The organism is Streptomyces sp. NPDC002276, assembly GCF_053891435.1.
Genome location: NZ_JBSFCQ010000027.1, coordinates 1 through 92,591, shown reverse-complemented (window position 1 = coordinate 92,591; position 92,591 = coordinate 1). Strand labels below are relative to the sequence as shown.

The 92,591-nt window shown below is 70.4% G+C and carries 80 protein-coding genes and 1 pseudogene; 30 read left to right on the top strand and 51 right to left on the bottom strand.

Annotated features, from left to right (window positions below):
* A pseudogene (locus tag ACWIHT_RS42575) lies at window positions 1-96 on the top strand (ABC transporter permease); the annotation flags it as partial.
* Window positions 97-434: 338 nt separating this feature from the next.
* On the opposite strand, the gene ACWIHT_RS42570 reads toward ACWIHT_RS42575, so the two are convergent.
* A complete protein-coding gene (locus ACWIHT_RS42570) occupies window positions 435-986 on the bottom strand; it encodes a hypothetical protein (RefSeq protein ID WP_456173993.1) in 552 nt (183 codons plus the stop codon).
* 93 nt (window positions 987-1,079) lie between these two features.
* The gene (locus ACWIHT_RS42565; RefSeq protein WP_456173992.1) at window positions 1,080-3,665 is read right to left on the bottom strand and encodes a bifunctional FO biosynthesis protein CofGH; all 2,586 of its coding nucleotides are present in this window, start codon (window positions 3,663-3,665) and stop codon (window positions 1,080-1,082) included.
* Window positions 3,666-3,904: 239 nt separating this feature from the next.
* Here ACWIHT_RS42565 and ACWIHT_RS42560 point away from each other — a divergent pair, with 239 nt between their 5' ends.
* Both ACWIHT_RS42560 and ACWIHT_RS42555 read left to right on the top strand, forming a co-directional pair.
* The gene (locus ACWIHT_RS42560; protein WP_456173991.1) at window positions 3,905-5,434 is read left to right on the top strand and encodes a CehA/McbA family metallohydrolase; all 1,530 of its coding nucleotides are present in this window, start codon (window positions 3,905-3,907) and stop codon (window positions 5,432-5,434) included.
* A gap of 110 nt (window positions 5,435-5,544) precedes the next feature.
* Complete coding sequence (locus tag ACWIHT_RS42555) at window positions 5,545-5,937, top strand: nitroreductase/quinone reductase family protein (protein WP_456173990.1); 393 nt, start codon at window positions 5,545-5,547, stop codon at window positions 5,935-5,937.
* Between the two features lie 16 nt (window positions 5,938-5,953).
* Here the strand turns inward: ACWIHT_RS42555 and ACWIHT_RS42550 are convergent, their stop codons facing one another.
* The 4 genes from ACWIHT_RS42550 to ACWIHT_RS42535 all read right to left on the bottom strand — a co-directional run bounded on the left by ACWIHT_RS42550 (window position 5,954) and on the right by ACWIHT_RS42535 (window position 11,216).
* Window positions 5,954-7,405, bottom strand: coding sequence for an aldehyde dehydrogenase family protein (locus ACWIHT_RS42550; RefSeq protein ID WP_456173989.1), 1,452 nt, complete (start codon window positions 7,403-7,405; stop codon window positions 5,954-5,956).
* A gap of 8 nt (window positions 7,406-7,413) precedes the next feature.
* Window positions 7,414-9,135: an N-acyl-D-amino-acid deacylase family protein gene (locus tag ACWIHT_RS42545; protein ID WP_456173988.1), complete on the bottom strand. Its 1,722-nt coding sequence runs from the start codon at window positions 9,133-9,135 to the stop codon at window positions 7,414-7,416.
* Between the two features lie 103 nt (window positions 9,136-9,238).
* Entirely contained in the window at window positions 9,239-10,357 is a 1,119-nt protein-coding gene (locus ACWIHT_RS42540; protein ID WP_456173987.1) for an LLM class flavin-dependent oxidoreductase, read from the bottom strand.
* 88 nt (window positions 10,358-10,445) lie between these two features.
* Window positions 10,446-11,216 (bottom strand): SDR family NAD(P)-dependent oxidoreductase, encoded by a 771-nt coding sequence (locus tag ACWIHT_RS42535; RefSeq protein ID WP_456173986.1) that lies wholly within the window; start codon window positions 11,214-11,216, stop codon window positions 10,446-10,448.
* Window positions 11,217-11,376: 160 nt separating this feature from the next.
* Here ACWIHT_RS42535 and ACWIHT_RS42530 point away from each other — a divergent pair, with 160 nt between their 5' ends.
* The gene (locus ACWIHT_RS42530; RefSeq protein ID WP_456173985.1) at window positions 11,377-12,111 is read left to right on the top strand and encodes a hypothetical protein; all 735 of its coding nucleotides are present in this window, start codon (window positions 11,377-11,379) and stop codon (window positions 12,109-12,111) included.
* Between the two features lie 62 nt (window positions 12,112-12,173).
* Window positions 12,174-12,968 carry a hypothetical protein gene (locus tag ACWIHT_RS42525; RefSeq protein WP_456173984.1) on the top strand — a complete coding sequence of 265 codons (795 nt, stop codon included), beginning with the start codon at window positions 12,174-12,176 and terminating at the stop codon, window positions 12,966-12,968.
* A gap of 51 nt (window positions 12,969-13,019) precedes the next feature.
* Here ACWIHT_RS42525 and ACWIHT_RS42520 read toward each other — a convergent pair whose 3' ends face one another.
* From ACWIHT_RS42520 to ACWIHT_RS42510, 3 genes are all read right to left on the bottom strand, one after another.
* On the bottom strand, window positions 13,020-13,670 hold the full coding sequence (locus ACWIHT_RS42520; protein ID WP_456173983.1) for a response regulator transcription factor: 651 nt from the start codon (window positions 13,668-13,670) through the stop codon (window positions 13,020-13,022).
* 104 nt (window positions 13,671-13,774) lie between these two features.
* On the bottom strand, window positions 13,775-14,698 hold the full coding sequence (locus ACWIHT_RS42515) for an LLM class F420-dependent oxidoreductase (RefSeq protein WP_456173982.1): 924 nt from the start codon (window positions 14,696-14,698) through the stop codon (window positions 13,775-13,777).
* Window positions 14,695-15,951, bottom strand: coding sequence for an amidohydrolase family protein (locus ACWIHT_RS42510; RefSeq protein ID WP_456173981.1), 1,257 nt, complete (start codon window positions 15,949-15,951; stop codon window positions 14,695-14,697). The genes ACWIHT_RS42515 and ACWIHT_RS42510 overlap by 4 nt, the downstream gene beginning before the upstream one ends.
* A 386-nt stretch (window positions 15,952-16,337) precedes the next feature.
* Between ACWIHT_RS42510 and ACWIHT_RS42505 the strand changes: the two genes are divergently transcribed.
* Together ACWIHT_RS42505 and ACWIHT_RS42500 are read left to right on the top strand one after the other, a co-directional pair.
* On the top strand, window positions 16,338-19,298 hold the full coding sequence (locus tag ACWIHT_RS42505; RefSeq protein WP_456173980.1) for a BTAD domain-containing putative transcriptional regulator: 2,961 nt from the start codon (window positions 16,338-16,340) through the stop codon (window positions 19,296-19,298).
* Between the two features lie 231 nt (window positions 19,299-19,529).
* Window positions 19,530-19,727, top strand: a complete 198-nt coding sequence (locus tag ACWIHT_RS42500; RefSeq protein ID WP_399115395.1) for a hypothetical protein — start codon at window positions 19,530-19,532, stop codon at window positions 19,725-19,727.
* 110 nt (window positions 19,728-19,837) lie between these two features.
* Here ACWIHT_RS42500 and ACWIHT_RS42495 read toward each other — a convergent pair whose 3' ends face one another.
* The 3 genes from ACWIHT_RS42495 to ACWIHT_RS42485 are packed head-to-tail and all read right to left on the bottom strand — an operon-like array spanning window position 19,838 to window position 22,132.
* A complete protein-coding gene (locus ACWIHT_RS42495; protein WP_456173979.1) occupies window positions 19,838-20,233 on the bottom strand; it encodes a hypothetical protein in 396 nt (131 codons plus the stop codon).
* Complete coding sequence (locus ACWIHT_RS42490; RefSeq protein ID WP_456173978.1) at window positions 20,234-20,515, bottom strand: ribbon-helix-helix domain-containing protein; 282 nt, start codon at window positions 20,513-20,515, stop codon at window positions 20,234-20,236.
* A gap of 30 nt (window positions 20,516-20,545) precedes the next feature.
* Window positions 20,546-22,132, bottom strand: a complete 1,587-nt coding sequence (locus tag ACWIHT_RS42485; protein ID WP_456173977.1) for a FadD3 family acyl-CoA ligase — start codon at window positions 22,130-22,132, stop codon at window positions 20,546-20,548.
* Window positions 22,133-22,245: 113 nt separating this feature from the next.
* On the opposite strand from ACWIHT_RS42485, the gene ACWIHT_RS42480 reads away from it, so the two are divergent.
* From ACWIHT_RS42480 to ACWIHT_RS42470, 3 genes are read left to right on the top strand one after another with little or no spacing between them, the layout of a single operon-like run.
* Window positions 22,246-23,394: a lipid-transfer protein gene (locus tag ACWIHT_RS42480; protein WP_456173998.1), complete on the top strand. Its 1,149-nt coding sequence runs from the start codon at window positions 22,246-22,248 to the stop codon at window positions 23,392-23,394.
* 5 nt (window positions 23,395-23,399) lie between these two features.
* A complete protein-coding gene (locus tag ACWIHT_RS42475; protein ID WP_456173976.1) occupies window positions 23,400-23,816 on the top strand; it encodes a Zn-ribbon domain-containing OB-fold protein in 417 nt (138 codons plus the stop codon).
* Window positions 23,813-24,583, top strand: a complete 771-nt coding sequence (locus tag ACWIHT_RS42470; protein WP_456173975.1) for an enoyl-CoA hydratase/isomerase family protein — start codon at window positions 23,813-23,815, stop codon at window positions 24,581-24,583. Before ACWIHT_RS42475 ends, ACWIHT_RS42470 begins: the two co-directional genes overlap by 4 nt.
* A gap of 9 nt (window positions 24,584-24,592) precedes the next feature.
* On the opposite strand, the gene ACWIHT_RS42465 is transcribed toward ACWIHT_RS42470, so the two are convergent.
* From ACWIHT_RS42465 to ACWIHT_RS42455, 3 genes are all read right to left on the bottom strand, one after another.
* Window positions 24,593-25,087 carry a hypothetical protein gene (locus ACWIHT_RS42465; protein WP_456173974.1) on the bottom strand — a complete coding sequence of 165 codons (495 nt, stop codon included), beginning with the start codon at window positions 25,085-25,087 and terminating at the stop codon, window positions 24,593-24,595.
* 32 nt (window positions 25,088-25,119) lie between these two features.
* Window positions 25,120-27,465, bottom strand: a complete 2,346-nt coding sequence (locus tag ACWIHT_RS42460) for an outer membrane protein assembly factor BamB family protein (RefSeq protein WP_456173973.1) — start codon at window positions 27,463-27,465, stop codon at window positions 25,120-25,122.
* 179 nt (window positions 27,466-27,644) lie between these two features.
* Complete coding sequence (locus tag ACWIHT_RS42455; RefSeq protein ID WP_456173972.1) at window positions 27,645-28,367, bottom strand: VOC family protein; 723 nt, start codon at window positions 28,365-28,367, stop codon at window positions 27,645-27,647.
* A 134-nt stretch (window positions 28,368-28,501) separates the two neighbouring features.
* Here ACWIHT_RS42455 and ACWIHT_RS42450 point away from each other — a divergent pair, with 134 nt between their 5' ends.
* On the top strand, window positions 28,502-29,137 hold the full coding sequence (locus ACWIHT_RS42450; RefSeq protein ID WP_456173997.1) for a TetR family transcriptional regulator: 636 nt from the start codon (window positions 28,502-28,504) through the stop codon (window positions 29,135-29,137).
* A gap of 61 nt (window positions 29,138-29,198) precedes the next feature.
* Here ACWIHT_RS42450 and ACWIHT_RS42445 read toward each other — a convergent pair whose 3' ends face one another.
* Entirely contained in the window at window positions 29,199-29,684 is a 486-nt protein-coding gene (locus tag ACWIHT_RS42445; protein ID WP_456173971.1) for a nitroreductase/quinone reductase family protein, read from the bottom strand.
* Complete coding sequence (locus tag ACWIHT_RS42440; RefSeq protein ID WP_456173970.1) at window positions 29,681-30,871, bottom strand: acyl-CoA dehydrogenase family protein; 1,191 nt, start codon at window positions 30,869-30,871, stop codon at window positions 29,681-29,683. The genes ACWIHT_RS42445 and ACWIHT_RS42440 overlap by 4 nt, the downstream gene beginning before the upstream one ends.
* A gap of 76 nt (window positions 30,872-30,947) precedes the next feature.
* On the opposite strand from ACWIHT_RS42440, the gene ACWIHT_RS42435 reads away from it, so the two are divergent.
* Window positions 30,948-32,120 carry a thiolase C-terminal domain-containing protein gene (locus ACWIHT_RS42435; protein WP_456173969.1) on the top strand — a complete coding sequence of 391 codons (1,173 nt, stop codon included), beginning with the start codon at window positions 30,948-30,950 and terminating at the stop codon, window positions 32,118-32,120.
* A 990-nt stretch (window positions 32,121-33,110) separates the two neighbouring features.
* Here the strand turns inward: ACWIHT_RS42435 and ACWIHT_RS42430 are convergent.
* From ACWIHT_RS42430 to ACWIHT_RS42410, 5 genes are read right to left on the bottom strand one after another with little or no spacing between them, the layout of a single operon-like run.
* Entirely contained in the window at window positions 33,111-33,794 is a 684-nt protein-coding gene (locus ACWIHT_RS42430) for a pyridoxine/pyridoxamine 5'-phosphate oxidase (protein WP_456173968.1), read from the bottom strand.
* 10 nt (window positions 33,795-33,804) lie between these two features.
* Entirely contained in the window at window positions 33,805-34,689 is an 885-nt protein-coding gene (locus ACWIHT_RS42425; protein WP_456173967.1) for a GNAT family N-acetyltransferase, read from the bottom strand.
* Window positions 34,686-35,288 (bottom strand): GNAT family N-acetyltransferase, encoded by a 603-nt coding sequence (locus ACWIHT_RS42420; protein ID WP_456173966.1) that lies wholly within the window; start codon window positions 35,286-35,288, stop codon window positions 34,686-34,688. The genes ACWIHT_RS42425 and ACWIHT_RS42420 overlap by 4 nt, the downstream gene beginning before the upstream one ends.
* 37 nt (window positions 35,289-35,325) lie before the next feature.
* Window positions 35,326-35,769, bottom strand: a complete 444-nt coding sequence (locus ACWIHT_RS42415; protein ID WP_456173965.1) for a Zn-ribbon domain-containing OB-fold protein — start codon at window positions 35,767-35,769, stop codon at window positions 35,326-35,328.
* Window positions 35,766-36,218 (bottom strand): DoxX family protein, encoded by a 453-nt coding sequence (locus ACWIHT_RS42410; protein WP_456173964.1) that lies wholly within the window; start codon window positions 36,216-36,218, stop codon window positions 35,766-35,768. The genes ACWIHT_RS42415 and ACWIHT_RS42410 overlap by 4 nt, the downstream gene beginning before the upstream one ends.
* Before the next feature lie 206 nt (window positions 36,219-36,424).
* Here ACWIHT_RS42410 and ACWIHT_RS42405 point away from each other — a divergent pair, with 206 nt between their 5' ends.
* From ACWIHT_RS42405 to ACWIHT_RS42385, 5 genes are all read left to right on the top strand, one after another.
* Window positions 36,425-38,035, top strand: a complete 1,611-nt coding sequence (locus tag ACWIHT_RS42405) for a subtype B tannase (RefSeq protein WP_456173963.1) — start codon at window positions 36,425-36,427, stop codon at window positions 38,033-38,035.
* 256 nt (window positions 38,036-38,291) lie between these two features.
* Window positions 38,292-39,494, top strand: a complete 1,203-nt coding sequence (locus ACWIHT_RS42400) for a flavin-containing monooxygenase (protein WP_456173962.1) — start codon at window positions 38,292-38,294, stop codon at window positions 39,492-39,494.
* Between the two features lie 114 nt (window positions 39,495-39,608).
* Window positions 39,609-41,834 (top strand): acetate--CoA ligase family protein, encoded by a 2,226-nt coding sequence (locus tag ACWIHT_RS42395; protein ID WP_456173961.1) that lies wholly within the window; start codon window positions 39,609-39,611, stop codon window positions 41,832-41,834.
* On the top strand, window positions 41,831-42,619 hold the full coding sequence (locus tag ACWIHT_RS42390; protein WP_456173960.1) for an enoyl-CoA hydratase/isomerase family protein: 789 nt from the start codon (window positions 41,831-41,833) through the stop codon (window positions 42,617-42,619). Before ACWIHT_RS42395 ends, ACWIHT_RS42390 begins: the two co-directional genes overlap by 4 nt.
* 37 nt (window positions 42,620-42,656) lie before the next feature.
* Window positions 42,657-44,144, top strand: coding sequence for an oxidoreductase (locus ACWIHT_RS42385; protein WP_456173959.1), 1,488 nt, complete (start codon window positions 42,657-42,659; stop codon window positions 44,142-44,144).
* A 46-nt stretch (window positions 44,145-44,190) separates the two neighbouring features.
* Here ACWIHT_RS42385 and ACWIHT_RS42380 read toward each other — a convergent pair whose 3' ends face one another.
* Window positions 44,191-44,784 (bottom strand): HAD family acid phosphatase, encoded by a 594-nt coding sequence (locus tag ACWIHT_RS42380; protein ID WP_456173958.1) that lies wholly within the window; start codon window positions 44,782-44,784, stop codon window positions 44,191-44,193.
* Between the two features lie 220 nt (window positions 44,785-45,004).
* On the opposite strand from ACWIHT_RS42380, the gene ACWIHT_RS42375 reads away from it, so the two are divergent.
* Together ACWIHT_RS42375 and ACWIHT_RS42370 are read left to right on the top strand one after the other, a co-directional pair.
* The gene (locus ACWIHT_RS42375) at window positions 45,005-45,613 is read left to right on the top strand and encodes a flavin reductase family protein (RefSeq protein WP_456173957.1); all 609 of its coding nucleotides are present in this window, start codon (window positions 45,005-45,007) and stop codon (window positions 45,611-45,613) included.
* 134 nt (window positions 45,614-45,747) lie between these two features.
* On the top strand, window positions 45,748-46,041 hold the full coding sequence (locus tag ACWIHT_RS42370) for an SCO0607 family lipoprotein (RefSeq protein ID WP_456173956.1): 294 nt from the start codon (window positions 45,748-45,750) through the stop codon (window positions 46,039-46,041).
* 3 nt (window positions 46,042-46,044) lie between these two features.
* Here ACWIHT_RS42370 and ACWIHT_RS42365 read toward each other — a convergent pair whose 3' ends face one another.
* Window positions 46,045-47,358 (bottom strand): MFS transporter, encoded by a 1,314-nt coding sequence (locus ACWIHT_RS42365; protein WP_456173955.1) that lies wholly within the window; start codon window positions 47,356-47,358, stop codon window positions 46,045-46,047.
* Window positions 47,359-47,442: 84 nt separating this feature from the next.
* Here ACWIHT_RS42365 and ACWIHT_RS42360 point away from each other — a divergent pair, with 84 nt between their 5' ends.
* On the top strand, window positions 47,443-48,522 hold the full coding sequence (locus ACWIHT_RS42360) for a GlxA family transcriptional regulator (protein WP_456173954.1): 1,080 nt from the start codon (window positions 47,443-47,445) through the stop codon (window positions 48,520-48,522).
* A gap of 41 nt (window positions 48,523-48,563) precedes the next feature.
* On the opposite strand, the gene ACWIHT_RS42355 is transcribed toward ACWIHT_RS42360, so the two are convergent.
* The 5 genes from ACWIHT_RS42355 to ACWIHT_RS42335 all read right to left on the bottom strand — a co-directional run bounded on the left by ACWIHT_RS42355 (window position 48,564) and on the right by ACWIHT_RS42335 (window position 54,597).
* The gene (locus ACWIHT_RS42355) at window positions 48,564-49,751 is read right to left on the bottom strand and encodes a lactonase family protein (protein ID WP_456173953.1); all 1,188 of its coding nucleotides are present in this window, start codon (window positions 49,749-49,751) and stop codon (window positions 48,564-48,566) included.
* A gap of 221 nt (window positions 49,752-49,972) precedes the next feature.
* The gene (locus ACWIHT_RS42350; RefSeq protein ID WP_456173952.1) at window positions 49,973-51,262 is read right to left on the bottom strand and encodes an MFS transporter; all 1,290 of its coding nucleotides are present in this window, start codon (window positions 51,260-51,262) and stop codon (window positions 49,973-49,975) included.
* 109 nt (window positions 51,263-51,371) lie between these two features.
* A complete protein-coding gene (locus tag ACWIHT_RS42345) occupies window positions 51,372-52,421 on the bottom strand; it encodes a Zn-dependent alcohol dehydrogenase (protein ID WP_456173951.1) in 1,050 nt (349 codons plus the stop codon).
* Entirely contained in the window at window positions 52,421-53,569 is a 1,149-nt protein-coding gene (locus ACWIHT_RS42340) for an acyl-CoA dehydrogenase family protein (RefSeq protein WP_456173950.1), read from the bottom strand. Before ACWIHT_RS42340 ends, ACWIHT_RS42345 begins: the two co-directional genes overlap by 1 nt.
* A 110-nt stretch (window positions 53,570-53,679) precedes the next feature.
* A complete protein-coding gene (locus ACWIHT_RS42335) occupies window positions 53,680-54,597 on the bottom strand; it encodes an SDR family NAD(P)-dependent oxidoreductase (RefSeq protein ID WP_456173949.1) in 918 nt (305 codons plus the stop codon).
* Between the two features lie 95 nt (window positions 54,598-54,692).
* On the opposite strand from ACWIHT_RS42335, the gene ACWIHT_RS42330 reads away from it, so the two are divergent.
* On the top strand, window positions 54,693-55,649 hold the full coding sequence (locus ACWIHT_RS42330) for a cyclase family protein (RefSeq protein WP_456173948.1): 957 nt from the start codon (window positions 54,693-54,695) through the stop codon (window positions 55,647-55,649).
* Between the two features lie 341 nt (window positions 55,650-55,990).
* Here ACWIHT_RS42330 and ACWIHT_RS42325 read toward each other — a convergent pair whose 3' ends face one another.
* The 4 genes from ACWIHT_RS42325 to ACWIHT_RS42310 form a co-directional block, all read right to left on the bottom strand.
* Window positions 55,991-56,461 carry an ATP-binding protein gene (locus ACWIHT_RS42325; protein WP_019075564.1) on the bottom strand — a complete coding sequence of 157 codons (471 nt, stop codon included), beginning with the start codon at window positions 56,459-56,461 and terminating at the stop codon, window positions 55,991-55,993.
* A gap of 509 nt (window positions 56,462-56,970) precedes the next feature.
* Window positions 56,971-57,885 (bottom strand): acyl-CoA dehydrogenase family protein, encoded by a 915-nt coding sequence (locus ACWIHT_RS42320; RefSeq protein WP_456173947.1) that lies wholly within the window; start codon window positions 57,883-57,885, stop codon window positions 56,971-56,973.
* A gap of 3 nt (window positions 57,886-57,888) precedes the next feature.
* Window positions 57,889-59,022 carry an acyl-CoA dehydrogenase family protein gene (locus ACWIHT_RS42315; protein WP_456173946.1) on the bottom strand — a complete coding sequence of 378 codons (1,134 nt, stop codon included), beginning with the start codon at window positions 59,020-59,022 and terminating at the stop codon, window positions 57,889-57,891.
* A complete protein-coding gene (locus ACWIHT_RS42310) occupies window positions 59,022-60,218 on the bottom strand; it encodes an amidohydrolase family protein (RefSeq protein WP_456173945.1) in 1,197 nt (398 codons plus the stop codon). The genes ACWIHT_RS42315 and ACWIHT_RS42310 overlap by 1 nt, the downstream gene beginning before the upstream one ends.
* An 86-nt stretch (window positions 60,219-60,304) precedes the next feature.
* On the opposite strand from ACWIHT_RS42310, the gene ACWIHT_RS42305 reads away from it, so the two are divergent.
* Entirely contained in the window at window positions 60,305-61,834 is a 1,530-nt protein-coding gene (locus ACWIHT_RS42305) for a class I adenylate-forming enzyme family protein (protein ID WP_456173944.1), read from the top strand.
* On the opposite strand, the gene ACWIHT_RS42300 is transcribed toward ACWIHT_RS42305, so the two are convergent.
* Together ACWIHT_RS42300 and ACWIHT_RS42295 are read right to left on the bottom strand one after the other, a co-directional pair.
* Window positions 61,818-62,330 (bottom strand): EF-hand domain-containing protein, encoded by a 513-nt coding sequence (locus ACWIHT_RS42300; protein WP_456173943.1) that lies wholly within the window; start codon window positions 62,328-62,330, stop codon window positions 61,818-61,820. The genes ACWIHT_RS42305 and ACWIHT_RS42300 overlap by 17 nt on opposite strands.
* Before the next feature lie 140 nt (window positions 62,331-62,470).
* Entirely contained in the window at window positions 62,471-62,896 is a 426-nt protein-coding gene (locus ACWIHT_RS42295; RefSeq protein ID WP_456173942.1) for an STAS domain-containing protein, read from the bottom strand.
* Window positions 62,897-63,217: 321 nt separating this feature from the next.
* Here ACWIHT_RS42295 and ACWIHT_RS42290 point away from each other — a divergent pair, with 321 nt between their 5' ends.
* Window positions 63,218-63,799, top strand: a complete 582-nt coding sequence (locus ACWIHT_RS42290; protein WP_019075572.1) for a sigma-70 family RNA polymerase sigma factor — start codon at window positions 63,218-63,220, stop codon at window positions 63,797-63,799.
* 59 nt (window positions 63,800-63,858) lie between these two features.
* Entirely contained in the window at window positions 63,859-65,049 is a 1,191-nt protein-coding gene (locus ACWIHT_RS42285; protein ID WP_456173996.1) for a maleylpyruvate isomerase N-terminal domain-containing protein, read from the top strand.
* A gap of 141 nt (window positions 65,050-65,190) precedes the next feature.
* On the opposite strand, the gene purU is transcribed toward ACWIHT_RS42285, so the two are convergent.
* Together purU and ACWIHT_RS42275 are read right to left on the bottom strand one after the other, a co-directional pair.
* The gene (gene purU / locus ACWIHT_RS42280) at window positions 65,191-66,072 is read right to left on the bottom strand and encodes a formyltetrahydrofolate deformylase (RefSeq protein ID WP_456173941.1); all 882 of its coding nucleotides are present in this window, start codon (window positions 66,070-66,072) and stop codon (window positions 65,191-65,193) included.
* A 141-nt stretch (window positions 66,073-66,213) separates the two neighbouring features.
* Window positions 66,214-66,714, bottom strand: a complete 501-nt coding sequence (locus tag ACWIHT_RS42275; protein ID WP_200715011.1) for an SCO4402 family protein — start codon at window positions 66,712-66,714, stop codon at window positions 66,214-66,216.
* 117 nt (window positions 66,715-66,831) lie between these two features.
* Between ACWIHT_RS42275 and ACWIHT_RS42270 the strand changes: the two genes are divergently transcribed.
* Entirely contained in the window at window positions 66,832-68,145 is a 1,314-nt protein-coding gene (locus ACWIHT_RS42270) for an ABC transporter substrate-binding protein (RefSeq protein WP_456173940.1), read from the top strand.
* Between the two features lie 51 nt (window positions 68,146-68,196).
* Here the strand turns inward: ACWIHT_RS42270 and ACWIHT_RS42265 are convergent, their stop codons facing one another.
* Both ACWIHT_RS42265 and ACWIHT_RS42260 read right to left on the bottom strand, forming a co-directional pair.
* Entirely contained in the window at window positions 68,197-69,999 is a 1,803-nt protein-coding gene (locus tag ACWIHT_RS42265; protein WP_456173939.1) for a hypothetical protein, read from the bottom strand.
* Between the two features lie 211 nt (window positions 70,000-70,210).
* Complete coding sequence (locus ACWIHT_RS42260) at window positions 70,211-71,596, bottom strand: transcriptional regulator (protein ID WP_456173938.1); 1,386 nt, start codon at window positions 71,594-71,596, stop codon at window positions 70,211-70,213.
* A gap of 256 nt (window positions 71,597-71,852) precedes the next feature.
* Here ACWIHT_RS42260 and ACWIHT_RS42255 point away from each other — a divergent pair, with 256 nt between their 5' ends.
* From ACWIHT_RS42255 to ACWIHT_RS42245, 3 genes are all read left to right on the top strand, one after another.
* Window positions 71,853-72,515: a bifunctional DNA primase/polymerase gene (locus ACWIHT_RS42255; protein ID WP_456173937.1), complete on the top strand. Its 663-nt coding sequence runs from the start codon at window positions 71,853-71,855 to the stop codon at window positions 72,513-72,515.
* Window positions 72,516-72,600: 85 nt separating this feature from the next.
* Window positions 72,601-73,374, top strand: a complete 774-nt coding sequence (locus ACWIHT_RS42250) for an ABC transporter ATP-binding protein (RefSeq protein WP_456173936.1) — start codon at window positions 72,601-72,603, stop codon at window positions 73,372-73,374.
* Window positions 73,371-74,984 carry a transporter gene (locus ACWIHT_RS42245; protein ID WP_456173935.1) on the top strand — a complete coding sequence of 538 codons (1,614 nt, stop codon included), beginning with the start codon at window positions 73,371-73,373 and terminating at the stop codon, window positions 74,982-74,984. Before ACWIHT_RS42250 ends, ACWIHT_RS42245 begins: the two co-directional genes overlap by 4 nt.
* An 89-nt stretch (window positions 74,985-75,073) precedes the next feature.
* On the opposite strand, the gene ACWIHT_RS42240 is transcribed toward ACWIHT_RS42245, so the two are convergent.
* Window positions 75,074-75,931, bottom strand: coding sequence for an alpha/beta fold hydrolase (locus ACWIHT_RS42240; RefSeq protein WP_093628397.1), 858 nt, complete (start codon window positions 75,929-75,931; stop codon window positions 75,074-75,076).
* A gap of 551 nt (window positions 75,932-76,482) precedes the next feature.
* The gene (locus tag ACWIHT_RS42235; RefSeq protein WP_019075666.1) at window positions 76,483-77,175 is read right to left on the bottom strand and encodes a metal-dependent transcriptional regulator; all 693 of its coding nucleotides are present in this window, start codon (window positions 77,173-77,175) and stop codon (window positions 76,483-76,485) included.
* A 226-nt stretch (window positions 77,176-77,401) separates the two neighbouring features.
* Here ACWIHT_RS42235 and ACWIHT_RS42230 point away from each other — a divergent pair, with 226 nt between their 5' ends.
* Window positions 77,402-78,157, top strand: coding sequence for an SIS domain-containing protein (locus tag ACWIHT_RS42230; protein ID WP_200715393.1), 756 nt, complete (start codon window positions 77,402-77,404; stop codon window positions 78,155-78,157).
* Window positions 78,158-78,200: 43 nt separating this feature from the next.
* Here the strand turns inward: ACWIHT_RS42230 and ACWIHT_RS42225 are convergent, their stop codons facing one another.
* A complete protein-coding gene (locus ACWIHT_RS42225; RefSeq protein ID WP_456173934.1) occupies window positions 78,201-79,622 on the bottom strand; it encodes a PAS domain-containing protein in 1,422 nt (473 codons plus the stop codon).
* 483 nt (window positions 79,623-80,105) lie between these two features.
* A complete protein-coding gene (pdxH, locus tag ACWIHT_RS42220) occupies window positions 80,106-80,735 on the bottom strand; it encodes a pyridoxamine 5'-phosphate oxidase (RefSeq protein ID WP_456173995.1) in 630 nt (209 codons plus the stop codon).
* A gap of 287 nt (window positions 80,736-81,022) precedes the next feature.
* Here pdxH and ACWIHT_RS42215 point away from each other — a divergent pair, with 287 nt between their 5' ends.
* Window positions 81,023-82,129 (top strand): citrate synthase 2, encoded by a 1,107-nt coding sequence (locus ACWIHT_RS42215; RefSeq protein WP_456173933.1) that lies wholly within the window; start codon window positions 81,023-81,025, stop codon window positions 82,127-82,129.
* Between the two features lie 66 nt (window positions 82,130-82,195).
* On the opposite strand, the gene ACWIHT_RS42210 is transcribed toward ACWIHT_RS42215, so the two are convergent.
* Genes ACWIHT_RS42210 through ACWIHT_RS42175 form a run of 8 tightly spaced genes read right to left on the bottom strand, consistent with a single transcriptional unit; the run spans window position 82,196 to window position 92,375 of the window.
* On the bottom strand, window positions 82,196-82,822 hold the full coding sequence (locus tag ACWIHT_RS42210) for a TetR/AcrR family transcriptional regulator (RefSeq protein ID WP_456173932.1): 627 nt from the start codon (window positions 82,820-82,822) through the stop codon (window positions 82,196-82,198).
* Entirely contained in the window at window positions 82,810-83,544 is a 735-nt protein-coding gene (locus ACWIHT_RS42205) for an enoyl-CoA hydratase family protein (RefSeq protein ID WP_456173931.1), read from the bottom strand. Before ACWIHT_RS42205 ends, ACWIHT_RS42210 begins: the two co-directional genes overlap by 13 nt.
* Window positions 83,541-85,118 carry a 4-coumarate--CoA ligase family protein gene (locus ACWIHT_RS42200; RefSeq protein ID WP_456173930.1) on the bottom strand — a complete coding sequence of 526 codons (1,578 nt, stop codon included), beginning with the start codon at window positions 85,116-85,118 and terminating at the stop codon, window positions 83,541-83,543. Before ACWIHT_RS42200 ends, ACWIHT_RS42205 begins: the two co-directional genes overlap by 4 nt.
* Window positions 85,119-85,177: 59 nt before the next feature.
* The gene (locus ACWIHT_RS42195) at window positions 85,178-86,308 is read right to left on the bottom strand and encodes an acyl-CoA dehydrogenase family protein (protein ID WP_456173929.1); all 1,131 of its coding nucleotides are present in this window, start codon (window positions 86,306-86,308) and stop codon (window positions 85,178-85,180) included.
* Between the two features lie 43 nt (window positions 86,309-86,351).
* Window positions 86,352-88,202, bottom strand: coding sequence for an acetyl/propionyl/methylcrotonyl-CoA carboxylase subunit alpha (locus ACWIHT_RS42190; RefSeq protein ID WP_456173927.1), 1,851 nt, complete (start codon window positions 88,200-88,202; stop codon window positions 86,352-86,354).
* Window positions 88,203-88,228: 26 nt separating this feature from the next.
* Window positions 88,229-89,827 (bottom strand): acyl-CoA carboxylase subunit beta, encoded by a 1,599-nt coding sequence (locus ACWIHT_RS42185; protein WP_456173925.1) that lies wholly within the window; start codon window positions 89,825-89,827, stop codon window positions 88,229-88,231.
* On the bottom strand, window positions 89,824-91,527 hold the full coding sequence (locus ACWIHT_RS42180) for an acyclic terpene utilization AtuA family protein (RefSeq protein ID WP_456173994.1): 1,704 nt from the start codon (window positions 91,525-91,527) through the stop codon (window positions 89,824-89,826). The genes ACWIHT_RS42185 and ACWIHT_RS42180 overlap by 4 nt, the downstream gene beginning before the upstream one ends.
* A gap of 11 nt (window positions 91,528-91,538) precedes the next feature.
* Complete coding sequence (locus ACWIHT_RS42175) at window positions 91,539-92,375, bottom strand: TIGR03084 family metal-binding protein (protein ID WP_456173923.1); 837 nt, start codon at window positions 92,373-92,375, stop codon at window positions 91,539-91,541.
* Window positions 92,376-92,591 lie beyond the last annotated feature (216 nt).

Genomic DNA, 92,591 nt, shown 5'->3' with positions numbered 1-92,591 from the left:
CTCTCGAACGTGCTCTTCACGATCCCGTCGATCGCGATCTTCGTGCTCCTGCTGCCGATCAGCGGCCTGACCCGCACCACCACGGTGATCGGCCTACCAGCCTCCCGGGCTCCCGGGCTCCCGGGCTCCCGAGAGGTTCTCTCTCCCCCCACCGGGGGTTGGCCGCTAAGCCCACCCGGCGTGCTGGCGAGACGCAGACGCGCCCCGTAACACCGGCCCACAACGCAGCCGACGTAAGGGACCGACATACCCCGGCCCCCCATTCCTCCGGGCCGCTCGCTCGCTTCTCAACCGGGCTGGAACGGACCTAGTCAAGGGTGGAGCGCAGCGGAATCGCCGTAGGCGACGCGTAGCGAAGCGAAGCGCCCTTTACTCGGTCCGTTCCAGCCCGACACTGACAAGAAGCGAGTGGCCCAACGTTCACCAAACAAGAGCTACTTGACCACAAACACCTTCGTGCTCGCCGTCCCGAACGCCCACAGCGCAGCCCCGTCCGCCTTCCCCATCCGCACACCCCCCGTCTCCTTCCCCGCAGCAGGTGGCGGAGAAGAGCCGTCGACGGCGTTGGAGAAGGCGATGTTGAGACCGGATTTGGTGGCGAAGTAGACGATGTTCTCGATCTGGACGCCGTCGGAGCCGGTCGTGGCGTCCTTGCGGACGGACACCGTGTAGGTACCGGGGTCGGGGCTCACCGTGCCGGGCCAGACCGCGAACGTACGGCCGGCCTTGTCGCTCGCGTCGACGAGCCAGACGCGTTTCTGGCCGACGGAGTAGACGATGCGCCGCCCGGTGCCGGAGGAGGCGGGGACTGCCGCGGCCGTGACGTGCGGCTTGGGGGACTTGGACGCCTGCGCGGACGCCGAGGCGCTGGGGCGGGCGGCGGACGCCTTCGGGTGGGGCCCCTTGTCGGCCTGCACGGCCAGGACCGTGACCGCGGCGATCGCTCCCACCGTCAGACCGGTCACCCAGACCTTCGAGGCAGGCACGGGCACGCATCTCCTCAGCTACTCACAGCCCCCACATCCCGATCGAACAGGGGTCGGATCATCGTACCGGCCCCCATCCGACCACCCGGACCCTCAGTCCAGCACCGGCAGCAGTTCCGGCAGGCGCCCGTCCGAGACGGCCGCGGCCCGCTGCCGCTCCTCCGGGACCTCTCCGTACAGCGTGGTGCGCGGACGTGCCGGGCGGCCCGCCAGTTCCGCCACGGCGACCAGGTCACGTACCGACTTGTACGAGCCGTACGACGAACCCGCCATCCGGGAGATCGTCTCCTCCATCAGGGTGCCGCCGAGGTCGTTCGCCCCGGAGCGCAGCATCTCCGCCGCGCCCTCCGAGCCCAGTTTCACCCAGCTCGTCTGGATGTTGGGGATCCAGGGGTGGAGGAGGAGACGGGCCATCGCCACGACCGCCCTGTTGTCGCGCATCGTCGGGCCCGGGCGCGCGATCCCCGCCAGGTACACGGGTGCGTTGGTGTGGATGAACGGCAGTGTCACGAACTCCGTGAAGCCGCCGGTCTGTTGCTGGATACCGGCCAGTGTCCGCAGATGTCCCAGCCAGTGTCTGGGCTGGTCCACGTGGCCGTACATCATCGTCGAGCTGGACCGGATGCCCAACTCGTGTGCCGTCGTGACGACTTCGATCCAGGTCGCCGTGGGCAGCTTGCCCTTCGTCAGGACCCAGCGGACCTCGTCGTCGAGGATCTCCGCCGCCGTGCCGGGGATGGTGTCGAGTCCCGCCTCCTTCGCGGCCGTCAGCCACTCGCGGATCGAAAGGCCGGTGCGTGTCGCGCCGTTGACGACCTCCATCGGCGAGAACGCGTGGACGTGCATCCCGGGAACCCGCTCCTTCACCGCCTTCGCGATGTCGAAGTACGCCGTGCCGGGCAGGTCGGGGTGGATACCGCCCTGCATGCAGACCTCGACCGCCCCTACTTCCCAGGCCTGTTGGGCGCGGTCGGCCACCTGGTCCAGCGACAGGGTGTAGGCGTCCGCGTCCGTACGGCGTTGCGCGAAGGCGCAGAAGCGGCAGCCTGTGTAGCAGACGTTGGTGAAGTTGATGTTCCGCGTGACGATGTACGTCACTTCGTCGCCGACCACCGATTTCCGTACGTCGTCCGCGATCCGGGTCAGCGCGTCCAGCGCCGGGCCGTCCGCGTGCAGCAGGGCGAGGGCCTCCGCGTCGGTCAGCTTCGTGGGGTCGTCGGCCGCCGTCGCCAGTGCCTGCCGTACGTCCGTGTCGATGCGCTCGGGCACCATGCCGGGTGCCGCCGCCTCGCGCAGGGCGGCCCAGTCGCCGTAGACCTCGTCGAAGTCGTCGCGGCGGTCGGACGTACGGCCCTCCGTGTCGATCGACGCGTGCAGATCCGTACGGCCGGAGGACACGAACGCCTCCTCCGGCTCCTGCCAGGCGTGGCCCTCCACGACCGCGTCCGCACGCGCCAGTCCCGTCTCCGGGTCGGCCAGGGCCCGTACGTGGGGCAGCAGGCGTGGGTCCAGCCAGGGTTCGCCCCGGCCGACGAACTCCGGGTACACACACAGCCGTTCGCGGAGTTCGAAGCCCGCCTCGGCCGACTGTTCGCGCAGCAACTCGATCTGGGGCCAGGGGCGTTCGGGGTTCACGTGGTCGATCGTCAAGGGTGACACCCCGCCCCAGTCGTCGATGCCCGCGCCGATCAGGCGCTTGTACTCGGAGTCGACGAGGTTGGGGGGTGCCTGGAGGCAGGCGGCGGGGCCCATGATGTGGCGGGCCACCGCGACCGTCGCCACCAACTCGTCCAGTTCCGCGTCGGGCATGCCGCGCATCGCCGTGTCCGGCTTGGCGCGGAAGTTCTGGATGATGAGTTCCTGGATGCCGTGGTAGGCCCTGGACACCTTCCGCAGCGCGAAGAGGGAGTCCGCGCGCTCCTCGTAGGTCTCGCCGATGCCGATCAGGATGCCGGAGGTGAAGGGGACGGAGGAGCGGCCCGCGTCCTCCAGCACCCGTAGGCGTACGGCGGGTTCCTTGTCCGGGGAGCCGTAGTGCGGGGCGCCGGGCTCGGACCAGAGGCGGGTCGCGGTGGTCTCCAGCATCATGCCCATGGAGGGCGCCACCGGCTTCAGCCGCTGGAAATCGGTCCAGCTCATGACGCCCGGGTTGAGGTGGGGCAGCAGGCCCGTCTCCTCCAGGATGCGGATGGAGATGGCGCGGACGTAGGCGATCGTGTCGTCGTAGCCGTGCGCGTCGAGCCACTCGCGCGCCTCGGGCCAGCGGTCCTCGGGCTTGTCGCCGAGGGTGATGAGGGCTTCCTTGCAGCCGAGGGCCGCGCCCTTGCGGGCGATGTCGAGGACCTCGTCCGGGGACATGAACATGCCGTGGCCGGCGCGGCGGAGTTTGCCGGGGACGGTGACGAAGGTGCAGTAGTGGCACTTGTCGCGGCACAGGCGGGTGAGGGGGATGAAGACGCTCTTCGAGTACGTGATCACGCCGGGGCGGCCGGCCGCCGCCAGGCCCGCGTCGCGCACCCGGGCGGCGGACGCGGTGAGGTCGTCGAGGGCCTCGCCGCGGGCCTGGAGCAGCACGGCCGCTTCCGTCACGTCGAGGGCGACGCCGTCACGGGCGCGTTTGAGGGCGCGACGCATGGAGTTCTCGGTCGGGCCGGTTCCGGAGCTCGCGGGTGTCGTCATCCTTCGAGCATACGATCGGTGTGATCAGGCCAAAGAGGGGCGCCCGATTCGTTCCGGCCGGTCAGGTCGTTACACGGTGTCACTGGCCTCGGGAGCGCTCCGCCCTCCCCCGCGCCCGCTCCGGTTTCCCGTCACCCGCCGATTGCCTTTCCTTGCACGGGAGTTCACAGCCGACCAGCAGAGTCGTACGGTCACCTCCGCGCGATCCCTGTCACTGTCGACACCTCGGGAGCAGCAGCATGTGCGACGACGATCACGGAAACGGCCTCAACCGACGTGCACTGATCGTGACGGGCGCCACCGCCGCGCTTACGTTGGGAAGTGTGACCTTCGCAAGCGGTGCGACGACCCCCGCAAGCGGTGCCCAGGAGACACGGACCGTCCATGGCACCCTCCCGACCGGCTCGCCCGACTACGTGTACGTCCCCGTCGAGGTCCCGGCGGGGGTCCGCGAGCTGAAGGTGGCGTACACCTACGACAGACCGTCCGTCCCGGCCGGGGCCCAGGGCAACGCCCTCGACATCGGTGTCTTCGACCAGCACGGCACCGGCCTCGGCGGCCGGGGTTTCCGGGGCTGGTCGGGCGGGGCGCGCACGGAGTTCTTCATCCGTGCCGACGACGCGACGCCGGGCTACATCCCGGGCCCTGTGCACGCCGGTACCTGGCACATCGCGCTGGGCCCCTACACGGTGTCCCCGCAGGGGCTGTCGTACGAGCTGACGATCACGCTCACCTACGGCGAACCGGGCGCCGCGCCGCGACCGGTGTATCCGCCGGAGCGGGCGAAGGGGCGGGGCCGGGCCTGGTACCGGGGCGACTGCCATCTGCACTCCTGGTACTCGGACGGGCGCCGCACGCCCGCCGAGATCGCGGCGCTGGCGCGGGCGGCGGGCCTGGACTTCATCAACACGTCCGAGCACAACACCCACTCCTCGCACCCCCATTGGGCCTCGGAGGCGGGCGACGACCTGCTGATCATGCTCGGTGAGGAGGTGACGACCCGCAACGGTCACGTGGTCGCGCTCGGCACCGGGCCCGGCACGTTCGTCGACTGGCGGTACCGGGCGCGCGACAACCGTTTCGGCCGGTTCGCCCGCGAGATCCGCCGGGCCGGAGGGCTCGTGGTCCCGGCCCACCCCCACGCCACCTGCATCGGCTGCGCCTGGAAGTTCGGCTTCGGCGAGGCGGACGCCGTCGAGGTGTGGAACGGCCCCTACACGCCCGACGACGAGGTGGCCCTCGCCTCCTGGGACGCGACACTCGTGGCGTCCGTGCGGGAGAACCGGGAGTGGCTCCCGGCGATGGGCAACAGCGACGCCCACCGCGACCCGGACGCGGTCGGCCTGCCCCAAACCGTCGTCCTGGCCGACGACTTGACGCGGGAGGCGATCCAGGACGGTATCCGGGCGGGGCGTTCCTATGTCGCCGAGTCGAAGAGTGTCTCGCTGGCCTTCACGGCGACGGGGCCGAAGGGCGAACACGCCGGTATCGGCGAGCGGTTGGGGATCGCCGGGGACGCCTCCGTCACCATCCGCCTGGAGGTGACCGGCGCCCCCCGCTGCACCGTCCGCCTCGTGACCGACCAAGGCGTGCTGCTCACCAGCGATCCGCTGCCGGTCGAGGGCACGGGCACCGTGGAGTGGCGCACGACGCCGGCCTACGCGGCCTACGTACGCGCCGAGTTGAGGCACGAGACGGCGGCCGGCCCGCTCCCCGGGGCGCTGGCCGCGTTCACCAATCCGATCTTCCTGGGTGACGCCGGACGGTGAACCGAGGGCGGGCGCCGGGGTCGTGAGAGGCTCCCCACGACCTGCACCGCCCCCGCCACCTCCACCTCCACCGACACCGCCACCCAGTTCGACAGGAGACCCGGAAACCGATGCCGAGCACCCCCGAGTCCAAGTACCGCACCGTCAGCCGAATCCAGCGCGTCCTGAACTCGGTCACCCGCCGTCTCCCCACCCAGACCGTCCTGGAGACCACCGGCCGTGTCTCCGGTCTGCCGCGCCGCACCCCGCTCGGCGGGCGCCGGGTCGGCGACACGTTCTGGCTGGTCTCGGAGTTCGGCGAACTCTCCCACTACGTCCGCAACATCAAGGCGAACCCGGAGGTCCGGGTACGGATCATGGGCCGCTGGCACACCGGCACGGCCCATCTCCTCCCCGACGACGACGCCCGCGCCCGCCTGCGCACCCTGCCCCGCTTCAACAGCGCGGCGGTGAAGGCGATGGGGTCGAGCCTGCTGACGGTGCGGGTGGATCTGCGCGACTGAACCCCGTGGAGCGGCCTCACCCCGGCCAGACGATCGCCTGCACCTCGCTGTACGCGTGCAGCGCGTACGAGCCGACGTCCCGGCCGACGCCGCTCTTCTTGAAGCCGCCGAACGGCGCCTCCATGTTGCGGCCCACCGTGTTGACGCCCACCCCGCCGGCCCGCAGCAGCCGTGCCACGCGGAACGCGCGGGCGACGTCGCCGGACCAGACGTAGTCGATGAGGCCGTAGTCGCTGTCGTTGGCGAGGGCGATCCCTTCCTCCTCGTCGTCGAAGGGGACGACCACGACGACCGGACCGAAGATCTCCTCGCGGACCACCCGCATCTCGGCGGTGCAGTCGGCCAGCACGGTGGGCGCGATCAGGAACCCCGGCCCACCGGACGGCCGTTCACCGCCCGCGACGACCACCGCGCCTTCCTTGCGGCCGAGTTCGACGTACGACTCGACGCGCTCCCGGTGCGCCGCCGAGATCACCGGCCCGACCACCGTGTCCGGCGAGCGCGGATCCCCGACCTTCAACCGGCCTGCGTAGGCGGCCAGTTGCTCAACGACCCTGTCGTACACGCCCCGTTGGGCCAGCACGCGCGTCGGGGCCGTGCAGATCTGCCCGCTGTAGAAGGAGAAGGTCGTACCGATCCCGGAGACGGCGGAGCCGAGGTCGGCGTCGTCGAAGACGACGGCCGCGCCCTTCCCGCCCAGCTCCATCAACTGCCGCTTCATGCCCCGCCCGCACACCTCGGCGATGCGCTGCCCGACCGCCGTGGAGCCGGTGAAGCTGACCATGTCGACGTCCGGCGACTCCACGGCCGCCTCACCGACCTCCACCGCACGCCCGTTGACCACGTTCACGACCCCGCGCGGCACCCCGGCCGCCTCCAGCGCCTCCGCCATCCGGTACACGGACAGCGGGTCCTGCGGGGCCGGTTTCACGACGACCGTGTTGCCCATGGCGAGGGCGGGCGCGATCTTCCCGGCGGGGTTGGCCCAGGGGTTGTTGTACGACGTGATGCAGGTGACGACCCCGACCGGCTGCCGTACCGCGAGCGCCCCCATGACGGCGGCCCGCCCGAACGGCCCGGCCTCGTTGACCTGCGGCGCGATCGCCCACTCGGCCGGTTCCACGGTCGCGTACCGCCGGAACCGAGCGGCGGCCACACCCACCTGCATGCCCCGCGCGGTCCCGGTCGTGGCGCCGGTCTCCGCCTGGGAGAGTTCGGCGTACGGCACCAGCGCGCCACGGACGAGATCCGCCGCCCGCCCGAGGATCGCCGCGCGTTCCTCGGGCGGGGTACGCGACCACGCCCCGAACGCCTCCCGGGCCGCGGCGGCGGCGGCGAACACCTGCTCCCGGGAGGCCTCGGGCGCCCACCCCACGGTCTCCTCGGTCGCCGGATCGACCACGGCGTAGTGCCCGCCGTCCGGCTCGACCCACTCCCCGCCGACGAACAACCGCTGCCCATCGGCCACTTGAGAACTCACCTGGTGCTCACCGTCCTGGTGTCCCGCCCCGACCGCAGCACCCGCCCCGGCACGGACCCGCTCACCACATCGCCCCGGATGGCCTCGACTCCGTTGACCCACACGGCCGTTATCCCGATCGCCTTGGAGTCCAGGCGCGGACTGTCACCCGGCAGGTCGTGCACCAGGGTGGCCTTGCCGGCGTCGATCCGTTCCGGGTCGAAGAGCACCAGATCCGCATGCCAGCCCTCCCGCACCTGCCCACGCTCCCGCAGCCCGAACAGCCGCGCCGGATCATCGGTCAGCATCTTCACGGCCCGCTCAAGCCCGACCAGCTTCCGCCCGCGCAGACAGTCCCCGATGAACCGGGTCGTGTACGGCGCCCCGCACATCCGGTCCAGATGCGCCCCCGCGTCGGACCCGCCGAGCAGCACGTCCTCGTGCTGCCAGGTCTCGGCACGCAGGGCCCAGGAGGCCGGGTCGTTGTCGGAGGGCATGGGCCACAACACGGTCTTCAGCCCGTCGGCCGCACAGATCTCCACGAGACACTCGAAGGGTTCCTGCCCGCGTTCCTCGGCGATGTCCTTGACCACCCGCCCGGTCAGCCCCTCGTTGGCCGCACTGTACGTGTCCCCGATCACATACCGCCCGAAGTTCGCGAGCCGCCGAAAGACCCCGGCCTCCTTGCTGTTGGCCCGCACCAGCATCTCGGCCCGTACGTCGGGCTCGCGCAGCTTGGCGATCCGCTCGGGCACGGGGAGGCTCAGGATCGGCCCCCACCCGGGGATCAGGTTCAGCGCGCAGAAGGTGCCCAGGGACATGTTCATCGGCGTGAGGATCGGCATGGTCAGCGCGACGACCCGCCCGCCGGCCTTCCGCGCCCGCTCACTCGCGAACAGCTGCCGGGGCACGCGCTCGGGCACGGCGGCATCCACGGTGAGCACGTTCCAGTTCAACGGCCGCCCGGCCACCGCGCTCATCTCGACGAACAGATCGATCTCCGCGTCACTGAACTGATCCAGACACCCGGCGACGATCGCCTCGATCTGCGTCCCCTCGTGCTCCCCCACGGCCCGCGAGAGGGCGAGCAGTTCCTCCGGCCGGGCATGCCGGGAGGCCACCGGCTGCCCGTCCCCGTCCGAGTGGGTGGAGGACTGGGTGGTGGAGAACCCCCAGGCACCGGCATCCATGGCGTCGTGCAACAGCCCGACAATCTGGGCAAGTTGCTCCGCGCTGGGCTGCCCACCGACGGCATCCGCCCCCATCACATACCGCCGCAACGCGCAATGCCCCACCATGAACCCGGCGTTGACCGCGATCCGCCCTTCGAGCGCGTCCAGATACTCCCCGAACCCACGCCAACTCCAGGGCGCCCCCTCCTCCAACGCGACCAGCGACATCCCCTCCACCTTGGACATCATCCGCCGCGTGTAGTCGGCGTCCGCCGGTTTCAGGGGCGCGAGCGTGAACCCACAGTTCCCGGCGGCGACGGTCGTCACCCCGTGATTGAGGGAGGGCGTGGCGTACGGGTCCCAGAAGAGCTGGGCGTCGTAGTGGGTGTGGGGGTCGACGAACCCGGGGGCGAGTACGAGTCCGGCGGCATCTTCGGTGGTGCGAGATTCCTCGGTGACAGCGCCGACGACGGCAATCCGCCCGTCGCGGATACCGACGTCGGCAACGAATGCGGGCGAGCCGGTCCCGTCAACAACCGTCGCCCCTTTGATGACGTGATCGAGCACGAGCGTTGCCTCCTCAAGCATGCGATGCGCTGACCGACCTGCTTTTAGGGGCGCGGGGAACTGCGCGACCAGCCACAACGCACCCGCACCCCGCGACGAACCCTCAGGCCGCCTGACGGAACCGCGTAGTCCGGTGAACAGGATCCGTGTCGATCTTCGGAATGATGTGCTCCCCGATCAACCGAATCGTCTGCAACGTCTCCTCCTTCGGCACCCCCACCGGCAACCCGAAGCTCAGCTGATCCGCCCCGGCCTGCTCCCACCGCTTGCACTGCGTGAGCACCTCGTCCGGATCCCCACAGATCAACAGCTCCTCCTCCACGAGGAGTTCGACGAACTCCGGCGTGTACTCGGGCAAGGTCTCCGGCCATACCGGGAACCCCTCGGGCCGAGGAAACGTGTCGTGGTACCGGAACACCAGCGAGGGCAGATAGTGCAGCCCCCCACTGGTCGCGATCCGAATCGCCTCGTCATGCGTGGGCGCACAGATCGCGGTCGTCGTCACCATCACGTTGTCGTTGACGAACGCCCCCACCGGCTCGGCGTTCACGATCGCCGTCTTGTACTGCTCCAGCACCCACTCCATGTCGGAGACCTTCTGGATGCTGAACCCGAGCACACCGAGCCCCTTACGGGCGGCCATGGCGTACGAGGGCGGCGACCCGGCCGCGTACCACATCGCCGGGTGCGCCTTCCCGTACGGCTTCGGCAGGATCTTCCGCGGCGGCAGCTGCCAGTGCTTGCCCTGGAAGCCGACGTACTCGTCCTGGAGCCACATCTTGGGGAACTCGGCGATGGTCTCTTCCCAGATCTCCTTGGTGTAGTTCATGTCGGTCACACCAGGTATGAACCCGAGAATTTCATGGCTGCCCGCACCTCGCCCGCTGCCGAACTCGAAGCGGTTGTTGGAGAGATGGTCGAGCATGGCGACCTTCTCGGCGACCTTCACCGGGTGGTTGACCTGGGCGAGGGGGTTGAAGATCCCCGACCCGAGGTGGATGCGTTCCGTCGCGTGGGCGAGGTAGCCGAGGTAGACGTCGTTCGCCGAGAGGTGCGAGTACTCCTCCAGGAAGTGGTGCTCCGACGCCCAGGCGTACTTGAAACCGGACTTGTCCGCCTGGATGACGTACTCGGTCTCCTCCATCAGCGCCTTGTGCTCGGCCAGCGGGTCCGTCTCGGCCCGCTTGCCCACGTATCCCTGTACAAAGAGCCCGAATTCCAAGGAGGTTCACCGTCCCAAGTCCAGGTGGTCCCTATGAGTGCTACGACTTTCTGACGTAGCGTCAGATTCGTCAATAGATGACGCCCCGTCAGATGACACTGACCCCCGCCAGCCAGCCCCCGTCGATCACGAACGGCTGCCCGGTGATGTACGACGAGTCGTCGCAGCTGAGGAAGAGTGCCAGGCGAGCCACCTCGTCGGCCCGCCCGATCCGCCCCAGCGGCACAAGCTTCCGATACAGCTCGTCCAGCGCCCGGGTCATCGCCTCCGGATCCGCGTCCGGATCAAGTCGCGCCGGATTGGACATCGCGGTGTCGACGGCCCCGGGACAGACGGCGTTGACCCGTATCCGACGGCCGGCCAACTCCAGCGCGGCAACCCGGGTGAGCCCGAGAATCGCGTGCTTGGTGGCGGTGTACGTCCCCACCGCCGCCATCCCCGTGACCGCCGTGTACGACGCCGTGTTGACGATCGTGCCCCCGTCCTCCATCGCCGCCGCCACGGTCTTGATCCCGAGAAAGCACCCGACCTGATTCACCCGCACGACCTGCATGAACTCCTCAAGGGGCGTGTCCACAAGGGAGTTGAACCGCAGGATCCCCGCGTTGTTGACGAGCCCGTCGATCCGCCCGTACGTCTCCTTCGCGGCCCCCACGGCGGCCCCCCAGTCCGCCTCCTCGCCGACGTCGAGATGCACATAGGACGCGCCCAACTCCTTGGCCAGCGCCTCCCCTTGCTCATCCAGCACATCCGCTACGACGACCTTCGCGCCCTCGGCCGCGAACAGCCGTGCCTCCTGCTCCCCCTGTCCGCGCGCCGCTCCGGTGACGATGACGACACGCCCGTCCAGCTTGCCCATGCGGGCCTCCTCGGGATCGGTGGATGCAGGTCATCGTAGCGCCGCATCTGACGCAGCGTCAGATGAAGAACCATGGATTGCACAAGCACACTTGAAGTGACCGTGGAGTAGGGACATTTGACCCTGGCCATACCTCTCCTTGACTCCAAGAATGCCGGGTATGGCAAAGCGGAGATTGCGCAACAGGAAAGTCAGGTACGTGGCGATCGGTGCGGCACTCGCGACCGGCGGAGCGATCTTCACCCTGCTGCCGTCGGCGAACGCGGCCGACGCCAAGACTCCGGACCAGATCATGACCATGTGTGAAAGATCAGCCGTGGTGAATGGCGTGAAGCGGTCGGTGGAGGATTTCGGGGGCGCTTTCGCGGACGGTTTCCAGGCAGACAACTGTGATTTCGTCGAGACGAATTTCGAGACCTTCGACGGACCCACCGAGAAGTCCTCCATCGACTTCCCGAACTGCGAGCCGAACGCCACCGAAGCGGGCAAGGTGTCCATCACCTGGTCGGCGACAGCCGCCCAGGGTCAGGGAAAGTACGTCTCCACCCAGCAGGGCGGCGGCGGTGGTCTGTTCGGATTCCTGAGCGGGTCCTGGGTCAAGCACAAGGGCACCCTCGACATGACCGTGAAGTCGGCGACGGCCGGCGACACGGAGACGCGGGACGTACCGGTCGGCAAGGTCCTCCACATGGAGTTCACGCCGAGACTCCAGCGCATGACCGGTGAGTGGCGGGTGCGGATCGACGCCGATCCCGGCAGTTTCGCCGTCAATCCGTCTCCCGAGCAGAACTTCGTGGCACCGGACGTCGTCGAGGGACCCGTGATCCTGCCGGGCGCCGCGGGCGCCCCCGGTGTCGTGGACGGCACCTCCAAGGCGGTCCTGGAGGACTGCTGAGCCTCTGGCCGACCTTCAGGAACCCGCAGTTCAACTCCCTCACACCCCCACAGGAGAAACCCATGTCCCGGAACGGCCGCACCAGAAGCCACCGGAGCAAGAAGAAGCGCGTCACCCTGGCCCTGGCCCCCGTGGCGGCCCTCGCGGTGATCGTCCCGCTGATGAACCAGGCGAACGCCGCCACCTCCTCCGAAGTGACCGCCGACTGCGCCTCGGACTCGGACAGGCTGGCCGACTGCGCGTTCGTCGACGTCCAGTTCAAGGCGAACAGTCTCGGGCCCAACGAACGCGTCTCCGCGGTGACCGACAACTGCGGTTCCACCGGCACCGCGACGAAGACCTTCAACGTGAGCGCCTCGGTCACACGGACCATTCAGCTGGAGGAAGGGTCCACCACCGAGGCCGGCACGAAGCTCGGGAACTCGTTCTTCGAGATCGGCCTGAAGTTCAGCACGTCGACCATCAACATCACGCGTGACGACAAGACGACCACGCTGGCGTTCAGCCGGACGGACACCGTGCAGGCGGACAGCACCGCCTTCTTCATGTGGTCCGCCAAGCGCACCGACGTGAGCGGATTCCTGAAGGCCACGTACAAGGAGGCACAGGACGGTCAGACGGTGTTCTTCGCGCCGAGCGAGGGCGCCGCGACCGTGCACGTCTTCTATCCGCAGATCCTGAACAACGGAACGCCCGACGGGCGCCTTTGGCTGCGGAACGTGAAATGCGGGACCGCCGAGGCCGACAGCGCACCGAACTCGACGAAGGCCCTCCAGGACGAGGAACCCGGATTCGGTGAGGGCGGCTCCGATGTCACCGATGTGGAAATTCCGCTGACGGAGATCCCGGCACCCTGATCAGACGCTCCTCGAAGATTCTCGAAGGTTCTCGAAGGTTCTCGAAGGTTCTCAAGTGCGAAGTACGGGCGTGGTTCCCAGCCAGCGCAGGACCGCGTCCGTGCCGCTCCTGGCGTCCAGCTTGGCGTAGATGTTGCTGAGGTTGTTGCGGACGGTCTTCTCGCTCAGCCGTAGTCGCTGCCCGATCTGCCGTGCGCCCAGGCCGGTCGAGAGCAGTTCCATGATCTGTTGCTCGCGCGGCGAGAGGAGCGCGCGCAGCCGCTGCATCGTGTCATCGGTCGCGGCCATCCGACCGGCTCCCTCCCGCAGGGCGTCGCAGGCGGACGGGGAGAGGTAGGTGTGCCCGACGGTGGCCGCCACGACCGCCGAGGACATCATCGCGGGGCAGTGGTCGCCCTCGACCAGATAGCCCGCCCCGGCCCGGAACACCTCGACCACCGCTTCGATGTCCTGGCGCGGACTGACCACGAGCGCCGGGACGCGCTGGGCGCGGAGCACGTCCAGCAGCCCCGGAAAGGACACGGCAGGGGCCTCGCAGTGCAGCACGACGACGTCCGCGGTGGTCTCCGCCAGCCCGTCGTAGGGCGGGGAGACATGCAGGACACCGCTCACGTACGGATCGTCCGGGGGCGGCCAGTCCTCGTGCGGCCAGGTGCGGCCGGCGGAGGCCAGTGCAACCACCAATCGCTGGGAGGATCGCACGTGGAGGGTCCTTCCGCCGGAAGCCATGACGTCCGTACGTCCATACATACGCGGCTCGGCGTGACCGTGTTCAAACAGGTTGTGATCACGAGGGCAGGTCGTGGTCAGAGCAGGGGCCCCACCTCGGTCCCGAACTTGCTTATCTGGTCGGTGAGTTCGGCGCGGTCGCGGCAGCGGAACCGGACCTGGATCCGGTCCACGCCCATCGCCCGGTAGGCGCGCAGCGATTCGGCGAGGGCATCGGGGGATCCGGTGAGCGTGCGCCGCCCGACCGCCCACCCCGGGTCGCCGACGTACAGCGGCTCGGTGATGGCCCCGAACATGAACGGCCCTTCTACGGCGGCCTCTTCGCGCAGTCGCCGGATCCGCTCGATCTGTGCGGGCAGCCGGTCGCGCGGGTCGCCCTGCGGCAGCCAGCCGTCGGCCTTGAGGGCGGCCCGGCGTACGGCGGCTGGTGAGGAGCCGCCGACCCAGATGGGCACGTGTTCCCGCGCGGGCCTGGGCCGCTGCCCCAGCCCCTCGAAGTCGTACAACTTGCCGTGGTGCTCGGGGAATTCGTCCGGGCCGAGGGCGGCGCGCAGGGCGTCGATCGTCTCGTCGAGGACGGGTCCGCGCCGGTCGAAGTCGACGCCGAGGGCCTCGAACTCCTCCCGTACGTGCCCGGCGCCGACCCCGAGGAGCAGCCGGCCCCCGCTGAGGTGGTCGAGGGTGGCGTACTGCTTGGCGGTGACCAGCGGGTGCCGTAGACCGACGACCGCCACATGGCTGAGCAGTTGGACCCGCTCGGTCACGCCCGCCAGGAAGGCGAGGGTGGCGACGGGGTCGTACCAGATGGTGCTCATCGCGGCGGCGAGGCGGTGCGGGACGCCGACGTGGTCGCAGCCCGCGATGTAGTCGAAGCCGGACCGGTCGGCGGCGCGGGCGATCTCGACGAGGTCGGCGGGGCCCGCGTCGGCCTCCCAGGGTTCGGCGTAGATGGTGCTCTGGGACTGGACGGGCAGTTGGATGCCGTAGGCGAGGCCGCTCATGCGGGTCCGCCCCACAGGCCGTCCGGCGTCAGGCCCAGCAGGTCGATCGCGTTGCCGCGCACGATCCGCTCGACCACGTCCGGCGGCAGGTGTCCCATCTGTGCCTCGCCGACCTCTCGGGATTTGGGCCAAGTGGAGTCGGAGTGGGGGTAGTCGGTCTCGTAGAGGACGTTTCCGACGCCGATGGAGTCGAGGTTCTTCAGGCCGAAGGCGTCGTCGAAGAAGCAGCCGTAGACGTGCTCGGTGAAGAGTTCGGACGGCGGGCGGTGGACCTTGTCGGCGACGCCGCCCCAGGCGCGGTTCTCCTCCCAGACCACGTCGGCGCGTTCCAGGATGTAGGGGATCCAGCCGATCTGGCCTTCCGCGTACATGACCTTGAGGTCGGGGAAGCGTTCGAACTTGCCGCTCATCAGCCAATCGACCATGGAATAGCAGCAGTTGGCGAAGGTGATCGTGGAGCCGACGGCGGGCGGGGCGTCGGCGGAGGTGGAGGGCATCCGGCTGCTGGAGCCGATGTGCATGGCGATGACCGTCCGCGTCTCGGCGCAGGCCGCGAGGAAGGGGTCCCAGTCGTCGGTGTGGATGGAGGGCAGGCCGAGGTGCGGGGGTATCTCGGAGAAGGCGACGGCGCGGACGCCGCGGGCCGCGTTGCGGCGGACCTCGGCGGCGGCCAACTCCGGGTCCCAGAGCGGGATCAGGGGCAGCGGGATGAGGCGGCCCTGGGCCTGCGGGCCGCACCACTCCTCCACCATCCAGTCGTTGTAGGCGCGGACGCAGAGCAGCCCGAGTTCGCGGTCGGCGGCCTCGGTGAACGTCTGGCCGCAGAAGCGCGGGAAGGTGGGGAAACAGAGCGCGGACTGGACGTGGTTGACGTCCATGTCGGCGAGCCGGGACGGGACGTCGTAGGAGCCCGGACGCATCTGCTCGTAAGTGATGACTTCGAGCTTGATCTCGTCCCTGCTGTAGCCGACGGCGGTGTCGAGGCGGGTGAGCGGGCGGTGCAGATCCTCGTACACCCACCAGTCGCCGATCGGTCCGTCGTCGCCGGGCTCGCCCATGACGGGCTTGAACCGGCCGCCGAGGAAGGTCATTTCCTTCAGCGGCGCGCGCACTACGCGCGGGCCGGTGTCCAGGTACTTCTTGGGCAGCCGCCGCTGCCAGACGTCGGCGGGCTCCACGGTGTGGTCGTCGACGGAGATGATCGGCGGAAGGGGTGTCCCGGGTGCGGCATGCGTGGTGGTCTGGGTGTCCATGGCGCTCACGGTAGCGCCGATCTGACGACCCGTCAGCTAGCTGGATCCGGGTTCGGGGTGCTCGGTTCTGTGCGGAACTGTGCGCGGGCCGTGTGAGAGCCTTGTGATATCCCGCGTGCCGACCTGTGAGCGCTGTCTCCGAGTGCTGACGCGACCGCCTCCAACAAGGCAAACTGGCGTAGTTGTCAGGCATGCCTAGGTCCTGTCGTCACATTCCCGTCGTCCGCCCGGAGGGCGGGCCCGGCGGCGTCAGGTGCGTGCTCTCGGTGTGCCGGGCCCGGACCCGCGTACTGGACGTACTCGGGTTCGGGCCCGGTGCGGCGAGAGTGCGTGCATGGCGTCGCCGGGCAACGGGAATGTGACAACAGGGCCTAGGGGGAACGGCGATGGACGGTGGACCGCGAGTACCGGAGCAGTGGCGCCCCGGCTCCGACTCGGACGAGTCGACGGCGCTGCGCTTCAGTGTGCTCGGTCCGGTACGTGCCTGGCGGGGCCCTGTTCCGCTGCCCATGGGCTCTCCCCAGCAACGCGCCCTGCTCGCCGCGCTGTTGCTGCGCGACGGCCGGACGGCGACCGCCGCGGAGCTGATCGACGCCCTGTGGGGCGACGACCCTCCGCCGCAGGCACTGGCCGCGGTGCGTACGTACGCGTCCCGGCTGCGGAAGGCCCTGGACGCCGGGGTCCTGGTCAGCGAGTCGGGCGGGTACGCCGTACGGGGCCTGCCCGAGGGCGCGCTGGACGCGGCGGTGGCGCAGGACCTGGCGACGGAGGCGGAGAAGGCGAAGTCGGCGGGCGACCTGTGCCATGCGCGGGACCTGCTGAGCCAGGTGCTGGCACTGTGGGACGGGGAGCCGCTGGCCGGACTGCCGGGCCCGTACGCGGGGGCCCAGCGGGTCCGCCTGGAGGAGTGGCGGCTCCAACTCCTCGAATCCCGGCTGGACATGGACCTGGAGCAGGGCTGTCACGCGGAGGCGGTCAGCGAACTGACGGCGGTCACCGCGGCCCACCCGCTCCGGGAGCGGTTCCGTGAGCTGCTGATGCTCGCCCTGTACCGCTCCGGCCGCCAGGCCGAGGCCCTCGCGGTGTACGCCGACACCCGGCGGCTGCTCGCCGACGAACTGGGCGTGGACCCGCGCCCCGGCCTGCGCGAGCTCCAGCAGCGCATCCTCCAGGCCGACCCCGCCCTCGCGGAACCGTCCGCACCCGCGGCGGAGACCGCGCCCGCACCGGTCCGCCCCCACCAACTCCCGGCCACGGTCCCGGACTTCACCGGCCGCTCGGCCTTCGTGTCGGAACTGAGCGAGGTCCTGGCGTCGGCCGAGGGCCGCGTCATGGCGGTGTCGGCACTGGCCGGCATCGGCGGCGTCGGCAAGACGACCCTCGCGGTGCACGTGGCCCACCAGGCCCGATCCGCCTTCCCCGACGGCCAGTTGTACGTCGACCTCCAGGGCGCGCGCTCCCGCGCGGCGGAACCGGAGACCGTACTCGGCGCGTTCCTGCGGGCGTTGGGCACCGCCGACTCGGCGATACCGGACTCGCTGGAGGAGCGGTCGGCGCTGTACCGGTCCGTGCTGGACGGCCGCCGGGTGCTGGTGCTGCTCGACAACGCGCGGGACGCGGCCCAGGTCAGGCCACTGCTGCCGGGCACGGAGGGCTGCGCCGCACTGGTCACCTCACGTGTCCGGATGGTCGACCTGGCCGGGGCCCATCTCGTCGACCTCGATGTGATGTCCCCCGAGGAGGCGTTGCAGCTCTTCACGAAGATCGTGGGCACCGAACGCGTCGCCGCCGAACGGGAATCCGCCCTGGACGTGGTCGCCGCGTGCGGCTTCCTCCCGCTGGCGATCCGTATCGCGGCCTCCCGGCTCGCGGCCCGCCGCACCTGGACGGTCTCGGTCCTCGCCGCGAAACTCGCCGACGAACGGCGGAGGTTGGACGAACTCCAGGCCGGCGACCTCGCCGTGAAGGCCACCTTCGAGCTGGGCTACGGCCAGTTGGAGCCGGCCCAGGCACGCGCCTTCCGCCTGCTGGGCCTCGCCGACGGCCCCGACATCTCCCTCGCCGCGGCGGCGGCCGTACTGGACCTGTCCGTCGAGGAGACGGAAGACGTCCTGGAGTCCCTCGTCGACACATCGCTCGTCGAGTCGGCGGCGCCCGGCCGCTACCGGTACCACGACCTGGTGCGGCTCTACGCGCGTGCGTGCGCGGAGCGGGACGAGTCGTCGCCGAGCGAGCGGGGTGCGGCGATCTCCCGGTTGCTGGACTTCTATCTGGCCACGGCGGCGGGGGTCTACGGGATCGAGCGGCCGGGCGACCGGCTGGTGGACCACCTGGAGCCGACCGCCGTCGAGGGCCTCACCTTCGCGAACCGCCAGGCGGCGTGGGACTGGCTCTACTCGGAGGCCGTACCGCTGCTCGCCTGCGTACGGCAGTCCACCGAGAAGGCCACCCTGCGCCGTGCGATCGACCTCCTGTGGGCGTCGGTCGACCTGGCCGAGTCGGGCGCCAACTCCAAGGAGTACGAGGCGGCCGCGGCGGCCCTGCGCGACGCCGCGCGGGCCGAGGGCGACGTCCGGGCACAGGCGCGGGCCTCGGTCGTCCTGAGCAACGCGCGCCTCTTCTCCGGGCTCTTCGACATGGCGTACCGGGAGGCGCAGGAGGCGTTCCGGCTCGCGGAGACCACCGACGACCTGCTGCCGTCCTGCTGGGCGGCGAACATCCTGGGAAGCATCGCCTTCTACCAGAACCGGCACCAGGACGCCGAGGACCACTTCGGCCGGGCCATCACGAAGTTCCGGCACTGCGGCGACATGGCGGGAGCGGCGGCCGGCCTCTGCAACCTGTCCCGCCTGCACCTCGCGACAGGCCGTGCCGAATCGGCGGTCGAACTCGCCCGGCAGGGAACCGACATCTACGAGAACCTGGGCCACTCCCTGCGCGGCGCGAACGGGCACTACGCGCTCGGCATGGCCCTCGGCAAGACGGGCCAGCACGCCAACGCCACCGAACAGTTGGAGGAGGCCCTCCGGGTCTTCCGCTCCAGCCGCCAGCGCCTGTGGGAGGGGATGACGCTCTGCCGGCTCGCGGAGGTCGACCTCGACGCGTGCAACCAGGCCGGCGCCGCGAGCAACGCCGAAATGGCACTCACCGTCCTGCGGGGAATCGGCGGCGAGTGGCGGCGGGCGCATGTCCTCACCGTGCTGGGCAAGGCGCTGAACGGCATCGGGCACTCCGGGAGGGCCCAGGTCTGCTGGCAGGAAGCCCTCGACATCTACGAGGGGCTGGACTCGCAGGAGGCCGCGCAGGTGCGCTCGCTCCTCACCCAGGTCGCGACTTCGACTTCCTAGGGCTCCCCCTCCGCACGGCCGGGGCCCCGGGCGGCGTTCATCGTTCGTTTATCGCCGCCAGGCAGTCTCTACGTAGTCGATCCGTCGCGTCGGGGGGCAGGCGGACCGCCGGTGAAGTCGCCGGGCCCGGCATCTAGGGTGGGCGACCGAGTGCCCGTCCGGTCATCCTCGGGGGAGTGACCGGACGGGTCTCTCACAGTTCCGACTTGTTCCAACAGGGGAGGCACCACCATGAGCGACACCGAGAACGACACGGTCACGCCGGACAACACCCACGTCACCGACGAACCCGCCGGTGAGGAGATCACACCGCTCAACACCCACGTGACCGGCAGCCCGATCAAGCCGCTGAACACCCACGTCACGGTCATCGCGGACGAGGACGAGGACGGCGGGACCGTCACCCCGGACAACACCCACGTGACGTGACATCCGGACCCGGCTAGACCTTCTCCCAGTACGGGGGATCGGCCGCGGCGGCACCGAGGGGGAGCCGTCGCGGCCGATGCACGTCCGGTACCGGTCCCCGGTCCCGGGTCCTACAGGCCTCTGACGGCCACCCTCGGCGGGCACAGCTTCCGCATGTCGTCCGCGTCGGACGTGTACAGCACGACACCGCCCGGCTGCCGCCCGGCGATCACCGCGAGGGCGGCGTCGATGGCGTACTTGTGGCCGTGCAGGCCGGTGTCCCTGAGCAGGCTGATCGCGGCGTCGGCGACTTCTCGTGTCACGGGTTCCACGACGATGCGGGACGTCACCCAGCTCCAGGCCTCACGACGGACCTGGCTGTGGTAGGCCTCGATCAAGGTCATCGAACTGGTCACCACCCGAAGCCCCTTTTTGTGGGCGGCCGCCAGCAGAGCCGTCATCCCGCGATCCCGCAGCGCCGCCCGCGACAGCCCTTCGCTGTCCAGCACCAAGCAGTCGAGTGCCATTCATCCCGCCATCGGAAGCTCGTAGTGACCGGACGCGGCAGGTCCGTCGACCTGGCGTTCGGCATCGCCCAGCTCCGCCTCCGCCGCCGCCAGTTCCTCCGGGGTGAGCGGCCCACCGCTCTCCTCCTGCATCCACGCGACCAGCTCCCCCAGCCGATCCCGCTCGTGCTGACGCTCTATGGCCTTGGTGACATACGCGCTGAACCCCCCGCTCCCGACCTCCCGCCGAATCTCCTCGGCCAGCTCCTCGGGCAGCGTGACGGTGTACTTCTTCGTCGCCATACCAGCCACCATACCGCGCGTCACGACGGGTCACGCCCCCCGCAGCTCGCCCTTCACCACCTTCCCGCTCGCGTTCCGAGGCAGTTCCCCCACGAACTCCACGACCCTCGGGACCTTGTAGTTCGCCATCTCGCGGCGGGCCCAGGCGATCAGGTCGTCGCCGGTCAGAGTCACCCCCGGCCGTCGGACGACATACGCCTTCCCGACCTCGCCGAGCCGTGCGTCCGGTACGCCGATCACCGCCACGTCGGCCACATCGGGATGCAGCCCCAGCAACTGCTCTATCTCCGCCGGGTAGGCGTTGAAGCCGCCGACGATGAACATGTCCTTGATCCGGTCGGTGATACGGAGGTTGCCCGCCTCGTCCAGGACGCCCACGTCACCGGTACGCAGCCAGCCCTCGCCGTCCAGGACCTCCGCCGTCGCCGCCGGGTCCTCGTAGTAGCCGCGCATCACATTGAAGCCGCGCACCAGCACCTCGCCCGGGGAGCCGACAGGCGCCTCCACGCGGACCTCCGTGCCCGGGATCGCCCGCCCCGACGTCGACGCGATGACCGACGGGTCGTCCCCGCGCCGGCACATCGTGACGATGCCGCTGGCCTCCGAGAGGCCGTACGCCGTCAGGACCGTGCCCACGCCCAGTTCGCCCCGCAGCCGCTCCACCAGCCGCAACGGCACCACCGCCGCCCCGGTCACCACCAGCCGCAGCGCGGAGAGGTCGTGCGCGTCGCGGGCCGGGTGGTCCAGGAGGGACTGGTGGAGGGTCGGGGGGCCGGGGAGGACCGACACCCGTTCCGCCGCGATGTTCGCCAGCGCCGTGTCCACGTTGAACACCGGCTGCGGGATCATCGTCGCGCCCCGCATCAGACAGGCGATCACGCCCGCCTTGTAGCCGAAGGTGTGGAAGAGCGGGTTGACGATCAGATAGCGGTCGCCCTGCCGCAGCCCGGCCAGGTCGCTCCAGATCTCGTAGCCGCGGAGGGTCTGCGCGTGGGTGATCACCGCACCCTTCGGGCGGCCCGTCGTTCCCGAGGTGAAGATGATGTCCGAGACCGTAGAGCCGTCCAACTCCCGTACTCGTTCGCGCACTTCCGCCTCGCCCACACCCTCCCCGCCCGCCAGGAAGTCCTTCCAGGTGCGGAAGTCGGCCGGTGCGTCGTCGGCGAGGACCACGACCTGTTCCAGCGCCGGGAGCCCGGGCAACGGACCGTCGCCCGTCCCTGCCCCCTCCCCCGCCGCCCGCCGCAGCGACGCCACGTACGACGTGCCCAGGAACGTCCCGGTCACGAACAGCAGCCGTGCCCCGCTGCCGCGCAGTACGTACGACGCCTCGGCCCCCTTGAAGCGCGTGTTCAGCGGCACCAGGACCGCGCCCGCCGACACCGCGCCCAGCGCCGAGACGATCCACTCCAGCGAGTTCGGCGCCCAGATGCCGACCCGGTCGCCGACCTCGACTCCGGCGGCGAGGCAGGCCGCCGCCGCGCGTTCCACCCGGGCGCCGAGTTCGGCGTACGAGATCCTGGTCCGGCCGTCCACCACCGCCTCGGCGTCCGCGTACCGTTCCGCGGCCGACCGGACCAGGCCCGGGATGCTGCCCCATTCCATGTCTCCGCGCATGAACGGCCTCCCTGTACCCAGTAGCTGACTGCCCGTCAGATTAGCTGTAGCCTGACGACCTGTCAGCTTTCCCGGTGTCACTCGGAGGTGCACGGAGAATGGCCGGACAGCGCATGGCCGGACTGAAGGACGCGACCGCGATCGTCGGCATCGGACAGACCTCCTTCGCCAGGCAACTCCCCGAGGACGAACGGACCTTGGCCTGTCGTGCCGTACTCGCCGCGCTCGACGACGCGGGCATCGCGCCCGGCGAGGTCGACGCCCTCGCCTCCTACACGATGGAGGAGACCGACGAGGTCGAGCTGGCGAAGGCGGTCGGCTTCGGGGATCTGACCTTCTTCAGCAAGATCGGGTACGGGGGCGGGGGTTCGTGCGCGACCGTCGCGCACCTCGCGACCGCCATCGCCGCCGGACAGGCGACGGTGGGCGTGGCCTGGCGGTCCCGGAAACGCGGCAGCGGGGCGAGACCGTGGACGAACACGACCCGCCAACTCCCCACCCCCGCCCAGTGGACCCGCCCTTTCGGACTCCTCCGGCCGGCGGATGAGATAGCCATGCTGACGCGTCGCTACATGTACGAGTACGGGGCGACCCGCGACCACCTCTTCAACGTCGCCCTCGCCTGCCGGAACCGCGCCAACCAGAACCCGGCCGCGATCATGTACGACCGCCCGCTCACCCGCGAGATGTACATGACCTCCCGCTGGATCAGCGAACCCCTCTGCCTCTTCGACAACTGCCTTGAGACGGACGGGGCGTTGGCCTGTGTGGTCGTCTCGCGCGAGCGCGCCCGCGACTGCCGGCGCACCCCCGTCTACGTCCACTCCGCCGCCCAGGGCCTCCCCGCCCAGCACCACGGCATGGTCAACTACTGGAACGACGACCCGCTCACCGGCCCCGCCTGGACCGCCGCCCGACACCTGTGGAAACACGCCGACTTCACCCCGCAGGACGTCGATGTCGCCCAGATCTACGACGCGTTCACCGCCCTCGTCCCGCTCTCCCTGGAGGGCTACGGCTTCTGCGGCAGAGGCGAAGGCGGTGCCTTCACGGAGGGCGGCGCCCTCGAAATCGGCGGGCGGCTCCCCCTCAATACCGGCGGCGGCGGGCTCTCCGAGGCGTACGTCCACGGCTTCAACCTGATCAACGAGGGCGTACGGCAGTTGCGCGGCACCAGCACCGCCCAGGTCCCGGACGCCGCCACCTGCCTGGTGACGGCGGGCGAGGGCGTCCCCACCTCCGCACTCCTACTGAGGAGTTGACCGCCATGCTCTCCCCCGTCACCGACGCCGACGGCGCCCCCTTCTGGCAGTACGCCCGCGCCGGCGAATTCCGCGTGCAGACCTGCGCCGACTGCGCCGAACCCCGCTTCCCACCCCGCCCCTGCTGCCCCCACTGCCAGTCCTTCGCGAGCGAGTGGCGGCAGGTGAGCGGGCGCGGGCGGGTGTGGTCGTACGTCTTCCCGCATCCGCCGCTGCTGCCCGACTACGCGGCCGTCGCGCCGTACAACGTGATCGTCGTCGAGCTGGTCGACGTCCCGCGGATCCGGCTGGTCGGGAATCTGGTCAGCGGGCCGGGGGCCGCCCTCAACTCCCTTGCTCCTGAGCGGGTTCGGATCGGGGCGCGGGTGCAGGTCGTGTTCGACGCGGACGGGCTTCCGCAGTGGGTTCTGGAGCGGTCATGACGCTGCGGATCGCCGCCGACAAGGACACCGGGGTCGCCGTCGTCACCCTCGACCGGCCGCACAGGCTCAACGCCGTCGACCTCGCCACGGCCGCCGAACTGGCCGCCGTATGGCGGGAGTTGCGGTTCGACGACTCCGTGCGGGCGGTCGTTCTCACCGGGGCCGGGGAGCGGGCGTTCTGCACCGGCCTCGACCGGGACGCGGTCGTGCCACAGCCCAACTCGCCCTATATGCAGGACGATCCGCTCCTCCACATCGGGCCCAAGGCCAACGACCTGTGGAAACCGGTGATCTCCGCCGTGTCCGGGATGGCCTGCGGCGGGGCCTTCTATCTGCTGGGCGAGAGCGAGTTCGTCGTCGCCGACCCGACCGCCGTGTTCTTCGACCCGCACACCACCTACGGCATGGTCAGCGCGTACGAGTCGGTGCTGATGGCGCACCGGATGCCGTACGGCGAGGTGGCGCGGATGATGCTCATGGGGACGGCGGAGAGGATCTCGGCGCAGCGTGCGTACGACATCGGGCTGGTGTCCGAACTCGCGCCGCCCGGCGGGGCGTTGGAGGCGGCCGTGGCCTGTGCGGCCGTCATCGCCGGGTATCCGGCCGAGGGTGTCCAGGGCACCGTGCGGGCGTTGTGGGCGGCGAAGGAGGCGGCGCGGGCGCAGGCCTACGCGCAGGCGCCGCCGCTGATCGCCCTCGGCAATCTCCCGGCCGAACGGCAGGCGGAGTTGTTCGCCGCCCGCGGGAACGGGTTCCGGGTGAGGTGAGGGCGGGAGTCACTCCCAGAGAGCCGTGGGATCCACCTCGCAGTGGTCGAGCACCTCGCCGGGTTTCCCACCACCGAACTTGACCTTGACGCGCGCTGTGCCGTTCGCGGGCACGGTCTTCTTCGGGTGGGCGTCCTCGATCCTCAGGTCCTGCTTGTCCATGAAGGTCACCGAGAGGTCGAAGGTGAGCTTGCGGTTGTTGGGGTTGGTGATCTCGACGACGGCGTACGGCTTCGCGTCGGTCGCGCAGCTCACCAGCGTCACCCGGCCGAGTGCCGAGTTCCCGTCCCCGGAGGCCGTGGAGGTCGGCGTGGACCGGTAGTTGGACCGACGTGGAGTGGACGTGTCGTGGTCCTGGCTCGAACTGCTGCACCCGCCGCCACTGCCGCTCCCGCTCCGGTGACGGCTGGTGCTGTGGTGCCGTCCGGTGGAGAAGCCGGTGAGGGTGAGAACCGTCAGTGCCAGTACCGCCGTGAATTTGAGCCTGCGCCCCCGCGTCTGCATCCGATCATGGTACCGACCTCAACGGGCGCCGCTCACGCGGTCCTTGCGGTGCCCGTCCCCTTCTCCGCGTCGAGGGCGTAGACGCAGCGGTCCTTGCTGCACGCGTACACGACGCCGTCCCGGACGACGGGCGCCCCGGTGATCTCGCCGCCGGTCGCGAGCTTCCAGCGGAGCCGGCCGTCGTCGGCCTTGAGGGTGTAGAGGAGGTGGTCGGTGGAGCCGAAGTGGATCCGGCCCTCGGCGACGGCGGGGGCGCCCACGATGTCGCCGCCCGCCTGGAAGCGCCATTTGGGGGTGCCGGTGACGGCGTCGAGGGTGTAGAGGCCCTTGCCGCTGCCGACGTGGACGTGTCCGGCGGCGACGAGGACCGGTTCGATGGAGGCGCGCGGTTCGGTCGCGATGCGCCAGCGGTCGCGGCCGTCGGCGGCGTCGAGGGCGTAGACCGTGCCGAGATAGTCGGCGAGGTAGATGCCGCCGCCGGTGACCGCGGGGCCGGGGGCGAAGGTCGGGGCGCAGAGGAAGACCGCGGGGGCCTCGAAGTGCCAGCGGACCCGGCCGCTCGCCACCTCGACGGACAGGACGCGGGTGCCGGCGGCGACGTAGACCTGACCGTCCGGGGCGGCGGTGACCCGTACGGGTACGCCCCCGCAGGAGGCCGCGTCGCCGATCGGGTACGACCAGCGCTCGTCGCCCGTCCGGGCGTCGAGGGCGCGCAGCCGGGCGTCCTGCCACACGTAGACCGTGCCGTCGTGCAGCGCGGGGCCCGCCTCCGGGGACTCGAAGTCGGTCTGCGCGCCGGTCAGCTGCCACAGCTGCTGCCCGGTGGCCGCCTCCCAGCCCTGCACTCCGCCGCCGCGCGTGCCGGTGACGACGGTGCCGCGCTCGGCCTTGAGGGCGTACACCCAGGCCTCGGTGGACAGCCGCCACAGGTCACCGCCCTCGCGGGCGTCCAGGGCGAAGAGGGTGGGGCCGTCCGAGGCGTGGATACGGCCGTCCGCGACCGCCATCGACCAGGCGACGTCCCTGGTCTTGAAGGAACGGCGGCCGGTCTGCACGTCGAGGGCGTGCACCTCGAAAGAGGTGACGTAGACGAGGTCACCGGCGACAGTGGGGGTGCCCCAGACGTCGTTCGACATGCGGAACCGCCAGGGGCGCCAGCCGGAGGCGGTCTCCGGGGGCAGCGGCGGCGGTACGGGTACAGCGGGTCCCACGGCGGCGTCCGTGCCGTTGACGCCGGGCCGGGGCCGGGACCAGGAGGCGACGAGGCCGGCCTCCGGAGGGGGTGCCTTCACGGCGGCGGCGCGGGCGTCGGCGACCCGGGGGCCGGGACCGATCGGCACGGGCGCCCCGGCCAGCCGTACGGGCCCGGTGTCGGGGGCGCCGACCGGGACCGGCACCACGGGGTCGTGGGAGGGCGGCGGCGGTACGGCGGCGCGCCCGCCGCCGCTACGGCCCGCGGTGGGCGTCGGTTTCACGGGCGGGCGTCCGCCGCGCCGGGTCTCGATCAGGGTCACCGCGCGCTCGGGCAGCCAGGCGGAGGCCGTACCGCTGTCGTCGGAACCGGAGCCGAAGAGGTGGGGGGCGAGCTGGGCCTGGAGGTCGGCCGGGTTCGGCCGGCCGGTGGCCTCCATCTGCATGCAGGACTCGATGAGGGGGCGCAGTTCGTCCGGGAGACCGGCGAGGTCGGGGCCCTCGCGCAGCAGCATGAAGACGGTCTCGACCGGGTTGGCGCCGTGGAACGGGGGGTGTCCGGTGGCGGCGAACACGAGCATCGAGCCGAGCGAGAACACGTCGCTCGCGCCGGTGACGCTGCGGGAGTCCTTGGCCTGCTCGGGAGACATGTAGGCCGGGGTACCCACGGCCACATTCGTCATTGTCAAACGCGTGTTCGACACGCCGGAGGCGATACCGAAGTCGATGACCCGCGGCCCGTCCTCGACGACGAGGACGTTGGAGGGTTTCAGGTCACGGTGCACGAGCCCGGCGCCATGAATGGACTGCAATGCCTCCGCGACCCCCGCCGCGAGCCAGCGCACCGCCTGGGCCGGCATCGGCCCGCACTCGTTCACTATCTCTTCGAGGGAGGGCGCGGGAACGTACGCGGTGGCCAGCCACGGCACGGCCGCCCGCGGATCGGCGTCGACCACCGCGGCCGTGTAGAACCCGGAGACGGCCCGCGCGGCTTCCACCTCGCGCGTGAAACGGACCCGGAAGAGCTGGTCCTCGGCGAGTTCCGTCCGCACGGTCTTGATCGCCACCCGCCGGCCGGACGCCGAGCGCGCGAGATAGACCAGCCCCATGCCGCCCGCGCCCAGCCGTCCGAGCACCTCGAACGGCCCGATCCGCCGCGGATCGTGCTGCGTCAGCTGATCCACCACTTGCCTGCCACCTCCCCGTACGGGCCACGCCACCCACATATGTACGCGACCCCGTGCAGCGTCTCACCACCGCACCGCCATGGCGGCACGCACCCTGATTCTTCCTGGCCGGGCCACAGGTTGCGAACCCGGCGACTAATCGGGGTGTCTCGGCATATCTCCGGACAAACGTCCAGGTGTCAACGTTGCTGCAACGCGAACGACGCCCCTTGATTGTCAGTGACGACGGCCACATTTCCGTACGACGTCTCGAAGGGCGGGACCTGAACCCGCCCCCCGAGCCGCCGCACGGCCCCCAGAACGGCGGTGATGTCCTCGACCCGGAAGTGAACGAGGAAATGCGGCGGCATCTCCACCGGGAACACGTCGGACACGGGCGCCCGCCCGAAGTCGGGAGCGGCCTCCGGCCCGAAGAGGGCGTCTGTGAAAAGTCCGCCGTAGAAAGTGTTCGCGCTCTCCGTGTCGCGGGCGTACAGCTCGGCCCAGCCGAAGGTGCCCGCCTTGTGCCGGAGCCCGAAACCCGGGTGCCGGGCCGCTTGCCACAACCCGAACACGGCCCCCTCCGGATCGGCGACGAGGGCGGCCGTACCCAGCTCCCCCACCGGCAGCGGAGCCATCACGACCTGCCCGCCGGCGTCCCGGATCCGCCCGGTCAGCCGCACCACGTCGGGCGTCGCGAAGTACACCGTCCACACGGTCGGCATCCGCCCGTCCGCCTTGTGGGCGAGCGCCGCGACCGGCTCACCGTCCTTGCGGGCCCACACGGAACCGCCGTACGCCTCCTCGAAGGTCCACCCGAAGAGCTCACCGTAGAACCGCCTGCCCGCAGCCAGGTCCGGCAGCTGCGCGTCCACCCAGCAGGGGACGCCCTCTCCGTACGCGGATGCCCTGTTTTCGGCCATACCGTCAAAGTAGCGGCGACGCACGCACCCCGCAGACCAGGCACACCACCCTCTGGACCCTCGTGCACCCCATTTGCAGTCGGCCGAATCGCGCTCCGATCACCCCTCGGTAAGCTGACGGCATGACAGGACAAGTGCGTACCGTCGACGGCCGCGTGGCCGGCCGGCGTGGGCAGGCGACCCGGCAGAAGCTGCTCGACTGCCTAAGCGAGATGCTCAGCTCCTCCCCCTACCGGGACGTCAAAGTCATCGATGTCGCCCGGAAGGCGGGGACTTCACCCGCGACCTTCTACCAGTACTTCCCGGACGTCGAAGGCGCCGTCCTGGAAATCGCCGAGCAAATGGCTACGGAGGGCGGGCAGTTGACCGAACTGCTCGCCGGCCGGTCATGGGTCGGCAAGGCCGGCTGGCAGACCTCCCAGGAACTCGTGGACGGATTCCTGGAGTTCTGGCGCAGGAACGACGCGATCCTGCGGGTCGTCGACCTCGGAGCGGCCGAGGGCGACAAACGCTTCTACAAGATCCGCATGAAGATCCTCAACTCCGTGAACAACTCCCTCTCGGACGCGGTCGCCGAGTTGCAGGCCAAGGGCAAGGTCGACAAGGACGTGAACCCGGCGGCGGTCGCCGGTTCACTGGTCGCGATGCTCGCGGCGGTCGCCTCGCACCAGAAGGGTTTCCAGACGTGGGGCGTCAAGCAGGCTGAACTCAAGCCGAACCTGGCGCTGTTGGTCCACCTGGGCGTGACCGGCAAGAAGCCGACGAAGTAGCGGTTCCTGCTTCCCAGGTTCTGACTTCTCAGGTCCCAAGTCCTGTCTCGCGGGCGGCGGTTCACCCAGGTGGACCGTCGCCCGCCCTGCGTGTGATCCGGAACAGCCGGATCTCCCGCTCCACCCGCGCCTGATACGTGGCATACGGCGGCCAGAACACCAGCGCCGCCTTCCACACCTCGGCCCGCTCCTCCCCCGCCAACAGCCGCGCGGTGACCGGGATTTCCGCACCCTTCCAGCTGATCTCGGCGTCGGGATGGACGATCAGGTTGTGGGTCCAGGCGGGATGGCCCGTACGCCCGAAGTTGGACCCGATCAGAATCCACCCGTCCTCAACCGGCATACAGGCCAGCGGAGTACTCCGCCGCTGACCGCTCCGCGCACCCCGCGCCGTCAGAACCACCCCCGGCAGCATCTGCGCGCTGAGCAGCACCTTCCCGCGCGTCAGCCGGTGCACCGCCCGGTCGAGGGCGGGCACGACATGCGGGGCGACGCGCGCGAACACGGGCGTCGAGGACACCTTCTGCACCAGCCGCACACCGATCACACCGTCACCTCACGGCTCTCGAAGAGACGCGCACCCTCGGCGGCGTACGCCCGCAGCCGGTGCACCGGCCCGAAGAGCAGCTCGTCACCGGCGGCACGCTTGAAATAGAGATGGGCCTCGTGCTCCCAGGTGAACCCGATCCCCCCGTGCAGCTGAATCCCTTCGGCGGCGGCCCCGCGCAGGGCCTCCAGCGCCTGGGCGAGGGCGAGCCCGCCCACCCGCTCCCCGTGGGAGGTCCCCCAAGCCGCGTAGTAGGCAGCCGACTTGGCCGCCTGCACCTGCACATACACATCGGCCAGCCGGTGCTTCACCGCCTGGAACGACCCGATCGCGCGCCCGAACTGCTCCCGCTGCTTGACGTGTTGAACGGTCCGCTCCAACGCCCGGTCGGCGGCCCCGACGGCCTCGGCGGCAAGCACGGTGGCGACAGCGTCACCGAGTGCGGAAAGCTCCCGCAGCAACCGCGGCCCGTCATCGGCCCCCAGCAACTCCCCTTCCACATCCCGCAGTTCGATCCGCGCCTGCGGCCTGGTCGCGTCAAGCGCGGTCTGCCGGGTCCGTACGAGCCCGACGGCATCCCCCTGGACGAGAAACAACAGGGTCCGCGACCGCGCGAACCCCCCGGCATGAGCGGCGACAAGCAACAACCGGGCACTGTGCCCATCAAGAACCTGAGCGACCTGCCCGTACAACCGCCAGCCACCGTCCCCCTGTTGCCTGGCCTGCACCCCGCCCGCACGCCCGCCGCCGGCCCACTCGCCGCCGTTGGGGCCGGTGAGGGCGAGCGCGGTGGTGAGGGCGGGGCCGGGTACGGCGAGAGCGGCGGTCAGAGCGCCGGCGGCAATGCGGGGCAGCAGCGTCGCGCGCTGGCTCTCGCTCCCGAGGGCGAGCACGAGAGGAGCGGCGAGCACGGCGGTGGCGAGCAGCGGGGAAGGCGCGAGGAAACGCCCCGTCTCCTCGCAGGCCAGGGCGAGTTCGGTGGTCGTACAGCCGACACCGTCGTACGACTCCGGAAGCGCGAGCCCCGGCAGCCCGAGCCCGTCGGCGAGGGCGGCCCACAAGGCGGGATCGTGCCCGGCCGGACTGTCGACGGCGGACCGGAGCCGGTCCAACCCACAACGCTTGGTGAGGAGTTCGCGGAGGGTACGGCGGATCTCGTCCTGCTCGGCGGTGAAGCTGGCGTCCATGACACTTCCCTCCAGATCTGACGGTCCGTCATATTAGGAGTCCGGGCACGATATGCACAGAGGGAGGAGGCCCCTCATGACAGCGGGAAGCCGCAACGTCGCCGTGGTGGGCGTGGCACTGTCCGACGGCGGACGGATCGACGACACGACCCCCTACGCCCTGCACGCCCAGGCGGCCCGCCGCGCACTGGCCGACGCGGGCCTGGAACGGGCCGTGGTCGACGGCTTCGCATCCGCGGGCCTGGGCACCCTGCCGCCGGTGGAAGTGGCCGAATACCTGGGCCTGCGCCCCACGTGGGTCGACTCCACCGCGGTCGGCGGCTCCACCTGGGAGGTCATGGCGGCGCACGCGGCGGACGCGATAGCGGCCGGCCACGCGAACGCCGTGCTGCTGGTCTACGGCTCGACGGCCCGCGCCGACATCAAAGCGGGCCGCAGAACCGGCAACCTCTCCTTCGGCGCACGGGGCCCGCTCCAGTTCGAGGTCCCCTACGGCCACACACTGATCGCCAAGTACGCGATGGCCGCGCGCCGCCACATGCTCGAATACGGCACGACCATCGAGCAGTTGGCGGAAGTGGCGGTACAGGCCCGGGCCAACGCCGCGCTGAACCCCGAGGCGATGTTCCGCGCCCCGATCACCGTGGACGACGTCCTCTCCGGCCCGATGATCGCGGACCCCTTCACCAAACTGCACTGCTGCATACGGTCCGACGGCGGAGCGGCGATACTGCTGGCGGCGGAAGAATACGTACGAGACTGCCGCACGGCACCGGTCTGGGTACTCGGCACCGGAGAACACGTCTCGCACGCTGCGATGTCCGAATGGTCCGACTTCACAGTGTCCCCGGCGGCGGTCAGCGGCCGACTGGCCTTCGAACGAGCCGGCGTCCGCCCCGAGGAGATCGACTTCGCGGAGATCTACGACGCGTTCACCTACATGACGCTGGTGACGCTGGAGGATCTGGGCTTCTGCGCGAAGGGTGAAGGGGGCGCCTTCGTGGAGAAGGGGCGCTTGCTGGTGTCCGGCGGCGAACTCCCCGTGAACACGGACGGCGGCGGTCTCTCGGCCCAACATCCTGGTATGCGAGGGCTGTTCTTGCTGGTGGAGGCGGTCAGGCAGCTACGGGGGGAGGCAGGCGCTCGTCAAGTCAGGCTCGGAGGAGGGGAGTTACCGCGTCTGGGGGTTGCTTCCGGGACTGGGGGGTGGTTCTGCTCTTCTGGGACTGTGGTGTTGGGGCGGGGGTGAGGGGGTGTTGGTCGTGGGGTTGCTTGTTCAGTGACCGTTGGGCCACTCGCTTCTTATCAGTGTCGGGCTGGAACGGACCAAGTAAAGGGCGCTTCGCTTCGCTACGCGTCGCCTGCGGCGATGACCCTTCGGGTCACCCTTGACTAGGTCCGCCCCAACCCGGTTGAGAAGCGAGCGAGCAGCCCGGAGGAATGGGGGGCCCAGGTACGTCAGCCCTTCACGTGGGCTGCGTACCCACCCAGCGGAGAGGGACGCGTCCGCGCCTCGCCAGCACGCCGCGTCGGCTCAGCGGCCAACCCTGAGTGGACAGACCCGAAGAAGGGCAGGGGCGTGGGGGCTAGCTTCACGCACGAGAACCGGCTCGGCTTCCGCGCGGGTCCTGGCCCCGCCTGAGAGGAAACCGGCTTGGCCGGTGGGTAGGTCGGTGCGTGGGTGGGTGGGTGGCACCAGGACCCGCTGGAATCGACCCCATAAACGGTGGCGGGGCTAGCGCCCGTCCGTAGATGGGCCGCCCGGTGGACCGTAGAGGCCGATGGGCTGGTGGGGTCGGGAGTCGGTTCCGAAACCAGAGAAGCCTCCCGGCCTGGGGGGGGTGGGGGTGGGTCTGAAAAAGTGTGTCAGTTTCCGTCCGAAGTGACACACCTTTTCAGACCCCCTCCCCCACCCCCAGCCTCCCGGGCTCCCGGGCTCCCGGGAGGCTCTCCCCCCACCGGGGGTTGGCCGCTAAGCCGGCCCGGCGTGCTGGCGAGACGCGGACGCGCCCCTTAACACCGGCCCGCAACGCAGCCGACGTAAGGGACCGACATACCCAGGCCCCCCATTCCTCCGGGCCGCTCGCTCGCTTCTCAACCGGGCTGGAACGGACCTAGTCAAGGGTGGAGCGCAGCGGAATCGCCGTAGGCGACGCGTAGCGAAGCGAAGCGCCCTTTACTCGGTCCGTTCCAGCCCGACACTGACAAGAAGCGAGTGGCCCAACGGCAACCTCACGACTCAGGGCCACAGCAACGCCTTCGCCCAGTTCCGCTCCTCACGGACGTAACTCAGGCGAACATGCCGTCGTAGTGAATCTCCTTGGAAGAACTCGGCCTCGTCAGGGGAGACGCGGTACAGGGTCCAGGACGGGACCGGTGCGTCCGGCTCGTGTTGGGCCAGTTCCCAGGCTGCTTCGGAGGTATGTGTCAGCTCCTCCAGGGACGGGAGGACTTCGCTTTGGTGGCCGGTCAGGGCCGCTGCCAGGGCACCCGTCGAGCGGGCGTGCAGGTCGGACTGGGATTCGTCGGGGGATGCGGGGAGGACCGGGCCGCGCAGGCGGATCTGGCGGCCCAGGCGGGGCCAGTAGAAGGAGAGGGCCGCGTACGCGAAGTGCTGCAACTGGTGGCCCTTGCGGCTGGTCGCGTGGGTCGCGAAGGACCAGCCCTCCGTGTCGGCGCCGTGCAGCATCACCACGCGTACGTCGGGAAGGCCCTCGTCGTCCCTCGTCGCCAGGGACATCACGTGGGGCTCGGTCTCCCCCGCCGTAACCGCCTCCGCGAACCACGTGGTGAAGAGGGCGAGGGGGGTGTCCGGTGCCGTCGTCGGGTCGAACGTCCGTAGTTCTGTCGTTTCGGGGGCCCATACCCGTAGTGACTTCAGCAGTTCGTGGAGGTCCGGTCCCGGTCCCGTTTCCGTTGCCATGGGTCGAGTATCACCTTGGCGCGGTGCCGCGTCCGAAGTCGTAGGCGGTGAAGTCGGCGACCGGGCGGTATCCGATCCGTTGGTAGAGGGCGTTGCTGGTCGGGTTCGCGAGGTCGGTGAAGAGGAGTACCTCGGTCGCGCCCGCCGTGCGCGCGGCCCGGCTGACCTCCGCGGTGACGGCGCCGGCGTAGCCGCGGCCTCGCAGGTCCGCCGGTGTGTAGACGGGGGCGACGCGGATCTGGCCGGCCACCTTCGCCGTGGCTCCGGCCATCGAGACTGGTGTTCCGTCGGGGGTCTCCCAGAGTGTGACGCCGCCGTAGGAGATCCGTGCGTCGGCCCATTCGGCGGAGCCGATCGTGGCGCCGTGCTCGCCGATCGCCGCCACGAACTCGCCGTACCAGCGCATGAGTTGTTCGCGGTCCTTTGCCACCGCGACTCTGGGGCGGCCCGGAGGGGTGGGGTGGGGAGGCGTCAACTCGGTGAGGCGGTAGAGGCGTTGGCGGCGGACACTGGTCCCGGGTACGGCTCCGGTTTGTCGTCGCCAGGCTTCCGCGAAGGCCGTCGCCGTGTCCTGTTCGGCCATGATGCCGGGCAACTCGGTGCCTCGGTCGGCGAGTTGGGCTGCCAGCGCTTCGGCCTCGTCGGGGGTGAGGCGGGTCGGCATGAGGCGGCCGGGGGGTGTGCGGAAGAACGTGGCCGTGACGGTGCCGTCGCGTTCCAGGACGCCGAACTCCGGGTCGCCGTCGCCGTAGATGTGTCGTCCGCGGCTGCGCAGGGTGTCAGTGACCGTCAGTTGGAGTGTGTGGGGTGCGGGGCGGGACTGGAGGAAGTCGCCTGCCAGGCGCAGGAATGGGGCGAGGTCCGCGGTGATGTGCCAGGTGGGGATCGCCGTCACGGTGCTGTCTCCGGGTCGGTCGCCAGGCGGCCGTGCAGGTGGACGTCGCGGAACGCGTCGCGGCGGCCCTCCTCGAACATCGCGCCGCGCAGGATTCCCTCGGCGGGGAAGCCGCAGCGTTCGGCGATGCGGCAGGAGGCATGGTGGCCGAGGGCGTGGCCGAGTTCGAGGCGGTGCAGGCCGAGGTCGGTCAGGGCCCAGTGGGCGGCGAGGGTGAGGGCGCGGGTGGCGACGTGGCGGCCGCGGGCCTCGGGGAGGGTCCAGTAGCCGACGCGGGCGATGCGGATGATGTGGTCGATGTCGTTGACGCCGATGTGTCCGAGGGTCGTATCGTCGGCGGCGTCCATGACGCGGAACGAGGCGCTGACGCCGTCCTCGGCGCCTTCGGTGCGGGAGCGGAGCGAGTTGCGGGCGCCGGTGAGGTCCGTGATCGGGCGGAGTGGGGTGTTCCAGCGCTGGAAGTCGGGGTCGGACACGCCGCGCAGCCAGTCCGCGACGTCGGTGTCGTCGTCGGCGTCCCAGGGGCGCAGTCGGAGTCCGTGGCCGTTCAGTTCGGGCAGCGGGTTCTGTTGGAGGGACCGCTCGCGTATGTGGGCCATCGCGCCATTGAATCAAGTGCCCCGTGCACGGGGTGTGTCATTTTTCCCCGGGCGGAAGCCTGAACACCGGTACTCCGTCCCGGAACACGGCCTCGACCGGCGTTCCGGCGCGTAGGGCGGCCGGGTCGGAGTCCACCAGTTCCGTCATCATGCGCGGGCCCTCCGCGAGGTCGACGACGGCGGCGACGTACGGCACTCGTTGTCCGAAGGGCGGCAGGTCGTTGCGGTGGACGACGGACCAGGTGTAGAGGGTGGCGTGGCCGCTCGCGGGCTCCCAGGTGACGTTCTCGCTCCAGCAGTGGGGGCAGAACTCGCGCGGGTAGTGGTGGGCCCGGCCGCAGTCGGCGCAGCGGCGGATCAGCAGTCTGCCCTGGCCGGCCGCGTCCCAGTAGGTCCGGGTGAACGCGTCGGCCTCGGGGAGGTCGAAGCGGAGGTCGGAGCGAAGGTCGGAGCGAAGGCCGGAGCGCGGCTCGCCGGTCATCGGAACCATCCGATCGCGTCGTCCAGCGACCACACCTGCCAGGACATCGCGAAGAGTGCCACGACCGAGATGAGCGCCATCATCGCGTTCTGTCCCTGTTCCGCCCAGTCGTGGATCATGAGGGTGAAGTAGAGGACGTTGAGGAGCAGGCCGCCGACGAGGGCGACCGGGGTGAGGAGTCCGGCGACCAGGCCGAGGCCTATGGCCAGTTCGGCGTAGACGACGACGTACGCCATCGTGCGCGGGCGGGGCGCGACCATCACGTCGAAGCCCGAACGGACCGCGGTCCAGCGGTGTTTGGCGGCGACGTCGGCGGCCCAGGCGATGCCGGTGCCGCGTTCGAACCAGGCTTTCTTGTCCTTGTGCCGCCAGCTCTCCAGCCACCACAGGCCGAGTCCTATGCGGAGGACCGCGAGCCATTCCGCTCCGTCGAGCCAGATCGCATCCATGAATCTGACGGTACGTCAGAAGCTGAAGAAAGCCGAGAGGGGGCCATGAAAATCCTGTGCACGGGCCGTGCCGCTGTGGGCCCGCCATGAATCCCGGCAGATTGTTGACGATTTTGTTCGCCGCCGATTACGTTCGCAAGCGCAAGGTCAGGAAGACGAGAGGCAGCACGGTGAAGCACAGGGCAGTGAAGCGCAGGACGGTAGTCATGGGCATCGGCGCCACCGCCGGTGTCGCGGCGGTCGGCGGCATCGCACTCAGCGCGAACGCGAGCGACTCGAAAACGTCGTCGTCCTCCTCGGACGCCCTGGTCTTCGACCCGGACGCCTACACGAAGCTGACGAAGACGATCACGGACACCGCGGGCACGGAGCACAAGGTCGTCTACCACTTCTGGAAGGCGATCACCTACGTCGCCAAGCCTGTCGACGCCACCTACCAGTCGCTGATCGTCAGCGCCCCGGTGGAGATCGACGGCAAGGCGATCGACGCGAGCAACGCGCCGATCCTGTTCGCCAACTCCGTCGGCGGCTACCTGCCCGCCTCCGTGGCGACCGCCACCGAGGTCGGCGGCGGCGGTTCGGCGATGGGCGGCGGCGCGGCCCCCAGCGGCGCGCCCAGCGCGTCGGCGTCCGCCTCCGCGTCCACCTCCGCGAGCGCCTCCGCCCCCGGCGCCAACGGCAACACCAACGCCACCGGCGGCGCGACCTCCAGCAACCAGCTCCTCGCGCTGGCCGCCGGTTACGTCGTGATCGAGCCCGGCGCCCGTGGCCGTACCCTCAAGAACTCCGGTGGCGAGTACTACGGCACCGCCCCGGCCGCGATCGTCGACCTCAAGGCCGCCGTCCGGTACGTGAAGTCCAACAAGGGCCGTATCCCGGGCAACGTCGAGCGGATCGTGTCCGCGGGTACGAGTGCCGGTGGCGCGCTGTCCTCGCTGCTCGGCGCGTCCGGTGACAGCCCGATCTACGACACGTACCTCAAGGAGATCGGCGCGGCCGACGCCTCCGACGCGATCTTCGCGACCGGCGCCTGGTGCCCGATCACCGACCTGGAGCACGCGGACGGCGCCTACGAGTGGAACTGGGGCGGCAACGACCTGAGCACCGGCAAGCAGGTCGACCAGACCGTGTCGAAGGCGCTCCAGGCACAATTCGCCGAGTACCAGGCCGGGTTGAAGCTGCGCGGCCTCGGCGGCTTCGGTCCGCTGAACGCCCGTAACCTCGACGAGTACATGGTCGAGCAGTACCTGGAGCCGTCGGCCACCACCTACCTCGCCGCCCTCTCGGACTCGGCCCGCGAGACCTATCTGAAGGCCAACACCTTCATCACCTGGTCCGGCGGAAGGGCCACCTTCACCTGGGCCGACTTCCTCACCCACGTCGGCGCCCGCAAGAAGGACACCCCGGCCTTCGACGCCTTCGACCTGTCGGCCGGCGAGAACAACGAGTTCGGCGCGGGCACGACACTGGCCCGCCACTTCACGGCGTACGGCGCGAAGAACGACTCAACAGGCCTGAGCAGCAAGCGGGTTGCCGGCGACATCCCCGCCAAGCTCGACCTGATGAACCCGATGTTCCACCTGGTCGAGAAGGTGAACCCGAACCGTTCCAAGCACTGGTGGATCCGGCTGGGCACCAAGGACTCGGACACCTCGCTGACGGTCGCCGCCAACCTCGCCGCCCGCCTCGACAACCTGGGCGACGACGTGAACCACCTCTACTACTGGGACGAGGGCCACGGCGCCAACACCGACCCGGGCGACTTCATCACCTGGATCGCGAAGGTCACCAACTACCGGGGCCCGAAGAAGAAGTAGCCCCCGCCCCCCCCAGAACGCGGTGCCGGTTTCCCGTCATACATTCCGGTCACCGCCTCACGACGCCGAGCCCCTCCGCGCACGTTGCGGGCTCGGCGTCGTGGCTTTTCCCGAGGCGTGCACAACCACCCGGCCGTCACAACCAGACGCCCTACGTCACCGGCCGCACCCGCTCCTCCACACCCGTGATCAATCCGCAACCAATTCCGGGCTTGACCGAGACCCATCAACGTGGGATGTGATTACGCTCGCGCTCATGGCCGACTCCACAGCGTCCCCGACCCCGGCGCCACAGAACCACGCAGACCGTCCCGTGTACGTCATCGGAGGCGGCCCCGGCGGACTCGCCGCCGCGTACGCGCTGCGCGCGCGGGGCATCCGCGCCGTCGTACTGGAGCGGTCGGACCGGGTCGGGGCGTCCTGGCGCGGCCACTACGACCGCCTCCACCTGCACACCACCCGGCGGCTCTCAGGCCTGCCGGGTCTCGCGATGCCGCGCCGTTTCGGGCGTTGGGTCGCGCGCGACGACGTGGTGCGCTACCTGGAGAAGTACGCGGAGGTCCACGAGCTGGAGATCGTCACCGGCGTCGAGGTCTCCCGTATCGAGCGCTCGGCCGACGGCGCCGGCTGGCTGCTGCACGCGACCGGCGGCCGTGAGCTGACCGGCAGCGCGGTCGTCGTCGCCACCGGCACCAACCACACCCCCCGGCTGCCGGACTGGCCCGGCCGCGACACCTACACCGGCGAACTCCTGCACGCCGCCGACTACCGCGCCCCGGGGCCCTACGCGGGCCGGGACGTCCTGGTCGTCGGCGTCGGCAACACGGGCGCGGAGATCGCCGTCGACCTGGTGGAGGGCGGTGCGTCGCGCGTACGGCTCTCCGTCCGCACCACCCCGCACATCGTGCGCCGCTCGACCGCGGGCTGGGCGGCCCAGTACACGGGCATCGTCGTACGACGGCTGCCGGTGCGGCTCGTCGACCGGCTCGCGGGGCCGATGGCCAAGCTCAGCGTGCCGGACCTGTCGGAGCAGGGGCTCGCGCGGCCCGACACCGGGCTGTACAGCCGGGTCAAGGACGGGTCGATCCCGGTGCAGGACGTCGGTCTGATCGATGCCGTGCGCAAGGGGCGGGTGGAGGTCGTGGCGGCCGTGGAGGCGTTCGAGGACGGCAAGGTGGTGCTGGCCGGCGGTGAGCGGATCGAGCCGGACGCCGTCGTCGCGGCCACGGGGTACGTCCGCTCGCTGGAGGGTCTCGTCGGCCATCTCGGTGTGCTGGACGCGCGGGGGAAGCCGGTCGTGCACGGCGCCCGCTCCCCGAAGGACGCGCCCGGCCTGTACTTCACCGGCTTCACCAACCCCATCAGCGGGATGCTCCGCGAGCTGGCGATGGACGCGGAGAAGATCGCGAAGGCCCTCGCCAAGTCCGTCAAGTCCGTCCGCGGGAGTGCCCTGAGCTAGAGCTCGTCCGTTCTTTGCGTGCACGACAGTTCCTGACGCACTGTCAGTTCAGTAATCTGACAGTGCGTCAGTTAATTGTGCTGTCACGACTGTCACACAGGAGCGGGCGGACCGATGCTTGGATCAACCCACGGCACCCTCACCACCGACTCCCGCCGGGCCCGGGTCATCGCCTGCGGTGAGCAACCCGGCCCCGCCGTCCACGGAAGGCCCGCCGACGTCGACGATCTCGATGTCGGCGGGCGGCCGTTGTACGCCGGCGTACCCGACCTGGACCGTTTCTTCCGCCCCGAGTCGGTCGCCGTGATCGGCGCCTCGGACGCGGAGGGACGCCCCAACACCGGCATCACCCGCCAACTCATGGCCTGGGCGGGCCGGGTGGGGGCGCGACTGCATCCGGTGCATCCCACCCGTACGACGGTCTTCGACGTCCCCTGCTTCCCCTCCGTCGCCGATCTCCCCGAACAGGTCGACCTGGCCGTGGTGCTGGTGGCCGACCCGCTCCCCGTGATCGAGCAACTGGCCGAGGCGAAGGTGAAGTTCGCGGTCGCCTTCGCGTCCGGTTTCGCGGAGACGGGCGAGGAGGGCGCGCTCGCGCAGGCTCAACTGGCCGCCGCCGTGGGCCGGTCCGGGCTGCGCCTCCTCGGTCCGAACACCAACCTCAACGCCTTCGAGAAGTTCCGCGAGGACCTGGACGGCCCCGCCATCGCCCTCATCACCCAGTCCGGCCACCAGGGCCGCCCGGTCTTCGCGCTCCAGGAACTCGGCATCCGCCTCTCCCACTGGGCGCCCACCGGCAACGAGGCCGACCTGGAGACAGCCGACTTCATCTCCTACTTCGCCGAACTCCCCGAAGTCGGCGCCATCGCCTGCTACTTGGAGGGCCTCAAGGACGGCCGCGCCTTTCTCCTCGCCGCCGACCGCGCCGCCCGCCGCAAGGTGCCCGTCGTCGCGGTGAAGGTCGGCCGTACCGAGACCGGCGCCCGTACCGCCGCCTCCCACACCGGCAAACTCACCGGCGCGGACACGGTGGTGGACGCGGCGATGCGCCAGTACGGCGTGCTCCGCGTCGACGGCCTCGACGAACTCCAGGACACCGCAAGCCTGTTGGCGCGGGCGAAGCCCCCCGTCGCCGACGGGGTCGTCGTGTACTCGATCTCCGGCGGCACGGGCGCCCACTTCGCCGACCTGGCGAGCGAGGCGGGGCTGCACCTGCCCCAACTGTCCACCGCCAAGCAGGCCGAGCTGCACGAGTGGATACCGCCGTACCTGAGCGTGGCGAACCCCGTGGACAACGGCGGTCACCCGGTGGGCGACTGGCGCGGCCGGAAGATCATCGACGCGATCCTCGACGACCCGGAGGTGGGCGTCCTGGTGTGTCCGATCACGGGCCCCTTCCCGCCGCTGAGCGACAAGCTGGTCGAGGACCTCGTCGCGGCGGCCGAACGCACCGACAAGCTGGTGTGCGTGGTGTGGGGCTCACCGGTCGGCACCGAACCGGCGTACCGGGAGGTCCTGTTGGGCTCCTCGCGCGTGGCCACCTTCCGCACGGTCGGCAACTGCATCACCGCACTGCGCGCCTACTTCTCCCACCACCGCTTCGTCCACGCCTACCGCTCCCCCTTCGACGAGGCCCCCCGCACCCTCTCCCCGTCCTTCCGCAAGGCCCAGGCCCTGATGCGCCCCGGCCAGCAACTGAGCGAGCACGCGGCGAAACAACTGCTGCGGGCCTACGGCATCCGGGTGCCCCGCGAGCAGTTGGTGACCAGTGCGGCGGCGGCCGTACGGGCGGCGGGTCTTGTGGGCTACCCGGTGGTGATGAAGGCGTCGGGCGGCCAGATAGCCCACAAGACGGAACTGGGCCTGGTGAAGGTGGGCCTCACCTCCGCCAGCCAAGTCCGGGACGCCTACCGCGAGTTGACGGACATCGCCCGCTACGAGGACGTGACCCTCGACGGCGTCCTGGTCTGCCAGATGGTCGAGCGGGGCGTTGAGATGGTGGTCGGCGTCACCCAGGACGACCTGTTCGGGCCGACGGTGACGGTCGGTCTTGGCGGGGTGCTCGTCGAGGTGCTGCGGGACGTGGCCGTACGGGTGCCGCCGTTCGGCGAGGACCAGGCGGCCGACATGCTCGGCGAGTTGCGCGGCCGTCCCCTGCTCGACGGGGTACGGGGGCGACCGCCGGCGGACCTGGACGCGCTGGTGGAGGTGATCCTGCGAGTGCAGCGCATGGCCCTCGAACTGGGCGATGTGCTCTCCGAGTTGGACATCAACCCGCTGATGGTGCTGCCCCGGGGGCAGGGCGCGGTGGCGTTGGACGCGCTGGCGGTGTGCCGATGAGCGAGGTCGTGCACACCGTCTCGGACCAGGTCGCGTATCTCACCCTCAACCGCCCCGAGGCCATGAACGCGATCACTCCGGCCCAACGGGACTGCCTGATAGGCCTGTTGGCGGAAGCGTCCGCCGATCCCGCCGTACGGGCGGTGGTCCTCACCGGCACCGGACGCGGCTTCTGCGCGGGCGCCGACCTGAGGGGCGGCGGGGCGGCGAACGGCGAACGGGTGGCCGGAGACGTGGCCCGCATGATCCGCCTGGGCGCGCAGCGTCTGATCGCGGCCGTTCTGGACTGCGAGAAGCCGGTGATCGCCGCGGTGAACGGCACCGCGGCGGGCCTGGGCGCGCACCTGGCCCTCGCCTGCGATCTCGTACTGGCCGCGGAGTCGGCGCGGTTCATCGAGGTGTTCGTCCGCCGGGGCCTGGTCCCGGACGGCGGCGGCGCCTACCTGCTCCCCCGTCTGATCGGCCCGCAACGCGCGAAGGAGCTGATGTTCTTCGGCGACGCCCTGACCGCCGTGGACGCGGAACGCCTCGGCCTCGTCAACCGGGTGGTCCCGGACGGTGAGTTGGAGAAGACGGCCCGCGAGTGGGCGCGGCGCCTGGCCACCGGCCCGACCCGCGCCCTCGCCCTCACCAAGCAGCTCGTCAACGCCTCCCTGGACAGCGACCGCACGACCGCGTTCGCGGCGGAGGCGGCGGCCCAGGAGATCAACATGACGACGGAGGACGCGCGGGAGGGCGTGGCGAGCTTCGTGGAGCGGCGGAGTCCGGAGTACCGGGGGCGGTGATGTCCGCGCGGCGGACTCCGCTCTCTACGCTGTGGTGATGCTGTCGTACGAGGAAATGACCCCGCCCGAACGGGAGTTGTGGAACGCCTTCCCCGAGGGCCGCCTGGTGGACCTGCGCGTGGGCGCACCGGACGAGAACGATCCGGTGGAGGGGGCGGGCTGGGGACCCGGGCGCACGCTTCGGGCCGCTGTCGTGACGGCGCTGGCGCGGGGAGCCAACGCCGCACCGCCGGGGGCGGTCACCGCGCTGCGGGTCATCGGCGCGCGGATCACCGGTCGACTCGACCTGGCCGACGCGGTGATCGGGCACCTGCTGCGGTTCGAGGGCTGCTGGTTCGAGGAGGGGCCCAGTCTCTACGGAGCCGCCACCCGGACGATCGGGATCGTCGGCTGCCAAGTCCCGAACATCGACGCCGCGTTGGCCTCCATCGAGGGCACCCTCGACCTGAGGCGTTCGGTTCTCCACGGCAGGCTCTCGCTCATGCGGGCGCGCATCGCGGGCGAACTCCAGTTGGGCGGGGCGGTGTTGTCGGACCCGGAGGGCTGGGCGCTGTTCGCCGGCGGTCTGGTCATGGAGGGCGGGGTCTTCTGCCGCCGGGGGTTCACCGCCCACGGGGGAATCCGGCTGCTGGGGGCACACCTGCCCGGCGGCCTGTTCATGGAGGGCGCCCGGCTGGACAACCCCGACGGCCCGGCGCTCGTCGCGGACAACGCCGTGGCCCAGACGGTGGTCTTCTCCGAGGGGTTCACCGCCGAGGGGACCGTACGGCTGCGCGGCGCGCAGATATCCGATCAACTCACCTTCGACGGCGCCTTCTTGAACGGTTCGGACGTGGCCCTGGACTGCTCAAGGATGCAGGCGGCGGAGCTCCACTTCACGCCCGCGGTGCCCCCTTCCGGTGCGGTGGACCTGCGCGGGGCCCATGTCTCGGTCCTGCACGACGGCGAGGACAGCTGGCCGGGTGTCGTACGGCTCCAGGGGTTCGGCTACGCCTCCCTCCAGTCCGAGGACGGGCTGCCGGGGCACGACGTGGGCCGCCGCGTCGAGTGGGTCCGGCGCGAGCCCGGGTACGCCCCGCAGCCCTACGAGCAGTTGGCGAGCTGGTACCGGCAGGTCGGCCACGAGGACGACGCCCGCAAGGTGCTGCTGGCCAAGCAGCGTCACCGTCGGGGCACGCTGCGTCCGGCGGGCCGGGCGTGGGGGCACCTGCTCGACGCCCTGGTCGGCTACGGCTACCGCCCCTGGCTGGCCGGCGCGTGGATCGTGGCGCTGACCGTCCTCGGCACGGTCGTCTTCGATCACCGGAGCCCGATCCGGGTCCAGGCGGGCCAGGGCCCGCCGTTCAACGCCCTCGTCTACACCCTCGACCTGCTGATCCCGATCGGCGGCCTCGGTCAGCGCGGCGCCTGGTACTGGCCGGACGGAAGCGTCGCGCAATGGCTGTCCTACGCCTTGATCGCGGCCGGCTGGGTGCTGACGACGGCGGTCGTCGCGGGCGTGACACGGTCGTTGAACAAGAGCTAGCCCGAGTGAAGGAAGTCCCCCTCACTCGGGCGAAACGCGTCGGCCGTCAGTCCAACAGGCCGTCGTAGTCCGGGAGTTTGTACGTCGTGTCGGCGTAGCCGCCCGTCAGGTCGGTCGTGTTGTTGCCGATGTTGGCGATGATGTCGTAGCCGTTGGCCTCGATCGCCTTGCGCTGGGAGGTCTTGAAGTCGGCGATGGACTCGGTGAGGAGCTGCGCGACCGTGCGGGCGTAGAGGCCGTCGACGGTGTAACCGACCGACGTCAGGTTGGACTTGGTGACCAGGTTGAAGAGGTTGCTGCGGGCGCTGACGAAGAACACGCTGATGCCCTTGGCGTGCGCGTCCTTGGCGAGGGCGAGCACCGGCGGGGTGGCGGGGGGCGTGATGCCGCCCTCGAAATAGGTCTCCAGCGAGGTGTTGTCGATGTCGAGGACGATCGCCTGCTTGGCGCCCGAGGTGTTGGCGGCGGCACGGGAGTCGATGTAGGTCTGCGCGGGTCCGGTGACGGCGGCGACGTCGGACAGCCACTGGGCCTCGGTGACGGTCGAGTCGGCGGCCTGCGCGGGCAGGGCGGCGGCGAGGGCCAGGGCGAGGCCGGCCACGGCGGCCACTGCCGTGCCGCGTGCGGTGAGACGGTTCATCGGGTGGGTGCTCCTCAGGTGACGGCAGCCAGCGGTGGGGTACCGGTGGCAGTCGTTCCGCAACACTGCTGACGGCGGGTGTGCCCGAGGTGACTCCAAGGGGTCCGTGCGGCGACGTAACTCCCATGTTCTGCCCGGGAGTCTGTGAACCAGCCGTCAGGACCCGCACGGCCCGCACCCCTTCCTATCTGATACACCGTCAGCTTCAATGGGTGGTGTGATGGGACACGCAGGAGCGGCCGCCGCCGCCGTCCGCTACCTCAGGTCGTCCGGAAGCGCTCCGGCCGCGCAGCCTGTCGAGGCGCTGCCGCGGCCGGAGCTCCGGTGCGTCGCGGACGACGAGCGCGCACCGGTCGACCAGGGCGAATTCCGGCACGTACTGGGCCACTTCGCGACCGGCGTGACGGTGATCACCGCCCCCGCGGCGGCCGGCGAACCCGGCCCCGCCGGCTTCGCCTGCCAGTCGTTCTCCGCGCTCTCCCTCGACCCGCCGCTCGTCGTCTTCATGGTCGGCCGTACGTCCACGACGTGGCCCCGGATCGCCCGCGCCGGCGTCTTCTGCGTCAACGTACTCGGCGCCCACCAGGGCGAGTTGTGCCGCGGCTTCGCGATCAGCGGCGGGGACAAGTTCGCGGGCGTGCCCTACGACGCGTCCCCGGTCTCCGGTTCCCCGCGCCTGACCGGCGCCGCCGCCTGGATCGACTGCGCGATCCACGCGGTGCACACCGGGGGCGACCACCTGATCGTGGTGGGACGGGTGGCCGCGCTGGGGACGGAGAACAACGACGACGGGGCGCCGTTGCTGTTCCACCGGGGCCGGTTCCTCTGATCGCTCCTCAGTTTCCCTGAGTAACCCGCGGTCCGGTTCTGAGCCCGCGTACTCATGAACGTCCGCTTCCCCTCCGACAGTCTTGCTCTCAGACCGATTCGAGCAACTGACCGACCGACCGGGGGACCTCAACCATGAGCAAGCACACACGAGTCGCCGTTCTCGCAGCCGTCGTCATATCCACCGCCGGGCTGCTGTCCGCCTGCTCGTTCTCCATGGAGGACGCCATGTGCAGTTCGGGCGAGTACCCGGTCCTGGCCGTGGGCAGCACCTCGGGCGGCGCCTGCGTCAAGAACGGCGACACCCCGCCGAGCGGCTACACGCGCTACCCGAAGGGGAAGGTGCCGCAGCACGTCGACGACAAGTGGGACACGTACTGGCAGACCCACACCGTGGACGCGCAGGGCAACATCACCTCGGCGCCGTAGGCCTCACGCCACCGCCACCGACCGCATCCCCACGACCGGCCGCCGCCGGATGACCAGCGCCATCAGCGCCGCCACCGCGCACAGCGCCCCGGACACGTACCAGACCATGTCGTACGAGCCGAACGCGTCCCGGGCGACCCCGCCGAGGAAGGCCACCAGTGCCGCGCCGATCTGGTGCGAGGCGAGAACCCAGCCGAAGACGATCGCGCTGTCCTCGCCGTACTGCTCGCGGCACAGGGCGAGGGTCGGGGGGACCGTGGCGACCCAGTCGAGGCCGTAGAAGACGATGAAGAAGAGCATGGGCGGGTGGACCGTCGGCGCCAGCAGCATGGGGAGGAACAGGAGGGAGATGCCGCGCAGGGCGTAGTAGACGGCGAGCAGGCGGCGGGGTTCGAAGCGGTCGGTGAACCAGCCGGAGGCGATCGTGCCGACGACGTCGAAGACACCGATCACCGCGAGCAGCGAGGCCGCCGCCGTGATGGGCATGCCGTGGTCGTGGGCGGCGGGCACGAAGTGGGTCTGGATCAGGCCGTTGGTGGAGGCGCCGCAGATCGCGAAGGTGCCGGCCAGCAGCCAGAAGGGGCCGGTGCGGACCGCCTTGAACAGGACACCGATCGTGCGGCGGGCCGCGCCGGGGACCGGTTCCGGCTTCGGTACGAACTCGGTCGCGCCGTAGGGCTTCGCGCCCACGTCGGCCGGGTGGTCGCGCAGCAGCAGCCACACGAAGGGGACGACGGCGAGGGCCGCGAGGGACACGGTCACGGCCGCCGGGCGCCAGCTGTGCTCCTCGACGATCCAGGACAGCAGCGGCAGGAAGATCAGCTGCCCGGACGCGGAGGCGGCGGTGAGGATGCCGGTGACCAGGCCCTTGCGTGCGGTGAACCAGCGGTTGGTGACGGTCGCGGCAAATGCGAGCGCCATGGAACCACTCCCCAGACCCACCAACAGGCCCCAGCACAGCAGGAGTTGCCAGGGCGCGGTCATCCACACCGTCAGGCCGGAACCGAGCGCGATCACCGTCAGCGCGACGGCGACGACGCGCCGGATGCCGAAGCGGTCCATGAGCGCCGCCGCGAAGGGGGCCGTCAGCCCGTACAGCGCGAGGTTGATGGAGGCCGCGGCCCCGATCGTGCCGCGCGACCAGCCGAACTCCTGGTGCAGCGGATCGATCAGCAGCCCCGGCAGCGAGCGGAAGGCCGCCGCGCCGATGATCGTCACGAAGGTGACGGCCGCGACGAACCAGGCGCGGTGGACGCGTATCCGTGAGGTGGGCCGGGCTTCGGTCGGAGCGGCGGTCGGTTCGGTTGTCTGGGTCACGCCATACAGCTTCCGGCCTGCGGCCGATCCGATCCATTGGCCCGAAGGACATCATTCGCTAGGATCGGGCCATACAATCGGGTCATGGCCACAGTCACCGCGCCCGCCACCGGCTCCGCCACCGCCGCCCCCGGGGACGGCTTCCGTCCGCACCGGGTCGTCGTTCTCGCGCTCGACGGGCTGCTCCCCTTCGAGCTGGGCATCCCGCACCGGATCTTCGGCCGCCCCAGGGACGCCGAAGGGCGGCTGCTGTACGAGGTCGTGACGTGTTCGGTCCGGCCGCCCGGCCCGGTCGACACCGACGCCGACTTCGCGATCCAGGTCCCGAACGGGCCGGAGGCGCTGGCCACCGCCGACACGGTGATCGTCCCGGCGTCGTACGAACTCGGCCCGGTCTTCGAGGAGGGCGTCCTCACCCCCGAACTCACCGCCGCCTTCGCCCACATCCGCCCCGGCACCCGCCTCGCGTCGATCTGCACGGGCGTCTACGTCCTCGCCGCCGCCGGTCTCCTCGACGGCCGCCCGGCGACCACGCACTGGGCGGACGCCGAGCGCTTCCAGCGGCTCTTCCCGCGGATCGAGGTCGACGCGGACGTGCTGTTCATCGACGACGGCGACGTCCTGACCTCGGCGGGCGTCGCGGCCGGCATCGACCTGTGCCTGCACATGGTGCGCCGCGACCACGGCACGGCCGTCGCCAACGACGTGGCCCGCCGCACGGTCGTACCGCCGCATCGCGACGGCGGGCAGGCGCAGTACATCCACCGCCCGGTCCCCGACCCGCAGTTGGCGACCACGACCGCCGCCCGCGCGTGGGCGCTGGGCCGGCTGCACGAGCCGATCCAGCTGCGCGACATGGCGGAGCAGGAGGCGATGTCCGTGCGCACCTTCACCCGCCGCTTCCGCGAGGAGGCCGGGGTCAGCCCCGGCCAGTGGCTCACCCAGCAGCGCGTGGAACGCGCCCGGCACCTCCTGGAGTCCACCGACCTGTCCATGGACCAGGTGGCCACGGACGCGGGTTTCGGCACCGCCCAGTCGATGCGCCAGCATCTTCAGACGGCGCTCGGTGTCACTCCGACGACGTACCGCCGTACGTTCCGAACCGGCAGCGGGGGCAGGAGCAGCGGGTCCGAGAGCTACGGCGGTATCGGCGCCGCGCCCTGAACCCGGGCCCCGTGCCCCGTGCCCCGTGCATGCCCGTCCCGTCAGCCCGCGACGATGCCCTCCCCGCCGACGGCGCCCGGCACCACGACCGAGCCGATCGCGGTGAGCGACCCGTTCCCGCCGACCCGGAACTCGTCCACGATGCCCTTGATCCCGGTCTGGACGTAGAGGTACCGGCCGTCCAAGGAAGCCGCCGCGTCCACCGTGCCGGCGTCGGTGGCCGTGTTGCCCAGCGCGGTCAACTTGCCCTGGGCGCCCACCCGGTAGCCGGACACCGTGCCGCTGGCGGCGTTGGAGACGTACACGTTGCCCCCGGCGGTGACCGCCCAGCAGGTGGCGGTCTGGCCGGTCGGGACGGTGCCCTTCGCGGTCAGCGCGCCGTCACGGGCGACGGTGAAGGTGCCCACCGAGTTCGTCCCGGCCTCCGTCACGTGGATCCGCCCGGCGGAGTCGAAGTCGAAGCCGAACGGCACGGCCCCCGGGAGCGAGGTCACCACGGGCCGCGCGGACGGCCCACCGTGGCGGCCGACCGGGAAGACGTCGATGCTCTGCCCGGCGGCCTTGGTGGTGACGACGAGCTTGGAACCGTCGGGCGTGAAGGAGATCTGTCCCACGGCCGACGCGGTTGCGGCCAGGCCGAGTTCGCGATGCCAGGCGGGAACCTCGACCAGCCGCCCGCCGGTCCGCACGAAGCCCTGCACGGAACCGCCGCCGAGCGCGTTGGCGACGTAGACCCGGTCGCCGTGGAAGGTGACGCTGACCGGGAACCGCCCGCCGCTGGAGATCTCCTGGACGCGACGCAGGTGGGTGCCGTGCACGGCGAAGACGGTCACGGTGTCGCTGCCCGCGTTGACGGCGTAGAGCAGCTGGTTGTGCCGGTCGTAGGCGAGCGACCCCTGCGAGGCCAGGTGGTCGGCGACGGTGCCGGCCAGGACGCCGCCCTTGCCCTCGGTGCGGTAGGCGCCCCGCTGGCCGAGGGTGCCGTCGGCGGCGCGCTCGTAGGCGACCACGGAGTTGGCACTCGTGTCGTCGGTCTGCACGAAGACGGCCGAACTGCCGTGGTGGGCACGGGAGTCGGAGCCGCGGTGGCCGTCGGCGGCACTGGCGGCGGGCGCGGCGAAGAGGGCCGCGGCGGCAAGCGCGACGGCACCCGTACCCGCCGTGCGGGCGATCCGGACGGCGCGGGAGGTGCGGGACACGCGGAAGGCACGGGCCTTGGCGAGAGCCATGTGTGGGTACTCCTCTTACGGAACGCGGAAACGGAAGGCGGAAACGAAGCGCTGAAACGAAGCGCTGAACGCGGGATCAGGAGCCGGCGGAGCGACTCGCGCTCACCACCGGACGGCTGTAACGCTAGCCCGCGACCGCAGCACATAAGCGGACAAAAAGCGCACCTGGGCCCGACGTCCGGGCTTCGTAAGAATCACCGCCAACTCCGCTTCGAGGCACCTCACTTCACAGACCGCGCTACGGCGACATCGGCACCCGGCGCCACCAACGCCACCCGGCCCACGCGCCGCGCCTCGCCCCACCACCCGGTCACGGTCAGCAGTACGGTGAGGCCCGCCCCCACCAGAATCGCCGTCGACGGCGCCGTCACCTTGAGCAGCGCCCCGGCCAGCGACCCCGTCGCCGCGTAACCCACGCTCGCCGCCGCGTACATGACCGAGTAGCCGGCGGCCAGGGCGTCCGGCGGCAGCACCTCGCGCAGGGACAGGTTGCGGGTGACCATCGCGCCCGACTGGAGCGTGCCGCCCACGACGAGCGCGACCGCGATCCAGGGTGTGCTCGGTATCAGCGCGGCGAGGGCCACGCAGGCCGCGGTCCCGACCGTCAGCACCAGGCTGCGGGTGCGCAGCAGCCCCGGCCAGCCGCGGAGGCCGTGGACGAACGCTCCGAGACCACCCCCCACCGCCATCCCGGTCAGCAGCGGACCGGACCAGCCGACGCCGATGCCGCGCTGTTCGAGCAGGGCGGGCAGGACGAGTTCCGAGAGCCCGAGCACGGCGAGACTGGCCGCACCGGTGACGTACAGCGGCCAGGCGCCGATCAGCATCGCGAGCATGCGAGCGCCGGTACCGCCCCCGCCATCGCCGTCGGAGGCCCCCGCGCCACCCCCGGCCCCGCCGCCGGAGGCCGCCGCACCACCCCCACCACCCGGGTCGCCCGCCCCCCACCCCGCCGGCAGCAGCCACAACCCCCCGACCGAGGACGCCATCAGGCCGGCCGCGAGCAGCAGGGGGACGCGGGGTGCGATGCCGAGGGCCAGCCCCGCGACGGCCGCCGGGGCGACGGCCCACACGCCCGCCGTGAGTATCGACTCGACGGACAGCGCCTGGGCCACGGACCGCTCCGGCACCAGGGAGCTGAGCAGGGTGCGCAGCGCACCGGTCGCGGCGGAAGGAGCGGCCCCGGCGAGACACGCGAATCCGGCGAGGACGACGGGATGCGCGCCCGGAAACAGCCCGAGCCCCAGAAAGCCGGTCGCGCCGAGCCCGAGCCCGACCGCCAGTTGCCGCCGGGCCCGCTCGGGCCGTAGCCGCATCCCGAGCACCGGGGCGCCGACGATCTCCCCGAGGACGTACGCCGCCGCGATGATCGCGCCCAGCGAGTAGCCGCCGGGCCGCTCGCGCACCAGGAAGACCAGGGCGAGCGGGGCCATGGCCACGGGCATACGAGCACCTATGGCGGTGCAGGCCCAGGTCAGGACCTGTCGTGAGACGACATCTCGGTAGGTCATGCCAGCACGCTACGGGCCGTCACCGACAACGCCCCACGGGATTTTCCCCACCTGTGGACAACTCCCGCCATGCCACCGTCAAGCGAGGGCACGTACGGTCGTCCGAACGTCAGAACGTCAGAACCCCCCGCGCGACCCGCCCCGCCTCCAGGTCCCCCACCGCCTTCTCGAAGTCCTCCACCGGATACGTCCTGGTGACCAACTCGTCGAGCAGCAGCAGCCCTTGGCGGTAGAGCTGGGTGTACAGCGGGATGTCCCGCTGGGGTCGTGACGATCCGTACCGGCAGCCGAGGATCGACTTGTCCAGGAACATCGACGAGACGAGGAAGGACGCCTCCGCCGTCGCCGGTGCCGTGCCGAGCAGGATCGCCTGGCCGTGGCGGTCGAGGAGGTCGACGGCCTGCCGGACCAGTTCGACCCGCCCGACGCACTCGAAGGCGTGGTCCGCCCCCGTGGGCAGCAGATCCCGCACCCCTTCCGTGGACCTCAGGAAGTCGGTCGCGCCGAACTTCCGCGCCGCCTCCTCCTTCGCCGGGTTCGCGTCGACCGCGACGATCCGCGACGCCCCCGCGATCCGGGCCCCCTGGATCACATTGAGCCCGATCCCACCGGTCCCGATCACCACCACACTGTCCCCCCGATCGACCCGCGCCCGATTGAGCACGGCGCCGACCCCCGTCAGCACCCCGCACCCGATGAGCGCGGCGGACGGCAGCGGAATGTCCTTGGGTATCCGGACGGCCTGCACGGCCTTCACCACGGTCCGTTCGGCGAAGGCGGAGTTGGAGGCGAACTGGTAGACCGGCTGCCCGCCCCGCGTGAACGGCTTCCCCGGCCGCCCGATGGCCTGCCGGCACATGGTCGGCCGCCCCCGGTCGCACTCGGAGCAGGTCCCACAGTTGGCGAGCGTGGACAGGGCCACATGATCTCCGGGCGCCACATGGGTCACGCCCACACCCACAGCCTCCACCACCCCCGCACCCTCATGCCCCAGAACCACAGGAACGGGAAAAGGTATGGTCCCGTCCACCACAGACAGATCGCTGTGACACAACCCGGCCGCAGAAATGGCGACGAGCACTTCCCCCGCCCCCGGCTCCCGCACCTCCAAGTCATCCGCGACCTGGATCTGCTTGCCGTCGAAGACCACACCGCGCATCAGACGACCCCCTTGGGTTCCCTGGGCAGACCGAGCACCCGCTCGGCGATGATCGTGCGCTGAACCTGGTCCGAGCCGCCGTAGATGGTGTCGGCCCGCGAAAAGAGGAACAGGTGCTGAAACAGGTCGAGTTCGTACGACAGCGACGGCGACCAGTCCACAGGCCCCACCGCCGCCCCGGCCCCCCGCACCGACATCGCCAACTCCCCGAGCCGCTGATGCCACCCGCCCCACAACAGCTTGGCCACACTGGGCGCCCCGGCGTCCCCGGCCCGCCCCAGCGTCCGCAGGGCGTTCCACCGCATGGTCCGCAACTCGGCCCACTGCCGCACGAGTCGATCACGTACGACGGGATCGAGCACGGCACCGGAAGCGACGGCGGCCTCGACAACCCGCCCCAACTCCCGAGCGAATCCCACCTGTTGGGCCAGCGTGGACACCCCCCGCTCAAACCCGAGCAGACTCATGGCAACGCCCCAGCCCCCGCCCTCACCCCCCACCAGATGCTCGCCCAGCGCCAACGCCCCATCAAAAAACACCTCGTTGAACTCACTGGTCCCGGTCAACTGCCGGATGGGCCGCACCTCGACACGCCCCGGTTGATCCATCGGCACCAGCAGAAAACTCAGCCCGTGATGCCGCCGCGACCCCGCCTCGGTCCGCGCCAGCACAAAACACCAGTCGGCCTCATGGGCGAGCGAGGTCCAGATCTTCTGCCCACTGATCCGATACCCGTCCGCCTCCCGTACGGCCACGGTCCGCACCCCGGCCAGATCGGACCCGGCCCCCGGCTCGCTGTACCCCTGACACCACAACTCGTCCCCGGCCGCGATAGCAGGCAGAAAACGGGACTTCTGCGCATCGGTGCCGTGCGCGATGAGGGTGGGAGCAAGCAGGTTCTCACCTATGTGCCCGGACCGAGGGGGCGCCGACGACCGGGCATATTCCTCGGCCCAGGCGACCTGCTGAGTGAGCGTGGCGGTGCGATTCCCGTACCCGGATTCGGGCCAACCCAGCCCTATCCAGCCGCTTTTGCCGAGAGTGCGTTCCCAAGCCCGCCGATCTTGGCCACTTTCGGCATGCTCAGAAAGCCAGGCCCGAGCTTCCACCCGAAACTCTTCGTCCTCGCCAGCGAATCCAAAATCCACAGGGGCTCCTAAAAACACCGCTCAGGTTTCCCACCTAAGGGGCGCGGGGAACTGCGCGACCAGCCCCCACGCACCCGCACCCGCCCAACAACCCAACGCCACCCGAGCTATTAGGCGTTGGGCCGACTCCCTTCCCGCGCAGCCCTCTCCATCTCCTGCAACTGAGCCAGCATCGGCATCGGATCCACCCCCACAGACCCCGGCAGAAACTCCGCGATCTTTTCAACCGTCCAACCGCCAGAGGCAGACGCGTACCCAGCCCGCAATTCCCGCGGCTGCGCCCACACCGCGATCTTCGGCCCCGCAACGGTATAGACCTGCCCGGTGATCCCGACCTCCCGAGCCGAATCCGACAGCAGATAGACGACCATCGCCGCCACATCCTCCGGCGACCCGATCTCCGTCAACTCCATGGGAACGTTCGCCGACATCCGCGTACGAGCGACAGGCGCCACCGCGTTGGCGGTCACCCCGTACTTGTTCAGGCCCAGCGCAGCGCTCCGCACCAGCGAGATGATCCCGCCCTTGGCCGCGCTGTAATTGGCCTGCGAAACAGACCCTTGATGATTCCCGCTGGTGAACCCGATCAACGTCCCACTCCGCTGTTTCCGCATGACGGCCGACGCAGCCCGGAAAACAGTGAACGTCCCCTTCAAATGCGTGGCGAGAACGGGATCCCATTCCTCCTCGGACATGTTGAAGAGCATCCGCTCCCGCAGAATCCCGGCAACGCACACCACACCGTCGACCCGCCCGTACGAAGACAGCGCGACGTCGACAACCCGCTGACCACCCGCCATCGTGGAAATGTCGTCGGCGACGGCGACGGCCTCGCCCCCCGCCGCCTCGATCTCCTTGACGACGCCCTCGGCGATCTCGCTCGTCGGCGACGCGCCGTCCATCGAGACGCCGTAGTCGTTGACGACGACCCGTGCCCCCTCGGCCGCCGCCGCGAGCGCGACGGCGCGGCCGATGCCCCGGCCCGCGCCCGTGACGGCGACGACCTTGCCTGCCAAGAAGTTCCCCATGTCCGGCCCCTCCCGCAGTTTCTGACGGTCCGTTAGATTCGACTCAGATTCTACGACCCGTCAGATGCCTGAGGACAAGCCCCGGGGAGCCCCCGATGTCACTGCCGCCGTCACCGACGTCACCGCCGTCACTTGGTCCGGAGTTCCACGACATCGCCAAGCGCGTGAACAACTGGGGCCGTTGGGGACCGGACGACGAGATCGGCACGCTGAACCTGATCACCGACGAGGTGGTCCGCGAGGCGGCCACCGAGATCCGGACCGGCCGCCGCATCCCGCTCGCCCTCCCCCTCCAACACGACGGCGTGCAGACGGGGATGATCCCGGGCCGGGTCAACCCGCTGCACGCGATGGTGCAGATCAACCAGGAGCTGTTCGGCCCGGGGACGGTGGCGTGCAGCGACGACGCCGTGACGATGGGGTTGCAGGCGGGCACGCACTGGGACGCGCTGACGCACGTCTCGCACTCGGGGAAGCTCTACAACGGCCGCCCGGCCGGCACCGTAACTCCGCACGGGGGCGCCGAGTTCAGCGGGATCGACAAGGCACGGCACATCGTCTCGCGCGGGGTCCTGCTGGACGTGGCACGCGCGCGGGGTGTCGACCGGCTCGAAGGCGGTCACGCGGTGACCCCGGAGGACCTGGAGGCCGCCGAGCGACTCGCCGGTACCCAGGTCCGCGCGGGCGACATCGTGCTCGTACGGACCGGGCAGGTGCAGGTGTACCTGTCCGGCGACAAGCACGGTTACGGCTACCCGTCACCCGGTCTGTCGATCCGTACGCCGGAGTGGTTCCACGCGCGGGATGTCGCGGCGGTCGCCAACGACACCCTCACCTTCGAGATATTTCCGCCGGAGATCGAGGACTTGTGGCTGCCGGTGCACGCCCTCGACCTGGTCGAGATGGGGATGTTGCAGGGCCAGAACTGGAATCTCGAAGAGTTGTCCACAGCTTGTGGACAAGAGAACCGTTACGCGTTCTTCCTGTCGGCGATGCCCGAACCTTTCGTGGGCGCCACGGGAACCCCGGTGGCCCCGATCGCCATCCTCTAGGTCAGTCCGGTTTTGACGAGGGCCGGACTTACGGTCGGATGGCGGCGCGCTGCTGCCCGCCCCGAGCACGGCACCGCGCTGCCGCCATCCGACTCCGGCGTACCCGTCCCGGCCCCCGGCCCCGAGGGAACCCACGCCGAACACGACCCACACTCGCCGAGGGCCCCCGTCACCGAAGCCCTCGTCGTCCCCTCGCGGCGAATCGCTGCCCACAAGCGTGACCACACGGTCACGTCGCGTCAACGCCCATCCGGGGATTTGTTCCTTAAGTGCCACTTTACCGCAGGGCGCGCGCGGAAGCACGGCCCGGCGCATCTCCGCCGGGCACTTGCAGACAGCACCTACACGGCCTCGTACGCGAAGCCCTCGAAGCCCCCGTACGCCGTGACACCGCCCCCGAACGCGGCTGCGGCGTCCCGGGGTTGACTGCCCCGGTCCAGCTCGCACCAGATGCGCTTGCCGGTGCCCTCCGCGCTCCAGCCCCAGCGGTCGGCGAGGCCGTCCACCAGCGCCAGTCCGCGACCGCCGGTCTCGTCGCCGTCCGCACAACGCGGCACCGGAGCCGTACAGCTGGTGTCGGCGACCTCAAGGCGGACCGTGGCCGACTCGTCCGCCTCGTCCGGCAGGGAGAGCCGCAGCACAGCCGGACAACCGGTGTGCACCACCGCGTTGGTGACGAGCTCGGAGACCAGCAGGATCAGCGTCTCCGCGAGCGGTTCGTCTGCTTCTATCCCGGACCCGGCGAGCCGGGAGCGCGCCCATCTCCTGGCCCGCCCCACCTCTGCGGGGTCGGGCCGGATCTCCAGCTGCACTTGAAGCACCTGCACCGCTCACACCATCCGAACCGGCGGACACATAGCCTCGCGCCTCACGAGGGCCACGATCGTAGCCATTTTCTGCATGGCCAGAACAACGACCAGAGCCAGGGTCACGGAACGTGAATCCCTTGCGAGACAGCATGATTGACGTTCCGTCACCCCAACAAGCGCTTCGGGCATATTCCAGCGCGAAGGAGTACGCGTGCGGGATACTGTGCGACGCTCATTGCGGGGAGTCGAACAGGCAGGGGTGAAAGCCCGTTCTGCCATACGAACTACGGAACGCACCGCCCGATCCGGAGCCGCCTCACAGGCAACTCCGGCATGGCTCGTACCTTGAACCACTCGCATCCCACACAAGGTACCGGAGCCCCGGGACGACTCCGGGCCGTGACGAGTCACGCATAGGACACAACCCGATATCAACGCTGCGTGATTCCGATGTGCCACGATCCGCGACACCGTTGTCGGAGCCGTCCCGGTCGCCGCAGGCAGGCGCCCCACTACACCGCTCCGCCCACCAGATCGGCCGCCAGCAGCTCCTCACTCTCCGTGCTCCCACCACCACGCTGGGCCCGCACCCACGCCCGTTTCAGATGCAGATGCACCTCGGACTCCCAGGTGAAGCCCATCCCGCCATGCACCTGAAGACAGTCCCGGGCCCCACGCACGGCGGCCTCGTCGGCCAGCAGCCGGGCCGCGGCGATGTCCACCGGATCCCCGGTCACGGCCGCCGCATACACGGCGACCCGCGCCACCTCCACCCGCACCAGCGACCGCGCGCACAACTGCTTCACGGCCTGGAACGCCCCGATCGGCTGCCCGAACTGCTCACGAGTCCGGGCGTGTTGCACCGCGAGCCCACACACCCGCGAGGCCGTACCGAGCTGCTCGGCGGCGGTAAGAAGAACAGCGACAGGCTCGACCCGCGCAGGCGCCGGCACCCGATGCAACGGCGTCAACGGATCCACCGACCGCAGCGCTACGGCCCCCTCGGCCCCCGGCAACACGACATCGGCCGCGTCCAGCCACTCCACAAGCCGCCCATCGGCAGCGGCGACCACGGTCTCCCCGGTGGCGGCCCCCGGCACGACCCCCGCAGCAAGATGCGTGGCCACCAACGGCCCAGGCACCAGCGCCGCCCCAACCTCCTCAAACACCAACACGGCCTCGGGCAGCCCGAGTCCGGCCCCTCCGTCGGCTTCGGGCAGTCGCAGGGAGAACACCCCAAGATCACCGAGGGCACGCCACAAACCCCGGTCCAGCAGAGGAGCTTCTAGGGGCGCGGGGCTGTATACATCAGCGGCTCCGCCGCGGGGCGCGCCCAGCCACGACGGACCCGCAGACGACGAACGACCAATCACATCCCGCACAACAGCCCGCAACGCCCTTTGATCATCCGTCAGTTGAAACCGCATGGCTCACCTCCCCTTCGGCAACCCAAGAATCCGCTCAGCCACGATGTTCTGCTGTATCTGCGAGGTCCCCGCAGCGATGGTGTACGACAACGACGACAGCCGATCCAGCACCCAAGGCCGCTCCAGATCAAGGGAGTTGGGCCCAAGCACATCCGCAGCGACGTCGTACAACTCCTGCCGCGCATGCGAGTACCGGAGTTTGAAGACCGACCCGCCCACACCCGGAACACCGCCGGAGGCCTCCGCCTCGCTCACATTCCACTGCGTGAGCCGCCACAACGCCCGGAACTCGGCGTTCAACCGCCCCAGTTGCCGCCGGAGCACGGGATCGTCCCACCGCCCGTTCCGCCGCGCCTCGTGGGCCAACTCACCCAACACCCGCCGACAGGCGACGACCTCGCCCACAAAGGCCGTACCGCGCTCGAACGACAGCGTCACCATCGTCACGCGCCACCCGTCGTTCTCGTCCCCGACCCGGTTGCCGACAGGCACCCGCACCTCGTCGAGGAACACCTCGGCGAACTCCGCGGACCCGGCGAGCGTCCGCAGCGGCCGTACGGTGATCCCCGCCGCGTCCATCGGCATGGCGAGCCAACTGATCCCCCGATGCTTCGGGGCATCCGCATCCGTCCGCACCAACAGCTCGCACCAGTCGGCGACTTCGGCGTGCGAGGTCCAGATCTTGGAACCGGTCACCACGTAGTCGTCGCCGTCCCGCCACGCGCGCGTGCGCAATGACGCGAGGTCGGAACCCGCCTCGGGTTCGCTGAACCCCTGGCACCACACCTCGTCGCCGCGCAGCACGGGCGGCAGCCACCGCTCCCGCTGCTCGGCCGTACCCTCGGCGGCGATCGTCGGCCCGGCGTGCAACAGCCCCACGAAGTTGGCCCCCACGTAGGGCGCGCCCGCCCTCTCCGTCTCCTCCAGGAAGATCAGGCGAGTCGTCGGAGACGCGTCCCAGTGCACATCGCCGTACCCGGCGTCGTACAACATCCGCTGCCAGCCGAGGTCGTAGCCGCGTCTGCCCGGCCAGTCGTCCGGGGACGGCTTCGCGGGCAGGGTGGGGAGCACCTTGGCGAGCCACTCCCGCAGACGGGCCCGGTACTCGTCCTCCTCTGCCGTGTACGAGAGGTCCATTACCGGTCGAGGTCCAGGCCCAGCATGCGGATCGCGTTGCCCCGCATGAGCTTGTAGACGGTCTCGTCGTCGAGGCCCTTGACGTGGTCGAGGGCGACCTCCTTGGTGTGCGGGAAGGTCGAGTCGACGTGCGGGTAGTCGGTCTCGAAGGTGGCGTTGTCGCGCCCCACCACGTCCAGCGAAGCGACCCCGTGCTTGTCGCGGAAGAAGCAGCAGAACATCTGGCGGTAGTAGTACGTGGAGGGCGGGTCCGGGATGAGGTCGCGGACGCCGCCCCACGCGCGGTGCTCCTCCCACACGTCGTCGGCGCGTTCCAGGGCGTACGGGATCCAGCCCATCTGCCCTTCGCTGTAGGCGAGTTTGAGGGTCGGGAACTTCACCAGGACGCCGCTGAAGAGGAAGTCCATCATCGAGGCCATGGCGTTGTTGAAGGAGAGGGAGGCCTGTACGGCGGGGGGTGCGTCCGGGGAGGCGGCGGGCATCTGGGAGCTGCTGCCGATGTGCATGTTGACGACCGTGCCGGTCTCCTGGCAGACCGCGAAGAACGGGTCCCAGTAGCCGGAGTGGATGGACGGCAGCCCCAGGTAGGTGGGGATCTCGGAGAAGGTCACCGCCCGCACCCCGCGGGCCGCGTTGCGCCGAATCTCCGCTACCGCCAACTCGACGTCCCACAAAGGGATCAGGCAGAGCGGGATGAGCCGGCCGCCGCTGTCGCCGCACCACTCCTCGACCATCCAGTCGTTGTAGGCGCGGACACAGGCGAGCGCGACCTCCTTGTCGTGCGCCTCGGCGAAGGTCTGGCCGCAGAAGCGCGGGAAGGTCGGGAAGCAGAGCGAGCCCTCGACATGGTTGGCCGTCATGTCCTTGAGCCGCTCGACCGGGTCCCAGCAACCGCGCCGCATCTCCTCGCGCGTGATGCCCTCCAGGGTCATCTCGTCGCGGTCGAAGCCGACGGCGGCGATGTTGCGCTTGTACGGGAACTTGAGGTCCTCGTAGATCCACCAGTCGGTGGGCGGGCCGTCCGGGTCCATCGTGATCTGGTATTTGCCCGCCACGTAGGCGAGTTCACCGATTCCGGCGGTGAGCGGCTGGGGTCCGCGCTCGCGGTACTTCGCCGGCAGCCAGGTCTCGAAGAGGTGCGCGGGTTCGATCACGTGGTCGTCGACGCTGATGATGCGGGGCAGTTCGGTGGTCATGGGTTCCCCTCCGCCGGACGGTACTTATCTGATGACCCGTCAGATAGCATGTCACCTGACGAGTCGTCAGCCAAGGAGGGGGCACCATGAACGAGACGCCGCACTCCCTGAGTTCCGCCCGCACCCTGTGGGAACTGGTCGTCCGCCGCGCCGAGTCGACCCCCGACCGGCCGGTCCTCCTCCAGGACGACCGCGCCCTGACCTTCGGCGAGTTGCGGGACCGCTCGGAGCGGGTGGCGGCGGGCCTGTACGACATGGGCGTACGACCCGGCACGGTCGTCGCCTGGCAGTTGCCCACCCGGATCGAGACCGCCCTGCTCTCCTTCGCGCTGGCCCGCCTGGGCGCCGTACAGACGCCGGTGATCCCCTTCTACCGAGACCGCGAAGTCGGCTTCGCACTGCGGGAGTCGAAGGCCGAGTACTTCGCGGTGCCGGGCACCTGGCGCGGCTTCGACCACACGGGGATGGCGCGGCGGCTCGGCGCGCGGGGCATCTTCGAGGCGTACGACGACGCCCAACTCCCGGACGGAGAGCCGGACTTGCTTCCCCCGCCGCCCACCGACGGCACCTCCGTCCGCTGGATCTACTGGACCTCCGGCACCACCTCCGACCCCAAGGGCGTGCTGCACACGGACCGTTCGCTGATCGCGGGCGGCTCGTGCCTCGCGCACGCGCTGCGGCTGACGGCGGAGGACGTGGGGTCGATGGCCTTCCCGTACGCGCACATCGCGGGGCCCGACTACACGGTGATGCTGCTGCTGTACGGCTTCCCGGCGGTGATGTTCGAGCAGTTCGCGCTGCCGGACGCGCTGGAGGGGTACCGCAAGCACGGGGTGACGGTGGCCGGCGGGTCAACCGCCTTCTATTCCATGTTCCTTGCCGAGCAGCGCAAGCAGCCGGGGACCAAGGTCATTCCCTCGCTACGGCTGCTCGCGGGCGGCGGGGCGCCCAAGCCGCCGGAGGTGTACCACTCCGTCGTACGGGAGATGGGGGTCCAGCTCACCCACGGCTACGGCATGACCGAGGTGCCGATGATCACCATGGGCGACCCGGAGGACACCACCGAGAACCTCGCGACGACCGAGGGGCGGCCGCCCGAGGGGATGGAGATACGGATCGCCGAGGGCGGTGAGGTGCGGTTGCGCGGGGAGGCCGTGTGCCAGGGGTACTTGGACCCGGCGCAGACGGCGGAGGCCTTCGACGCGGACGGGTTTCTGCGCACCGGGGACCTGGGGGTCGTCACCGACAGCGGGCATCTCATCCTCACCGGGCGGCTCAAGGACGTGATCATCCGCAAGGGCGAGAACATCTCCGCGAAGGAGATCGAGGATCTGCTCGCCGCGCATCCGGACGTCGGTGACGTGGCCGTCGTAGGGCTGGCGGACGCGGAGCGCGGGGAGCGGGTGTGCGCGGTGGTCGAACAGCCGCCGGGGGCCGGGGTGTTGACCCTGTCCGTCGTGACGGATTATCTGCGCGCGGAAGGGCTGTCCGTGCACAAGCTGCCGGAGCAGCTGGAGATCGTGGACGCCCTTCCGCGCAACGAGACCCTGCGCAAAGTGCTCAAGTACAAGCTGCGGGAGCGTTATTCGAGCCCTGGAGCTATTCCGGGACCGTGAAGTAGCGGGCGAAGGCCGAGACGATCTCCGCCTCGCCGACCTTGCCGTCGCTGTCCGTGTCGAGGGCGTCGGCCGCCATGGCGGCGATGTCGTCGGGCACCCCGAGGGCCTTGAGGACGCGCACGGTGTCGTCGATGGTGGCCGAGCCGTCGCCGTCCGGGTCCGCGACGTCGAGGGCCGCGTGCAGGAAGGGGCGGCCGATCTCGGCGAAGCGCTCCGGGTTGTCGCGCAGCCGCTTGACCGCTCCGCCCACGAACTCCTCGCGGCTGACGCGCTGGTCGCCGTCCCGGTCCGCGATGCCCGCCATGCCCTGCCAGAACGCCTCCGCGCCGATGTACAGGGCCTGTCCCTTGTCGGAGCGGGCCGCCGTGCCGAACTCCGCGAGCAGCGCCTTGGCCGCCGAGTTGAAGTCCTCGCGGTCGATGAAGCCGTTGCCGTCCTGGTCGAAGGTGGCGAACCGGGCGGCGATCCGTCGCTCGTACTCGGTGCTGACCATGTCTTTCGGGCCGCCTTACTCATGTGGGGTGCGCTTGGCTGGAGCGTACGACGCCGGGACGGGTCCGGGAGCCGAAAACGTCGCTTGTACCAAGACCGGGGAAATTCCGAAACAACGGCGTCACCCCGGAAACCAACGCGTCACGCCGAGAGGGGGTCCGCCTCCTCTTCGGGGTCCTCTTCTGTGGCCGTCATCACATCGGGGTAGACGTCGAAGAGGCGGCGCACTCCGAGGGCGCCGAGCACACGGTTGACGTGCGAGCCTCCCCCAATCTCGAATTCGCTCGATCGGGAGGGGCCCCCATCCGCCCCCTGGGCCGGCAGGATCAGCCGCAGGTGCCCCTGGCAGGAGCGGATCAGGCGGCGGGCGGCGATGAGGACGCCGACCCCGCTGGAGTCGCAGAACAGCACCTCGGAGAGGTCCACGACCAGGCAGTGGCGGCCCTCCGCGACCACGTCGTGCACCCGCTGGCGCAGCACCGGTGAGGTCACCAGGTCCAGTTCGCCGGACACGAGGAGCACGGACCAGCCGCCGCGCTCGCCGTCGTTCACTTTGAAGGCCACCATCGCGCCTTTCGCTAGCCGGAACTCCCGGAAACCGTCCGGAAACGGAAGCCGTACCTACGCTTCCTTGCAGCGCGGCTGCCCAGCGGCCGTTCCCTGAAACACGGGGACAGAAACGGAAACCGGTCCGAAGAGGCTTGTTTTAGTCGCCTTCGATCCTGTTCGATCAGTTGTGGACCGGGTAGGCACACGTCCGCTACCACCCGCGCCCCCTCAGGGGCGTGCAATTGCACGAAGGGGCGTGCGCTGTCCGAGGTGCCGACTACATTCGAAGAGACGGTGGGCGCACGCTTGACTTGGGCACGGACACGGTGAGGGGGCCGCATGGCGACAAAGGACGCACCGCCCCGATGGGACCGCAAGATGCAGCAGCGGCTGGCCCGCGGCGAGGCGGCGGCCCTCGGTGAGCTGTACGACCGCTTCGCCTCCCTCGTGCACGCCCTCGCCCACCGCGTCCTCGGCGACGAGCGCGCCGCCGACGGCATCACCCGCGAGGTCTTCGCCCACGTGTGGGAGCACCCCGACGCCTACGACCCCAAGCAGGGCCCGCTGCGCTCCTGGGTGGCCGCGCTGACCGCCCGGCTCGCCGTGCAGCGGCTGCGCGCCACCGAGACCGCCGCGCTCGCCCAGGGCGGCCAGGGCTCCACCGAGGAACTGGAGCGCAAGGTCCGCCGCGCCTCCGTCGCCGCCCGCGCCGACTACATCGTCACGTCCATGCCGGCCCCGCTGCGGGCCGCCCTGGAGCTGGCCTACTTCCAGCGCCGCGACTACCGCCAGACCGCCGTCGACCTCGGCGTCACCGAGGACGAGGCCCGCCGCCGACTGCGCCTGGGCCTCCAACTCCTGTCCACCGCCCACGACACCGGCGCACCGCCGGAACCAGCGGGACCAGGGGGTGCGGTGTGAGCGACGCGAACGACGAGCACGAGGCGTACGACGGAGGCTCCGTGCCGCCGCGTATCCCCATGCCCCGGGCCTCGGTCGAGGACGGCGGGCGGCCGTTGCCCGAACTCGACGAGTCGGCGTCCCGGCCCGCGCCGCTCGTGCTGGAGCACCCGGTGCTCAAGGCACTGCTCGGCGCGTGGGCGCTGGCCGCGTGCTCGGCGGCGGAGACGGCGGCCGTGGAGGAGCACCTCGGCGAGTGCGGCGCCTGCGCGGACGAGGCGCTGCGACTGCGCGGAGCGGTCGGCCTGCTCCACCCTGTCGAACCCCTCGACCTCGACCCCGGTCTGCGCACCCGCGTCCTCACCGGCTCCTTCGACCGCCGCCCGCCGCGCATCCCGGTACCCGAGTGGGCGACGCCGTACGACGCCGAGACCGCGCGCCTGGACGCCCTGCTCCAGGACATAGGCGACGCCGAGTGGCACGCGCCCGTGCGGCTGCGGTGGTTCGACGGCCAGGCCCCGACGAGCCGTCGTACGACCGTCGCCGGGGTCATAGCGCATCTGCTGACCGTCGACGGCCTGGTCGCGACGGCGCTGGGCCTGGACGACCCGCTGACCGGGGAGACGGCCGACAAGGCCACGAACCCGGCCGCGCGCACCGAGGCGTACTGGCGCGCCTCGTACTTCCCGCCCACCCACTCCATCCGCGCACCCTGGCGCGAGCAGAGCCACAGCATCGTCCGCACGGTGTCGTTCACCGGCACCACCACCGGCAAACGGGCCGTGTCCTACGGCGACTTCGAGCTGCCGCTGCACGACGCGATGCTCGACCGGGCCTTCGAGTGCTGGGTCCACGCGGAGGACATCGCGGAGGCGGTGGACTATCCCTACGAGCCGCCGTCACCGCGCAGCCTGAACCGGATGATCGACCTCGCGGCGCGCATGCTCCCTGTCGCGCTGGCCGAGCGGCGACAGCTCGGGCTGGCCGCGCCGGCCGAGGGGCGGCACCTGGTCCCGGCCGGGGATCCCGGGCGCAGCCTGCGGCTGGAGATCGAGGGGCACGGCGGCGGTGAGTGGATGATTCCGCTCGACTCACCCGGGGCGGTGGGGTCGGCCGAGCGGGAGGTCGCCCATATCGCCCTGGACGGGGTGGAGTTCTGCCATCTGGCGGCTGGGCATGTCTCGCCGGAGGACGCGGCGGCTGGGCAGTTGGGGGATCGGGGGGCGATCAGGGATGTGCTGTTCGCGACGGCGAGCTTGAGCCGGATGTAGGCGGGCAAGTGCGGGTGCGGGGCGGGTGCGTTGTGGCTGGAACTCGGGCTCGGTTTCGTTCTTTGGGGGCGCGGGGAACTGCGCGACAAGCCACAACGCACCCGCAGCCGCAGCCGCCCACGCACCCGAACCCCCGGGCTCCTAGGCGAACACAACCGTCCGGCGCCCATTGAGCAGAATCCGCCGCTCCGCATGCCACTTCACGGCCCGCGCCAGCGCCTGGCACTCCACGTCACGGCCGATCGCCACCAGCTGGTCCGGGGTCACGTCGTGGCCGACCCGCTCGACCTCCTGCTCGATGATCGGGCCTTCATCCAGGTCGGCGGTCACATAGTGGGCCGTCGCGCCGATGAGCTTGACGCCCCGCGCGTGCGCCTGGTGATACGGCTTCGCGCCCTTGAAGCTCGGCAGGAAGGAGTGGTGGATGTTGATGATCCGGCCGCTGAGCGCCTTGCAGAGGTCGTCGGAGAGGACCTGCATGTAGCGGGCCAGGACGACGAGTTCGACGTTCTCCTCGCGGACCAGGTCCAGGATCCGCGCCTCGGCCTCGGCCTTGTTGTCCTTCGTCACGGGGATGTGGTGGAAGGGGATGTGGTACGACTCCACCAGCTCGGCGAAGTCCGTGTGGTTGGACACCACGGCCGCGATCTCCACGGGGAGCGCCCCGATCCGCGCGCGGAACAGCAGGTCGTTCAGGCAGTGGCCGAACTTGCTGACCATGAGGACGATGCGCATCTTCTCGTCGGCCCGGTTGATCTGCCAGTCCATGTGGAAGGAGTCACCGATCGCCGCGAAGCTCGCGCGCAGCTTGTCCACGGTCACCGGCGGCTCCGCCGAGAAGTGGACGCGCATGAAGAACAGTCCCGTGTCGTGGTCGCCGAACTGCTGGCTGTCCTCGATGTTGCAGCCGGTCATGAAGAGGTAGCTCGACACGGCGTGCACGATGCCCTGCTTGTCGGGGCAGGACAGGGTCAGGACGTACTGGTCGGCGGGCGCCGCGGCTCGGGTGGACTGCGCGTTCATGCGGGACAGGGTCCCATATCCCCCTGGGAGGGGGGACCGGCGTCCGCCACCCGGACCGGACGCCCGGCCCGGACCGGACCGGGTACCCGAGCCAGACGCCCGGACCGGATGCCCGAGCCAGACGCCCGAGCCGGCCGGGGTCTACGCCGACCGTGTCATGATCTGCAACACCTCAAGCGTGCGCGGCGGCGCGTCCGGGTCCTCCCCGTCGCTGGACGCCATCCGTACGTGCGCGTCGCGGGCCGCCCGCACCGCCTCCGGCCACGCCTGGTGGTCGACGTACGCGGAGACCGGGGCGTCGGGACCGACCTGGTGCATGATCCGCAGCACGCGCAGGACGGCGGAGTCGACGAGGGCCGCCTCCTGGGAGTCGCGGAAGATCGTGCCGACGTATTTCTCGGCGGACCAGTTGTCCAGCCAGGTGTCCTCGACGAGGCGGTAGACGGCGTCGGTGACGTCCCCGTACCCGTCGACACCGGCCAGCCAGACGTTCTGCTGGAACACCGGATCGGAGAGCATGTGCAGCGCGGAACGCACGTTGCTGCGCCAGCGCCACCACGGCATGTCGTTCAGTGGCATGCCGCCCATGGTGAAGGAGCGACGGGGGCGACGGGAAGAGTTCTCCGGAGCTTGCACGGTCATCGATCGTACGTTCCTTGTCACACTCACAGGAACGCCCCCCGTAATTCACCTCCAGGTCACCACTCGTTGACCGGGAGTCACTCCCGGGTTAGCGGTGTGGCGGAAGCGTGTGTGTACATGACCGGCAGTCGGCGCAACCGCAGCACCTTCCTCCCCACGATCACCCGGCCCGTCAGAGCCACCGTCATGTCGGCGGCGGCGCTGCTGGCGTGCGCGTCGCTCACGGCCGGCTGCGGGGTCATCCCGGGCACCTCGGGCTCCGCGGACTCCCCGATCACCGTCATGACCTGGGCGCCCTGGGACACCAACGCGACCAACAAACCCGGCATGCCCGCGATGGCGACGGCGTACGCGAAGTGGATCAACAAGCACGGCGGGATCAACGGCCGCAAGCTCAAGGTCCTGACCTGCAACGACCACAACACCAGCGTCGCGGCGGCGCAGTGCGCCCGGCAGGCCGTCAAGGAGAACGTCGTCGCGGTCGTCGGCTCCTACAGCGAGTTCAGCGACTCGTTCTTCGCCCCGCTGGAGGGCGCCGGCATCCCGTACATCGGCGGCTACGGCGTGACGAGCGACGAGTTCACCCGCGCGCTGTCCTACCCCGTCAACGGCGGCCAGCCCGCGCTGCTGGCCGGCCTCGGCAAGCAACTCGCCCCCGGCTGCGGCACGGTGACCCTGGTACGGCCCGACTCCATCGCCGGTGACGACCTGCCACCGCTGCTGAACGCGGGGCTCGCGGCGGGCGGGCACGCACCGGCCACCGACCAGCTCGCGGCGGACAACCTCACCGAGTACTCCACCCAGTCGACGAAGGCGCTGGAGAGCACGACCAGCGGCACCTCGTCGAAGGAGGGGTGCGTGGTGCCCTCGCTCGGGGACCGCACCGACACCTTCATGGACTCCTTCCGGCGCGAGCGCGAGGACTATCCCGCCGTGCGCGCCGCGACCGTGCTCGGCAGCGTCGACCAGACCGAGATCAACTCGACGGGCGGGCAGTCCGGTCCGTACGAGGGGTCGTACATCACCGGCTGGTACCCGGTCGCGGGCGACCCGCGCTGGAATCCGATGAAGAAGGCCGTCAACGAGGTGGCCTTCGGCGACAACCGGATCGACCCGGCGGACGCGGGGGTGGAGACGACCTGGATCGCGTACACCGCGTTCAAGACGGTCGTGAACTCGCTCGGCAACGGTGAGGTGACCGCCGACACCGTACGGCGCGCCCTCGACGACGGCGTCAAGGTCAACACCGGCGGGCTCACGCCGACGCTCCAGTGGAGTTCCACCGACGACGACGATCTCGCCTCCGTGGGCCTGTCCCGCCTGGTGAACGCCTCGGTGACCCTTCAGGTCGTACGCAAGGGCATTCTGGTGTCGGCGAAGAAAGGCTTCTTCGACATGACGTCGACGCTGGAGAGCGCGAACCTCGACTGAGGTCCGCGCCCGTCCGTCCGTTCTTCCTGTTTCCTCGGACTTCCTGTTTCCTCAGAGCTGGGTCGGCTGGCGCTGGGTCAGGCCGTAGGTCTTCGCGATCGTGTTCCAGAGCGCGGCGGCCTTGGTCTTCTGGTTGCTGGCGACGCCGCTCGCCGCGTTGCCGGCCGCGGTCTGGCCGGTCGTGCGGGCCTGACCCTTCTTGCAGCCGTGCTTGCCGGCGGCCTGGTCGGCCCAGGACGCGTAGTGGTCGTCGGCCGACGCGGACGCCTTCCACGCGTTGGTGAGCGCGGTCGTCAGGGCCGCGTTGTCCGGCAGCTTGTCCACCGTCAACTGCGAGAGTTTCGTGACCAGTTCGGTGCGCTGCTTGGCCGCGTCCCGCAGGTCGGACGCGGAGTCGCCGAGGTTGTCGCAGGCCTTCACATTGCCCACGGCACGGATCACCGAGGCACGGCTGCTGCCGCTGTCGGCGAGCAACTTGTCCAGGGCGACGGCCTGTTGCTTGGCCGCGTCGCCGCCCGCCGACGAGGAACTCCCCGTCGGGGCCGACGTCGCGGCGACCGTCTTGTTGTCGTCGCTCTTGCTCCCGCCACCGCTGAGCAGCGCCCCGGCACCGACCCCGAGGATCGCGATGACGATCCCGACCCCGGCGATCAACGGCACCCGCGAACGGCGCCCGCCCCGGCCACCGTCGTCGTCCTGCCCGGGCGGGGCGTACGGCGGTTCGGCGTAGGGAGGTTGAGCGTAGGGAGGTTGGGCGTACGACGGCTGCGCGTAGCCCTGTTGGCCGTGGCCCTGTTGGCCGTAACTCTGCTGCCCGTAGCCCGGCTTCTCGGCCTGGGGCGGCGGCTGTTGGAAGCGCGGCAGGTGCTGCGTGGACCCGGCAGGTGCCTCGCCGCGGCCGGCGTCGCTGCGGAACAGGTTGTCGAACTCGGCGGGCGGCTGCCGGTCCTCCGCCCCGCCCCCGTACCCGGGGGCCGCACCCTGCGCGGGCACCGGCGGGAGGAACTGCGTGGGCTGCGCGTCGGGATGGGCGGCCGACGGCATCGGCCCGGCACCGCCCGACATCTCGGGCGGCAGCGCCCCCGGCAGCACGGGCGGGAGGAACTGCGTCGCCCCCTCGTCCATCGGCGCGGCCGGGACCGGCGGCAGGAACTGGGTGGCACCCTCGTCGCCCGGAATGTTGACCACCGGCGGGATGTACTGCGTCGCGCCCTCGTCGGCGGGCGGCAGCGGGGCGCTCGGGAACGCGGACGAGGAAGAGGAAGGGGAAGGGGGCGTGGAGGCGGCGGGGGGCAGGGGTGCGGCGCCGCCCGAACCGGAGGCTCCGTATCCGTAGCCGTAGTCCTGTGCGCCGGATCCATAGCCCTGTGCGCCCGCCGCGTACCCGGCGGGCTGCTCCGGGGCGTATCCCGGTCCCGTCGAGTACTCCTGGGCGTACGACTGCTGCTGGACGCCGTAGGCCGCGTGCTGGGCGCTCTCCTGGGGGAGCGCCCCGGGCTGGTTGGGGATGCCGTCCTGGGCGCCCCACGGGGAGGGCTGCTCCGGGGCGGCGCCCCACTGCTGCGGCGGTTGTTGTTGCTGGGGCTGTTGTTGGGCGTCCCCCCAGCCCTGGCCCGGCGGCGGGGCCGGGGTCCGCTGCTGGTGGTGCTGGGGGTCGTGCTGCTGGTCCGGGCCCCACGACCCGCCCCAGGCCTGGCCGCCCGGGGGTGTGCTCGGCGGCTGCCCGACCGACTGCTGGTTACCGCGTCCGCCCGTCATACCCGGAAGGAGGGGTTCACCTCCGTCGGAGGGCAGCACGATGCCTTCGCGCGCGGGCCGCGCCGAGGGCTCCTCGCCCTGTCCACTCTGCGTCACCGGGACTCCTACGAATGGGGGACCTACGGGATCGTCGGTTCACGCTACCGGGTACCCCGAGCCCGGTGCCACGCAGCACTGGACTGGACCTCTCCACTTGTGACCCCGGTAACAGCTCCGGCCCCTCATCCGCCCCAAATCCCGCTCCACGCCCCCCTTTCACCACCCGATCGCCACCGGATCACCACCGGAGGCTTCCTTCACTCCCTGTTCACGCCGCGGCCTGCAACTCCATCCGCGCCCCGAACTCCCTTACCACCGGCTCGTCCCGGTACGGCTCAAGGCGCTGCTGGAAGTCGTCCAGGTACTCGGCGCCCCGGTTGGACCGCAGCGAACCGAGCAACTCCACCGCTTTCAGGCCCGTGTTGCAGGCCTGCTCGATCTCGCGCTGCTGCACCTGCGCGCTCGCCAGCAGGACGTAGCCGATGGCCCTGCGGCGGGCCCGCGACTCCGGGTGGCCGTCCAGGGACTCCTGCGCGCACCTGGCCGCCGCCTCGGCCTGCCCCAGATCGCGGTGGCAGTGCGCCAACTCGTCGGCGAGATACGCCTCGTCGAAGTGCCCGATCCACGCCGGGTCGTCCCCGGACGACGGATCCGCCGCGCCCAGCGCGCTCACCGCGCGGCCCGACGCCAGCTGCGCCGACCGCGCGTCCCCCATCAGCGCGTGCCCGCGCGCCTCCGCCGCGTGGAACATCGACTCGGCCCGCGGGGTCACGCGACCGCGCGCCCCCTCCTGCGCCGCCCGCGCCAACTGCGCGATCTCACGCGGGTTTCCGAGCTGCGCGGCGAGATGGCTCATGGACGCGGCGAGGACGTACCCGCCGTATCCCCGGTCCCCGGCCGCCTGCGCGAGACGCAGCGCCTGGATGTAGTACCGCTGCGCCAGGCCGGGTTGACCGGTGTCGACGGCCATGTAGCCGGCGAGTTCCGTCAACCGGGCGACGGCGGCGAACAGTTCACGCCCCACGGCCTCCCGGTACGACCCCGCGAGCAGCCCCGAGACGACGCTGTTGAGGTAGTGCACGACGACCGGGCGGACATGCCCGCTGCCGTACTGGTGGTCCAACTCGCTGAGCGCCTGCGTCATCGCGCGCACCGCCGCCACGTCGGACTGGCCCACCCGCGGTCCCGCCGCGCGCGCGACCTGCGAGTCCGGCGAGGAGATCAGCCAGTCGCGGCTCGGCTCGACCAGCGCGGACGCGGCGACCGACGAACCGGACAGGAAGTCCCGGCGCCCCACGTCACTGCGCCACAGCTCACACACCTGCTCGATGGCCCCGAGCACGGTCGGCGAGAACTGAAGACCCACGCCCGACGCGAGGTTCTTGCCGTTGGCCATGCCGATCTCGTCGATCGTGACCGTGCGGCCCAGCTTGCGGCCCAGCGCCTCGGCGATGATCGCCGGAGCCCGCCCGCGCGGCTGCTGTCCCCGCAGCCAACGGGCCACGGACGTCTTGTCGTAGCGCAGGTCGAGACCGTGCTCGGCGCCGCACATGTTGACCCGGCGGGCCAGCCCGGCGTTCGAGCACCCCGCCTCCTGGATGAGCGCCTGCAGCCGTTCGTTCGGCTGCCGCGCGACAAGTGGCCTTGCGGCCATGGCGTACCCCCTGGGAACAACCCCTGAAGCGAAAAGATCCGGCCGAGAAGATCAATGCCCAGCGAACATGGCGAAAATGCGAGGCATGCGAGGAATGCCGGGGTAAAGGCTCGCGCCCGCCCCTCACGTGGCTACCCCGATACCGCCCTCGGTCCTCCCGCGCGCCCCCGCACATGCATCCATGCGCCCCAGTTGCGGAATCGATGCTCCTCCCCCGCGCGCGCTACAGCCGTAACCCGAGGTGGGTGCGGGAGTTGTGTTGGGCGTGGAAGAGACGATCGCGGGCACCGAAGCCGCTCAGATTCCGAAGCAGCGCGGGGAATCGCTGCTGGAGACAGCCGTACGCTACGCCGAGGAGCGCCACTGGGACGTCTTCCCCGGCACCTGGCTGGAAGCCGTCGACGGGGTGCAGCGCTGCTCGTGCGAGGACCCCGCGTGCGCCGCACCCGGCGCACATCCGGCGCGTGAGGACTGGGCGACCCAGGCGACGGGCAGCGCGACGGTCGCGCGACGGATGTGGCAGAAGCAACCAGGGGCATCGATTCTGCTGCCGACCGGGCGGACGTTCGACGCGATTTCCGTCCCGGAGACGGCGGGGTTCCTCGCGCTGGCGCGGATGGAGCGCATGGAGTTGACGCTGGGTCCCGTCACGTTGACGCCGGCGCGGCGGATGGAGTTCTTCGTTCTGCCGGGTGCTTCGGTGAAGGTGCCGGATCTGGTGCGACGGATCGGCTGGTCCCCCGCCACGCTTGATCTCGTGGTGCTGGGTGAGGGTGGGTATGTGGCCGCGCCTCCCACGCGGTTCGGGTCTCGGGGGGCTGTGCAGTGGGCCTGCCGGCCGACCGCCGCGAATCGGTGGTTGCCGGATGCGGAGGAGTTGATCTCGCCGCTCGCGTACGCGTGTGGGCGGGATCGGTAGCGTTGGCGGGTGCGGGTCCGGTGGGGGCTGGTCGCGCAGTTCCCCGCGCCCCTTCAGGGCGCCTTCCCCACCGTAGGCTTCGTCCATGACGTCAGCCGCAGTGCGCGTACACGGGCTCTGGAAGCGGTTCGGGCAGCAAGTTGCCGTTGCCGGGATCGATCTGGAGTTGCCCGCCGGCAAGTTCATCGGGCTGGTCGGGCCGAACGGGGCCGGGAAGACCACCACCCTCTCCATGGTGACCGGGTTGCTGCGGCCCGATCAGGGGACGGTCGAGGTCGTCGGGCACGACGTCTGGCGTGACCCCGTGGCCGTGAAGGCGCGGATCGGCGTGCTGCCGGAGGGACTTCGGCTCTTCGAACGACTCTCCGGGCGTGAACTCCTCGGCTACAGCGGGCGGTTGCGGGGGCTGCCCGGGGCCGAGGTCGACAAGCGGGCCACACAACTGCTGGACGTGCTCGACCTGGCCGGGGCGCAGCACAAGCTCGTCGTCGACTACTCCACCGGTATGCGCAAGAAGATCGGGCTCGCCGCCGCTCTCCTCCACAATCCCGAAGTCCTGTTCCTGGACGAGCCGTTCGAGGGCGTCGACCCGGTCTCCGCGCAGACCATCCGGGGCGTCCTGGAGCGCTACACCGCCTCCGGCGCCACCGTCGTCTTCTCCTCCCACGTCATGGAACTCGTCGAGTCGCTCTGCGACTGGGTGGCCGTCATGGCCGCCGGCCGCATCCGCGCCCAGGGCACCCTGGCCGAGGTGCGCGGCGAAGCCCCCACGCTCCAGCAGGCGTTCCTCGAACTCGTCGGCGCGGGCGCCCGCGACCGCGGCTCCGACCTCGACTGGCTGGGCGGCGGCACCCGATGACCGACACCACCACGCCCCCGGCCGCCTCGATCACTCCCGTCGTCGTACGCCTGAAGCTGTCGTTGTTGCGCAATGGTCTACGGCAGTCCGGTGGGCGGCGGGCCGCGTATGTCGCGTCGGCGGTCGTGGCGCTGCTGTTCGCGGCGCTCCAGCTGCTCGGGCTGATCGCGCTGCGCGGGAACGCGCACGCGGACTCCGTGGTCGTCATCCTGGTGGCGGTGCTGGGTCTTGGCTGGGCGGTGATGCCGCTGTTCTTCCCGTCCGGCGACGAGACCCTCGACCCGACCCGCCTGGTGATGCTGCCGCTGCGGCCCCAGCCGCTCGTACGGGCGCTGCTGGCGGCCTCGTTGGTCGGTATCGGGCCGTTGTTCACGCTGGTGCTGCTGCTCGGTTCGGTGATCGCGGTCGCGCACGGAGCCGCCGCGTACGTCACGGCCGTCCTCGCCCTCGCGCTCTCGCTGCTGGTGTGCGTGGCGCTCGCGCGGGCCGTCGCCGCCGCCAACATCCGGCTGCTGACCAGCCGGAAGGGGCGGGACCTGGCGGTGCTGAGCGGGCTGGTGATCGCGGTCGGGGCGCAGTTGGTCAACTTCGGTGCGCAGCGCCTGGGTTCGTCCGGGCTGTCCCAACTCGACCCGGCGGCCGAGGTGTTGCGCTGGGTGCCGCCCGCGTCGGCGGTCGGCGCGGTGGACTCGGTGAGCAAGGGTTCGTACGGCCTGGCGACCGCCCAACTTGCCCTGTCCTTGGGCGCGTTGGCGGCCCTGCTTTTCTTCTGGTCGCGCAGCCTCACCAAGTTGATGACCTCGCCCGACGGCTCCACCCTCCAGTCGGCCGAACCGGCCGCGAAGGACAGGGCGTCCACCGGCGGTCTGGCCCGGCTCCTCCCGGCCGGCCGCACCGGCACGGTCATGGAGCGCAGCCTGCGCTATGTCTGGCGCGACCCCAAGACCAAGGCCGCATGGGTGACTTCACTGGCGATCGGGCTGATCGTGCCCGTGTTCAACGCGCTTCAGGGCACCGGCTCGGTCTACTTCGCGTGCTTCGCCGCCGGGATGCTCGGCATCCAGATGTACAACCAGTTCGGGCAGGACACCTCCGCGTTCTGGATGGTCGCGACGACGATCTCCACGACCAGGGACGCCTACGTCGAACTCCGCGCCCGCGCACTCGCGTTGCTGCTGATCACCCTGCCGTACGCGGCCCTCGTGACCGTCCTGACGACTGCGCTGCTCGGCGACTGGTCCCGGCTCCCGGAGGTGCTCGGCCTCTCCTTCGCCCTCCTCGGCGCGATGCTCGCCACCGGCGCCTGGACCTCGGCCCGCTTCCCCTACTCCATTCCCCAGGGCGGCCACAAGAACGTCGCCCCCGGTCAGGCGGGCCTCGCCTGGATCTCCATCTTCGGCGGCATGATCTCGGCGGCCCTGCTCTGCTCCCCCGTCATCGTCCTCACGATCTGGTCCAACGTGAGCGCGGGCGGGGATCAGTGGAGCTGGGTGCTGCTGCCGGTGGGGGCGGGGTACGGGGCGGCGATCACGTATGCGGGGCTGCGGTTGGCGGCACCGGGGACGGCGAGGCGGCTGCCGGAGATCCTGGCGGCTGTCAGTAAAGGGTGAGCTGAGTTAGGGGCGCGGGGAACTGCGCGAGCAACCACAACGCACCCGCACCCGCCAAACAACCGCTCCCCCCACCCCCACAGGCGATCTCACACCAGCACCCCATCAAGAAACGGCTCAATAGCCGCCCGCCAGGCCTCAGGCTGGTCGTAGAAAACAAGATGCCCCGCGTCACCCACCTCCGCGTACTCCCCCCGAGGCAACACCCGAACCATCTCCTGCGCCTCCGCCCGCCCCAACTCCCCGTCCAGCCCCCGCACGACCAGCGCGGGACACTGCACCTGGGCCAGTTCCTCCCAGTGCGCGTCGTACACCCACGTCTCCCGCGACTTCAGCATCTGCTCCGGCTCGAACACCGGCCGCCACCCGTCGGGAGACTCGTGCATGACCTCGGCGTAGAACTCGCCCCGGGAGGGGTTGGGCCGCTCCACCCAGGGATCGTCCTCGCCGAACCACTTGCGGACGTCCGCGAGCGTGGCGAAGGGCACGGGCCAGGACTTGAACCAGTCGGACCACTCCCGCTGGGAGGCCGCGCCCAGCGCGGACGCCCGCATGTCGCAGATGATCAGCCCCCGTACGAGGTCGGGCCGCTTCGCGGCGAGCTGCCACGCGGTGAGCGCGCCCATCGCGTGGCCGATGAGGACGACCGGGGCGAGCCCCAGCTGTTCCAGCGCGGCCTCCGCGTCCTCGACGTAGGCCTCACGGGTGAACGCCGCCTGCGGCGGCTTGTCGCTCTGGCCGTGGCCGCGCTGGTCGAGTGCGACCGCGCGGTGCCGTTCGGAGAGCCAGCGGGCGGTGGACGCCCAGTGCGAGGCGCGGCCCATCAGGCCGTGCAATAAGAGAACTCCGGGTGCCCGCTCGATCTCCCCCAGCTTGGGAGGGTCCGCGAACTCCCATGCGGCCAGGCGTACGCCGCCTGCTCCGGTCACGTCGATGCGCCGCGCCATTGGTCCTGGCACCCCCCTAGCCACGCTCTGCCGCTTGTGCCGTTCGTTCTTGCTGCTGTCTCTTCTCTTGCTCGTCTCTTCCTACAGGTCACGCCCCGCGCGTTTCATCACTCACAGGTTATCGAATACAGATTCGAAAATGCGGTCCCCGGCCGCAACACCCCTCGTTCGAGTGACCCCGCTCAAGGAATGATCGCCGCTGCCGAGGGGAGATCTTCAGCGGGAGGCGGACCGCTCGGGGAAAACGGTCCGAAGGGGATGACCTTGAGAGCTCGGGGCTCCGGGTCAGCACAGGGGAGGACAGGCCCCGGCGCCGCACGGCGCCGGGGCCCTCCCCACGTTTGCGGCACATCCTCCCGCCCCCTCACGGTCATATGCCTCACGCGACAGCCTGGCACGCGAAGCGGCCCCGCGCTGCGATTCAGCGCACTGAATCTTGGAATCTCCGCGACCGGCGGAACGCCACAACTGCCTCTCCGGCCCCACGAGTTGACGGCCCCGCCAGGCTCAGGACGTGGTCAGCGCATGGTCGGCGCTTGGTCAGCGCGTGGTCAGCGCTTGGCGACGAACACATGCGAGGCGATGTCCGAGTCCAGCTCGGCCGCCTCGCCACCGCTGCCCACCAGCACCCCGCCCGCCGACTCCGTCACGCTCACCACCGAGCCGGGCTGCACGCCCGCGCGGCGCAGCGTGTACATCAGCTGGGCGTCCGTCTGGATGGGCTCGCCGATCCGGCGCACCACGACCGTTTTGCCGTCCAGGCCCGGGTCCAGCTCGGCCAGCGACACCATGCCCTCGTCGAGGAACGGGTCCGCCCCGTCCTTCTCGCCCAGCTCCTCAAGACCGGGGATCGGATTGCCGTACGGCGACTCCGTGGGGTGACGCAGCAGCTCAAGGACCCGCCGCTCCACGGCCTCGCTCATCACGTGCTCCCAGCGGCAGGCCTCGGCGTGCACCTGCTCCCACTCCAGGCCGATCACGTCGACGAGCAGACACTCGGCGAGCCGGTGCTTGCGCATCACACGCGTGGCCAGGCGACGGCCCTCGTCGGTCAGCTCCAGATGGCGGTCGCTGGCGACGGCCACCAGGCCGTCGCGCTCCATGCGTGCCACCGTCTGGCTCACCGTAGGGCCGCTCTGGTCGAGCCGCTCGGCGATGCGGGCGCGCATGGGGACCACACCTTCCTCCTCAAGCTCAAGGATGGTGCGGAGATACATCTCCGTGGTGTCGATCAGTCCGGACATACGTGCCCCTCGATTACCTCTGCCCGAAGCTCGGCGGCTCCGCGGCTCGTGCGCTGGCGCTGGACTCAATTCTGACGCATCGCACTGACAACCGTGCCGCGCCGTGGAAACCAGCCGGTTACGGCCGCCCGCGGCGGCCCTGGAGACGTGCTGTCGCCGTATTGACATCCCCTTGGTCCAGACCGCACGGTGATCCGCGACACAAACTCACCGAGGGGGCTCCCGCATGAGCGACCGTACGCCGGCCGGCCAGTTCTTCGACGCCGCGATCACCCTGCTCCAGCGGGTCAGCGACGAAGAGGCCGACTCCGTCGGGGCGGCCGGCACGCTCCTCGCGGACACCGTGGCCGACGGCGGGCGCCTCTTCGCCTTCGGCGCCGGACACTCCTCGCTCGCCGCGCAGGACCTCGTCTACCGCGCGGGCGGACTCGCCCTGATGAACCTCCTCGTGGTCCCCGGAGTCCTCGGCGTCGACGTCATGCCCGCCACGCTGGGCTCCGCCCTGGAGCGGGTCGACGGCCTCGCGGGCGTGGTCCTGGAGACGTCACCGCTGCGCTCCGGCGACGCCCTGGTGATCATCTCCCTGTCCGGGCGCAACGCCCTGCCCGTGGAGATGGCCATGAAGGCCCGCGCCCTCGGCGTCCGCGTCATCGGCGTCACCTCGGTGGCGTACGCCTCGGAGACGACGTCACGGCACACCTCGGGGACGTATCTCAAGGACCACTGCGACGTCGTACTCGACTCGAAGATCGCGATCGGCGACGCGGAGCTCACCCACGACGCCATCCCGGCCCCCTTCGCCCCCGCCTCCACGGTCGTCACCACGGCACTCCTCCAGGCCGTCATGGCGACGGCGGCGGCGACCCTGGCCGACCGCGGCATCGAGCCGCCACTGCTGCGCTCCGGGAACGTCGACGGCGGCCACGAGTGGAACGGCCGGGTCTTCGAGGAGTACCGGGACCGGATCTTCTACCAGTACTGAGACCAGCACTTCAGTACTGAGGTGGGTCAGTACTGAAGCGTCCCTACGGCTTCTCGCCCGCCTCCGCCGCCAGATCCAGGGCCGCCGCGATCCGTACGGCCACGTCCTCGGCGTAGATCGAGTCGGACCGTTCGAACGGGCTGCGGCCCGCGCCGCGCAGGAACGTCACCACGCCCAGCGTCCGACCCCGGCTGCGCAGTACCGCGCACAGCGCGTGCACGGCGTCCTGGGGCCACTGGCGGGCCCGGGCCCACTCCCGGGCCTGTTCGGGCGGGACGGCGCCGATGCTGGCCCGCACGGAACCGACGCGCTCGACACATTGCAGGGCGGGATGCCCCTCTCCGTAGCGCACGGGCAGTCCGGCCGCGCCGGTGAGCAGACTGGGCCCCGGCGCCCCCGTAGGCGTGGCGGCGACCCGCACGAGCCGTACGGCAGCGACCTGGTCCCCATCGGAATCGTTCAACGATCCACCCACGACCCGATCGACAAGGGCGTGGTCGGCGAAGCCCGCGAGGGCGAAGTCGAGGTGGACGGTGGCCGCGTCGCGCGGGTCCTCGCACTCGGCGGCGGCGCGCGCGGCCCGGTGCAGTTGCTGGGCGCGGAAGCGCAACAGGGAGGCCTCCTGCTCGATCTGCTTGGCCTCGGTGACGTCCTGGAAGAGCCAGCCGACGCCGAGCGGCACCGGTTCCTCGGTGAGCGGTGAGGCCAGCCGCAGGAACCCGCTCCGCCAGCAGCGCCGCAGATGCCCCTCGGGTGTCCGTACGCTCACCCAGATCTCGGCCGGTGCGGGCGGCGCGCCCTCGGCCAGCACATGCGTGAGCGCGGCCTCCAACTCCTCGACGCCCTGGGCCAGCAGCTCACCGAGGGGCCGCCCGAGGACGGAGGTGCGCCCGGTACCGAGCGCCCGCGCGGCATGTGCGTTGACGACGGCGGGCCGCAGGTCGGCGTCGACGAGCACGACCCCCCAGGAGGCGTCCTCGAAGAGGGCCTCGCTCAGGGCGATCGACCGCTCAAGGTCGATCTGGGCGTGCACTTCGCTGAAGGCGCAGTAGACGCCGGCGGGCTTCCCGTCGGGCCCGCGCACGGCGGCGGACTGGGTCCGCACGAGCACCCGCCCACCGTCCTTCGTCAGCAGGGCGAATTCATTCACCTGCCGTCCGGGCGCCCGCATGGCGGACATCAGCCGCGCCTCGACCTCCTCGGCGTCCGCGGTCCGTACGGCCCACCCGGCGAGCCCGTGCCGTCCGACGGCCTCGGCCGCGGTCCAGCCGAGGATGCGCTCGGCCTCGCGGTTCCAGTGGGTCAGCACTCCGTCGGCGTCGAAGGCACACAGTGCCGCGTCCATGCCGTCCAGCAGGGCGGCCAGCAGATCGGACCCACCGGGCCCCTCGGGACCACCACCGTCCCGCTCGGGCTCGTCGGGACCCAACTCGTCGGTGGTCCCACTACGCCGGGAAGCACTCACCTGGACCCCCTGCAGGCTGCGTCCGCGGACACGGAGCGTCGGTTCACTCACTCACCATCATTCAACTCGAACGTGACGCAGCACACACCGCGTTCCCAAAGATTGAGGCAATCGTTGTACGGCGCCGCTTCCGGCACCGGCGCGGACCGCATCCGCGAAAAGCGGTTGATCGGTGGCCGAGGGCTTCTTAAGGTGGCGAGTACTTCGGAAAGGAGGTGGTTCGGCAGATGTATGAATACCGGACGGAAGAGGTGACTGCGGGCTAGTGGCCCGCCGTCGTACTCGGTTCGGCGCCGGACCCGCGTGTGCGAGTCGCACGCAACCGGCCTAACCCAACGCAGTCACCCGACCCGCGAGCTCGCCGGTACGTCCGGCCGGCTCCCCCGCCGCGAGGCGGAGGGACCTGAGCTCGCGGGTCGCCTGCGTTCGCGGGCCCCTACGGGTCCTGGGCTGCCCCTACGGGTCAGGGGCCGGTCCTACGGGTCAGGGGCTGAGGCGCTCCACCCGCCAGCCGCCGTCCTGCTCGGCGGTGTACCGGAGGCGGTCGTGGAGGCGGTTCTCACGGCCCTGCCAGAACTCGACCGTCCGCGGGGCGATGCGGAAACCGCCCCAGTGCGGCGGGACCGGGACCTGTTCGCCCTCCGGGTAGCGGGCGGCCAACTCGGCGTACGACGACTCCAGTTCGGTCCGGGAGGCGATCACCGAGGACTGGGCGCTGGCCCACGCGCCGAGCTGGGAGCCGTGCGGGCGGGTGCGGAAGTACGCGGCGGTCTCGTCCCGCCCGGTGCGGCGGGCGGTGCCGGTGACCAGGACCTGGCGGGCCATCGGGTGCCAGGGGAAGAGCAGGGAGACGTACGGGTTCGCGGCGAGTTCGCGGGCCTTGCGGGACTCGTAGTTCGTGTAGAAGACGAAGCCCTGGTCGTCGTAGTCCTTGAGGAGGACCGTGCGGGAGCTGGGGCGGCCGTCGGCGTCGGCGGTGGAGACGACCATGGCGTTCGGCTCGTAGACGAGATCCTGGAGCACCGTCTCCTCGAACCAGCGGCCGAACTGTGTCATCGGGCCCGCTGCCAGGTCCGTCTCGTCGAAGCCCTCCGCCCGGTACTGCTTGCGCATCGCGGCGGGGTCGAGCCGGGGATCACGGGCGGCGGAATCGCGGACGGTGGCATCGCGGGCGGCGGAATCGCGGGCGGCGGAATCGCGGGCGGCGGCTTCACCGTCGGTGGGATCGCGGTCGGTCACGGCGGTCATCTTGCCGTACGGCGGGTGCGGCCACGAGTTCGGGTGGCACTCAGTGCCGCACACCTCCCCAGAGATGGCACCCGGAGTTATGGTGCTGGTGTCTCTATCTTCGGCCCGCGAGTCCCCGGTGACCGTGGAGCCACAGCATGAGGAGCCGCCTGATGTCCGACCCCGGCTTTGTACCTGGACTCGAAGGAGTCGTCGCGTTCGAGACGGAGATCGCCGAACCGGACAAGGAAGGCGGCGCCCTGCGGTACAGGGGCGTCGACATCGAGGACCTGGTCGGTCACGTCTCGTTCGGCAACGTCTGGGGGCTGCTCGTCGACGGCGCCTTCAACCCCGGACTGCCGCCCGCCGAACCGTTCCCGATCCCGGTGCACTCCGGTGACATCCGCGTCGACGTACAGTCCGCGCTGGCCATGCTCGCACCCGTGTGGGGCCTCAAGCCGCTCCTCGACATCGACGAGCAGCAGGCCCGCGACGACCTCGCCCGCGCGGCCGTCATGGCCCTGTCCTACGTCGCCCAGTCCGCGCGCGGGCAGGGCAACGCGATGGTGCCGCAGCGCGAGATCGACAAGGCGCAGTCCGTTGTCGAGCGGTTCATGATCCGGTGGCGGGGCGAGCCCGATCCGAAGCATGTCGCCGCCGTGGACGCGTACTGGACGTCCGCCGCGGAGCACGGCATGAACGCGTCGACGTTCACCGCTCGGGTCATCGCGTCCACCGGGGCGGATGTCGCCGCCGCGCTGTCGGGAGCCGTGGGCGCGATGTCCGGGCCGCTGCACGGTGGTGCGCCCTCGCGCGTCCTCGGGATGATCGAGGAGATCGAGCGGACCGGGGACGCGGATGCGTACGTCCGGCAGGCGCTCGACAAGGGTGAACGCCTGATGGGGTTCGGGCACCGGGTGTACCGGGCCGAGGACCCTCGGGCGCGTGTACTGCGGCGTACGGCACGGGAGTTGGGGGCGCCGCGGTTTGAGATCGCGGAGGCTCTGGAGAAGGCCGCGCTCGCGGAGTTGCACGCTCGGCGTCCTGACCGGGTGCTGGCGACCAACGTCGAGTTCTGGGCGGCGATCGTGCTGGACTTCGCCGAGGTGCCGGCGCACATGTTCACGTCGATGTTCACGTGTGCGCGGACCGCGGGGTGGTCGGCGCACATTCTTGAGCAGAAGCGGACGGGACGGTTGGTGCGGCCGTCTGCTCGGTATGTGGGGCCTGCCGTGCGGGGGCCTGAGGCGATTGAGGGGTTTGGGGATATCGCCCGCTGAACAGGGGCCTTAGGTGCGTGGGCGGGTGCGGGTGCGTTGTGACTGGGCGCGCAGTTCCCCGCGCCCCTAAAGGCCTCGGCCCAAGGCGTGCTCCAGAAGTGCCGCCCATTGAGCAACCACTCGCCCCCGGCGTCCCCTGTCATCGGTGAGCAGGTTCGCCAGGCCCAGGCCTCTTGCCATGTCCAGGAGGCCTTGGACTGTCTCTCGTACGCCCGGTCTCGACTCGTCCGCGCCCAGCAGGTCTACGGCGATGCGGTGGGTCTCTCGGCCCACCTTCGCCTCCAACTCCGTTACCCGGGGGCGTAGTTGGTCCTCGTTCGACGCGGCTACCCAGAGGTGGAGGGCCGCTCGGAACAGGGGGCCCGTGTAGAGGTCGACCAGGGCCTCGACCACTGCGCGGCGGTCGTCCGCGCCCTCCGGGAACAGGGCCCGGAGGGCCGTGGAGCGTTCCTCGGCCACGTACTCCACGGCCGCTGTGAAGAGGTCCTCGCGGGTGGGGAAGTGGTGTTGGGCGGCGCCTCGGGAGACGCCGGCGCGTTCGGCCACGACGGCGACCGTGGAGCCTGCCCAGCCGTGTTCGGCGAGGCAGGACACGGCGGCTTCCAGGAGGCGCTGCCGGGTGGCCCGGCTGCGGTCCTGCTTGGGTCTGCGGTCGACCGTGCCCGTCGCGGGCGCCGCGCTCACACCAGCCATGCGGGATCCCGTCGTTCGAGGAAGGCCGTCATCCCCTCGCGGGCCTGCGCGGAGGCGAACAGCCGCGCCGAGAGCGCGGTCAGGTCGGCCGCGTCCCGGTCGAAGGTTTCCAGCACCCTAGCCGTGAGCAGCCGTTTCGTCTCGGCCAGGGCCTCGGGGGCGGAGCGGCGCAGGCCGTCGAGGATGGGGGCCAGGGAGTCGTCGACGTCCTCGGCCGCCGTTGTCAGCAGGCCGATGCGGGCCGCTTCCGGCGCGTCGAAGCGTTCGCCGGTGAGGTAGTAGCGGGCCAGGGCGCGGGGGTCCGTGCGGGGCAGGAGCGGGAGGGAGATCACCGCCGGGGCGACCCCGATCCGTACCTCCGTGAACGCGAAGGTGGCCTCCCCGGATGCCGCCGCGATGTCGCAGGCCGCGAGGAGACCGAGGCCGCCCGCCCGTACATGGCCCGTCACGCGGGCGACGACCGGTTTGGGCGTCTCCACCATCTGGCGGAGTACGGCCACGAGGGCCTCCGGGGGCGGTGGGTTCCGTAGGTCCGCGCCCGCGCAGAACGTGTTCCCTGTGTGCGTGAGGACGATCGCTCGTACGTCCGCGTCCTTGGCGCACTCGGTCAGCGCCTCCGCCAACTCGGCCACCAGGGGCGCCGAGAGCGCGTTGCGGGTGGCCGGGGAGTCCAGGCTCAGGGTCTCGATGCCGCGTTCGCGGGTCCGGCCGATCAGGGTCATGAGCGGCCTCGGAGTTCGCGGCGCAGGATCTTGCCGGAGGCGGCGCGCGGGACGGCGTCGATGAAGGTGACGCGGCGGACGCGCTTGTAGGGGGCGACGCGTTCGGCGACGTACATCATGACCTCTCCTTCAGTCGTTTCGGGGAGGTCTACGGCCGTCTTCTGGCGGACCACGTACGCGTGCGGGACCTCGTTGTTGTCCTCGTTGTACTCGCCCACCACGGCCGCGTCGGCGATGCCGGGGTGGGTGAGCAGGAGGGCCTCCAGTTCGGCGGGGGCCACCTGGAAGCCCTTGTACTTGATGAGTTCCTTGACCCGGTCGACGACGAACGTCCAGCCACCGGCGTCCACATGGCCCACGTCCCCGGTGTGCAGCCAGCCGTCCGCGTCGATCATCGCGGCGGTCTCGTCGGGGCGGCCCAGGTAGCCCTTCATCACCTGGGGGCCGCGGATGAGGAGTTCGCCGGTCTCCCCGATGCCGAGGTCCTTGGCGGGGTCGTCGAGGGAGACGATCCGCATCTCGGTGCCGGCGATGAGTTTGCCGACCGTGCCGGGGGGTGCCGTGGGCATGTCGCGTACGGGGACCACGTGGGTGCCCGGGGACAGTTCCGTCATGCCGTAGGCCTGTCCTACGGGCGGCAGGCCCAGGCGCTGCGAGCAGGCGGCGGCGAGGTTCGCGTCGAGGGGGGCGGCGGAGCTGATGATGTACTTCAGCGACGAGAGGTCGTACTGCGCGACCGCGGGATGCTTGGCCAGGGCCAGGACGATCGGCGGGGCGACGTAGAGGCCGGTGATGCGGTGGTTCTGGATGGCCGCGAGGAAGGTTTCGAGGTCGAAGCGGGGCAGCACCACTACTGCGGCGCCTTTTCGCAGGGGTGCGTTCATCAGGGCCGTGAGGCCGTAGATGTGGAAGAACGGCAGGACGGCGAGGATGCGGTCACCGGGTCCGGTGGGGACCGTGGACTCCAACTGGGCCAGGTTCGTACCTATTTGACGATGCGTCAGCATGACTCCCTTGGGGACACCGGTCGTCCCCGAGGAGTACGGGAGGGCCGCGACGTCCTCCACGGGGTCGATGTCGACCACCGGCTCGGGGGCCGTCGTGGCGAGCATGTCGGCCAGCGAACGGTGTCCGGGCGCGCTGTCGCAGACGAATATCTCCTCGACGCCGCCCGCGAGTTCGGCCGCCCGGCGGGCCGACTCCAGGAGCGGTGACACGGTGACGATCCAGCGGGCCGCCGAGTCCCGCAGCTGCCTGGCGAACTCCTCCGGCGTGGCGAGCGGGTGCACCGTCGTGACGGAGGCACCCGCGCGCGTGGCCGCGTAGAAGGCCAGCGGGAAGGCGACCGTGTTCGGGCTGTGCAGCGCGAGAACGTCCCCCTTGCGCACGCCCGCCTCCGCGAGCCCGGCCGCGACACTGCGGTGGAACCGGTCCACCTGAGCGTACGTGAGGGTCGTCCCGTCCGTGCCGTCGATCAGCGCGGGCTCGTCCGCGAACTCCGCGGCCCCGGCCAACACCGCGTCGTGGATGGGGAGTTCTACGGCCGGGACGTCTGCGTACTCGCTGCGGAACATGGTTCCTCCTGGCGCGAACTGGCGCGAACTGACACGAACTGGCATGGGCCGCTGAATGGCTAGTACGACTTGGGCAGGCCCAGGGTCTGGTGGGAGACGTAGTTGAGAATCATCTCCCGGCTCACCGGAGCAATACGAGCCACGCGCGCGGCAGTTATCAACGAAGCCAGCCCGAACTCACGCGTGAGGCCGTTCCCGCCGAGGGTGTGCACGGACTGGTCCACGGCCCGCACGCACGCCTCCCCCGCCGCGTACTTGGCCATGTTCGCCGCCTCGCCCGCGCCGACGTCGTCCCCCGCGTCGTACAGATACGCCGCCTTCTGCATCATCAGGCGCGCCAGTTCGAGGTCGATGTGCGCCTGGGCGAGCGGGTGCGCGATCGCCTGGTGGGCGCCGATGGGGGCGTCCCACACGGTGCGGTCGCGCGCGTACTCGATCGCCCGGGCGAGGGCGTAGCGGCCCATGCCGATCGCGAACGCGGCCGTCATGATGCGTTCGGGGTTGAGGCCGGCGAAGAGTTGCAGCAGGCCCGCGTCCTCGTCTCCGACGAGCGCGTCGGCGGGCAGCCGTACGTCGTCCAGGGTCAGCTCGAACTGCTTCTCCGCCGCCGTGAGTTCCATGTCTATCTGGCGTCGGGTGAAGCCTTCCGCGTCCCGCGGGACGATGAACAGGCAGGGCTTGAGCCGGCCTGTTCGGGAGTCTTCGGTACGGCCGACTATGAGGGTCGCGTCGGCCAGGTCCACGCCGGAGATGAAGACCTTGCGGCCGGTGAGCAGCCAGTCCGCGCCGTCCCTGCGGGCGGTGGTGGTGATGCGGTGGCTGTTGGAACCGGCGTCGGGCTCGGTGATGCCGAAGGCCATGGTGCGGGTGCCTTCGGCGAGTGCGGGGAGCCAGGTCTGTTTCTGTTGCTCGGTGCCGAAGCGGGCGATCACCGTGCCGCAGATCGCTGGTGACACGACCATCATCAGCAGGGGGCAGCCTGCTGCTCCCAACTCCTCCAGGACTATGGAGAGTTCGGAGATACCGCCGCCTCCGCCTCCGTATTCCTCGGGGAGGTTGACGCCGAGATAGCCGAGTTTGGCTGCCTCGGACCAGAGTTGTTCGCGGTCGTAGTCGCGGCCGTGTCGTTTGCCCAGGGCGGATACAGCTTCACGTAGGGCTTTGTGTTCTTCGGTTTCGGTGGTGGGCATGTGGCTCCCTCGTCGTGGCTGGTCGCGCAGTTCCCCGCGCCCCTTAGGTGGGCTGGACTACCGCCAATAGGGCGGCTAGCTGTACCTGTTGGCCAGGTACTGCGTTCAGGGCCGTCAGTTGGCCTGTTACCGGAGCCGTGATCTTGTGTTCCATCTTCATTGCCTCCAGCCAGAGGAGGGGGTCTCCGGCCTTCACCTCGGCTCCTACGGCCAGGCCGTCCGCGACTCTCACCACCGTCCCCGGCATGGGCGCCAGCAGGGAGCCCGGGGCCAGTTGGGCTGTCGGGTCGGGGAAGCGAGGGAGGGCGGTCAGGGTGGCGGTGTTCACGTAGACCTGATCGCCGCCGTAGTGGGCGACCTCGAACTTCCTTCGTACGCCGTCCACTTCGAGTACGACGAGAGTGGCGTCCGCGTGGACGACGCGGACCCCTTCCACGGTCAGGCCCTCCCTGGTGTGCCTGTACTGAACCTCGTATTCGCTGTCACCCATGGCGTAGCGCTTGGTCTGCGGCTGGGACGGGAGGTTGCGCCAGCCTCCGCCGAAGCGGGAGCGGCCGTGGGTGTCGGCGAGGGCGACGGCGAGGGGGGCGTGCGGATCGGGGGCGGCCTCCGTGAGTTCCGGGAGGTGGCGGTCGTAGAAGCCCGTGTCCATCGTGGCGGTCGTGAACTCCTTGTGGCGCAGGGAGCGTACGAGGAGGTCGCGGTTGGTGAGGGGGCCGTGGATCGTCGCCCGGGAGAGGGCTCCGGCCAGTTTGCGGACCGCCTCCGCTCGGGTGGGGGCGTGGGCCACGACCTTGGCGAGCATCGGGTCGTAGTGGACTCCGATGGCGTCGCCGTCGGTGTAGCCGGTGTCGAGGCGGACGCCTTCCGGGACTGCTATGCGGTGCAGGGTGCCGGTCTGGGGGGTCCAGTCGGTCGCCGGGTCCTCCGCATAGAGGCGGGCCTCGACGGCGTGGCCGTGGGGGTGGGGAGGGGTGGTTTCGAGGGGTTCGCCTTCTGCGACGCGTAGTTGCAGGGCCACCAGGTCGATGCCGAACACGGCCTCCGTGACGGGGTGTTCGACCTGGAGGCGGGTGTTCATTTCGAGGAAGTGGGGCCTGCCGTCGGGGGAGATGAGGAACTCGACCGTCCCCGCACCCTCGTAGGCGACCGCGCGGGCGGCGCGTACGGCCAACTCGGCGAGTTCCTGGGCGAGTTCTTCGGTGAGGCCCGGGGCCGGGGACTCCTCGATCACCTTCTGGTGGCGGCGTTGGAGGGAGCAGTCGCGGGTGCCGAGGGCCCAGACCGTGCCGTGGGTGTCGGCGAGGATCTGTACCTCGACGTGCCGGCCGCCTTCGACGTAGGGCTCGACGAAGACCTCGCCGTCGCCGAAGGCGCTGGTGGCCTCGGCGCGGGCGGCCGTCAACTCGGCGTCCAGGTCGGCGAGTTGGCGTACGACGCGCATGCCGCGTCCGCCGCCGCCCGCCGCCGCCTTCACCAGGACGGGGAGGTCGGCTTCGGTGACCGTGCCGAGGGGTGCGATGCCCATCAGTTCCTTGGCGCGGGTCTTTGACGCCATCGCCTCGATCGCCTCGGGCGGGGGTCCGATCCAGACCAGGCCGGCGTCCAGGACGGCGCGGGCGAAGTCGGCGTTCTCGGAGAGGAAGCCGTAGCCGGGGTGGACCGCGTCCGCGCCCGCCGCGACGGCCGCCTTCACGATCAACTCGCCGCGCAGATAGGTCTCTTGGGGCGTCGCTCCGGGCAGCCGTACCGCCGCGTCGGCCTCGCGCGTGTGGAGTGCGTGCTCGTCGGCGTCGGAGTGCACGGCGACGGTTCGGATGCCCAGTTCGCGGCAGGTGCGGAAGACCCGGCAGGCGATCTCGCCCCGGTTGGCGACCAGTACTGTCGAAATCACGTGATCCCTCATGTTGGTCATGGGCCTCACATCCGGAAGACGCCGAAGCCACCGCGCGCGCCCTCGAAGGGCGCCGTGTGGAGGGCGGACAGGCACAGGCCGAGGACGGTGCGGGTGTCGCGCGGGTCGATGACACCGTCGTCGTACAACCGCCCCGACAGGAACATCGGCAGGGACTCGGACTCGATCTGCTGCTCCACCATGGCGCGCAGCGCCGCGTCCGCCTCCTCGTCGTAGGGCTGCCCCTTCGCTACGGCCGACTGGCGGGCGACGATCGACAGGACGCCGGCGAGCTGCTGGGGGCCCATGACGGCGGACTTGGCGCTGGGCCAGGCGAAGAGGAAGCGGGGGCCGTAGGCGCGGCCGCACATGCCGTAGTGCCCGGCGCCGTACGAGGCGCCCATGAGGACGGACAGGTGGGGTACGCGGCTGTTGCTGACGGCGTTGATCATCATCGCGCCGTGTTTGATGATGCCGCCCTGCTCGTACTCCTTGCCGACCATGTAGCCGGTGGTGTTGTGCAGGAAGAGCAGCGGGATGTCGCGCTGGTTGGCCAACTGGATGAACTGCGCGGCCTTTTGGGACTCCTGGCTGAAGAGGACGCCTTGGGCGTTGGCCAGGATGCCGATCGGGTAGCCGTGCAGGGTGGCCCAACCGGTCACCAGACTGGTGCCGTAGAGCGGCTTGAACTCGTCGAAGTCGGAGGCGTCGACGAGCCGGGCGACGACCTCGCGGGGATCGAAGGGGGTTTTGAGGTCCCCCGGGACGATCCCGAGCAGCTCGTCCTCGTCGTACTTGGGGGGTGCGGCCGGGCCCGGATCGCCGTACGCCTTGCGGTGGTTGAGGCGGGCGACGACGCGGCGGGCCTGCCGCAGCGCGTCCTGCTCGTCTACGGCGAAGTGGTCGGCGAGGCCGGACACGCGCGCGTGCATCTCGGCACCGCCGAGCGACTCGTCGTCGCTCTCCTCGCCGGTCGCCATCTTCACGAGCGGCGGCCCGCCGAGGAACACCTTGGCGCGCTCCTTGACCATGATCACGTGGTCGGACATGCCGGGGATGTAGGCGCCGCCGGCGGTCGAGTTCCCGAAGACGACCGCGATGGTGGGGATACCGGCGGCCGAAAGCCGGGTCAGGTCGCGGAAGATGGCGCCGCCCGGGATGAAGATCTCCTTCTGGGACGGGAGATCGGCGCCGCCGGACTCGACGAGGCTGATGCAGGGAAGCCGGTTGGCGAGCGCGATGTCGTTGGCGCGCAGGGCCTTCTTCAGGGACCAGGGATTGCTGGCTCCGCCGCGCACGGTGGGGTCGTTGGCGGTGATCAGACACTCCACGCCTTCCACCACCCCGATACCGGTGACGAGCGCGGCACCGACCGCGTAGTCGCTGCCCCAGGCGGCGAGTGGCGACAGTTCGAGGAAGGGAGTGTCGGGGTCGAGGAGCAGCTCGATGCGCTCGCGGGCGAGCAACTTGCCGCGCCTACGGTGCCGTTCGACGTACTTCGGCCCGCCACCGGCGAGAGCCTTCGCGTGCTCGGCATCCAGTTCGGTGAGCTTGGCGAGCATGGTCTCGCGGTTGGCCCGGTAGTCGGGACCGTTGATGTCCAGGGCGGACGGAAGGACGGTCACAGCAGGGCCTCCGGAATGTCCAGTCGACGGGAACGCAGCCACTCACCCAGGGCCTTGGCCTGAGGATCGAAACGGTGCTGGGCGGCGACACCCTCGCCGAGAATGCCCTCGACGACGAAGTTGAGCGCGCGAAGGTTCGGCAGTACATGTCGGACGACCGCGAACTCCTCGGTCTCCGGCAGGAGTTGACGGAACCGTTCGACGGTCAGCGCATGGGCGAGCCAGCGCCACGCCTCATCCGTACGCGCCCACACCCCCACGTTGGCGTTCCCTCCCTTGTCACCGCTACGGGCCCCGGCGACCAGACCAAGGGCCGCCCGCGCCGTGGGCCCGTCCGGCGGAGGCCCGGGGAGGGCAGGCTGTGGAAGGTCTTCCAGTACGAGGGTGTCGTGGGCCGGGGCCACAGCAATCCGGCGCCCGTCATGGAGGACGGCCATATGGTCGACGGCGCCATGGGGGACATACACATCATCGAAGACGCCATAGGGCGCTCCCTTTCCAGGTGGGGTCAGCACATGGAAGCCCGGGTAACTGGCCAACGCGAGCTCGACGGCAGCCGCACTCAGCGCCCGCCCGACAACCTCCTGATCGGCATCCCGGACGACAAGCCGAAGCAGCGCACTGGCGGTCTCCTCGGTCGGCGCGTCGGCGTGATCTGTACGGGCGAGATCCCAACGAAGTTCACTCGGACGGGACTTGGCGTTGCCGAACGCGAGGTCCATCTGCTCCCGCACGAGAGCGGCCTTGCGCTCGATGTCGAGCCCGGTGAGCACGAAGGCGACCTCGTTGCGGAAACCCCCCAGCCGGTTGAGCCCGACCTTGAGCGTCGGCGGCGGGGCCTCCCCCCGCACCCCTTCGATCCGCACCCGGTCAGCCCCGTCCTGGCCAAGCCGAACGGTGTCGAGGCGGGCGGTGACATCGGGACCGGCATACCGCGCGCCCTGCGTCTCGTAGAGAAGCTGAGCGGTGACGGTACCGACGTCGACGACTCCCCCCGTGCCGGGATGCTTGGTGATGACGGAGGAACCGTCCTCATGGATCTCGGCGAGCGGAAAGCCGGGGCGGCGGAGCCTCTCCGCCGTGTGCTCGGCGAAGAAGGCGTAGTTGCCGCCGGTGGCCTGGGTCCCGCACTCCAGCACATGCCCGGCGACGACTGCACCCGCGAGGCGGTCGTAGTCGCCGGGCCCCCACCCGAAGTGGGCGACGGCGGGCCCGGTGACCAGGGCCGCGTCGGTGACCCGCCCGGTGACGACGACATCGGCCCCCGCGCCCAGACAGGCGGCGATACCGAACCCGCCCAGATAGGCATGGGCGGCGAGCGACCCCGGATACCGCGCGACGAGATCGTCCCCCTCGACATGCGCGACCCGCACGGATATCCCCAGCCGATCGGCCAACTTCCGTACGGCATCGGCGAGTCCGGCCGGATTGAGCCCACCGGCGTTGGTGACGATCCGCACCCCGCGCTCATGGGCGAGCCCGAGGCACTCCTCCAACTGCTTCAGGAAGGTACGGGCGTACCCGGCACTCGGGTCCTTGAGCCGGTCCCGCCCCAGGATGAGCATGGTCAGCTCGGCGAGATAGTCCCCGGTGAGAACGTCGAGCTGCCCACCGGTGAGCATCTCACGCAGGGCGTCGAACCGGTCGCCGTAGAAACCGGAGGCGTTGCCTATTCGGAGAGGCGCGACGGGGTGGGACACGGACTGCGAACTCACTGGTCGCCCCCCTTCTTCTTCTCCTTTTCCTTTGCCTTTGCCTTTGCCTTTGCCTTCGGCTGTCGCCCGGTGCCGGGTGGCCCCGCGAAGGCCTGCGCGATGTCGAGCCATCGACCCGCATCAGGTCCTACGGCCTCCACCGCGAGGTCGGCGCGGTGGGCTCGCTGGGTGACGAGAAGACAGAAGTCCAGGGCGGGCCCGGTGACGCGCTGCGGGGCGTCGTCGGGACCGTAGGTCCACAACTCACCGGAGGGAGCGACGAGTTCGACCCGGAACTCCTCACTCGGCGGCGTCAGTCCATGCACACCGAAGGCGAAGTCCCGCGCCCGTACGCCGATGCGCACCACATGCCGGAGCCGGTCCGTAGGTGTTCTGACCACACCTGCCGCGTCCGCCACATCCTGACCGTGGGCCCAGGTCTCCATGAGCCGGCCGGTGGCCATGGAGGCGGCGGACATGGGTGGTCCGTACCAGGGGAAACGGGTCTTTGTGGGTGCGGCGTACAGGGCAGCGAGCAGGGCCGTCCGGCCGGCCCGCCAGTCGGCGAGAAGCTGAGCGGGAGGCTTTGCGGCACCCTCCTCCGCTCCCTGATCCACGAACGACTCGGGAGCGGCGAGCGCCTTCTCGACCAGCGCGCCGAACGCGTCCTCGTCCGTCACGGCGAGCAGAGCCGAGTGGTCGGTCCAGGCCAGGTGGGCGATCTGGTGGGCGACGGTCCAGCGGGCGGCGGGAGTCGCAACCGCCCAGCCCTCCGGGCTCAACTCGGCGACCAGCCGGTCGAGTTCCTCGCTCTCCTCACGCAGGTCGTCGAACACGTGCGTCGGATCGGACATGAGGGGAGCATGGCAGGGCCGTCAGAAACAATCAAGCGTGCTTGCATTATTTGGGTGGGGTGGTGCTTGCGTGTGTTGTGAAGGTGCTGTTGGGCCACTCGCTTCTTGTCAGTGTCGGGCTGGAACGGACCAAGTAAAGGGCGCTCCCTACGGTCGCGTCGCCTACGGCGATGACCCTCCGGGTCACCCTTGACTAGGTCCGCCCCAGCCCGGTTT

Coding starts and splice junctions, on each gene's coding strand:
- ACWIHT_RS42565 (WP_456173992.1), bottom strand. CDS start 3,665: ATGACGACACCCGCGAGCTCCGGAACCGGCCCGACCGAGAACTCCATG.
- ACWIHT_RS42560 (WP_456173991.1), top strand. CDS start 3,905: ATGTGCGACGACGATCACGGAAACGGCCTCAACCGACGTGCACTGATC.
- ACWIHT_RS42555 (WP_456173990.1), top strand. CDS start 5,545: ATGCCGAGCACCCCCGAGTCCAAGTACCGCACCGTCAGCCGAATCCAG.
- ACWIHT_RS42535 (WP_456173986.1), bottom strand. CDS start 11,216: ATGGGCAAGCTGGACGGGCGTGTCGTCATCGTCACCGGAGCGGCGCGC.
- ACWIHT_RS42530 (WP_456173985.1), top strand. CDS start 11,377: ATGGCAAAGCGGAGATTGCGCAACAGGAAAGTCAGGTACGTGGCGATC.
- ACWIHT_RS42525 (WP_456173984.1), top strand. CDS start 12,174: ATGTCCCGGAACGGCCGCACCAGAAGCCACCGGAGCAAGAAGAAGCGC.
- ACWIHT_RS42515 (WP_456173982.1), bottom strand. CDS start 14,698: ATGAGCGGCCTCGCCTACGGCATCCAACTGCCCGTCCAGTCCCAGAGC.
- ACWIHT_RS42510 (WP_456173981.1), bottom strand. CDS start 15,951: ATGGACACCCAGACCACCACGCATGCCGCACCCGGGACACCCCTTCCG.
- ACWIHT_RS42505 (WP_456173980.1), top strand. CDS start 16,338: ATGGACGGTGGACCGCGAGTACCGGAGCAGTGGCGCCCCGGCTCCGAC.
- ACWIHT_RS42500 (WP_399115395.1), top strand. CDS start 19,530: ATGAGCGACACCGAGAACGACACGGTCACGCCGGACAACACCCACGTC.
- ACWIHT_RS42495 (WP_456173979.1), bottom strand. CDS start 20,233: ATGGCACTCGACTGCTTGGTGCTGGACAGCGAAGGGCTGTCGCGGGCG.
- ACWIHT_RS42490 (WP_456173978.1), bottom strand. CDS start 20,515: ATGGCGACGAAGAAGTACACCGTCACGCTGCCCGAGGAGCTGGCCGAG.
- ACWIHT_RS42485 (WP_456173977.1), bottom strand. CDS start 22,132: ATGCGCGGAGACATGGAATGGGGCAGCATCCCGGGCCTGGTCCGGTCG.
- ACWIHT_RS42480 (WP_456173998.1), top strand. CDS start 22,246: ATGGCCGGACTGAAGGACGCGACCGCGATCGTCGGCATCGGACAGACC.
- ACWIHT_RS42475 (WP_456173976.1), top strand. CDS start 23,400: ATGCTCTCCCCCGTCACCGACGCCGACGGCGCCCCCTTCTGGCAGTAC.
- ACWIHT_RS42470 (WP_456173975.1), top strand. CDS start 23,813: ATGACGCTGCGGATCGCCGCCGACAAGGACACCGGGGTCGCCGTCGTC.
- ACWIHT_RS42465 (WP_456173974.1), bottom strand. CDS start 25,087: ATGCAGACGCGGGGGCGCAGGCTCAAATTCACGGCGGTACTGGCACTG.
- ACWIHT_RS42455 (WP_456173972.1), bottom strand. CDS start 28,367: ATGGCCGAAAACAGGGCATCCGCGTACGGAGAGGGCGTCCCCTGCTGG.
- ACWIHT_RS42440 (WP_456173970.1), bottom strand. CDS start 30,871: ATGGACGCCAGCTTCACCGCCGAGCAGGACGAGATCCGCCGTACCCTC.
- ACWIHT_RS42435 (WP_456173969.1), top strand. CDS start 30,948: ATGACAGCGGGAAGCCGCAACGTCGCCGTGGTGGGCGTGGCACTGTCC.
- ACWIHT_RS42430 (WP_456173968.1), bottom strand. CDS start 33,794: ATGGCAACGGAAACGGGACCGGGACCGGACCTCCACGAACTGCTGAAG.
- ACWIHT_RS42420 (WP_456173966.1), bottom strand. CDS start 35,288: ATGGCCCACATACGCGAGCGGTCCCTCCAACAGAACCCGCTGCCCGAA.
- ACWIHT_RS42415 (WP_456173965.1), bottom strand. CDS start 35,769: ATGACCGGCGAGCCGCGCTCCGGCCTTCGCTCCGACCTTCGCTCCGAC.
- ACWIHT_RS42410 (WP_456173964.1), bottom strand. CDS start 36,218: ATGGATGCGATCTGGCTCGACGGAGCGGAATGGCTCGCGGTCCTCCGC.
- ACWIHT_RS42405 (WP_456173963.1), top strand. CDS start 36,425: ATGGGCATCGGCGCCACCGCCGGTGTCGCGGCGGTCGGCGGCATCGCA.
- ACWIHT_RS42400 (WP_456173962.1), top strand. CDS start 38,292: ATGGCCGACTCCACAGCGTCCCCGACCCCGGCGCCACAGAACCACGCA.
- ACWIHT_RS42395 (WP_456173961.1), top strand. CDS start 39,609: ATGCTTGGATCAACCCACGGCACCCTCACCACCGACTCCCGCCGGGCC.
- ACWIHT_RS42390 (WP_456173960.1), top strand. CDS start 41,831: ATGAGCGAGGTCGTGCACACCGTCTCGGACCAGGTCGCGTATCTCACC.
- ACWIHT_RS42385 (WP_456173959.1), top strand. CDS start 42,657: ATGCTGTCGTACGAGGAAATGACCCCGCCCGAACGGGAGTTGTGGAAC.
- ACWIHT_RS42380 (WP_456173958.1), bottom strand. CDS start 44,784: ATGAACCGTCTCACCGCACGCGGCACGGCAGTGGCCGCCGTGGCCGGC.
- ACWIHT_RS42375 (WP_456173957.1), top strand. CDS start 45,005: ATGGGACACGCAGGAGCGGCCGCCGCCGCCGTCCGCTACCTCAGGTCG.
- ACWIHT_RS42370 (WP_456173956.1), top strand. CDS start 45,748: ATGAGCAAGCACACACGAGTCGCCGTTCTCGCAGCCGTCGTCATATCC.
- ACWIHT_RS42360 (WP_456173954.1), top strand. CDS start 47,443: ATGGCCACAGTCACCGCGCCCGCCACCGGCTCCGCCACCGCCGCCCCC.
- ACWIHT_RS42355 (WP_456173953.1), bottom strand. CDS start 49,751: ATGGCTCTCGCCAAGGCCCGTGCCTTCCGCGTGTCCCGCACCTCCCGC.
- ACWIHT_RS42350 (WP_456173952.1), bottom strand. CDS start 51,262: ATGACCTACCGAGATGTCGTCTCACGACAGGTCCTGACCTGGGCCTGC.
- ACWIHT_RS42345 (WP_456173951.1), bottom strand. CDS start 52,421: ATGCGCGGTGTGGTCTTCGACGGCAAGCAGATCCAGGTCGCGGATGAC.
- ACWIHT_RS42335 (WP_456173949.1), bottom strand. CDS start 54,597: ATGGGGAACTTCTTGGCAGGCAAGGTCGTCGCCGTCACGGGCGCGGGC.
- ACWIHT_RS42330 (WP_456173948.1), top strand. CDS start 54,693: ATGTCACTGCCGCCGTCACCGACGTCACCGCCGTCACTTGGTCCGGAG.
- ACWIHT_RS42320 (WP_456173947.1), bottom strand. CDS start 57,885: ATGCGGTTTCAACTGACGGATGATCAAAGGGCGTTGCGGGCTGTTGTG.
- ACWIHT_RS42315 (WP_456173946.1), bottom strand. CDS start 59,022: ATGGACCTCTCGTACACGGCAGAGGAGGACGAGTACCGGGCCCGTCTG.
- ACWIHT_RS42310 (WP_456173945.1), bottom strand. CDS start 60,218: ATGACCACCGAACTGCCCCGCATCATCAGCGTCGACGACCACGTGATC.
- ACWIHT_RS42305 (WP_456173944.1), top strand. CDS start 60,305: ATGAACGAGACGCCGCACTCCCTGAGTTCCGCCCGCACCCTGTGGGAA.
- ACWIHT_RS42300 (WP_456173943.1), bottom strand. CDS start 62,330: ATGGTCAGCACCGAGTACGAGCGACGGATCGCCGCCCGGTTCGCCACC.
- ACWIHT_RS42295 (WP_456173942.1), bottom strand. CDS start 62,896: ATGGTGGCCTTCAAAGTGAACGACGGCGAGCGCGGCGGCTGGTCCGTG.
- ACWIHT_RS42290 (WP_019075572.1), top strand. CDS start 63,218: ATGGCGACAAAGGACGCACCGCCCCGATGGGACCGCAAGATGCAGCAG.
- ACWIHT_RS42285 (WP_456173996.1), top strand. CDS start 63,859: ATGCCCCGGGCCTCGGTCGAGGACGGCGGGCGGCCGTTGCCCGAACTC.
- purU (WP_456173941.1), bottom strand. CDS start 66,072: ATGAACGCGCAGTCCACCCGAGCCGCGGCGCCCGCCGACCAGTACGTC.
- ACWIHT_RS42275 (WP_200715011.1), bottom strand. CDS start 66,714: ATGACCGTGCAAGCTCCGGAGAACTCTTCCCGTCGCCCCCGTCGCTCC.
- ACWIHT_RS42270 (WP_456173940.1), top strand. CDS start 66,832: ATGACCGGCAGTCGGCGCAACCGCAGCACCTTCCTCCCCACGATCACC.
- ACWIHT_RS42260 (WP_456173938.1), bottom strand. CDS start 71,596: ATGGCCGCAAGGCCACTTGTCGCGCGGCAGCCGAACGAACGGCTGCAG.
- ACWIHT_RS42250 (WP_456173936.1), top strand. CDS start 72,601: ATGACGTCAGCCGCAGTGCGCGTACACGGGCTCTGGAAGCGGTTCGGG.
- ACWIHT_RS42245 (WP_456173935.1), top strand. CDS start 73,371: ATGACCGACACCACCACGCCCCCGGCCGCCTCGATCACTCCCGTCGTC.
- ACWIHT_RS42240 (WP_093628397.1), bottom strand. CDS start 75,931: ATGGCGCGGCGCATCGACGTGACCGGAGCAGGCGGCGTACGCCTGGCC.
- ACWIHT_RS42235 (WP_019075666.1), bottom strand. CDS start 77,175: ATGTCCGGACTGATCGACACCACGGAGATGTATCTCCGCACCATCCTT.
- ACWIHT_RS42230 (WP_200715393.1), top strand. CDS start 77,402: ATGAGCGACCGTACGCCGGCCGGCCAGTTCTTCGACGCCGCGATCACC.
- pdxH (WP_456173995.1), bottom strand. CDS start 80,735: ATGCGCAAGCAGTACCGGGCGGAGGGCTTCGACGAGACGGACCTGGCA.
- ACWIHT_RS42215 (WP_456173933.1), top strand. CDS start 81,023: ATGTCCGACCCCGGCTTTGTACCTGGACTCGAAGGAGTCGTCGCGTTC.
- ACWIHT_RS42210 (WP_456173932.1), bottom strand. CDS start 82,822: ATGGCTGGTGTGAGCGCGGCGCCCGCGACGGGCACGGTCGACCGCAGA.
- ACWIHT_RS42205 (WP_456173931.1), bottom strand. CDS start 83,544: ATGACCCTGATCGGCCGGACCCGCGAACGCGGCATCGAGACCCTGAGC.
- ACWIHT_RS42200 (WP_456173930.1), bottom strand. CDS start 85,118: ATGTTCCGCAGCGAGTACGCAGACGTCCCGGCCGTAGAACTCCCCATC.
- ACWIHT_RS42195 (WP_456173929.1), bottom strand. CDS start 86,308: ATGCCCACCACCGAAACCGAAGAACACAAAGCCCTACGTGAAGCTGTA.
- ACWIHT_RS42175 (WP_456173923.1), bottom strand. CDS start 92,375: ATGTCCGATCCGACGCACGTGTTCGACGACCTGCGTGAGGAGAGCGAG.